At 36.3% G+C, this 115,343-nt stretch carries 99 protein-coding genes (1 of these 99 running past the window's edge); 41 read left to right on the top strand and 58 right to left on the bottom strand.

Features of this window, described 5'->3' with window-relative positions:
- From DF947_RS20465 to DF947_RS20420, 10 genes are all read right to left on the bottom strand, one after another.
- On the bottom strand, positions 1-179 hold the 5' end (the start) of the coding sequence (locus tag DF947_RS20465) for an FAD binding domain-containing protein (RefSeq protein WP_317046779.1). 847 nt of this gene lie to the left of the window's left edge; only the first 179 of its 1,026 coding nucleotides appear in the window; the start codon lies at positions 177-179; its stop codon lies beyond the left edge, outside the window.
- Positions 160-672, bottom strand: a complete 513-nt coding sequence (locus tag DF947_RS20460; protein WP_109932484.1) for a (2Fe-2S)-binding protein — start codon at positions 670-672, stop codon at positions 160-162. Before DF947_RS20460 ends, DF947_RS20465 begins: the two co-directional genes overlap by 20 nt.
- Positions 673-857: 185 nt before the next feature.
- A complete protein-coding gene (locus DF947_RS20455) occupies positions 858-1,223 on the bottom strand; it encodes a hypothetical protein (RefSeq protein WP_109932482.1) in 366 nt (121 codons plus the stop codon).
- Between the two features lie 154 nt (positions 1,224-1,377).
- Positions 1,378-3,939: a M1 family metallopeptidase gene (locus DF947_RS20450; protein ID WP_109932480.1), complete on the bottom strand. Its 2,562-nt coding sequence runs from the start codon at positions 3,937-3,939 to the stop codon at positions 1,378-1,380.
- Positions 3,940-3,951: 12 nt separating this feature from the next.
- Positions 3,952-5,133: an NRAMP family divalent metal transporter gene (locus DF947_RS20445; RefSeq protein ID WP_109932477.1), complete on the bottom strand. Its 1,182-nt coding sequence runs from the start codon at positions 5,131-5,133 to the stop codon at positions 3,952-3,954.
- Entirely contained in the window at positions 5,130-5,891 is a 762-nt protein-coding gene (locus DF947_RS20440; RefSeq protein ID WP_109932475.1) for a LamB/YcsF family protein, read from the bottom strand. Before DF947_RS20440 ends, DF947_RS20445 begins: the two co-directional genes overlap by 4 nt.
- 21 nt (positions 5,892-5,912) lie before the next feature.
- Positions 5,913-6,902 carry a 5-oxoprolinase subunit C family protein gene (locus DF947_RS20435; RefSeq protein ID WP_109932473.1) on the bottom strand — a complete coding sequence of 330 codons (990 nt, stop codon included), beginning with the start codon at positions 6,900-6,902 and terminating at the stop codon, positions 5,913-5,915.
- Between the two features lies 1 nt (position 6,903).
- Complete coding sequence (pxpB, locus tag DF947_RS20430) at positions 6,904-7,644, bottom strand: 5-oxoprolinase subunit PxpB (RefSeq protein ID WP_109932613.1); 741 nt, start codon at positions 7,642-7,644, stop codon at positions 6,904-6,906.
- Between the two features lie 302 nt (positions 7,645-7,946).
- Complete coding sequence (locus DF947_RS20425; RefSeq protein WP_109932471.1) at positions 7,947-8,396, bottom strand: protein-disulfide reductase DsbD domain-containing protein; 450 nt, start codon at positions 8,394-8,396, stop codon at positions 7,947-7,949.
- Between the two features lie 24 nt (positions 8,397-8,420).
- On the bottom strand, positions 8,421-9,467 hold the full coding sequence (locus tag DF947_RS20420; protein ID WP_109932469.1) for a PLP-dependent cysteine synthase family protein: 1,047 nt from the start codon (positions 9,465-9,467) through the stop codon (positions 8,421-8,423).
- Positions 9,468-9,663: 196 nt separating this feature from the next.
- Between DF947_RS20420 and DF947_RS20415 the strand changes: the two genes are divergently transcribed.
- From DF947_RS20415 to DF947_RS20385, 7 genes are all read left to right on the top strand, one after another.
- Positions 9,664-10,131, top strand: a complete 468-nt coding sequence (locus tag DF947_RS20415; RefSeq protein WP_109932467.1) for an Lrp/AsnC family transcriptional regulator — start codon at positions 9,664-9,666, stop codon at positions 10,129-10,131.
- 54 nt (positions 10,132-10,185) lie between these two features.
- On the top strand, positions 10,186-11,157 hold the full coding sequence (locus tag DF947_RS20410) for a glycoside hydrolase family 43 protein (RefSeq protein ID WP_205940829.1): 972 nt from the start codon (positions 10,186-10,188) through the stop codon (positions 11,155-11,157).
- A 12-nt stretch (positions 11,158-11,169) separates the two neighbouring features.
- Positions 11,170-12,204, top strand: a complete 1,035-nt coding sequence (locus DF947_RS20405) for a glycoside hydrolase family 43 protein (RefSeq protein WP_109932465.1) — start codon at positions 11,170-11,172, stop codon at positions 12,202-12,204.
- An 880-nt stretch (positions 12,205-13,084) separates the two neighbouring features.
- Positions 13,085-14,434 carry a Gfo/Idh/MocA family protein gene (locus DF947_RS20400; RefSeq protein ID WP_109932463.1) on the top strand — a complete coding sequence of 450 codons (1,350 nt, stop codon included), beginning with the start codon at positions 13,085-13,087 and terminating at the stop codon, positions 14,432-14,434.
- A 95-nt stretch (positions 14,435-14,529) separates the two neighbouring features.
- Positions 14,530-15,594: a phosphotransferase enzyme family protein gene (locus tag DF947_RS20395; protein WP_109932461.1), complete on the top strand. Its 1,065-nt coding sequence runs from the start codon at positions 14,530-14,532 to the stop codon at positions 15,592-15,594.
- Positions 15,595-15,740: 146 nt separating this feature from the next.
- The gene (locus DF947_RS20390) at positions 15,741-18,902 is read left to right on the top strand and encodes a glycoside hydrolase family 2 TIM barrel-domain containing protein (protein WP_109932459.1); all 3,162 of its coding nucleotides are present in this window, start codon (positions 15,741-15,743) and stop codon (positions 18,900-18,902) included.
- A 247-nt stretch (positions 18,903-19,149) separates the two neighbouring features.
- Entirely contained in the window at positions 19,150-21,183 is a 2,034-nt protein-coding gene (locus DF947_RS20385) for an alpha-amylase family protein (protein WP_205940828.1), read from the top strand.
- A 1-nt stretch (position 21,184) separates the two neighbouring features.
- Here DF947_RS20385 and DF947_RS20380 read toward each other — a convergent pair whose 3' ends face one another.
- Together DF947_RS20380 and DF947_RS20375 are read right to left on the bottom strand one after the other, a co-directional pair.
- Complete coding sequence (locus DF947_RS20380; RefSeq protein ID WP_109932455.1) at positions 21,185-22,054, bottom strand: 1-aminocyclopropane-1-carboxylate deaminase/D-cysteine desulfhydrase; 870 nt, start codon at positions 22,052-22,054, stop codon at positions 21,185-21,187.
- A gap of 237 nt (positions 22,055-22,291) precedes the next feature.
- Entirely contained in the window at positions 22,292-23,320 is a 1,029-nt protein-coding gene (locus DF947_RS20375) for a DUF6588 family protein (RefSeq protein WP_109932453.1), read from the bottom strand.
- A 105-nt stretch (positions 23,321-23,425) separates the two neighbouring features.
- Between DF947_RS20375 and DF947_RS20370 the strand changes: the two genes are divergently transcribed.
- The 4 genes from DF947_RS20370 (at position 23,426) to DF947_RS20355 (ending at position 27,531) form a co-directional block, all read left to right on the top strand.
- Positions 23,426-24,454, top strand: a complete 1,029-nt coding sequence (locus DF947_RS20370) for an RluA family pseudouridine synthase (protein WP_109932451.1) — start codon at positions 23,426-23,428, stop codon at positions 24,452-24,454.
- Between the two features lie 3 nt (positions 24,455-24,457).
- Complete coding sequence (locus DF947_RS20365) at positions 24,458-25,297, top strand: aminotransferase class IV (protein ID WP_109932449.1); 840 nt, start codon at positions 24,458-24,460, stop codon at positions 25,295-25,297.
- 5 nt (positions 25,298-25,302) lie between these two features.
- Entirely contained in the window at positions 25,303-26,130 is an 828-nt protein-coding gene (locus DF947_RS20360; RefSeq protein ID WP_109932447.1) for a helix-turn-helix domain-containing protein, read from the top strand.
- A gap of 141 nt (positions 26,131-26,271) precedes the next feature.
- Positions 26,272-27,531, top strand: coding sequence for an alpha/beta fold hydrolase (locus DF947_RS20355; RefSeq protein WP_158526306.1), 1,260 nt, complete (start codon positions 26,272-26,274; stop codon positions 27,529-27,531).
- Positions 27,532-27,643: 112 nt separating this feature from the next.
- On the opposite strand, the gene fmt is transcribed toward DF947_RS20355, so the two are convergent.
- Positions 27,644-28,552 (bottom strand): methionyl-tRNA formyltransferase, encoded by a 909-nt coding sequence (gene fmt, locus DF947_RS20350; protein WP_109932443.1) that lies wholly within the window; start codon positions 28,550-28,552, stop codon positions 27,644-27,646.
- 90 nt (positions 28,553-28,642) lie between these two features.
- Between fmt and DF947_RS20345 the strand changes: the two genes are divergently transcribed.
- Together DF947_RS20345 and DF947_RS20340 are read left to right on the top strand one after the other, a co-directional pair.
- Entirely contained in the window at positions 28,643-29,686 is a 1,044-nt protein-coding gene (locus DF947_RS20345) for a DNA topoisomerase IB (RefSeq protein ID WP_109932441.1), read from the top strand.
- A gap of 29 nt (positions 29,687-29,715) precedes the next feature.
- The gene (locus tag DF947_RS20340) at positions 29,716-31,563 is read left to right on the top strand and encodes a PAS domain-containing sensor histidine kinase (protein ID WP_109932439.1); all 1,848 of its coding nucleotides are present in this window, start codon (positions 29,716-29,718) and stop codon (positions 31,561-31,563) included.
- A gap of 11 nt (positions 31,564-31,574) precedes the next feature.
- Here the strand turns inward: DF947_RS20340 and DF947_RS20335 are convergent, their stop codons facing one another.
- Positions 31,575-31,781 (bottom strand): hypothetical protein, encoded by a 207-nt coding sequence (locus DF947_RS20335; RefSeq protein WP_109932437.1) that lies wholly within the window; start codon positions 31,779-31,781, stop codon positions 31,575-31,577.
- Positions 31,782-31,942: 161 nt separating this feature from the next.
- Entirely contained in the window at positions 31,943-33,208 is a 1,266-nt protein-coding gene (locus tag DF947_RS20330) for an exo-beta-N-acetylmuramidase NamZ family protein (RefSeq protein ID WP_109932609.1), read from the bottom strand.
- 178 nt (positions 33,209-33,386) lie between these two features.
- Here DF947_RS20330 and DF947_RS20325 point away from each other — a divergent pair, with 178 nt between their 5' ends.
- On the top strand, positions 33,387-34,607 hold the full coding sequence (locus tag DF947_RS20325) for an ABC transporter permease (protein ID WP_109932435.1): 1,221 nt from the start codon (positions 33,387-33,389) through the stop codon (positions 34,605-34,607).
- Positions 34,608-34,762: 155 nt separating this feature from the next.
- Here the strand turns inward: DF947_RS20325 and truA are convergent, their stop codons facing one another.
- Positions 34,763-35,563, bottom strand: coding sequence for a tRNA pseudouridine(38-40) synthase TruA (gene truA / locus DF947_RS20320; RefSeq protein ID WP_109932433.1), 801 nt, complete (start codon positions 35,561-35,563; stop codon positions 34,763-34,765).
- Positions 35,564-35,657: 94 nt separating this feature from the next.
- Here truA and DF947_RS20315 point away from each other — a divergent pair, with 94 nt between their 5' ends.
- Entirely contained in the window at positions 35,658-36,038 is a 381-nt protein-coding gene (locus DF947_RS20315) for a YchJ family protein (protein ID WP_109932431.1), read from the top strand.
- An 11-nt stretch (positions 36,039-36,049) separates the two neighbouring features.
- Here the strand turns inward: DF947_RS20315 and mazG are convergent, their stop codons facing one another.
- Entirely contained in the window at positions 36,050-36,856 is an 807-nt protein-coding gene (gene mazG, locus DF947_RS20310; RefSeq protein WP_109932429.1) for a nucleoside triphosphate pyrophosphohydrolase, read from the bottom strand.
- A 345-nt stretch (positions 36,857-37,201) separates the two neighbouring features.
- Positions 37,202-38,047 carry an acetyl-CoA carboxylase, carboxyltransferase subunit beta gene (accD, locus tag DF947_RS20305; protein ID WP_109932427.1) on the bottom strand — a complete coding sequence of 282 codons (846 nt, stop codon included), beginning with the start codon at positions 38,045-38,047 and terminating at the stop codon, positions 37,202-37,204.
- Positions 38,048-38,333: 286 nt separating this feature from the next.
- On the opposite strand from accD, the gene fbaA reads away from it, so the two are divergent.
- The 3 genes from fbaA to DF947_RS20290 all read left to right on the top strand — a co-directional run bounded on the left by fbaA (position 38,334) and on the right by DF947_RS20290 (position 40,456).
- On the top strand, positions 38,334-39,413 hold the full coding sequence (gene fbaA / locus DF947_RS20300) for a class II fructose-bisphosphate aldolase (RefSeq protein ID WP_109932425.1): 1,080 nt from the start codon (positions 38,334-38,336) through the stop codon (positions 39,411-39,413).
- 138 nt (positions 39,414-39,551) lie between these two features.
- A complete protein-coding gene (locus tag DF947_RS20295) occupies positions 39,552-40,034 on the top strand; it encodes a low affinity iron permease family protein (protein WP_109932423.1) in 483 nt (160 codons plus the stop codon).
- Positions 40,034-40,456, top strand: coding sequence for a GNAT family N-acetyltransferase (locus DF947_RS20290; protein ID WP_109932421.1), 423 nt, complete (start codon positions 40,034-40,036; stop codon positions 40,454-40,456). Before DF947_RS20295 ends, DF947_RS20290 begins: the two co-directional genes overlap by 1 nt.
- A gap of 149 nt (positions 40,457-40,605) precedes the next feature.
- On the opposite strand, the gene DF947_RS20285 is transcribed toward DF947_RS20290, so the two are convergent.
- The 5 genes from DF947_RS20285 to DF947_RS20265 form a co-directional block, all read right to left on the bottom strand.
- Positions 40,606-41,466, bottom strand: a complete 861-nt coding sequence (locus DF947_RS20285; protein ID WP_109932419.1) for a hydroxymethylglutaryl-CoA lyase — start codon at positions 41,464-41,466, stop codon at positions 40,606-40,608.
- A 178-nt stretch (positions 41,467-41,644) separates the two neighbouring features.
- Entirely contained in the window at positions 41,645-42,970 is a 1,326-nt protein-coding gene (locus tag DF947_RS20280) for an NAD(P)/FAD-dependent oxidoreductase (RefSeq protein ID WP_109932417.1), read from the bottom strand.
- Between the two features lie 571 nt (positions 42,971-43,541).
- Positions 43,542-46,523: a protein translocase subunit SecDF gene (secDF, locus tag DF947_RS20275; RefSeq protein WP_109932415.1), complete on the bottom strand. Its 2,982-nt coding sequence runs from the start codon at positions 46,521-46,523 to the stop codon at positions 43,542-43,544.
- 495 nt (positions 46,524-47,018) lie between these two features.
- The gene (locus DF947_RS20270; protein WP_109932607.1) at positions 47,019-47,528 is read right to left on the bottom strand and encodes a dihydrofolate reductase; all 510 of its coding nucleotides are present in this window, start codon (positions 47,526-47,528) and stop codon (positions 47,019-47,021) included.
- 216 nt (positions 47,529-47,744) lie between these two features.
- Positions 47,745-48,539 (bottom strand): thymidylate synthase, encoded by a 795-nt coding sequence (locus DF947_RS20265; RefSeq protein ID WP_109932413.1) that lies wholly within the window; start codon positions 48,537-48,539, stop codon positions 47,745-47,747.
- Positions 48,540-48,738: 199 nt separating this feature from the next.
- Between DF947_RS20265 and ispE the strand changes: the two genes are divergently transcribed.
- The 6 genes from ispE (at position 48,739) to DF947_RS20235 (ending at position 53,645) form a co-directional block, all read left to right on the top strand.
- Positions 48,739-49,542 carry a 4-(cytidine 5'-diphospho)-2-C-methyl-D-erythritol kinase gene (ispE, locus tag DF947_RS20260; RefSeq protein ID WP_109932411.1) on the top strand — a complete coding sequence of 268 codons (804 nt, stop codon included), beginning with the start codon at positions 48,739-48,741 and terminating at the stop codon, positions 49,540-49,542.
- A 72-nt stretch (positions 49,543-49,614) separates the two neighbouring features.
- Positions 49,615-50,034 (top strand): OsmC family protein, encoded by a 420-nt coding sequence (locus DF947_RS20255; RefSeq protein ID WP_109932409.1) that lies wholly within the window; start codon positions 49,615-49,617, stop codon positions 50,032-50,034.
- A gap of 48 nt (positions 50,035-50,082) precedes the next feature.
- On the top strand, positions 50,083-51,249 hold the full coding sequence (locus tag DF947_RS20250) for a trans-sulfuration enzyme family protein (RefSeq protein ID WP_109932407.1): 1,167 nt from the start codon (positions 50,083-50,085) through the stop codon (positions 51,247-51,249).
- Between the two features lie 432 nt (positions 51,250-51,681).
- Complete coding sequence (locus tag DF947_RS20245; protein ID WP_109932405.1) at positions 51,682-52,362, top strand: DNA alkylation repair protein; 681 nt, start codon at positions 51,682-51,684, stop codon at positions 52,360-52,362.
- A 111-nt stretch (positions 52,363-52,473) separates the two neighbouring features.
- On the top strand, positions 52,474-53,196 hold the full coding sequence (locus DF947_RS20240; RefSeq protein ID WP_109932403.1) for a pirin family protein: 723 nt from the start codon (positions 52,474-52,476) through the stop codon (positions 53,194-53,196).
- 152 nt (positions 53,197-53,348) lie between these two features.
- Positions 53,349-53,645 (top strand): response regulator, encoded by a 297-nt coding sequence (locus tag DF947_RS20235; RefSeq protein ID WP_109932401.1) that lies wholly within the window; start codon positions 53,349-53,351, stop codon positions 53,643-53,645.
- A gap of 203 nt (positions 53,646-53,848) precedes the next feature.
- On the opposite strand, the gene DF947_RS20230 is transcribed toward DF947_RS20235, so the two are convergent.
- The 5 genes from DF947_RS20230 to tgt all read right to left on the bottom strand — a co-directional run bounded on the left by DF947_RS20230 (position 53,849) and on the right by tgt (position 61,323).
- On the bottom strand, positions 53,849-54,127 hold the full coding sequence (locus DF947_RS20230) for a lipopolysaccharide assembly protein LapA domain-containing protein (protein ID WP_109932399.1): 279 nt from the start codon (positions 54,125-54,127) through the stop codon (positions 53,849-53,851).
- Between the two features lie 4 nt (positions 54,128-54,131).
- Positions 54,132-56,936, bottom strand: coding sequence for a hypothetical protein (locus DF947_RS20225; RefSeq protein WP_109932397.1), 2,805 nt, complete (start codon positions 56,934-56,936; stop codon positions 54,132-54,134).
- Between the two features lie 1,273 nt (positions 56,937-58,209).
- Positions 58,210-59,088 carry a DMT family transporter gene (locus DF947_RS20220; RefSeq protein ID WP_109932395.1) on the bottom strand — a complete coding sequence of 293 codons (879 nt, stop codon included), beginning with the start codon at positions 59,086-59,088 and terminating at the stop codon, positions 58,210-58,212.
- Complete coding sequence (locus DF947_RS20215; RefSeq protein ID WP_109932393.1) at positions 59,088-60,191, bottom strand: LptF/LptG family permease; 1,104 nt, start codon at positions 60,189-60,191, stop codon at positions 59,088-59,090. The genes DF947_RS20220 and DF947_RS20215 overlap by 1 nt, the downstream gene beginning before the upstream one ends.
- A 1-nt stretch (position 60,192) precedes the next feature.
- Positions 60,193-61,323, bottom strand: a complete 1,131-nt coding sequence (gene tgt / locus DF947_RS20210) for a tRNA guanosine(34) transglycosylase Tgt (protein WP_109932391.1) — start codon at positions 61,321-61,323, stop codon at positions 60,193-60,195.
- A 252-nt stretch (positions 61,324-61,575) separates the two neighbouring features.
- On the opposite strand from tgt, the gene DF947_RS20205 reads away from it, so the two are divergent.
- Together DF947_RS20205 and rsmG are read left to right on the top strand one after the other, a co-directional pair.
- On the top strand, positions 61,576-62,643 hold the full coding sequence (locus DF947_RS20205; RefSeq protein ID WP_109932605.1) for a glycosyltransferase: 1,068 nt from the start codon (positions 61,576-61,578) through the stop codon (positions 62,641-62,643).
- Between the two features lie 40 nt (positions 62,644-62,683).
- Entirely contained in the window at positions 62,684-63,319 is a 636-nt protein-coding gene (rsmG, locus tag DF947_RS20200; protein ID WP_109932389.1) for a 16S rRNA (guanine(527)-N(7))-methyltransferase RsmG, read from the top strand.
- Positions 63,320-63,325: 6 nt separating this feature from the next.
- On the opposite strand, the gene DF947_RS20195 is transcribed toward rsmG, so the two are convergent.
- From DF947_RS20195 to ahcY, 4 genes are all read right to left on the bottom strand, one after another.
- A complete protein-coding gene (locus DF947_RS20195; RefSeq protein ID WP_109932387.1) occupies positions 63,326-64,681 on the bottom strand; it encodes a M56 family metallopeptidase in 1,356 nt (451 codons plus the stop codon).
- The gene (locus DF947_RS20190) at positions 64,681-65,052 is read right to left on the bottom strand and encodes a BlaI/MecI/CopY family transcriptional regulator (RefSeq protein ID WP_109932385.1); all 372 of its coding nucleotides are present in this window, start codon (positions 65,050-65,052) and stop codon (positions 64,681-64,683) included. The genes DF947_RS20195 and DF947_RS20190 overlap by 1 nt, the downstream gene beginning before the upstream one ends.
- A gap of 177 nt (positions 65,053-65,229) precedes the next feature.
- Positions 65,230-66,177: a M28 family peptidase gene (locus DF947_RS20185; RefSeq protein WP_109932383.1), complete on the bottom strand. Its 948-nt coding sequence runs from the start codon at positions 66,175-66,177 to the stop codon at positions 65,230-65,232.
- Positions 66,178-66,336: 159 nt separating this feature from the next.
- The gene (ahcY, locus tag DF947_RS20180) at positions 66,337-67,653 is read right to left on the bottom strand and encodes an adenosylhomocysteinase (protein WP_109932381.1); all 1,317 of its coding nucleotides are present in this window, start codon (positions 67,651-67,653) and stop codon (positions 66,337-66,339) included.
- Positions 67,654-68,037: 384 nt separating this feature from the next.
- On the opposite strand from ahcY, the gene DF947_RS20175 reads away from it, so the two are divergent.
- Complete coding sequence (locus DF947_RS20175) at positions 68,038-68,466, top strand: CBS domain-containing protein (RefSeq protein ID WP_109932379.1); 429 nt, start codon at positions 68,038-68,040, stop codon at positions 68,464-68,466.
- Between the two features lie 41 nt (positions 68,467-68,507).
- Here DF947_RS20175 and DF947_RS20170 read toward each other — a convergent pair whose 3' ends face one another.
- From DF947_RS20170 to DF947_RS20150, 4 genes are all read right to left on the bottom strand, one after another.
- Positions 68,508-69,116: a hypothetical protein gene (locus tag DF947_RS20170; RefSeq protein WP_109932377.1), complete on the bottom strand. Its 609-nt coding sequence runs from the start codon at positions 69,114-69,116 to the stop codon at positions 68,508-68,510.
- 138 nt (positions 69,117-69,254) lie between these two features.
- Positions 69,255-70,703: a M20/M25/M40 family metallo-hydrolase gene (locus DF947_RS20165; RefSeq protein ID WP_109932375.1), complete on the bottom strand. Its 1,449-nt coding sequence runs from the start codon at positions 70,701-70,703 to the stop codon at positions 69,255-69,257.
- Positions 70,704-70,803: 100 nt separating this feature from the next.
- Complete coding sequence (smc, locus tag DF947_RS20160) at positions 70,804-74,343, bottom strand: chromosome segregation protein SMC (protein WP_109932373.1); 3,540 nt, start codon at positions 74,341-74,343, stop codon at positions 70,804-70,806.
- Positions 74,344-75,275: 932 nt separating this feature from the next.
- Positions 75,276-77,573, bottom strand: coding sequence for an ATP-dependent helicase (locus DF947_RS20150; protein WP_109932369.1), 2,298 nt, complete (start codon positions 77,571-77,573; stop codon positions 75,276-75,278).
- Between the two features lie 693 nt (positions 77,574-78,266).
- Here DF947_RS20150 and DF947_RS20145 point away from each other — a divergent pair.
- Entirely contained in the window at positions 78,267-78,578 is a 312-nt protein-coding gene (locus DF947_RS20145; RefSeq protein WP_158526305.1) for a DUF493 family protein, read from the top strand.
- Positions 78,579-78,748: 170 nt separating this feature from the next.
- Here the strand turns inward: DF947_RS20145 and DF947_RS20140 are convergent, their stop codons facing one another.
- The 3 genes from DF947_RS20140 to DF947_RS20130 form a co-directional block, all read right to left on the bottom strand.
- Positions 78,749-80,248, bottom strand: coding sequence for a PH domain-containing protein (locus tag DF947_RS20140; protein WP_109932365.1), 1,500 nt, complete (start codon positions 80,246-80,248; stop codon positions 78,749-78,751).
- Complete coding sequence (locus DF947_RS20135; RefSeq protein WP_109932363.1) at positions 80,241-80,786, bottom strand: PH domain-containing protein; 546 nt, start codon at positions 80,784-80,786, stop codon at positions 80,241-80,243. Before DF947_RS20135 ends, DF947_RS20140 begins: the two co-directional genes overlap by 8 nt.
- A 71-nt stretch (positions 80,787-80,857) precedes the next feature.
- A complete protein-coding gene (locus DF947_RS20130) occupies positions 80,858-81,832 on the bottom strand; it encodes an SGNH/GDSL hydrolase family protein (protein ID WP_109932361.1) in 975 nt (324 codons plus the stop codon).
- A 303-nt stretch (positions 81,833-82,135) separates the two neighbouring features.
- Here DF947_RS20130 and DF947_RS20125 point away from each other — a divergent pair, with 303 nt between their 5' ends.
- Positions 82,136-83,506, top strand: a complete 1,371-nt coding sequence (locus tag DF947_RS20125; RefSeq protein ID WP_109932359.1) for a dipeptidase — start codon at positions 82,136-82,138, stop codon at positions 83,504-83,506.
- A 648-nt stretch (positions 83,507-84,154) separates the two neighbouring features.
- Entirely contained in the window at positions 84,155-85,135 is a 981-nt protein-coding gene (locus DF947_RS20120; RefSeq protein ID WP_109932357.1) for a glycoside hydrolase family 43 protein, read from the top strand.
- 47 nt (positions 85,136-85,182) lie between these two features.
- Here DF947_RS20120 and DF947_RS20115 read toward each other — a convergent pair whose 3' ends face one another.
- From DF947_RS20115 to DF947_RS20105, 3 genes are all read right to left on the bottom strand, one after another.
- Positions 85,183-86,415, bottom strand: coding sequence for an MFS transporter (locus DF947_RS20115; RefSeq protein ID WP_109932355.1), 1,233 nt, complete (start codon positions 86,413-86,415; stop codon positions 85,183-85,185).
- Between the two features lie 167 nt (positions 86,416-86,582).
- A complete protein-coding gene (locus DF947_RS20110) occupies positions 86,583-87,662 on the bottom strand; it encodes a DUF2235 domain-containing protein (protein ID WP_109932353.1) in 1,080 nt (359 codons plus the stop codon).
- Between the two features lie 109 nt (positions 87,663-87,771).
- Positions 87,772-88,122 (bottom strand): winged helix-turn-helix transcriptional regulator, encoded by a 351-nt coding sequence (locus DF947_RS20105; RefSeq protein ID WP_109932351.1) that lies wholly within the window; start codon positions 88,120-88,122, stop codon positions 87,772-87,774.
- A gap of 103 nt (positions 88,123-88,225) precedes the next feature.
- On the opposite strand from DF947_RS20105, the gene DF947_RS20100 reads away from it, so the two are divergent.
- The 3 genes from DF947_RS20100 to DF947_RS20090 all read left to right on the top strand — a co-directional run bounded on the left by DF947_RS20100 (position 88,226) and on the right by DF947_RS20090 (position 90,987).
- Positions 88,226-88,969 (top strand): SDR family oxidoreductase, encoded by a 744-nt coding sequence (locus DF947_RS20100; protein WP_109932349.1) that lies wholly within the window; start codon positions 88,226-88,228, stop codon positions 88,967-88,969.
- 215 nt (positions 88,970-89,184) lie between these two features.
- Positions 89,185-90,033, top strand: a complete 849-nt coding sequence (locus DF947_RS20095) for an NAD(P)-dependent oxidoreductase (RefSeq protein WP_109932347.1) — start codon at positions 89,185-89,187, stop codon at positions 90,031-90,033.
- 87 nt (positions 90,034-90,120) lie between these two features.
- Positions 90,121-90,987, top strand: coding sequence for a glycoside hydrolase family 25 protein (locus DF947_RS20090; protein WP_109932345.1), 867 nt, complete (start codon positions 90,121-90,123; stop codon positions 90,985-90,987).
- A 172-nt stretch (positions 90,988-91,159) separates the two neighbouring features.
- Here the strand turns inward: DF947_RS20090 and DF947_RS20085 are convergent, their stop codons facing one another.
- Positions 91,160-92,257, bottom strand: a complete 1,098-nt coding sequence (locus tag DF947_RS20085) for a mandelate racemase/muconate lactonizing enzyme family protein (protein ID WP_109932343.1) — start codon at positions 92,255-92,257, stop codon at positions 91,160-91,162.
- 3 nt (positions 92,258-92,260) lie between these two features.
- A complete protein-coding gene (locus DF947_RS20080) occupies positions 92,261-93,244 on the bottom strand; it encodes a PDDEXK nuclease domain-containing protein (RefSeq protein ID WP_109932341.1) in 984 nt (327 codons plus the stop codon).
- Between the two features lie 106 nt (positions 93,245-93,350).
- Between DF947_RS20080 and DF947_RS20075 the strand changes: the two genes are divergently transcribed.
- Both DF947_RS20075 and DF947_RS20070 read left to right on the top strand, forming a co-directional pair.
- On the top strand, positions 93,351-95,372 hold the full coding sequence (locus DF947_RS20075; RefSeq protein WP_109932339.1) for a thioredoxin domain-containing protein: 2,022 nt from the start codon (positions 93,351-93,353) through the stop codon (positions 95,370-95,372).
- A gap of 10 nt (positions 95,373-95,382) precedes the next feature.
- Positions 95,383-95,889, top strand: coding sequence for an FKBP-type peptidyl-prolyl cis-trans isomerase (locus DF947_RS20070; protein WP_109932337.1), 507 nt, complete (start codon positions 95,383-95,385; stop codon positions 95,887-95,889).
- Positions 95,890-95,958: 69 nt separating this feature from the next.
- Here DF947_RS20070 and DF947_RS20065 read toward each other — a convergent pair whose 3' ends face one another.
- The gene (locus tag DF947_RS20065; RefSeq protein WP_109932335.1) at positions 95,959-96,588 is read right to left on the bottom strand and encodes a Uma2 family endonuclease; all 630 of its coding nucleotides are present in this window, start codon (positions 96,586-96,588) and stop codon (positions 95,959-95,961) included.
- Between the two features lie 163 nt (positions 96,589-96,751).
- On the opposite strand from DF947_RS20065, the gene DF947_RS20060 reads away from it, so the two are divergent.
- Entirely contained in the window at positions 96,752-97,342 is a 591-nt protein-coding gene (locus DF947_RS20060; protein WP_109932333.1) for a peroxiredoxin-like family protein, read from the top strand.
- On the opposite strand, the gene DF947_RS20055 is transcribed toward DF947_RS20060, so the two are convergent.
- The 4 genes from DF947_RS20055 to DF947_RS20040 form a co-directional block, all read right to left on the bottom strand.
- Positions 97,339-98,628 carry a hypothetical protein gene (locus DF947_RS20055; RefSeq protein ID WP_146202953.1) on the bottom strand — a complete coding sequence of 430 codons (1,290 nt, stop codon included), beginning with the start codon at positions 98,626-98,628 and terminating at the stop codon, positions 97,339-97,341. The genes DF947_RS20060 and DF947_RS20055 overlap by 4 nt on opposite strands.
- Positions 98,621-99,205, bottom strand: a complete 585-nt coding sequence (locus tag DF947_RS20050) for an RNA polymerase sigma factor (protein ID WP_109932329.1) — start codon at positions 99,203-99,205, stop codon at positions 98,621-98,623. The genes DF947_RS20055 and DF947_RS20050 overlap by 8 nt, the downstream gene beginning before the upstream one ends.
- A 137-nt stretch (positions 99,206-99,342) precedes the next feature.
- Complete coding sequence (locus DF947_RS20045; RefSeq protein WP_109932327.1) at positions 99,343-100,041, bottom strand: DUF4397 domain-containing protein; 699 nt, start codon at positions 100,039-100,041, stop codon at positions 99,343-99,345.
- A 158-nt stretch (positions 100,042-100,199) separates the two neighbouring features.
- Positions 100,200-101,822 (bottom strand): ABC-F family ATP-binding cassette domain-containing protein, encoded by a 1,623-nt coding sequence (locus DF947_RS20040; protein WP_109932325.1) that lies wholly within the window; start codon positions 101,820-101,822, stop codon positions 100,200-100,202.
- Positions 101,823-102,223: 401 nt separating this feature from the next.
- On the opposite strand from DF947_RS20040, the gene DF947_RS20030 reads away from it, so the two are divergent.
- The 4 genes from DF947_RS20030 (at position 102,224) to DF947_RS20015 (ending at position 104,422) form a co-directional block, all read left to right on the top strand.
- Positions 102,224-102,772, top strand: a complete 549-nt coding sequence (locus DF947_RS20030) for a hypothetical protein (protein WP_109932321.1) — start codon at positions 102,224-102,226, stop codon at positions 102,770-102,772.
- An 85-nt stretch (positions 102,773-102,857) separates the two neighbouring features.
- Positions 102,858-103,433 carry a nitroreductase family protein gene (locus DF947_RS20025; protein WP_109932319.1) on the top strand — a complete coding sequence of 192 codons (576 nt, stop codon included), beginning with the start codon at positions 102,858-102,860 and terminating at the stop codon, positions 103,431-103,433.
- A gap of 158 nt (positions 103,434-103,591) precedes the next feature.
- On the top strand, positions 103,592-103,936 hold the full coding sequence (locus DF947_RS20020) for a DUF1801 domain-containing protein (protein WP_109932317.1): 345 nt from the start codon (positions 103,592-103,594) through the stop codon (positions 103,934-103,936).
- Between the two features lie 33 nt (positions 103,937-103,969).
- Complete coding sequence (locus tag DF947_RS20015) at positions 103,970-104,422, top strand: 3-oxoacyl-ACP synthase (protein ID WP_109932315.1); 453 nt, start codon at positions 103,970-103,972, stop codon at positions 104,420-104,422.
- Between the two features lie 47 nt (positions 104,423-104,469).
- Here the strand turns inward: DF947_RS20015 and DF947_RS20010 are convergent, their stop codons facing one another.
- Genes DF947_RS20010 through DF947_RS20000 form a run of 3 tightly spaced genes read right to left on the bottom strand, consistent with a single transcriptional unit; the run spans position 104,470 to position 107,462 of the window.
- Complete coding sequence (locus DF947_RS20010; protein ID WP_109932313.1) at positions 104,470-105,633, bottom strand: RsiV family protein; 1,164 nt, start codon at positions 105,631-105,633, stop codon at positions 104,470-104,472.
- A 38-nt stretch (positions 105,634-105,671) separates the two neighbouring features.
- On the bottom strand, positions 105,672-106,535 hold the full coding sequence (locus tag DF947_RS20005; RefSeq protein WP_109932311.1) for a polysaccharide deacetylase family protein: 864 nt from the start codon (positions 106,533-106,535) through the stop codon (positions 105,672-105,674).
- 48 nt (positions 106,536-106,583) lie between these two features.
- On the bottom strand, positions 106,584-107,462 hold the full coding sequence (locus tag DF947_RS20000) for a polysaccharide deacetylase family protein (RefSeq protein ID WP_109932309.1): 879 nt from the start codon (positions 107,460-107,462) through the stop codon (positions 106,584-106,586).
- Positions 107,463-107,636: 174 nt separating this feature from the next.
- Here DF947_RS20000 and DF947_RS19995 point away from each other — a divergent pair, with 174 nt between their 5' ends.
- Positions 107,637-110,147: a S9 family peptidase gene (locus DF947_RS19995; protein ID WP_109932307.1), complete on the top strand. Its 2,511-nt coding sequence runs from the start codon at positions 107,637-107,639 to the stop codon at positions 110,145-110,147.
- Positions 110,148-111,108: 961 nt separating this feature from the next.
- Here the strand turns inward: DF947_RS19995 and DF947_RS19990 are convergent.
- The 6 genes from DF947_RS19990 to DF947_RS19965 form a co-directional block, all read right to left on the bottom strand.
- Positions 111,109-111,624: a GNAT family N-acetyltransferase gene (locus DF947_RS19990; RefSeq protein WP_109932305.1), complete on the bottom strand. Its 516-nt coding sequence runs from the start codon at positions 111,622-111,624 to the stop codon at positions 111,109-111,111.
- 27 nt (positions 111,625-111,651) lie between these two features.
- Positions 111,652-112,074, bottom strand: a complete 423-nt coding sequence (gene arr, locus DF947_RS19985) for an NAD(+)--rifampin ADP-ribosyltransferase (RefSeq protein ID WP_109932303.1) — start codon at positions 112,072-112,074, stop codon at positions 111,652-111,654.
- Between the two features lie 68 nt (positions 112,075-112,142).
- The gene (locus DF947_RS19980; protein WP_109932301.1) at positions 112,143-113,027 is read right to left on the bottom strand and encodes a retroviral-like aspartic protease family protein; all 885 of its coding nucleotides are present in this window, start codon (positions 113,025-113,027) and stop codon (positions 112,143-112,145) included.
- Between the two features lie 128 nt (positions 113,028-113,155).
- The gene (locus DF947_RS19975) at positions 113,156-113,899 is read right to left on the bottom strand and encodes a hypothetical protein (RefSeq protein WP_109932299.1); all 744 of its coding nucleotides are present in this window, start codon (positions 113,897-113,899) and stop codon (positions 113,156-113,158) included.
- Positions 113,900-114,056: 157 nt separating this feature from the next.
- Positions 114,057-114,716, bottom strand: coding sequence for a hypothetical protein (locus tag DF947_RS19970; RefSeq protein WP_158526304.1), 660 nt, complete (start codon positions 114,714-114,716; stop codon positions 114,057-114,059).
- Positions 114,717-114,863: 147 nt separating this feature from the next.
- Complete coding sequence (locus tag DF947_RS19965; protein ID WP_158526303.1) at positions 114,864-115,241, bottom strand: Swt1 family HEPN domain-containing protein; 378 nt, start codon at positions 115,239-115,241, stop codon at positions 114,864-114,866.
- Positions 115,242-115,343: the final 102 nt, after the last annotated feature.

Here is a 115,343-nt window from a genome sequence, read left to right as displayed (position 1 = left end):
TTTTTGATAGAATTTACATCCACTAAAGAAGAAACCCTTAATAAGTTATATTTTAAAAGATCAATTAAGTTTGTTCCTCCAGCTATAAATCTGGAATCCGTATGATTTGATATTTTTTCAACAGCATCTGCAATACTTTCACTCTTATAGAAATCAAAATCATTCATAATTACCTCCATTTTTAACTTCCATGATTGCGTTTATGATATTGGTATTAGCACCACAGCGGCAAAGGTTTCCACTCATCAGCTCTTTAACTTCAGCTTCAGTATTGGCTTTTCCTTCAGCCAACATACCTATGGCGCTACAAATTTGTCCAGGTGTACAATAACCGCATTGAAATGCATCATGCTCAATAAAAGCTTTCTGGAGTGGGTGTAAATCTCCTGATGGGGCTATTCCTTCGATGGTTGTAATTTCAGAGCCGTCTTTCATTACAGCAAGTGTAAGGCAACTCAAAATTCTCTTGCCATCGCAAATTACCGTACATGCACCGCATTGACCATGATCACAGCCTTTTTTTGTTCCCGTTAAATCCAGATTTTCCCTTAGGCAATCAAGCAGGGTTACCCATGGCTTTAAAACAAGCGATTTATCTTCGCCATTTATCTTCAGGCTAACTGTCGAAGCATTTTTTGCGTGCGAAATTGGTTTAGTGGTTTCAGTAAGCATAAAGGATGTTTTGTTAGTTTCCAATATCTTGCTAACACCAAAAACGGACTTTAAGTTTTCTACTGTGAGGTTAAAAATTTCTTTTCAATAGCAGAAGAGCTCAATAGGGGTGATCTCATCGATTTGATTGAATTTAAAGGGTAAATTTAGTGAAGGTAACTTTAAAGATAAGTTGATAATTAATTCTATATATACTGTCCTTTTTCTAACAAGCCGATAAGATTTGTTTGCGTTTTTATGAACTGATCCTTTAGATCGATCATTTTATTTTTTTCCGCAATAAGGTGTTTTAAGCGTTCGATTTCTTGGGCAGACTTTTGCTTGGATTGCGTTTGTATTTTCGAAAATACCTTGCTCTCCTCATAGTAGTGAAAGAAATTATAGTTCAGTATTTCGGAAATGTTCATTAGCAATTCAGTATCGATAGAAGCACTATTTAAAATATCCTGTGCTTTAACCTTGCTGATTTTAAGTTCTGTAGCAAGAAATGCACTAGATAAATCTTGCCTTTTCATTTCTTTCCAAATCATTAAACCTATGTGAACACTCATGTTGGTTAATTCCTTTAATTCTATGAAATTAGGAAAAACAAAAGTGACTTAGATTATTTTTTTCTAATGATAATTAGTCTAAATATGTTATTGGCTTTAAGACCTTCAGAGGAAGGTTAAGATTTAATTCTGCATCACTTTCACAAATAGAAAATTAAAACATATCCTTTGCCCGATACAGATTATCTGTAGACTGCAAAATTTTATCTCTTAGCTTCGGATTATAATTGGGATGCTTTTTTAAGAAATCGCTAACAACCTGATACGCCTCTTTGGTTTGATAATTTCCAAAAATTGCAGAAAGCCAAGATTGCGGAAAAAAAATATCTCCTGTTTTTTGAATTTCCTCTAATAAATTTAAGCTTTCAGGAAGATATTTTGATGATGTTGCTTGTCTTAAAGGATGGTGCAGATACGAAAGTGCTGTGGTTACCCAAGCTTCTTTTTGACGGTTTTTGCGTTCTCGCAGACTATAAAAAAAGCTATCTCTTTCCGCAACATTTAGAGATAGGGCCGGCATTAGGAAAATCAATCGATTTTTGCGATCGATATTCGTTGTGCGTGCTAATTGTTTTTTTAAAACGGCTGTAGCCGTATCCGATTTTAGTGAAATAGATAAGGCCATCGAAGTGTAATCATCATCAATTAATTTTACTCCTGATGGTGCCTGTTGTTTCTCCCAAATGTTGTATATGGTTTTAGATGCATCAGCGCTTAAATAAATATTCTGATAGGTGCCAAATAGAATCTTTTTATTATTTGGAAGCGTTTGGCTTTCCATCGAAGTCCAAAGTGCTTTCTCTAAAGTAGAACTGAACGCAAGCCTGTCTTTTGGCGAGGTAAAAGTCCAGTAAATATTAGAGATATAACCTGTTAACAGCCTAAGATTCATCTCGTTTTTTTCAATTCCAATTCCCTTGGTAAATGTTTTAAGCAACTCAGCAGAACTAAAAGACTTACCTGCAAGAACACTTTCGTAAGCATTAATATAGGCTGATGCACGCTCCAATGGGTTTTGTAAACGAAATACATTCTCCATCATATTTTTATCAATTGGGAACAGCCCATAACCCATTCCATCGGCATTAAAAAGCATATAAATTGGCTTTTCCAAGCCTTGAGCTAATTTTAAATCTAGTGTTTCGCCCTTAATATTTACAGGAATCGTTTTGCTAAAAGTAGGGTAGAATAGTTTTATGCTGAATGTTTGAGGCCAAATGCGCTGAGCACCAATTTCTGGTTTTTGGTTTATGGTTAAACTGCTGATTTTATTTCCGCTGTAAACAATTTTGTAATCAAAAACAGGTCGACCAGGTTGATTAACCCAAACCTTGTTCCACGCGTAAAGATCAGTTGTACTGTATTTGCTCAAAATAGAAATCAGATCGTTCCATGTTGCATTTTTGTAGGCATATTTTTTTAAATATTCTCTTATGCCTTTTTGAAAGTTATTCGCACCCATTAACTGTTCCAATTGGCGCATCATAATCGGTGCTTTGTGGTAAATAATATTGCCATACATAGAACCGGCATCTTGAAGATTATCCAATTGTTGCCTAATCGGGTTTGCGCCCAGCGTACGGTCTATGCCATACGCTGCGGGATAATGATCTTGAAGAAATTTAAGGTCGAAGGTTTTTTTACCCATCAATTTTTCGGTAACCTTATCGGCCATAAAATTGGCAAAAACCTCTTTCATCCAAACATCGTTAAACCATTTCATCGTTACCAAATCTCCAAACCACATATGTGCCGTTTCATGCGAAATTAGATTAGAACGTGATATAAACTGGTCTTTCGTAGCACCATCGTCCAAAAATAAGCTCGATGATTTGTATTGAACTTCTCCAGGATGCTCCATGCCGCCAAACTGAAAATCGGGAATGGCAACAAAACCAACTTTTTGAAAAGGGAAGGGGATGCCTGTCCATTCTTCTAAAAAATTAATCGCATCGCGATGGGCTATAAAAACCGAATCGACGCTAAGCTTAATTTTATTTACATCGGTTTCCCGATGTAGAAATTCCATATTTCGGTTTCCAATCGTTTGGTTTACATCTGTATATTTTCCTGCCGTGAAAGAGAAAAGATAGGTTGGCAATTTATCTGAATTGGCAAAATTGTAGGTTATATTTCCATCGTTAGTAACAGAATCCCTTTTAAGTCCGTTAGCAAGAACCTTCCAGTCTTTGGGGACAGTTAAAGTCAACAGAAAATTTGCCTTTAAATCTGGTTGATCAAAACAAGGGAAAACCGTTCTGGCATGATCAGGTACAAATAGGGCATACAGATAATCATTATTTCTATTTAGAGATTCATTTCCAGCGGTAAATTGTAAATCAATTTTATTTGTTGCCAAACGAAGGTATTTTTCATCGATGATTAAATGTTCGTTTTTCCAATTGATGGAAATTTTTGTTCCATTTACTGCAATGCTTTTTACATGATCGGCACTTTGTTTAAAATCCAATTGCAAAGCTTGCTGAATGGAACTCAAATCAAAAGAGATCTGCTCGGAGGCAGGTATCTCCGCATTCCTATCGGCCGGGATATTAAACTCGAGCTTATATTTGATGTTCGAGATTACCGTACTGCGGAATGTAGCTAGATCTAGGGAAACACCAGGTTCAATATTTACAGACTTTTGGCTTTTCTGAGCAAACGCTACAGTAAATGCAAGAAGAATCGGCAAGAAGATTTTAAAGGATAATTTCATTTTAAGTAATATTTAAGAATGAAGCATTTGCAGGATGGTTCCATAACCCATCCAAATCATTATTGCAACAACGCCGGCGCCAGCTAAAGTAAGCCACAAAGGCTGTTTATAACTTGATATAATTTTAGTTCGATAAGCGGCAATTAACATAACGCCTAACGCAATTGGTAAAATTAAACCATTAATGGCACCAACGGCTAACAAAATCTTTATCGGTTTTCCGATTATTACAAAAATGAAACAAGAAACCAATATAAACACGATAATAATTGCTCTGTTAAATTTTAGTATTAAAGGGTGAAAACTTTTAATGAAGGATATTGAAGTATAAGCAGAACCAACCACAGAAGAAATGCCTGCTGCCCAAATTACAAGTCCGAATACTTTATAGCCAAACTGTCCGCTAGCCAACTGAAAAACAGATGCCGCAGGATTTGCAGGATCTAAACGTGCTCCCGTGCTCACTACTCCAAGCGCAGCAATAAAAAGGAGTAAGCGCATTAAAGATGCTAAACCTATAGCGCTTAACGCACCTCTATTTACCGCTGGAAGATTTTCAATTCCGGTTTGCCGGGCATCCAATAAACGATGGGCGCCAGAAAAAGTAATGTATCCGCCAACGGTTCCGCCAACTATGGTTAGCACTGCTGTAAAACTGAAATGAGTTGGGTTAACCGATCGAATCGCTGCCTCTGCCAACGGCGGATTACTGATATAAGCAATAAACAGGGCAAGCATTATTTTTAATAAACCCATTGTCTTTGCGAAAGCATCCATGGCTTTGCCTGCTTCTTTATAAATGAATATTCCAATGGCTAAAACGGCACTAATTACTGCGCCTTGACCAACACTAATGCCAAATAAAACATTCAGTCCTAAACCTGCGCCTGCAATATTGCCGATGTTAAATGCAAGCCCGCCTAAAAAAACCAAAAATGAAAGAAAGTAACCCATCCCTGGAAAAACCTTATTTGCAATATCTTGGGCAGGCTTGTCTGCTACCGCAATAATACGCCAGATGTTAAGTTGTGCAACGGCATCAAGGATGATGGAAAGTAAAATAACGAAAGCAAAGCTGGCACCCAATTGTTCGGTAAAAACAGCTGTTTGCGTTAAAAAACCTGGTCCAATGGCAGAAGAAGCCATTAGGAAAGCTGCGCCAATTAATACACTCCAATTGTATTTCTTTTTCATGATTTCGGAGCTTTAATCTCGATGTCTTCGGCCTTTAATTTTGCTGAAATGTTTTTCGCGAAATCTACCGCATGTACACCATCACCATGTAAACAAAGGGTTTCGGCCTTTAGTGGAATTATATTTTTATTTACCGAGATTACCTGCTGTTGTTTTACCATCATCAAAACCTGTTTAATGGATTCTTGTTCATCGGTTATTAAGGCATTTTCCTGATTTCTTGGTTTTAACGAACCATCATCCTGATAACTCCGATCTGCAAAAACCTCTGATGCGGTAATTAAACCGATCTGTTTTGCAGCCTGAATCATTTCGCTTCCGGCTAAAGCATACAAAATTAATGTTGTATCAAAATCATGTATTGCCTGAGCAATCGCTTTAGCTAGTAATGCGTCTTTAGCGGCCATATTATAAAGTGCGCCATGTGGTTTAACATGGTTTAGTTTGCCATTAGCCACTTTAACAAAACCAGATAAGGCGCCAATTTGGTATAGCGTAATTTGGTATGCCTCTTTCGGAGAAATTTTCATTTCTCTTCTGCCGAAGCCTTGAAGATCGGGTAGGCCTGGATGTGCACCTATGGCAACGCCTTTTTTAACCGCCATATTTACGGTGTGTTGCATTACTTCAGGATCACCGGCATGAAAACCGCATGCAATATTTGCCGAAGTAATATAATCCATCAGAATATCATCATTTGGCATAGGGTAATTGCCAAATGCCTCGCCCATATCGCAGTTAAGATCTATGCTTTGCATCAAAAAAAAGTTTTTGTATGGTTAAAATTTAGAATTAATTGCGAGAGTAAGTCTGGCTAATTCTTTTTCACGCTCAATATACAGGAATTCTGCATCTTCTTTACTGATTTCTGAAAAACGAATATGATCTCCTGGCTTTAACTGAGCACATAAAGGTAAATCTACCGAAGCAACTTGAGCAATCCGTGGATAACCGCCTGTAGTTTGGCAATCAGCCATTAATAAAACCAAATTTCCGCTTCCAGTAACTTGAATTGTTCCAGGAAAAACAGCAGTACTTAATAATTCATCATTTTTAATTCGGTTAATTTTATTTCCTTCTAAATGATATCCCATTCGGTTACTGTTTAAACCAATTGAAAATGAATCGGATAGAAATCCAATTATCGACTGACTGTCAAACCAGGTAAATTCTCTTGCAGGAACAACCCTAATCGTTTTATGGTCTTTTGGCAACAATAAGGCTTTTGGAATGCTCCACTGTAAATACTTAATAGTATTTCCTCTTAACCTGTTCAAAATCGATATCGACGTTTCACTTAAATTTTCCGAACTTTTTAAATGATCGCCAGTTTTTAATATTCTCCCTTCATAACCACCAAAAGCTGCAGTCAAGTATGTGCTTTTACTTCCCAAAACCTCTGGCACGTTCCAGCCACCAGCAATGGCCAAATAAGTTCTTGCACCGTCTGGATTATTAATCAATTTAATTACAGTTTCTGCTGGAACAAAAATTGGTCGCTCAGTTGGGAGTTTTTCTCCGTTGGCATAAAAGGTTGCCCCATCACCAGCATAAGCGATTAAAATTTCGGTTTCTGCTTTAAATTCTGCGGCTGCGTAAGTAAATTCTATAACAGCATCACCCTCTGAATTACCAACTGCTTTGTTTGCGATTCGTGCAGAAAGCTGATCCGTTGCGCCAGAAACTGGGATTGCTTGATTTAGGTAATCCATTCGGCCAAGATCTTGTATTGTGCTTAGTACTCCTGGTTTTAAGATGCAGATTTCCATATTATTTTCCAGATAAATGCTCAAATTCTTCTAAACCAATTGGTTTAAAAATTACTTGATTGCCTGCCTTTAATAATGAGGGCTGTTCCCGTTTTGGATTAAACAAGACAGTTGGCGTTCTCCCGATGATTTGCCAGCCCCCGGGTGTTTCCAAAGGATAAACCCCTGTTTGTTCGCCAGCAATTCCAACCGCACCAGCAGGTACAATTGCCCGTGGGTAAGTTTTTCTGGGAGTTGTGAGTCGCTTATCCATTCCACCCAGATAAGGAAATCCGGGTACGAAACCGATCATGTAAACCTTATAGGTTACGGAACTATGAATATTTATAATTTCATCATGACCAAGTTTTGTATGTAAGGAAATCTCATCCAAATCAGGCCCAAAATCTCCACCATAATAAACGGGAATGGTGATGGTTTCTTCCTTGGAAATAGATCGGTTTTCTTTTAAAGTTTTGAGATTATGTAAATAACCGGATATTTTATCAAAACAGGTAAGCCCTTCTAAATCTGTTAATAAAACCACTAATGGATCGTAAAAAACAGTAAGCGTAGCATAAGCCGGAACAGTTGTATTAAACCCCAGAAAGGGATTTTGATGTATCAGGCTGTTAAATTTTCTAATCTCTTGAGCTAAACTTTCACTTATTTCATTTCCAAAACTTATGGTAACCGCCTGTTCGCTTAGATAATAAATCTCAAAATTTGGGGTGCTTAAAAGATTAGGTAATGCTGCTTCCATTGGTTGCATTAATGGTTTCGATTGATATAATATATGGGTTTAAGATAGTAGTTTATAATTTAATCCTTTTGCTAAATAATTAAAAATTTGATCTTGGTTTTTAAACGCTTTAGAGCCATAAAGGATGTTAAAAAACAAGAGCAGGCTATCCAGCACTGCTCTTCATCATTAACTAAATTACTAAAATTAAATGCTGAAGGCCTTCTACTACCTTCAGTTTATTTTGATCTGTAATTGGATGGTGTTAAGCCACTTTTTCAGAAATTTTTATAATTCGATTGAAGCCTACAAGGGCTTCACCATTATTTTACTGGAATACTAAATTCTACGGTTTCTGGCGGAAGACACTGTTTATCATTGCATACCATAAATTCTACGCTTCCCTTTACAGCAACATTTTTGCCATTAAGCTTAACTTTCTGTTGAAAGACTACCGAATTTTGAAAGTAGCTTACATCCATTTTAAATGTAGATTCGAATTTGGTAATCGGTTTTGGTTCTATTGTTTTTCCAACTAATGTATATGTTTTTGATGCTGGAAAAGCAAAGGTTGTTTTTACCGGGCCACCATCTTTAACGGTTTGTGAATAAAGATGCCAGCCTTCGTCAATAACGGCTTTGATGTATACGGTTGCTTCGGTAGCACTTGTTTTTTTCGCTGCATAACTCCAGGTTACCGGTTTTAAAATCTGGCTGTAAGCGCTTACACTGAATAGCGAAGCGATGCAAAATAAGATTGTAATCTTTTTCATTTTGTGGTTTTTTTTGGTTGATTTTTAATGTAATCTACTGAATGCCTGATAATCTACAAATTCAATATCAGGTGTTAGATAACCGGCTATAATGGGTTCTACTTTCATTAAATCGGTGCTTAAATATTTTTTGTTGCTATCAGAAAAGATGGTTACAACACAACTGTCTTTGCCTAATTGCTGTTGAAGTTTTATGGCTCCGATTACATTTGCGCCAGATGAAATTCCAACCGCCAGACCAAGTTTGCCCGCAAGTTTCTGTGCCATTAAAATTGCATCTCCATCATTAACCTGAACAACTTCATCAAGTTCTTTTAACTTTACAATCTCCGGAATAAATTCATCAGAAATTCCCTGGATTCTGTGACTGCCAACTTTATAACCTGTTGTTAACGTTGGCGATTCTGATGGCTCCAGAGGATGAATCTTAATGTCGGCTTTTTGTTTTCTAAGATAGTTCCCTACGCCCATTATTGTTCCGCCAGTTCCAACGCCAGCTACAAAAGCATCTGGACAAAGGTTTTTTAAGCGCAACTGCTCCCAGATTTCTTTTCCGGTGGTGTATTCATGCGCTTCGGGATTGGCTGTATTTTCGAACTGTTTGGGTAAGAAAATGTTGGAATTATTTCTTGCCATCCACTCAGCAAGTTTTATGCTTCCAATAAATCCACCTTCTTCCTTGCTTACAAGAACAATCTCTGCACCTAAACTTTTTATAATGTCCATGCGCTCTCTGCTCAGCCAGTTCGGCATAATAATCCTAACTGGGTGGCCAAGGGCTTTGCCAATTGCCGCAAAAGCAATTCCGGTGTTGCCACTGGTTGCCTCTACAATTTCATCACCTGGTTTTATTGTACCATCAGCATAGGCTTTCTTTAAAGTGTAAAGCGCCATTCTATCTTTAATACTTCCGGTTAAATTATAATGTTCGCATTTAACATAAATTTTTCCCTGTTTCCCTAAATAATTATAAGTAAGCTCAAGCATAGGCGTGTTTCCTACCAAAAGAGAGAGATGCTCGAATTTTCCCTGCAATGCTGTATTGATTTCACTTGAAGTTAAGGTTGCCATCGTTATGTTTTAAATCTTTAGCTCACGCTTTACAGATTGATTTATAATTTCGGTAAAACTCAGTATTATAAAGTTTTATGTCAATAGATGTTGTTTTTTACGTAAAATTTTTGCTTTTTTGATTAAATTTTAGTTTTTATTTCGATTATCAACTTTGTTTTACGCCATAATTATATTTTTTTTCATTCCATAGCAAATGACACAGGGAGATTTAGATCATGTTGATGTTGAGATTCTGAAGCTTCTTCAGCATGATGCATCTTTTACCAACAAAGAAATTGCACTAAAACTCCATAAATCAATCGCCACTATTCACGAAAGAATAAGACGTTTGAAAGAGCAGGGCTATATTAAAAGAATTGTTGCAATTCTAGATCGTAAGAAAATAAACCGCAACCTAATTGCATTTTCGCATGTTTTGCTAAAGGAGCATACCGCAACAACACTAATTGATTTCGAGACCGAGGTATCGAAGTTTAGCGAGGTTATGGAATGTTTGCAAATGACAGGGGCGCACGATTTTATCTTGCGCATTGCAACTCAGGATATGGATGCTTACCACGAATTTTTGAGGAACAAATTGGCAACCTTGCCAAACATTACCACAGTACAAAGTTATTTCGTACTTTCAGAACCGAAAAGTGAAACTGCTTACCCTTTGTAGTATGGGTTTAAAATAGATAAATTCTATTCTAAATATTTGATAAATCTCTAAGTATTGAAAAATTACATCCTAACTTTCCTCGTGCTCTCGCTATGTATTGGCAATATTTCAGCTAAAGACTCTTTCAATTTCTTTAAAAAAACGGATACCATTTATCTTGCAGACCCAACTATATTTTTAAATCAAGGCACTTATTATTTATATGGAACCAGTAGCGAAAAAGGTTTTGAGGTTTATCAGTCTAACGATTTAAAAAAGTGGACTGGGCCAATTGGGAAAAATAACGGTTTTGCATTAGTGAAAGGTGAAAGTTATGGTGATAAAGGTTTTTGGGCTCCACAAGTTTTTAAGCAGAATGGAAAGTTTTATATGGCTTACACCGCTAACGAACATATTGCAATTGCACAAAGCGACAGTCCGCTGGGGCCATTTGTGCAGAATGAGATTAAATCTTTACCCAGTAAAGGACTTCAGATTGATCCATTTATCTTTCATGATTCAGATGGAAAAACTTACCTATACCATGTAAGGCTTGGAAATGGAAACCGAATTTTTGTAGCAGAACTAAAGGCTGATTTTTCTGACATCATCCCTGAAACCTTAAAGGAATGCATTACCGCAACCCAGCCTTGGGAAAACACAGAAAAAACTGGTTGGCCCGTAACTGAGGGGCCAACAGTGCTAAAAAAGGGAAGTCTCTATTATTTATTTTATTCTGCAAATGATTTTCGCAATCCCGATTATGCTGTAGGTTACGCAACATCTAACTCGCCTTTTGGTCCTTGGACAAAATTTCAGGGCAATCCAATAATTAGTAAAAGGAATTTAGGTTTTAACGGCACTGGGCATGGCGATTTCTTCGTTGATAAAAAAGGAAATCTCCAATATGTATTTCATACGCATCATTCAAATAAAAGGGTCTCTCCAAGAGCTACTGCAACTATTTCTGCTCAGTTTGTTAAGCAAAAAGATGGTAGTTTTGAGATGAAAGTCGATCCAGCAACAATGAGATTTTTAACCAGATAACAGTAGAACTCAATGAAAAAAATATATTTCATACTGTGCATATCGATACTATCCTTAGGGATTGCACAGGCACAGACTTTCAAGAATCCATTACTTCCATCAGGTGCAGACCCTTATAGTTATTACAAAGACGGCTTTTATTATTATACCAATTCTGCCGGAAATCGGGTAGAACTTTGGAAAAGCAAAACACTTGAAGGCTTGAAAGACGCACCTCATAAAACCATTTGGAAAGCGCCATCTTCAGGTCCGTATTCAAAAAATATCTGGGCTCCAGAAGTTATGTTTCTCCGTGGGAAATGGTACGCTTATTTTGCTGCGGATAATGGAAAAAATGAAAACCACAGAATGTATGTTTTGGAAAATTCATCAAAAGATCCGATGGAAGGCGAATGGGTTTTTAAGGGACAGATCACCGACCCGACCAATAAATGGGCAATTGATGGCGACGTAGCTGAAATAAATGGAAAACTTTACATGATTTGGTCGGGATGGGAAGGCGATGTAAATGGCAAACAGGAAGTTTTTATTGCTAAACTCAAAAATCCATGGACGGTTGATGGTGAACGGTACAAAATATCATCGCCGAAATTTGATTGGGAGAAAATTGGAGATTTGGGCAATTCGGAACATGTTGATGTTAATGAAGGCCCTCAATTTTTAGTTCACAACAGCAAGGTTTTTATTATTTATTCTGCTAGCGGTTGCTGGACGGATTTTTATGCGCTTGGAATGCTATCTGCTGATTTAAAGAGTAATCTCTTAGATCCAAAATCATGGGCAAAATTCGATCGGCCAGTTTTTCAAAGATCGGTAGAAAATGGTGTTTACGCTCCAGGACACAATTCGTTTTTTAAATCGCCAGATGGAACTGAAGATTGGATTTTATACCACGCCAATGATAAACCCGGACAAGGCTGTGGCGGTTTCCGCTCGCCAAGGGCACAAAAATTTACTTGGAATGCAGATGGAACGCCAAATTTTGGAACCCCTGTTAAAACGAGCACTGAATTGGTAATACCATCAGAGAAGAACAAACACGAGTAAAATTTTTAGGCTATTGCATTCCACTCTTAAAGAGGGGGGTGCCTGTAAGGCAGGGTGTTTTAGGATGCTGACACGTATATGTACTTACATTTCTTATATGGTGAGTTTAGCACTATAAAATTTTTACCATCTAAGGCACCTTAGCTCGCCCAAGCTGGGTGGTTAACTTAGAATATTGGTGTTAGTAACACCCCGGTCTGCGACTACCCCTCTAAGAGAAGGGAATTGCCTCTCAAAGGTTTAGACTATTTGTCATTCTCCTCTTCCAGAGGAGTGCCTGTAAGGAGGGGTGTTTTAGGATGCTGACACTTATATTTACTTACATTTCTTATATGCTGAGATTAGCACTATAAAATTTTTACCACCTAAGACACCTTAGCTCACCTAAGCTGGGTGGTTAACTTAAAATATTGGAGTTAAATAACACCCCGGTCTGCGACCACCCTTCTGAGATAGGGGAATTGTCCCCTCAAAGTTTTAGGCTATTTGTAATTCCCCTCTTCCAGAGGGGGTGCCTGTAAGGCGGGGTGTTGTAGGATGCTGACACTTATATGTTCTTACATTTCTTATATGGTGAGTTAGCCCTATTAAATTTTTACCACCTAAGAGACCTTAGCTCACCTAAGCTGGGTGGTTAACTTAGAATATTGAAGTTAAATAATACCCCAGTCTGCGACCACCCCTTTGAGAGAGGGGAATTGCCCTCGAAGTCATTTTAACCGCTTACGATGATCTCATTTTACGCCGTTCGTTTTACTCAAACGTTTGCGCAGTGTTATAATTTCTAAAGCAGATCCATTGCGCTAATTTTAGCTTTCGAGTATCAGATAGATATTTTTAAAACTAAGATCAACCAACAAAAACCAAAACTAAACACACAATGGAACGTAGAGATTTTATTAAGAATGGCGCAATGGCTGCAACCGCATTTACCATTTTACCAACGGGAAGTCTTTTTGCATCAGAAACCGGAAAAGTACGATTAGGCTATATAGGCGTAGGTGCGAGAGGCATGAGCCATATCTCTGAAGGTGCACTTCGCGATGATGTAGAAATTGTAGCCATTTGCGATACACAAGAAAGCTCATTAAAAATATGTAGATCATTTCTGTCAAAAAAAGGTCGCCCTGCAGCAACAGAATATACTGGGGGCGCCGATGCCTATAAAAAGCTCTTGGATAGAAAAGATATCGACGCCGTAATTATTGCAACACCTTGGCAGTTTCATAAAGACCAGGCAATTTATGCCATGAATGCCGGTAAATATGTAGGATGCGAGGTTATTGCCGGACTTACTGTTGCAGATCATTGGGATATTGTAAACACTTCGGAAAAAACAGGCATGCCTTATATGACGCTTGAAAACGTTTGCTACAGACGCGATGTTATGGCAGCCTTAAACATGGTAAGAAAAGGACTTTTTGGAGAATTGATCCATCTAGAAGGTGGTTATCAGCATAACCTGAGGAATGTGCTATTTAATGATGGCAAACAATATTATGGTGGTGGTGTAGAATATGGCGAAAAGGCGATCAGTGAAGCACAATGGAGAACTCAATTTAACATCGATCGTGATGGTGATTTATATCCAACTCACGGTGCTGGCCCGATTATGCAATATGCAGATATCAATAGAGGAAATCGTTTCACAAATTTGGTTTCTTTTAGTTCTAAAGCACGAGGTTTGTCTAAATATGTAGAGGAACAAGCACCTGGCCATCCCAATGCCAAATTAAATTATAAAAACGGCGATGTAACCACCACACTAATTAACTGCGCAAATGGCGAAACAGTACTTTTAAGTCATGATACTCACTTGCCTAGGCCATATTCTATTGGTTTTAGGGTGCAGGGAACCGATGGCATTTGGATGGATGTAAACAAATCTATCTATATTGAAAAACAGGCTAAAAACGATGATGCCTGGGAACCAGTAAAAGAATGGTTCGAAAAATACGATCATCCACTTTGGAAAAAATACGAAAAGGAAGCTGTTGGCGCAGGGCATGGTGGCATGGATTGGTTTGTGTTTAACGGATTTATCCAAGCGGTTAAGCAAAAAAAGCAAACACCAATTGATGTTTATGATTCGGTAACGATGAGCGTTATTGCACCACTTTCTACAAAATCATTAAAGGAAGGCAATAAGCCACAGGAATTCCCAGATTTTACAAAAGGAAAGTGGAAGGAGCGCAAAAATACTTTCGCTTTAGATGATAGCGGTTTTTAATCAAAAAACAACGATTTAAACCCTATTATTAATTATGGTAATCCATTTTTCGAAAGTTTAAAATCGAAAATGGATTACAATTTTCAGCTCATTTTATGTTTCAAAATATTCTAAATTCTTACGGCTTGGATGCTGATCAATGTCTAATCGAACCCTTTGGTTCTGGTTTGATTAATCACACATGGAAAGTTTCCTTAGCAGACGCTGAGTACATTTTGCAAAGGATAAACAATAGCGTGTTTAAAAATCCCGAAAAGATTGATGATAACCTATACCACATTAAAAAATATCTTGAGGAAACCGTTCCGGATTATTTGTTCGCAGCGCCATTGGCCACATTAGATTATAAAACGGTGGTAATTGATGCTGGTGAATATTACAGGATGTTGCCATTTGTAAAAAATTCGCATACGATAGATAACGTTACAAATGCGGATCAGGCTTATCATGCGGCAAAGCAGTTTGGTAAATTTACCCGATTGTTAAACGATTTTGATCCAAAAAAACTAGGCTACACTTTGCCCGATTTTCATAACCTTTCGCTTAGGGTAGAGCAGTTTAAAGAAGCCATTCAGAACGGAAATAAAGAGCGCTTTAATCTTGCAAATAATGAGATTAAGGAAATTATTCTCCATATGGATATTTCTGAAAAGTATGCCGAAATTAAAAAGAAAAGAGAAATTCCATTAAGAGTTACCCATCACGATACTAAAATTAATAATGTTTTACTAGATGATAACGATGAGGGTTTATGCGTAATTGATTTGGATACCGTAATGCCAGGTTATTTTATTAGTGATGTAGGCGATATGATGCGCACTTATTTGTCTGAGGCCAATGAAGAAGAACAAGATGTACAAAAAGTGAACATCCGTGAAGAAATTTTTACTTCAATTTACAAGGGTTACATGGAAGAAATGGATGGAATACTAACACCATTAGAGAAGGATCTTTTTATTTACGGTGGCAAGTTTATGATTTATATGCAGGCAGTTCGGTTTTTAACAGATTTTTTAAATGGCGATGTGTATTACCAAACATCTTATCCCGATCATAATTTATCAAGAGCAAGGAACCAGATTGCCCTTTTAAAACAATATATCCTTTCTGAGCAGAATTTCAGGGAAACGATTGATGGCATGGAAATTAAAATTAATTAATTGAAACAAGCAAAACAAACGTTTGCGTTCAGTTTGTTAAGAGTGGAAGAATTATAAGATTTTTCTAATCAAACGCTTACAGAATTATCAGGGAGAATTTAGAATATTTTCAAAGTCTATTTAGCCCAAAACCTACAACCACACAAATGAAAAAACTAACCATAATTTTATTGATGCCAATATTGTTTTTCTGTACTGCAGATGCGCAACAATTACCATCAGAATTGCAAACGCCCGAAGTGGTTTCTTTAAATAGAATGCCCATGAGGGCATCGGCTTTTGCCTTCGAAAACCGCGAACTGGCCAATGAAAGAGCAAAAGAAAAGTCTGATTATTTTTTGTCGTTAAACGGAACCTGGAAATTCAATTGGGTTAAAGATCCGCGTAAAAGACCTATGGATTTTTATAAAACCGATTTTAATGACGAAAAGTGGGATAACTTTAAAGTGCCCGCAAACTGGGAACTTAATGGTTATGGAACACCAATTTATGTAAATCAGCCTTACGAATTTGCCGGAAGGCAATTAACGGGAAATAGAATGAATCCTCCCTTCGATATTCCAGAAGATAATAACCCTGTTGGCTCTTACCGTAAGAAAATTAATATTCCTGCTTCTTGGAAAAACAGACAAGTCTTTATCAGTTTGGGTGCGGTAAAATCTGCATTTTTTATTTGGGTTAACGGTAAAAAAGTAGGATACAGTGAAGATAGTAAGCTTGCTGCTGAATTTGATGTAACCAAATATGTTAAGCCAGGAGAAAATATAATTGCGCTGCAGGTTTATCGCTGGAGCGATGGAAGTTATCTGGAATGCCAGGACATGTGGCGAATTTCGGGAATAGAGCGAGATGTATATTTGTATTCAACACCAAAACTCGATATCCGCGATTTTAAGACAATTGCAAACTTAGATCAAACTTATACCAACGGATTACTTAATGTAGAGCTTTCAGTTGATAATTATAAAATTGATCAACGCACAAATCATAGTCGCCCGGATAGCTTTTATGTAGCGGTTGATTTGGTAGATGCAAAGGGAACAACCGTTTGGAAAGATGCTGCCGGAATGCAAAAAGTGCTGGGTAACTATAAAACAGATTTATCTTTTAAAACACAGATTAGTAATGTAAACACTTGGTCGGCAGAAAAACCATATCTCTATACTTTATACCTCACACTCAAAGATAAAAACGAAAATATTATCGAAGTTATTCCACAGCGGATCGGTTTTCGTTCTGTAGAAATTAAAGGGAGCGATTTATTGGTTAATGGCAAGCGGATCTTTTTAAAAGGTGTAAATCGGCATGAGCATAATCCCACTCAAGGACATACCCTCACACATGAAGATATGCGGAAAGATATGGAAATGATGAAAAAGCTCAATGTAAACGCGGTTCGTCATTCACATTATCCGCCAGACCCTTATTGGATGGAACTTTGTGATGAATACGGATTGTATGTAATTGATGAAGCCAATATAGAATCCCATGGCCGTTATTATAGCTTGGAAACCACTTTTGCAAATGATAAACAATGGAGAATTCCACACTTGGAGCGGATTCAAAGAATGTACGAAAGGGATAAAAACCATGCATCAATCATTACATGGTCTTTAGGGAACGAAGCCGGAAACGGTGTTAATTTTTATGAAGCTCACAAGTGGTTGAAGAAAAAAGATATCCGCCCAGTACAATACGAACGAGCTGAAAATGACTTTAATACCGATATGATTGTTCCTCAGTATCCTGATCCAAACTGGCTTATAAAATATTCGAAAGGTAAAAACGAGCGGCCATTGATAATGAGCGAATACGCACACATTATGGGCAATAGTCTGGGGAATTTTAAGGAATATTGGGATGCGATTGAAAACAATCCAAAACTTCAAGGTGGTTTTATCTGGGAATGGATTGATCAGGGAATAGATACCGTAAAAAATGGAAAACGCATTTTGGCTTATGGTGGCGATTTTCCTTTATCTGGGCCGGTTGACGAAAATTTTAGCGATAATAATTTTTGTGTTAAAGGCGTGGTTACGGCTTATCGCGGCTTAACACCTATGGCTATCGAGGCGAAAAAGGTTTATCAGTATGTTAAAACAGCCTATATGGGCAATAACCAAGTAAGTATAAACAACAGTTATTTCTTTAGGAATATGGATAATGTAAAGTTAAACTGGCAATTATTGGAAGATGGAAAGGTTGTTGAAAGTGGAATTGTTGCTGAATTAAAAGCTGATCCCCGCCAAAGTACAACTTTAACATTGCCTGTTAAAACCAAATCCAAAACCGGTAAAGAATACTTTTTAACGCTTAGATATCAACTCAAAACTGAAGAGCCGTTTTTAGAAAAAGGCTACGAAATAGCAACAGAACAATTTGCTTATACTGGAACAGCTCCGAAATATATTTCCGAAATTAAATCGGGACAATTAAAGGAAGAGAAATCGGCAGATAAAGCTGTAGTCACAGGAAAGGATTTCAGCGTTGCTTTTGATTTGAAAAAGGGCTTGATCAGTAGTTACAAGTTAAAAGGAGAGGAGTTACTTATGAACGGTCCTCAACCTGGTTTTTACAGAGCACCAACTGATAACGATATTGGAGCAGGTTTGAACACTTCGTTAAGAATGTGGCGGAATGTTTATACTACAAATAACCAAATTATAAATGTTTCTACGGCTTTAACTGAAAACAGCAACTATAAATTAACCATTCGTTCCAAATTATTAGGTGGCGATGCAGAAACGGAACAGACTTTTGATATCAAACCAGATGGATCGATTAGGGTTGTAAATAAGTTTATAGCTGTAAATGGTAAATACAATGTAATGATGAGAATTGGAAACGATATCGAATTGAATAAAAATTTCAATACAATTCAATGGTATGGCCGTGGGCCGGGAGAAAATTATTGGGATAGAAAAACAGCCTCATTAATTGGTACTTACAAACAAAATATTAAAGACCAATATTTCGCCTATGCACGTCCACAGGAAAGTGGGAACAAAACGGAAGTGCGTTGGGTAAATTTTACAAATGCTAAGGGAAAAGGAATAAAAATTGAATATGTGGATAGTTTGTTAAGTTTCTCTGCGTTACCTTATTCAATAGAAGATTTAGATCCTGAGGCAGAGAAAAAACAATACCATTCTGGTGAACTTGTTGCTAGAGATAAAATTTATCTACATGTCGATTTACTTCAGCTAGGAGTTCAGGGAATAGATAGTTGGGGGTCTTTGCCACTAAAAGAATACCAGATTCCCTTTAAAAATCAAGAATACAGTTATTGGATTAAGCCCATCAAATAATACAATGCTAAGCCCAAATCTAAACATTTGGGCTTTTTTATTTAAGATTAATAAATATATAATTAATGATCCGTAAGGAAACGAACCATGGCTTATCAAGCTAATATTCCGGTTCGTGTCTTCATGAACTAAGGCCTCGGTTCGTGTCTCCACGTACCGAAACAAACTTCTTAACTAAAAATATTAATTGTAAAACCGACAGTTAAAATATTTGAAAAACCTATATTTAAGGACTAATCAAATGCCCATGAAACTGCGATTTTTTGTTTTTTTTCTCATCTTTTTGTGCCTTGGCGAATGTTATGCCAGCAAAATAATCCCTCAAGTCATCATCAACTTTGGCGTTAACAAAAAAGTTATTTATGATTTAAATATCGGCACCTATTCGATTGTTCAAGGGAAAAAGGAGATTTTAACCAATGCATTTACTTCTTTTAAAAATCATGGCATTTTTATCAGTTCGAAAGAATATGCGCAACGGGTTTATAAAAAAATTCCGGTTTCAGATGAATTTGGTAAAGGCATTAAGCACATAATTTCGATGGAGAAAAAAGGTCTCCCAACCATGAAACTTACGTTTTGTACCCATCCAAAGTCTGAAGTAATAATGTTGCAATTAGAGATTGTCGGTCAAAATTTGGAAAGTAATTATTTAGTTCCGATGGATGCAAGATTAATAAATAATGGTTTAGAGCAAGACCCAAGAACATTATTCGTACCATTCGATAACGATACCTTTATTAAATACAATGCAAAAAAGTTAACCAATGGTGTAGAAAATATTTCTTCGGAAGTTAGTGCCGTTTACGATGATGCATCAAGAGCGGGAATAATAGCGGGTTCCATTGAACACAAAATATGGAAGTCTGCAGTAGAAATAACACAGAAGAAGGATAAAAGACGATTAAAAATCTGGTCTGGATATACCTCAAAAGAGGTTACCAGAGATCAAATTGAACACGCCTCCTTAACTGGAAATAGCATTAAATCTTCAAAAATGTTTTTTGGCTTATTTGCAGACTGGCGAACAGGTTTAGAAACTTATGCAAAAGCAAACCGTTTGGCCGAGCCTCCAATTGTATTTAAATGGAGAGAAGGAACACCTGTTGGCTGGAACAGCTGGGGTGTTTTACAGGGAAAAATCAATTATGAAAATACCACCAAAGTGGTTGATTTCTTTGCCGATAGTCTTAAAAATTTTCGTAATGAAGGCATAGCTTATATCGATTTAGATTCTTTTTGGGATAATATGATTAAAGGCGGTTATGAGGGAGATTATACCCAACTGAAAGCCTTTACCGATTATTGCAGACGAAAAGGCTTAAAGCCCGGTGCATATTGGGCGCCATTTACCGATTGGGGATCTGGATCGGGGCCAAACCGAAGGGCGGAAGGTTCTAAATATACCTTTGGAGAAATGTGGACTAAAGTAGGCAAAGGTTACCATGATTTTGATGGTGCTCGAGCATTGGATCCAACACATCCCGGCACAAGGAAAAGAATTGATTTGGTAATCAAAAAGCTTAAAGAAATGGGTTTTAAAATGATTAAAATCGATTTCTTAGGGCATGCCGCTGTCGAATCAACCTCCTTCTACGATCCAAAAGTGAAAACCGGCATGCAGGCCTATGCCTCGGGAATGGAATATCTGCTTAAGCAACTTAATGGCGAAATGCTGGTTTATGCAGCAATTTCACCGAATTTGGCTTCAGGACGTTATGTACATATGAGAAGAATTGCCTGTGATGCATGGAAAACGATTAAGGATACTCAATACACGCTTAATAGCGTTAATTATGGTTGGTGGCAAACCTATCTTTACGATTATATCGATGCCGATCACGTAGTTTTTGCAAAGGAAAGTTTTGGCGAAAATAAGGCAAGGTTGCTTTCAGCAGTAATTACCGGATCGCTCATTCTTGGAGATGATTTCTCTATGAATGGACCATGGAACGGCACAGCCAAAAAGTTATTTAGCAACCCAGAATTTTTAAGGATTGTGAAGAATGGAAAAGCTTTTCGCCCTGTTGATGGTAATACCGAAGATAAAACGAACAATCTCTTCATCCGGAAAATTGAATCGTATTATTATCTTGCTGTATTTAATTTTTCAAAAAAGGATTTTGATTTAAGTTTGGATTTTAAACGACTGGATATTCCGTTAGGAAAATACCAAGCAACTGAAGTATTTGATCAGAAAAAAATCGATTTTAATATGGATACGAAAATTCATCTTGATGGTGAAAATGCTGGTTTGTATAAAATTGGTCCGGTTAAATAACCTAAAATTTATCTTTCATACCCAACATTCCTAGCAGGCCACCGGTGTGTATAGCCAATATTTTATCATTCGAGCCAATTACACCTTGTTTTTGAAGATCGATTATCGAATAAAACATTTTTGCGGTATACACGGGGTCAATCAATAATCCTGTTTTAGCGGTAAATAATTTTATAAATTCGATTAATTCAGAAGTTGTTTTGGCGTAGCCACCAAAATGATAATCGAGATGAAGATGTAAATGTTTTGAAAGTGGTGTATATCTTTCAATTTCATCGCGTATAAAAGAACCACCTTTTAAAACAGGAATAATGTGAAGTTTTGTTTTAAGATTTTGATTTTGAATGCCTTTTAATAATCCAGCTGCTGTTGTTCCGGTACCTGCGGCACAGAAAATATGATCGTAATGCTCAGGAAGTTCGTCAATTATTTCCGCACAACCAATCGTTGCTTCTAAAGAAGCGCCGCCTTCATCTATAAAGAAGGCTTGATCATCATCTCCAAAATATTTCTCGAATAGATGTTTTTTGTTTTTATAACTTTCTCGATCGATAAAAATAAGTTTCATCCCAAAAAGACTACAGAGCATTAACATTTCATTTTTTACAGGTTCACCACGAACAAATGCGGTAGATTTTAATCCACAACGAGATGCAGCAGCTGCGGTTGAAACCAGGTGGTTTGAATATGCGCCACCAAAAGTTATTAAATGAGATTTGTGCTCTTTTTGGGCACTTAAAAGAATGTATTTAAGCTTGCGCCACTTATTCCCAGAAATATATGGATCAATTAAATCATCTCGCTTAACAAATAAGTTGTTAAACGGGTTTAATTCTAATTTCTGTACAGGACTGTATATTTTTTCAAACACGTGTAAAAATAAAAAACACCTGATGATTTCAAGTGTTTTTTAGGCGTTTTTAAGATTATAACTACTTAAAGTATATTTTCCGTACTAAATATGGAAAAAAATTAAGTACAATCCTGACATTTGAAGTAAAATTTTTCATGGTATTATTATTAGGTACGATCAATTGTACAAATAACACGCCAAATATATTTTTTGTTCTATTTTTCTTAAAAATTAACACTAAATTAATATAAAGAATTATTGTCCAATTCCTAAACCAATCCCTGCGTTTAGCATACTGTATTTAGCAGCAGTGTAAGAACCATAAAATTTAAAGAAACCAAATTTAAGTTGAAAGCCTAAGCTAGCTCTAACCCCGTCAATGTCGGTTTGTTTTACAGAAATCGGATCAACATAAGTAACGGAAGTGTTGTTTCCAGTATCGAATTTATACGTGCCTAAAGCTTTCAAATTCGTTTTGGAAGTTTGGTAACCAATGCTTGCGAAAGGAGTAAAGAAAAGGATTTTTTTAGATACGATGGCATCAAAATTTACACCATTAAATTTCGCATCAATATGCTGGTCGGAATTTGCCGTATTGTTAACATTTAATGGCAAAGTATATTTATACTGTGTAAAACCACCTGCAAGAGCAATATCAATTGGAATTAATTTTTCTGTTTTGCCCATTATCAATGGTAACAATTCTATTTTAGCTCCAACTCCAATCATCGATAAGCTTCCCAAATCGTTACTTATTTTAATTTTCGGCATTGCCCTTAATGTAATATCTATATTTTTTGGCAAGCCCAAGGTGGCCTGAATCTGTGCTGATGGAACCACATGAAAACCTACACCCTGAGGAAGATTAAAAAATGTGGTAGTCGGCAGTCCACTACTGGTGTAAACCTGCATTCTTCCACCTTCTTGATCATTACCAAAGGCTGTTGGACCTATCGATGAGGCACCTGGTGCCGGCTTAATATTGTTAAGTCCAAGTGCATTAACATCATAAGTTCTGGCAGATTGAGGCACAAATGCACCACTGATCGAAACTCTAACGTCGAACTTTAATAAGCCTTTTGATTTGGCTGTATTTGTCCAGCCATCACTTAAACCAACGCCCAATCCTTTATAAAGCGGATCGAAATATGCATTTATCAATTTTGTGGCATCAGCAGGACCGGAAACAAATAAGCCACCAACGTCTTGCTGGGCATTTGCCTTATCAAAGTTAACAATCAGAATTAGAGCGATAAAAGCCCCCAGGAAGTAACGTTTTCTCATGAGATATTTTTTTAGGATGATTTACTATATCACATAAAGATAGACTGTTTTTATTAAACTAAAATCATTCCAAAAATCTTGCTCTTAAAAGTTTATTTTTGCAGCATGGAAAATTCGGTAGAATTGCAGGAGTCAGAAGATCAAGAGTTATATGAACATTTAAAAGTTATCGTAGATAAAGGACAATCTTTACTTCGAATTGATAAGTTTTTAATGGTGCGGGTAGAAAATGCTTCAAGAAACCGCATTCAAAATGCCATTGATGCTGGCAACGTTTTGGTTAATCAAAAGCAGATTAAAGCAAGCTACAAAGTTAAACCCTTTGATGAGATTTCAATCGTTTTACCTCATCCGCCCCGCGATACCGAAGTTTATCCAGAAGATATTCCAATAGAAATTATCTATGAAGACAATGATCTTCTGTTGGTAAATAAAGCGGCAGGAATGGTTGTTCACCCGGGTTTTAATAATTATACCGGTACTTTGGTTAATGCTTTGGCCTTCCATTTTGAACAATTGCCCCAACTGCCTGGAAATGATGGTAGACCTGGTTTGGTACATCGAATTGATAAAGATACTTCTGGTTTATTGTTGATCAGCAAGAACGAAAAATCGATTACACATTTAGCCAGACAGTTTTTTGATCATAGCATTACCCGAAAATATATCGCTATGGTTTGGGGCGATATCGAAAACGATGGAACGGTGACAGGTTATATCGGCAGAAGCCTGAAAGATAGAAGGGTAATGGATATTTACGATACCGAAGATAAGGGCAAATGGTCGGTTACGCATTATACAGTTTTAGAACGCTTGGGTTATGTAACGCTTATTAGCTGTGAGCTGGAAACGGGGCGTACGCACCAAATTAGAGCACATATGCAACATATTGGGCATCCATTATTTAATGATGCAATGTATGGAGGCGATAAGATTTTAAAAGGAACTACGTTTAATAAATACAAGCAGTTTGTAGATAATTGCTTTGAATTATTGCCTAGGCAGGCATTGCACGCTCAGTCTTTGGGTTTTATTCATCCAACAACGAAAGAATATATGCACTTTGAATCACCACTACCTCCAGATTTTAAAGCAGCGCTTACCAAATGGAGAAATTATATTGCTACATCATAAAATATGTCTCAACAGTACCTCTTGTTTAATGATGAATTTCATTTAGTTGACGCTCCAATATTAACAGCTTCGAACCGGGGTTTTAAGTTTGGTGATGGCCTTTTTGAAAGCATGCGAATGATAAACGGCAAGCTTCAGTTTGCAGATTTACACGCCGATAGATTAGTAGCGGGAATGAAGGCCTTGAAAATTGAAGGTCATGCTTTAATGGATGATTATTTTTTGCGTCAAAAAACTGCTGATTTAGCCAAACGAAATAAATGGAATGGAAACGTTCGTTTTCGGTTGTCTGTTTATCGAGAAGGATCTGGTGTATACACTCCAGAAATTAATAAGGCAGGTTATGTTTTAGAGGGCATTTCTTTAAAAAGCAATCAGTACGATTTAAATAGTAAGGGATTGATTATTGATGTTTTCGATGAAATGACCAAATCGGTAAACAAAGTTTCCAATTTTAAAACGGCTAATGCCTTGCTATATGTTATGGCAGGTATTTTTAAAAGCACCAATCGGTTGGATGAAGCGATTATCTTAAATCAACACGGTTTTCTTTGCGAAAGCATTAGTGCTAATGTATTTGTGGTATATGATAAGAAAATTTATACGCCAGCATTAACTGAAGGTTGTGTTGGTGGGGTAATGCGTACAGCAGTAATGCAACTCGCTAAAACAAACGATATTCCTGTAATAGAAGCACAGATTAATCCAGAAATATTAAAAGAGGCTGACGAGGTTTTTATTACAAATGCTTCCCAGGGAATTCAATGGGTTATGGGCTATGGCAGAAAGCGCTACTTTAACGAGATTTCGAAGTTTTTAACGGAAAAGTTGAATAATTTATAAAAATAGTGCGTGTTCAATTTTATCAAACCAAAAGTGAATTGTTAAAGCCTTGGTTAGAAGGCTATTATTTATTATTTAAAGATAAAATCGAAGCTGATGTAGAATACCTAACCTTTCCCAATAACTTTGTAAATCTATCTATTAGTAATCAGGTTAATGTTGCTTTTAATGATATTGAGGCCGTAATCACAGAAGATCGATCAAAAAGTATTTCTTCCACATTGGTTGCTGATTATAAAAAACCAATCAAAGTACAGTACATTGGTAAAGTAGCAGAAATTACCTTTCACTTTAAGCCTTTAGGCTTAAATGCTTTTTTGCCCAATCCAATTTCGCATTATAAAGATTCATTGAATGCTTTTTATCCCTTTGCCGATTTTAGCTCAAGCATGTTAACCATTTTAAACGAAAGTTGCATAGATATCAAAATTGATCAGATTGAAAAATATTGGCTTACAAAATTATCCGGTTTTCAGCATCCCTTCATGATCGATCTTATTGATGATATTTTGATCCCAAATCGAGAGGTCTCTATTCATGAGCTTGCATTAAAATATAACACAAGCAGACAAAATATCTTTAAATTGTTTAAAAATTTGTTGGGAAAAAGTCCCTCAGATTTCCTTAAAATCCATCGGTTTAGAGAAACTTTATCCAATAGAATAGCTTCTCTAAAAAACGAGGGAAATCTCACTTCTTTAAGCTACGAATCGCTTTTTTACGATCAATCTCATATGATCAGAGAATTTAAGGCACTAACAGGCTTATCTCCCAAAATATTCTTTGAAAAAATTCGGCTTAAAAAAGGAGCAGGTAATTGGCTTTTTGTTTAGTGGTTTACAATTATACAATTTCAGCATTTTCTTGTTAACTAGTTTTGTAATCGTTTTTAATTTAAATCGAACAACAGAATGAAATTTTGCCTTCTTACAGTTTTCATATTTTTAAGTTTTTGTATCAATCTACAAGCACAGATGACAACCAATGACGTGATTTTGGTAAAAGAAATTAATGTGAAAAAATATATAGGATGGGCTTATGAAATTACCGCAGAAATAAGAAGTTCTACCCATAACGATTTTGGAAACGCAAATTTTTCGGCATTACAAATTGGCAAAAGCGATTGGGATTTTATCGAGACAACGCGTAAGAACCTGCCAAAATCAAAGAATAATGGAGTTTGGGAAAAACGTACAATGTCTGGAGTTATTGATAAAAACGCAAGCAAAATCTGGCTGTATCTACTTACTTATGGAAATGGAGATTTTTACTTCGATAACATTAAAATGAGGGTTAAGGATAGAGATGGAAATTGGATAGATATAGTTGTAGATAACGGAGACTTCGAAAAATCAACAGATAAGAATCCGCTCAAGGGATTAAGAAATGCCGAGTCCTTAACCAATAAAAAAGGTGTCAGCACAAGCCTTTTTATTGATCAAAATCCCGAATACAAACAATCACTTCATGTTCATTCTGAAGGCGCTGAACAAGACAAAAGGATTTTTTATGGGAATAATTTAAGCACTGGTAAATATTTAAAAATTAATGGAATAAAGCTTTATTATGAAGTTTATGGAACAGGTGAACCACTTTTGCTTCTTCATGGAAATGGAGGATCAATCAATAGTTTTTCAAAGCAAATTCCCGATTTTGCCCAAAAGTATAAGGTAATTGCAGTTGATACCAGAGGACAGGGAAGAAGCAAAGATCCCATTTCAAAAGACCTTTCCTATGATTTGTTTGCAGAAGATATTAAAGACCTATTAGATTCGCTCCAGTTAAAAAATGTAAACGTTCTGGGTTGGAGCGATGGTGGAAATACCGGATTAATCTTGGCGAGTAAATATCCGGAATATGTTAAGAACCTTATTGTAATGGGCGCAAATCTCAATCCTTCTGATCTAGCCGTTAAGAAAAAGACATTAGAAAAAACAGAAAAAGATATTAAAAAATTAATGGCCGAAAATAAGGAAAGTAATATTCCGATTATTAGACTTTTAGAAATGGTGTTAAAAGAACCGAATATTAACCCTGAGACTTTAAGCAACATAAAAGCAAAAACTTTGGTTTTAGCTGGAGAGAATGATGAAATATTGGAAAACCATACTCGCCTTATCGCCAAGCGTATTCCAAATTCAAATTTGTACATTTTTAAGGGAGAAACACATTTTGTCGTAACCGAAAATCCAGCGCTCTTTAATAAAACCGTGCTCGATTTTTTGCAAAAATAGTGTAACTCTCCATCTCAATTCAGTTAGTTGTAGCATCTCAATGTTTTGTTGCCCCATGGTCGTGTCTCCGCGAACCATATAATCGATACCTTCATTATTTAACCAATCAGGCTTACAACCTCATTCCTCTTAAGAAATCCTCAATCGACATTCGTTTTTTACCCTCGTACTGAATATCCAAAAGTTTAATAAATCCATCTTTGGTGGCAAATTTTAAGAAGGTTTTTCCATCAGTTAAAAAACCACCATATGCAATTCCGGGTTCTTTTGCTTCTAGTTCAGCCTTGAAAACTTTAAGTGTTTTATCATTTAAAAGAGTATAGGCAGTTGGGTACGGACTTAAACCCCTAATTAAATTATAAACTTGTTGTGCCGAATTGTTCCAATCAATTTTGCAGTCTTCCTTAAATATTTTTGGTGCATGTTTTAGAACATCACTTTGTGGCTGAGGCTGCTCGGTAAAGTTTCCTTCTGCAATAGCCGAAACGGTTTTCACCAAAAGTTTGGCGCCAACATCCATCAGTTTATCATGTAAATCGCCAGCAGTTTCATCATCGGCAATGGCAACGCTATCACTTAAAATAATATCGCCAGTATCAATTTCGTGGGTTAAGAAAAATGTAGTTACGCCACTTTCCTTTTCTCCATTTATAATGGCATGGTTAATCGGTGCGGCACCACGATATTGAGGCAACAATGAACCATGAAGATTTATTGTGCCCTTTGATGGCATTGCCCAAACCACTTCTGGCAACATCCTAAAAGCAACAACAACCTGTAAATCGGCTTGAAATGATTTAAGTTCTTCAATAAATGCCGGATTTTTTAATTTTTCTGGTTGTAGAACTGGGATGCCCTTTTCTACAGCATATTTTTTAACAGCACTTTCGCTAAGTTTTTGACCACGGCCGGCAGGCTTATCGGGTGCCGTAACCACTGCAACAACATCGAAATCAGCTTGAATTAAAGCATCTAAAGAAGCAACGGCGAAATCGGGCGTACCCATAAAAACTATTTTCATACAATAGATGTTGTGTTTCTAAAATAACGAGATTGAGGACATTATGTTTTGCAAAATAACTAAAATTAAATCATCCTAATAGGTTAAAAAATGGTACAAGGTAAAGAAGTTGTTAAGGCAAGTGGGCTGGTTTATGTAACGGATACCATGCCAGGGATTTATAGGAAAGGCAAACCTGGAAAATTCCATTATGAGGATAAGGATGGAAATAAAATTACAGAAGAAAAACATCTCGATAGAATAAAATCGTTGGTTATTCCGCCAGCCTGGCAACAGGTATGGATTGCCAATAAACCAAATGCCTATCTTCAGGTTACAGGTATTGATGCAGCAGGGCGGAAACAATATAAATATCATCCAAAATGGACCAGTCGCAGGTCTGACGACAAATATTTTCGCTTATTAGAATTTGGAAAAGCTTTACCAGAAGCCAGAAAAAAATTAGAAAAGGATTTAAAGCGTAAAGATTTAGATGAAAGAAAGGTTTTGGCAATCTCAGTTGATGTGCTTCAGAAAACCCTGATTCGGGTTGGTAATGAAAGTTATAAACAACTTTATGGATCTTTCGGATTAACTACACTTCGCGATAAGCACGTTAAAATTAATGGCAGTAAAATCAGTATGGATTTTATTGGAAAAAAAGGTGTTAAACAAAGTTTAGAACTTAATGACAGAACTTTAGCCAAACTTGTTAAAAAATGCAGGGATATTCCTGGCCAGGAGCTTTTTCAGTTTTATACTAATGGGAAAGAACATAAGGGAATCGACTCTGGCAAAATAAATAATTACATAAAAGAAATAACCGGAAACGACTTTACAGCAAAAGATTTTAGAACCTGGGGCGGAACTCTAGAAGCACTTCGGCAATTCGCAAAATGCAGTGTTGATGAAAATCTTCAGCTAAATTCAAAAAAAACCATAGTTAATGTTCTGGATTGCGTTGCAAAAAAACTCGGTAATACCAGAGCTGTTTGTAAAAGCTCTTATGTATATCCGCTTCTGCTCACCGCTTACGAAAATGATGAACTAGAAAAATATATGAAAAAGATGAACAACAAAAAAACTGTGGGCAAACTAGGATTAGAACACGATGAGAAAGTTTTATTGTCATTTTTGAAAACTACAAATAAGTAAAAAAATTATATTTGCTTTTTGTCCTTAATATGCAAATTGATCTCAACGACAACGCAGCGCTTTTTAACAGTTTAATAGAAGAATCTCCAATGCCAATCTCTCTATATGTAGGAGAGAACATGGTAATTAAAATTGCAAACAAAGCCATTTTAAATGCTTGGGGTAAAGATGCATCGGTAATTGGAAAAGAACTCAGCCAAGCGTTGCCAGAATTGGAAGGCCAGCCTTTTTTGCAAATTCTAAAAAATGTTTTTCAAACCGGCGTCGCCTATGAAGCTAAGGAAGATAAGGTTGAACTGATAAATGATGGAGTACTAAAAACATTTTATTTTGATTTTACATACAAGCCTTTAAGAGACCTTAACGGAAATATCTGCGCAATTCTAAATAATGCAACCAACGTTACTGAGCTGGTTAATGCCAGATTCAAGATAAAAGAAAGCGAAGAATTATTTAAAAAAATGATTCTAGATGCACCAGTTGCAATTGGCATATTAAGAGGGAAGGATTTTATAATTGAGCAGGCAAATGCAGATTTACTAAAAGTTTGGGGCAAGACATCACAGGTAATTGGTTTAAAGTTAATTGATGGGTTGCCAGAAATTATTGATCAACCATTCCCAGACCTGCTTAAAGAGGTTTACGAAACAGGTAAGCCACACTATGGTTATGAAACACTCGCAACTTTAGAAAGAAACGGTGTGTTAAAGGATTGTTTCTTCAACTTTGTATATGATCCAATACGAGATGCCAATAATAAAGTTACTGGAATTATGGTTGTGGCTAATGAAATTACCGGCCAGGTAACTGCCAGAAATGAGGTTGCCAAAAGCGAAGAGCGGTTTAGAAATCTATTATTGGATGCGCCAATGGCTACTGGGCTCTACGAAGGAGAAGATATTATCATAAGTTTAGCTAATGATGAATTGCTGAAGTTTTGGGGTAAAGATAAAAACGTAATCGGTAAACCCATGCTTAAAGCAATTCCCGAACTTGAGGGTCAGCCTTTTATTGGTCTTTTAAAAGATGTTTACAGAACAGGGATTCCCTATCATGCAGATCAACAGGCAGCAGATTTAGTTGTTGATGGGAAACTGCAAACTTTTTGGTTCAATTTTACTTACAAGCCTTTATTTAATGCAGAAGGAGAAGTTTACGCCATTCTTCACGCAGCTATGGATGTAACAAAACAAGTTCAGTTACAAAAGCAAAAAGACGAATTTTTGGGTATTGCAAGTCACGAGTTAAAAACACCGGTTACCAGTATTAAAGCTTACGCCCAGGTTCTTGAGCGGATAATCCGTAGCGAAGGCGACGAAAAAAAGGCGAGCATGGTGAGCAAGATGGACCTTCAGTTAAACCGATTAACCAGTTTAATTGGCGATTTACTGGATGTTACAAAAATCCAGTCGGGTAAAATGACATTCAATCCTGTTAAATTTGATTTCGATTTAACAATTGCTGATTTAGTTGAAGATATTCAGCACACCACCTCAAAGCATACTATTGATATTGATTTACAATCCAACGCAATTGTGTTTGCCGATAAGGAACGAATAGGTCAGGTAATTATTAATTTACTGTCTAACGCCATAAAATATTCAACAGATGCAAATAGGATCGATGTTAAAAGTTATGTTCAGGATTCTGAAATTATTTTTAACGTTCGGGATTATGGAATAGGAATTTCAAAAGAATCACAACGTCTTGTTTTCGATCAGTTTTATAGAGTGGGCGGATCAATGCAACATACTTACCCAGGACTTGGTTTAGGACTCTATATTTCTGCAGAGATTATAAAAAATGAAGGAGGGAGAATTTGGGTTGAAAGTGAAGAAGGAAAAGGCGCTACTTTTTACTTTGCATTAAAAATGTAAAAAGCACCAAATTATTCTTTCGGTGCTTTTTTGATTGGATGAACTGGTTGTTCTTCATTTTCCCTTTGCTGAGCAGGATTGTTCGTTTTAGACGGTTTATTGGGCAAACTATCGTTAGGTTTTCTAACCGTTTTATGGTCTACCGGCTCACGTCCTTTTGGTACTTCTTCCTGATAATTACTTCCTGGTTTATCACTTTTTTCTTTGGGGCCGTTCATATTAATAATTTAAAATAATGATTGAATTTTGAGTTAGATAATGATTGATTATCACCTCGAAATTTAGAACAAAGCAGAATTGATTATTGTTTTAATGAACTGCATATTCAAACATTCTATCATCCATTTATCCCATCATCCCAAAATCCCTCAATCAATTATTAATTATAAAGCAAATACTTCTTACGCATAGTTTTGTAAGCGCTTAATCCCGGTTCCCAACTTGCTCTTATTTCTTTTTCGCTTTTCCCATCGGCAATCTGTTGCCTAAAATCAGCAACGCCGACTAATTTTTCAATAGTTCCCATTTCTTTGCTCAGTTTGGTATTAAAGAAATCTTCTTTTTTAGGCGATGCGTTGTACAGTTCAATTATCCAGCTTAAATTAATGGCTTTTGTTTTTCTGAGCTTAGAAACATCATACGTTCTTAAATCCAATCCATAACAAACCTGATCTTGAAATAAAGGTGTTTCAGACATCCCTTTAATGCTTTTCGGAGTAAAATTGAAATCAAATTTTCCCTTTAGATACGGCGCACCTACAATAGTAAACGGAAACATTGTGCCACGACCATGGTTTAAATAAGTGCCTTCAAATAAACAGGTTGTCGGATAAAGCATGATCGACTGTTGCGTGTTCAAATTAGGAGATGGCTTAACAGGTAATGTATACTCCATATCATGATTATAATTTGCATTTTTTATTATCGTGATTTTGCATTTCACTTTGTCTTTTAACCAGCCCTCACCATTTAACATTTGCGCATACTCACCTACAGTTAAGCCATGCGCAATGGGAATAGGCTGAATACCAATTCCTGATTTAAATTTTGGGTCTAAAATGGGGCCATCGATTAAATAACCATTTGGGTTTGGTCTATCCAAAATTAAAAGTTCCTTGTTGTTAACAGCGCAAGCCTCCATAACGTGTTGCAAGGTATTAATGTAGGTATAAAAGCGAACACCAACATCTTGAATGTCAAATATCATAACATCAATATCCGCTAAATCCTCAGCCGTAGGTGTACTGTGTTTTCCATATAAGGAAATTGCTTTTATGCCTGTTTTGGTATCCACATCGTCATTTACACTAACACCGGCACTTGCATTTCCCCTAAAACCATGTTCGGGTCCGAATATTTTTTGAATTTTAACACCACGTTTCAATAAACTATCCACAGATGTCTCATTTCCAATAATAGAAGTTGGGTTAACCACCATACCAACACGCTTACCTTTTAATAACGGTAAGTATTTTTCGGTTTGTTCTGCCCCGGTTTTAAAACCGTTTGGCAATTTTAGGTTATCTCGAATTAATAATTTTCGCTCGCTTGGAGTTTTGCCAAGTTGCTCGGTAGGTTTTGATTGCTGCCCGCATGCAGATAGCGCTATTAAACAAGTTAAAGCAATGCTGATGTATGTTTTCATAATGGAGGTATCCTTATTTAGCATCAAGTATCAATAAAAACAATTTAACATTAAAACAATTCTCAAATTTTTTACATTATGTATCCGTTAAAGCATTATAAATTTTGGCTATTAATTCCGAAATAGTGCCATTTTTAAAAAGGATTTAAGCATTTTTGTCCATATAAATCAATCAAAATTGAATTTCGAATATTTCATAGCTGGGCGGATTGCCATAAAATCAGAACGAACTTTTTCTAAGCTCATTGTGCGCATCGCAATTGCAGGCGTAATGCTAAGTTTGGCCGTTATGATTTTATCAATCGCCATCATAAAAGGCTTCAAAACCGAAATCCAGGATAAGGTTAGAGGTTATTTGGGCGATGTTCAGATTACCCGTTATGATTTAAATAACTCTTTTGAACATTCTCCATTCGTTTTTGACGCTGAAACCAATAAAAAATTAAAGAAAAATCCCGAGATAGATTATTATTATCCCTTTGCAACAAAGCCCGCCATACTTTCGGCAAATAATGAAATTGAAGGGATAAATTTTAAAGGGATCGATAAAACCTACAACTGGGACTACATCAAAAAGCACATCATCAGTGGAACGATAATCGATTTTAGAGACAGTACCGCCGCCATGCAGGAACTTCTTATTTCGAGCTATACAGCTAACCGATTGAAGCTTAAAACTGGCGATGATTTTATCATGTATTTCGTTCAGGATCCGCCGCGTAAGCGTAAATTTAAAATCGTAGGGATTTATGATATCGGCGTAGAAGATATAGATAAAGGCTTTGTATTGGGTAATTTGAATATTGTAAAACGCCTTAACAATTGGAAATCAAACGAAATTGGAGGGGTTGAAATTAAAATCAAAGATTTTACGAAATTAAAAACCGTTGCTGATCAAATTTACGACAATTTACCATCTACACTTCGATCTTATTCTATTAAAGAAAACTTTCCAAATATATTTACCTGGCTCGGCCTGCTTGATGTAAATACCAAAGTACTTTTAATCCTGATGCTTATTGTCGGCGTAATTAATATGGTTACAGCATTGTTAATCATGATTTTAGAGCGCACCAACATGATTGGTATGTTAAAAGCCTTTGGAGCAAACAACTTTAGTATTATGAAGATTTTCCTTTATAACGCGGCATATTTAATCGGTATTGGTTTAATACTTGGCAATATTTTAGGTTTGGGTTTAGGGTTTTTACAGCAGTCTACGCATATCTTCAAGCTCGATCAAAGCTCTTATTTTTTGGCTTATGCACCAATAGAATTCCATTTTATGGATGTTTTCCTGCTAAATTTGGTTACGATTGTGGTGTGTTTAACCGTTCTTATCATACCATCATTACTCATTAGTAAGGTTTCTCCGCTTAAGGCGATTCGCTTTAAATAAGTTTTTATATAAATATTTGAAGAGCAGTTGCCGTGGTTCGGTTCAAGGTTAGTCCCGCTATGCGCTTCAAGTCCTCGCTTCGCTGTGGGCTTTACGCTTCTATCGGGTCTATTAGGCAAAATACTGCATCTATTAAAGTTTAAATACCATAATTACTATACAGAAAGCCATTCCGTACCTTGCGTATCTGTCAAGAACTCTGTTTTGGGTACGAGGTTTAAATACGGATAGGTGACTTTGGATAAAAACAATCCAGTAGGGTGTGCAGGAAGCAATAACTTTGGCCTCTCGGCACCGTTTAAATTGTTTTCAAACTGATCTACACTCAAACCGCCCTTTCCAATTAAAAGTATCTGGCCCATTAAAATGCGAATCATCTTACCCAAAAAACGATTGCTTGCAATGTGAAATCGGATTCTGTTTTCCTTCGCATTTACAAATAAATCAGCTTCCATTACGTTACAGATGGTATGCTCATATTTATCAGGATGTGTACAAAAATTTCTATAATCCTTATACTGTGACAGTAAACTAACAGCCTGCTTCATTTTCTTAAAATCGAGGTTGTTTTCGTGGTAATAAGAACTCTGCGTGCCCAAAAAAGGATCTTTGTACGTATGGATAAAGTAATCGTATTTCCGTTGTACAGCATCGAAACGGGCGTGTGGCAAACCTTCCATTTTTATAATATCGAAAACGGCAATGCTGTGTGGAAGCGATTTGTTTAAGATAAAAAGTAAATCAAATTCAAACTCGGTTTCGAAATCTGCGTGAAAAAAAAACTGACTTGCGTGCACATGCGCATCGGTTCTGCCACAGCCAATAATTTGGACAGGTTTTTTTAAAATCTTGGAAAGAGATTGTTCTATAACCTCCTGAACGCTTTTAACACCGGGCTGTTTTTGCCAACCGCTAAAATGCTGACCTTGATATGCAATGTGGAAGAAATATCTCATTTGTTTCGACTGCAATTTTACGCAAATTTTAGCATCGGGAATATTAAATCATATTTTTGTTCTCAAGGATTTTTTGATAACCTTTAAATTTAACATGAATCTAACGAGTTGCCCTTGTGGAAGTGGTTTGCAATATGTCAATTGTTGCCAGCCTTATCACTTAAAAACCAAAATAGCGCCCACTGCAGAGGCCTTAATGCGATCTAGATATTCGGCATTTGTAGTGGCAAATGCAGATTATCTTTACGATACCACTCATTTTAGCAAAAGAGGAGGGAACTCTAAAAGTGCTTATCTAAGCAGTGCTAAAAATACCAAATGGGTTAAATTGGAAATCGTTTCTTCTACTTTTGATGTAGTTGAGTTCAAAGCTTATTACCTGAATAAAAAATTTCAGCCAGAGGTTTTGCACGAAAAATCAAACTTCAAATTAGAAGATGGTAAGTGGTATTATGTTGATGGTGAGTTTTATTAGATAGGTAATTATTATAGCTTCTTTGCCTCATTCCAATACACATCCATTTCGGCAAGGGTCATATCAGCCAGGGCTTTTCCATTGTCTTTAGCCTTACTTTCTAAATACTGAAAACGCTTGATGAATTTTTTATTTGTTTTTTCTAGTGCATTTTCCGGGTTGATGTTAATAAAGCGGGCATAATTAATTAAAGAAAAAAGAACATCGCCAAATTCAGATTCAGCTTTTTCTACATCAATTGCGGTATTATCGGATACATTAAATTCTGCCTTAAATTCCTGTAATTCTTCTTCAACCTTTTCCCAAACCTGATTTTTATCTTCCCAATCAAAGCCCACGCCACGAGCTTTTTCCTGTATTCTTGATGCTTTAACAAGTGCTGGCAGAGAAGAAGGAACACCAGCCAAGACCGATTTATTGCCTTCTTTCAGTTTAATTTGTTCCCAATTTCGCTTTACGTCTTCTTCATTTTGAACTTCAACATCGCCATAAATATGAGGATGGCGATTAACCAGTTTATCGCAAACACCATTTAAAACATCTGTAATGTTAAAATCGTTTGTTTCGGAAGCAATTCTGGAATAAAAAACCAAATGCATCATTACATCGCCAAGTTCTTTTTTAATTTCATTTAAATCGCCATCTAAAATCGCATCAGATAACTCATACGTTTCTTCAATAGTTAAATGACGCAGAGTTTCCATTGTCTGTTTTTTATCCCACGGACATTGAGTTCTAAGTGTATCTAAAACAGTAAGTAAACGGGTAAAGGCATCAGCTGGATTATGGGCACTTGCTGGAATTGGGTTGTTGGGCATGTTCTTTTTTAGTAATTATTTGCTGAAAGCAAGGTGCTAAAATACCAATCTTGCATTTAGTAACAAAAAGAATAATGTTATGCAATATTTCTGTCTCTGGGTTTGGCTTGGTGCCACTAAGGTCTGAAACTATTTTTTACGCCCAGCGGAGCTTAAAACCCAACTGAAGCGTCATCGCCCAATTTTAAGCATTACATCTATTTCTTTTACTTATATGCTTGCTTATGTAAATTTTCTAATTGGGCCTATAAGCAAAAAGCAGGGCTTAAATAACCGAAGTAATTCTAACCCTGCTTTTCAAAATATCAATTAACCAATTTAACAGTTAAGCAATTAATCTGAAAATTAATTATTCATCATCTTAATAAAAGCGCCCAGTTTTGCTTTCATTGCTCTTCTATCCACAATAAAATCTAAGAAACCATGTTCCAAAACAAATTCAGAAGTTTGGAAACCTTTTGGCAAATCTTTCTTGATGGTTTCTTTTATAACCCTTGGGCCAGCAAAGCCGATTAAAGCGCCCGGTTCTGCAATGTTAATATCGCCAAGCATAGCGTATGATGCCGTAACACCACCCGTTGTTGGATCTGTTAATAAAGAGATATAAGGAATTTTTGCTTGACCCAACAAAGCTAGCTTTGCCGATGTTTTAGCCATCTGCATTAAAGAGAATGCAGCTTCCATCATTCTTGCTCCTCCTGACTTTGAAATCATTAAGAACGGAATTTTGTGTTTAATACTATAATCGATTGAGCGTGCAATTTTCTCCCCAACAACAGAACCCATCGAACCGCCGATAAAGGCAAAATCCATACAGGCGATTACAATATCCTGACCTTCAATTTTACCAACTCCTGCCCGGATTGCATCTTTCAAGCCGGTTTTAGCCTGACTTTCTACGATTCTATCGGTGTAAGGTTTATTATCGTTAAAATTTAAAGGATCGCCTGATGTTAGATTGGCAAAAAGCTCTTTAAAATCATTGTTATCAAATAAAACCTCGAAATATTCTTTAGACCCTACTCTTAGGTGGTAATCGCAGTAGTGGCAAACGTATTTGTTTTCCTGGAGTTCTGCCTGATGTAGCGGTTTTTTACAATTTGGACATTTATTCCACAAGCCATCTGGTGCTTCTTTTTTCTCTTCTGTTGTGGTAATGATACCTTTATTCTCTCTCTTAAACCAAGCCATATAATTTTTTAAAGAATTGGATTGCAAAGAAACGAAAAATATAATTAAGATAAAGAATTACCAATAATCAAATCACAATTATCAAACTAGCCAGTTGTGAGTAGGGTTTGATAATTGATCATTGTGATTTGATTATTTGCGGAGGTGTGTCTTTCTTACACTAAGGATAATGTAGATTTTACACTAAATACGCCTTATTTGGTTGTTAAACAAATAAATGTATTGTTATAAAAGTACAAAATGTTATTTTTTTTTATAACTTCGGACTTAATAAAATTAACAAGAAATGAGTTTAAAAGGCTACAAAGGCGTAATTTACGGAGATGCCGTTCAAGAATTGTTTGAGCAGGCTAAAAAACATCAGTTTGCTTTACCAGCAGTAAACGTAACCGGTACAAATACGGTTAATGCGGTATTGGAAACTGCTAAGGCAGTAAATTCGCCTGTTATGATTCAATTATCTAATGGTGGTGCCCAGTTTTATGCGGGTAAAACTTTAGATAACGAGAAATTGCAAGCATGTATTTTAGGTGCTGTATCGGCAGCTAAACATGTACATTTATTGGCAGAGCATTATGGTGTTGCCGTGGTTTTACATACTGACCACGCCGCTAAAAAATTATTGCCTTGGATTGATGGCCTTTTAGACCATGGCGAAAAATTCTTCGCTGAAACCGGAAAACCTTTGTTTTCGTCGCACATGTTAGATTTATCGGAAGAACCGATTGAAGAAAACATGGAGATTTCTGCTAAATATTTAGCTCGTATGGCTAAAATGAATATGACCATCGAAATCGAACTTGGTGTTACAGGTGGTGAGGAAGATGGCGTAGACAACAGCGATGTAGATAGCTCAAAACTATATACACAACCAAGTGAAGTTGCTTATGCTTACGAAGAACTAAGCAAAGTTTCTCCTCGTTTCACGGTAGCTGCCGCATTTGGTAATGTTCATGGCGTGTACAAACCGGGTAACGTGAAATTACAACCTGTAATTTTGAAAAATTCTCAAGATTTTATTAAAGAAAAATTCAATTTAACTGCAGACAAACCAATTAATTTTGTTTTCCATGGCGGTTCAGGTTCATCTCAAGAAGAAATCAGAGAAGCAATTTCTTATGGTGCAATCAAAATGAATATCGATACCGATATGCAGTGGGCATTCTGGGAAGGTATTTTAGAATATTATAAAAAGAACGAAGCTTATCTTCAAGGCCAGATTGGTAATCCTGATGGAGATGATAAACCTAACAAAAAATATTACGATCCTCGCGTTTGGTTACGTAAAGGTGAAGAAACTTTTGTTAAGCGTTTAACAAGTGCTTTCGAAGATTTGAACTGCATAAACGTAAACGATAAATTGTAATTGAGATGGTTTTGATGATTGGATTCACTTCAATCCTTCAAAGAAATCGATTACTCATAATTTTATAGAAGCGCCATAGGTTGAAAAACTTATGGCGCTTTTGTTTGTTTTATGCTATATTTAAGCAAACAAATTGTGATGACAAAATCTAAAACCGACACCAAAAAAAATAATTTTTTTGAGAAATTTGCTAATGCTGCAACTAAGTTTACTGGAAGCTCTGTAGCATTTATTGCAGCAACTGCCATAGTAATTATTTGGGCTGTAACGGGGCCATTATTTAACTATTCTGAAACTTGGCAACTGGTCATCAATACAGGCACAACAATTATTACTTTTTTAATGGTTTTCTTAATTCAGAAAGCACAAAATAAGGATGGGAAGGCCATTCAGCTTAAATTAAACGAACTTATTGCAGCTCAACAAGGTGCCAGCAACCGTATGGTAGATATTGAAGACTTAAGTGAAAAAGAATTGGATCAGTTGCATAAATTTTACGTTACGATTGCTACACTTGCAAAAAAAGAGGCCGATATTCATTGCTCACACTCCATTGATGTGGCAAAGGAGCTTAATGAAATGAAATTAAAAACGAATAAACATTTTAAACACCATAAATAATGAGTCTACTAGTTCAAAAAGTTAATCATCCCGAAGATTTAGATAAAGTATTTGCGATCCGTAAAATTGTATTTGTAGATGAGCAGAACTGTCCGCCAGAACTGGAATGGGAGCATGAAGATGAATCTGTACATTTTCTTGCAACCAGTAACGGACAGCCCTGCGGTGCTTGTAGATGGCGCAAAACAGATAATGGTTATAAATTAGAGCGTTTTGCCGTACTTAAAGAATTTAGGGGTCAGGGTGTTGGGCGTGCTTTAATTGCCGAGGCTTTATCTGATTTGCCAGAAGATGCACATTATATTTATCTGAATTCTCAGTTAGATGCTATGAGCTTATACGCCAAGTTTGGCTTTGTTGCAGAAGGAGATCAATTTGAAGAGGCTGGAATACAGCACTTTAAAATGGTTAAGAAGATTTAAAATTAACCTATCGTCATTGCGAGGTACGAAGCAATCTTAATGCGCTCGCTATTGTAGGCTTGTGTGTAAAATGTTAAAATTCTCACCCAAAGTTGTAGGATTGCTTCGTACCTCGCAATGACGATTCTCGTTAATAAAGTAAAAAAACTTTAGCCAAATATCTTTCCAGATAAAGCCATTGCCTCATTCCACTTATCCATATTAAGGTTTAAGTTTTCTCCTTTTGAATTTAAAAAGCCAATTACATCTTCGGTTGCGATGTTTCCGGTTAAATCGTCAGCTGCCATTGGGCACCCACCGAAACCTTTTAAAGCAGCATCAATACGTTTAACACCAGATTTATAAGCAGCTTCAATTTTTTCAAAACGCTCGGCAGGAGTGGAGTGTAAATGAATCCCAATTTCTGTATGATTAAACTTTGAAATCAGTTTTGGCAGAATGTCTGATATTTTTTCAGGAGTGGAAACGCCAACAGTATCTGCCAAAGAAAGAATTTCTACACCTTTTTCTACCAAAACATCAGCCCATTTCTCTACAATTTCATAGCTCCATTCATCGCCGTAAGGATTTCCAAAGCCCATTGATAAATAAACGACTGCTTTTTTATTGTTTTTATGGCAGAGCGTAAGCATTTCCTCAACAGTATTTATTGATTGCGCTATGCTAGAATTTGTATTGCGTTGCTGAAACGTTTCTGAGATAGAAAATGGAAAGCCGAGATAATGTATTTGTTCATGCTTTACAGCTTCATCTACGCCTCTTAAATTGGCTACAATGGCTAGAAGTTTTGTAGAAGTATAAGTCAAATTTAACTTGCTTAGAACTTCTGCTGTATCAGCCATTTGTGGAATGGCTTTTGGTGAAACGAAACTTCCGAAATCAAGCGTATCAAACCCGACTTGTAATAATAAATTCAAATATGCTGATTTCAGCTCCGTTGGAACAAAATCATGTAAACCTTGCATGGCATCACGAGGGCATTCCACTAACTTGAATTTGGTTTGGCTCATAAGTATTGCTTATTTATCGCAAAGTAATAAAAGTTTATGGCTTACAAGAGATGGCTAACCGTAATGGTGTATAGATGATAAACTAAAGAGCTTCCTTTTAGGCAGGCTTATGGTTGATAGTTAATAGTCTATGGACTATAACCAATGGACTATTAACCAACAAACCATTGACCAAAAACTAATGAACTTCCTTTACGCTCGTTACTTCATCTCTATAATCTATACTTCTATCTTTTGCAAAGGTTCTGATTATTAACCTTGTACCGCGATCATAACTAAAATAGCTCCAGAGCCAGTTTATAAAAACAATAATTTTATTTCTAAAACCAACTAAGGTCATTAAATGTACAAACATCCAGGTAAACCACGCAAATACGCCTTGGAAACGAATTTTGTCTATATCAACCACGGCTTTGTTTCTACCAACCGTAGCCATAGAACCTTTATCGAAATACTTAAATTTTTCTAAAGGCTTATTTTCGCTAATATTGATTAGGTTTTTTGCCAATTGGTGCCCTTGCTGGATGGCTGCTGGTGCCACACCTGGATGACCATTTGGTGTTTCCTCTGTTATAATGGCAGAAACATCTCCAATTGCATAAACATTAGGATAACCAACTACTAGGTTTTGACTATCTGTTTTTAATCTTCCACCACGAACGACTTCTGCTTTATCTAAACCAGCCAATACTTCTCCCTTAACCCCAGCACTCCAAATTACAGTAGAACTTAAAATTGAGGCTTTATCTTGAAGGGTTAATGTGTGCCCATCGTAACATAAAACCCGGGTTTCATTCATTACCTGAACGCCCATTTCAGTTAAAAAGTCTTTAGATTTTTTCTGTGCCTGTGGAGACATTACACCAAGAAGCTCTGGTGAGTTCTCAATCAAATAAATATTTACCTTGCTTAAATCCATCTCCGGATAATCGTTTGGAATAACGTGCTTTTTAAGCTCAGCAATTGCGCCAGAAGTTTCCACGCCCGTAGGACCTCCGCCAACAACAACAAAGTTTAACAGAGCACTCTTTTTATCTGCATCAGTTTCTATGAGTGATTTTTCAAAATTTTGTAAAATCAAGCTTCTTAAATCCAATGCCTCTGGAATAGATTTCATTGGCATTGAGTTCGCTTCAATTTCCTTGTTGCCAAAAAAATTACTTGTTGAACCTGTCGCAATAACTAAATAATCATAATTGATTCTTCCAATATCAGTAAGCAAACAATTTTCAGAGGCATTAACTTCAGTAACTTTTGTAACTCTAAAAATTAAATTTTTCTGTCCCTTAAATATTTTTCGCAATGGAAATGCAATAGAATCAGCCTCTAAACCACCCGTGGCCACCTGATAAAGTAAAGGTTGAAAAGTATGATAGTTATGTTTGTCTAACATTACTACCTGAAAAGGTTTGTTTTTTAATCTTTTTGCAAGTTCGATCCCGCCAAATCCACCGCCAACTATTACTACTCTGGGGTATTCGCTTTTCGGAAGTTGTAAATCCATTTTCTATTGGTTTATCTATTGCTAATGTAACAAAAAGATAGCCAAAAGGTTTAAAATAGGAAGTTTTAGCCGGCCTTATACCGCTTGGTAGTGAGATATAACTTTGACATGACCGAATCGGTTTTGTATGTTTTGAGTGCTTTTTTAAGTAAATTTAAACCTGATGAAAACCTTACCCTGTTAATGTTAGCAGTAGGGCAAGGTTCTGTTAGTTCCTCTCCTTGAAGAGAGGGACGGGGTGGGTTTGTGTATAAAACCCAATTGCAATTATTCTCCCTTAAAAGAGAATAGTATAAATGCTCAATCACCAAGAATTGCATGTGTGTCTTTTCAAAAACCTCACCCTGTTATTGTTAGCAACAAGGCAGGTCTGTTAGTCCCTCTCCTTGAAGAGAGGGATATGTGGAGGTTGTATGTAAATCAGATTGCAAAATACTAGCTTTGTTTCCCTCTCTTTAAGGAGTGGGATAGCTCTTCAGTACAAATCTGATGAACGTTGATAGGCTGAGGTCAAAAAAAACGCCCTCCGGGCTACCGGGAAGGCGTTTATATATTTTAAGATTCTGATATCTTATTTTTTCTCTGCAGAGCTACCCAAATCAATTACGATAGGAGTAGAGATACATAATGATGAGTACGTACCAATGATACGGCCGATTAATAATGCGAATATGAATCCGCGAATGCTATCGCCACCGAAAATAAAGATTACCAATAACACGAAGAATACCGTTAATGAAGTCAAAATTGTACGACTTAATGTACTGTTCAATGCGAAGTTGATTAAGTTGTTACGCTCTTCTCCATGTAAATCTTCTTTACCCGATTCTTTTAGTTTCTCACGGATACGGTCAAACACAACAACCGTTTCTGTCATGGTGTAACCCATTACGGTTAAGATAGCCGCAATAAAATCCTGACCAATTTCTAACGAGAATGGCATTATACCATCTAAAATTGTGTAGAAAGAAAGTACCATTAAAACATCATGGAATAGTGCGATAACCGCACCCAAACCATATTGCCATTTTTTGAATCGTACAACAATATAAATAAACATGAACAAACATGAAATCAATACCGCGTAGAAAGCACCATTTACAATATCGCTAGCGATAATTGGTGTAACTTTTTGTGAGCTTACAATTTCGTATTTAGAACCTGCTAAGCCTTTGTTTAATGCATCTTCAACAACTTTATCAGTTTTAATGTCCTGATCTTCGATGTGGAAAGTAGTGGTGATTTTTACTTGACTATCTTCTCCGGCAGTTTTAACCTCAGGTGTTTCGTTACCGAACACCGGATTTAATTTTGCTTTTAAATCTTCAGTATTAACAGCTTTATCAAAGTGAACCAAATAAGTTCTACCACCTTTAAAGTCTACACCTAAGTTTAAGCCGCCATTCTTGAAGTACATACCAATACCAGCAATAATAATAATGGTAGAAATGATGTAATATATTTTACGACGACCAACGAAGTTAAAGGTTAAGTTTTTGAAGGCATTACGAGTAAGGCTATTATCGAAGCTGATATCTACTTTTCTGTTTAATAACGATTCGAAAACTACTCTTGAAATGGCTACAGCAGCAAATAACGAAGAAAGGATACCGATACATAAGGTAGTTGCAAAACCTTGAACAGGTCCGCTACCGAAAACGTAAAGGATAGCTCCTAATATAAATAAGGTTACGTTTGAGTCAATGATAGAAGGCATTGCATGTTTAAAACCTTCTTTAATTGCAGTTCCTGTATTCTTGCCATGCGCAAGTTCTTCACGTACACGCTCAAAAATTAGGATGTTCGCATCTACCGATAAACCGATGGTTAAAACGATACCAGCAATACCAGGCAATGTTAATACTGCACCTAATGATACCAAGATACCAATGATGAAGAATAAGTTGATTAACAGCGCAAAGTTAGCAACCCAACCTGCACGGTGATAATACAGCGCCATGAAGATTAAGATTACAATAAACGCAATTACGAAGGAGATTAAACCATCGTGAATGGCTTGTGCACCTAAAGTTGGACCAACCACATAGCTACCAGCAATACGAGCAGGAGCAGGCAATTTACCAGCTTTTAAAATGTTCGATAAATCTTTTGTATCTGCTTGGGTAAAGTTACCAGTAATTGATGAAACACCACCAGCAATTTCATTCTGAACCGTAGGCGCAGAATAAACCATGTTATCCAATACAATTGCAATAGATTTTTTATTGTTTGCATCGGCAGCAGCTTCAGCAGTAATTTTTTTCCATTTCGCAGCACCTTCGCTGGTCATGTACATGGTTACTTCTGGTTTACCTTTTTGGTCAAAGTCAGCACGCGAATCACTGATTGCTTCACCGCCTAAATCTGGTTTGCCATCGGCACTTACAACTTTAATTGCATATAATTCGAAAACTTTAGAACCTTCTCTTGGTTTAACGCTCCACATAAACTTCATTGTAGAAGGAATTGCAGCAACAACTTCCGGAAGTTTTAAGTAAGCATTAACTTTAGCAGTATCTTTTTGTAACGACATACCAACAACGGCACCTGGCATAAGTTGTTGTTGTCCGTTTTCACCTTGATAGATTGGTAAATTCAATACAGCGTATAATGGGTTAGATTTAGCCAATTCAGCTCTTACAGCAGTAGAATCTTTTTTACCTAAGCCAGCAAGCTTACCACCTTTATCTGTACTGTCTTTAGCCGAAGCTTTTTCTAAACCTGCTAATTTACCGCCTTCTGCAGGTTTTGCGGTAGAATCAGTTTTAGCAGGTGTTGCAACTTTTAAAGTTGCCGCTAAAGTTTTGTTTATATTTTCTAAGAGTGGCGCAACTTCTTGTACTTGGTAAACTTGCCAAAATTGTAGTTCGGCAGAACCTTGTAAAAGTTTAGCAATACGATCTTTATCCTGCACTCCCGGCATTTCGATTAAGATGCGGTTACTGCCTTCTTGTTTTTGCATGTTAGGACTCACAACACCGAAACCATCAATACGAGAACGCAAAACAGTAAATGAACGATCAATTGCACTTGTTGCTTCTTTCTCTAAGAAAGATTCTACATCGCTATTGCTTGCGCTTGCTTTTAACTGTGAAGCATTGTCTTGATTAGAAAAGTAATCTGCAAGTTTTACACCAGGGCTTAATTTCTCAAATTCATCAACAAATATTTTGATGTAATCTTTACCACCGGCGTTTAATTGGATCTGAGCATTTTGAACGGCTTTGTTGAAGTTAGCATCAGTAGGGTTGCCCGCTAAAGATTTAACCAATTCGGCTAACGATATCTCCATCGTTACATTCATTCCGCCTTTTAAGTCTAAGCCTAAATTAATCTCTTTCGCTTTAACCTCTCCGTACGTAAATCCAACAACTGGATAAACTTTCTCGGTACTCATCGAATCTAAATAAGCCTTCTCTTTGGCTAAATCACCTTTCGCATAGTTTTTTGCGTCTTTTTCTACGCTGGAAGCTACCAGAGTAAAAGAAAGTGCATACGCACAAACGATAGCCAATACTATCGCTATAAACTTAATAAAACCTTTTCCTTGCATTGTTTGTTTAAAATAATTTGTCTTTCGCTGTTTTTTAACAAGTCGGCAAATCTAATTAAATTTTTAAATTATAGAACCCCTTAATTGATAATTTATTAACATTAATTCCAAACAGAGAATAATACACGAACATTCATCGCTCTGAATTCATTTTTGATTCTCGGTTTGATGCTTAAATTATTATGAAAGCTCCACAAGAGTTCCTTTGGAACAACGGCAAAAGCTTTCGGTTTTGGTTCGGTCCCGTTCCAAAGGAACGCCCACGGAACTAATGTTCCAAGTACCGAAGAAGAATCAGTGGCTTTCCACGGATATCGGGTTTAGGTGGGAACAATGCAATTTCTATTTTCGACTAAATGCATAACACTTCCGTCATTGCGAGGCAGGAAGCAATCTTACAACGGAGGTTGGTGCTTTTAACAATTATGAAAAATATGCCTATAATAACGAGTGCATTAAGATTGCTTCGTTCCTCGCAATGACGGCCACATCAATTTACTTTCGCTTTAAAACCTCAAAAGTATAATCGTATTTATTTTTTTCATCAGCTTTGTGAGGTTCAGAACTTACTGTTTCCCACTCATTTCTGTCAATCGCAGGAAAAAAAGTATCCGCATCGAAAGTATGATGTATGGTAGTTAAGTAAAGTGAATTTGTTTTCGGTAAGGCCTGACGATAAATTTCTGCTCCACCTACTATAAAAACTGGCTTTTCTTCATTTTTGGTAATCTCTATAGCTTCTTCCAAACTATTTACCACTTCAACGCCATCAATTTTTAATGAGCTATCTCTGGTTATTACGATATTCCTACGGTTTGGTAAAGGTTTTCCAACCGAATCAAAAGTTTTGCGTCCCATTACAACTGTGTGCCCAGAAGTGGTTTGTTTAAAGAATTTTAAGTCAGCAGGCATGTGCCATAAAAGCTGGTTGTTTTTGCCTATAGCAAAATTTTCTCCCACTGCAACGGCTATAGAAAGCGAAGGGGTTTTTGGTTCATTAGTCATTGGTTTCATTAGTTAAAATAGACAACGGCACTTTCTTAAGATTGCGGGTGTGATATTTGAATGAGATTGCTTCGTCATTCCTCCTCGCAATGACGACAGTTGAAGCGTCATTGCGAACTGAAACTGGGCTATGCGAGTAAGTGTGAAGCAATCTGATTTTTATGCTCCTTAATTTTTCAATTTGCTTTTAGCTCCCCCTTCAGGGGGCTGGGGGGGTTATACCGCCACTACACCTTTAATGTGCGGATGCGCTTCGTAATTCTCCAAGGTAAAATCCTCAAATTTGAAATCGAAAATGCTTTTCACATCAGGGTTAATTTTCATTGTAGGCAATGGTTTTGGCTCTCTGCTCAATTGTAAATGCGCTTGCTCAATGTGGTTGTTATATAAATGCGCATCGCCTAAAGTATGAACGAAATCGCCTGCCTCTAAGCCACAAACCTGTGCAACCATCATGGTTAACAAAGCATAAGATGCAATATTAAAAGGAACGCCTAAGAAAATATCGGCACTGCGTTGGTATAACTGGCAACTTAATTTGCCATCTGCTACATAAAACTGAAAAAAAGCATGACAAGGAGGTAAGGCCATATTCTCTATTTCTGCAACATTCCATGCTGAAACAATAATTCTGCGAGAATCGGGATTGTTTTTTATGGTATTGATAATATTGGTAATCTGATCGATATGTTGCCCATCAGGAGTTGGCCAGCTTCTCCATTGCGAACCATAAACAGGACCTAAGTTCCCATCTTCATCAGCCCATTCATCCCAAATGCGAACGCCGTTATCTTTCAAATATTTAATGTTGGTATCGCCAGTTAAAAACCAGATTAATTCGTGTATAATAGATTTTAAGTGCAATTTCTTTGTGGTAACCATCGGAAAACCTTCCTGCAAATTAAAACGCATTTGATAGCCAAAAACGCTAATGGTTCCTGTTCCTGTACGGTCGTGTTTTTGAGCGCCGTTATCCAGCACATGTTGCATTAAATCTAAATATTGTTTCATAACCCCAAACCCCTAAAGGGGCTTCCAAATCTTAAATAAATTATTAATTACAAATATGTAAAAAATCTTAATCCCGAAATCTTTTAGTTTTCTACATTAACTGATTTTTAAACAAGCCTGACTTTTGTATGTTTGCATCAGCACTGTATTTGGCTTTGAGTGGAAATCTCAAATCTCAAATCTCAAATCTCAAATCCGAATGTTATCCTTTCCAAACGCAAAAATAAACCTAGGCTTAAATATTACTGAAAAACGCAGCGACGGATATCACAATCTCGAAACTGTTTTTTACCCGATTAATATTAAAGACGCTGTTGAAATTACTGATGCTGATTTTACTTCCTGCAAAATTCATGGCATTGATATTCCTGGTGATGCAAATGATAATTTATGTATAAAAGCATACAATTTGGTAAAGAAGGATTTTAACATTCCACCTCAACAAATCAATCTTTTAAAAAATATACCTGTAGGCGCTGGTTTGGGTGGAGGATCTGCTGATTGTGCTTTCCTAATTAAATTGTTGAATGATAAATTCAGATTGGATTTGTCGGTAAAACAAATGGAAACTTATGCCCGACAGCTTGGAGCGGACTGTGCCTTCTTTATTGAAAACAAGCCAGTATATGCATTTAACAAGGGCGATGAATTTGAAAAATGCGAAGTTGAATTGTCAGCTTGGTTTAAAGTTTTGGTAAAACCACCTGTACATGTGAGTACGGCCGATGCTTATGCCTTAGTAAAACCTCAAAAGCCTTTGCAATCCTTAAAAGAAATCATACATTTGTCGCCAACAACATGGAAAAATAAGGTTATCAACGATTTCGAGCCATCGGTATTCGCAAAGTATCCCCAAATTCATCAAATAAAAACCAGTTTATACGATGCAGGCGCAACATTCGCTTTAATGAGTGGTAGCGGTTCGTCGGTTTTTGCAATTTTTAACGAACCCGTTAAACTGCCCAAACTGGAAAAAGACAACATAGTTTATTATAATATTTAAAAAGAGCTGAAAGGTAAAAGCTGAAAGACTAATGCAAAATCGTCTTGATACTAAATACTCGATACTAACAAAATGAATATAAACCTAATCCGCAAAAGCGGAAAATTTAACTTCGAGGCAGAAAATGAAAGCGGGTTTACCGTAGAGTTGGATGCAAAAGCTGCAATTGGTGGCGAGGGCAAGGGGTTTAGACCAATGGAAATGCTTTTGGTCGGGCTTGGTGGCTGTAGTGGGATAGATATGGTAAATGTTTTAACCAAGCAAAAAGAGCCATTAAACGATATTAAAATTGCCATTAATGCAACCAGAAAGGATGAAGAAATGCCCCCGATCTTTGATGTGATCAACATTCATTTCGATTTGTTTGGCGATTTAAGCACTGCCAAAGTAGAGCGAGCCTTAGCCATGACTTTTGATAAATACTGCTCTGTTTCCAATATTTTAGGCCGATCAGCAACAATTAATTTTACTTACACGATAAATAAGGATTAAGATCAGAATTCCTCATCTCAAATCCCAATACTCATATCACAAAACAAAATGAAACCTGAAAATTTTGAAACCATAGCGATCCGCACTCAAGTAGAACGCAGCTTACATAAAGAACATTCATCCCCAATTTATTTAACATCGAGCTACAAGTTTGATGATGCTGAAGAAATGCGTGCCCTATTTGCCAATGAAAAAGAAGGAAATGTGTATAGCCGTTATGCAAATCCCAATACATCAGAGTTCATCGAAAAAATGTGCTTATTGGAAGGGGCCGAAGATGGTTTTGCTACGGCAACTGGAATGGCAGCTATTTTTACAACTTTTGGTGCTTTTTTAAAAAATGGTGATCATATTGTTTCAAGCCGTTCGGTTTTTGGTTCTACGCACCAGTTGCTTACTAATGTTTTTTCTAAATGGGGCGTAACATTCGATTATGCAGATTTGGATAAACCAGAAGATTGGGAAGGATTGATCAAACCAAATACTAAAATGATTTTCGTTGAAACGCCATCAAACCCTGGTATTGACATTATCGATCTGAAGTTTTTGGGTGACTTGGCTAAAAAACACAATCAACTCTTAGTGGTTGATAATTGTTTTGCAACGCCATATTTACAACAGCCAATTGCATTGGGTGCCCATATTTCCATTCACTCGGCTACAAAATATATTGATGGACAAGGTCGTGTGTTGGGTGGTGTAATTTTGGGAAGAAAAGATTTAATTACAGAAGTAATGAATTTTGCCCGTCACAGCGGTCCTTCGTTATCACCTTTTAACGCATGGATCTTATCGAAAAGCTTAGAAACATTAGCTGTTCGTATGGATCGCCATTGCGAAAATGCCTTAAAAGTTGCAGAATATTTAGAAAGCCATCCTAAAATTAAATTGGTGAAATATCCTTTTTTACCTTCACATCCGCAGTATGAAATTGCCAAAAAGCAAATGAAACAGGGCGGTGGAATTGTAACCATTGTTGTTGAAGGCGGGGTAGAAGGTGCCAGCAAATTTATGGATGGTTTGAAAATGTTTTCTATCTCAGCAAACTTAGCAGATACACGTTCTATCGCTACGCATCCTGCAACAAGTACGCACAGCAAATTAACTGAAGAAGAACGCAATATTGTAGGTATTGAACAAGGTTCTATTCGATTATCTATCGGTTTAGAGCATATAAATGATATTCTTGCAGATATTGAGCAAGCATTGGCATAACCTGTTTGTCACTCTGGGTTTATTTCAGAATCTTTATTAGAAAAGCAATTGCAGTGGGGCATCGGTTAAGATAGCCCCGCTTTTTGTATTAAATGTATTCTGATTTTATAATAGGCGATTTGTAATTCCCCTCTGTTAGAGGGGTGCCTGCAAGGCGGGGTGTTTATTGTCTTGGCCAGACGGGCTTTTTTCTTTTGACACCAAAAGAAACAAAAGTGTCGGCTTAAAATTTTTGTATTGAAGTCTGTGATAAGGCTTGGATTCTGCATCCCCAAAAATTTGTTAGGCCGATTTAAGGGAAACGGAGAGACATTACTCAGGCCTTTCGTAGCGCAAATACTTAATTCTAACTACTATTTCTTATACTTTGTAATTAAATTTAAAACAAATAATTTTTAATTTAGGATAATTACTTAAGTCTAAATTCTAGCCATGAACGATATCGATTTTATCCTTTCCGAACTTAAATCCATCAGCGAGCCTAAATATTTAAAAAAGATGGAGCATTTTGGAATCGATATTTCAAAAGCCTTTGGTATTCGGGTGCCCAACATTCGTAAGCTGGCCAAGCAGATTGGTAAGAACCAAGAATTATCGTTGCAGCTTTGGGAAACAGGTTTTCATGAGGCTCGCCTTTTGGCAACCTTTATTGGCGATTATAAACGCGTTACCGAATCGCAAATAGACTCATGGACAAAAGATTTCACTTCCTGGGATATGTGCGATCAAGCCTGCGGAAATCTCTTCGTTAAGACACCTTATTTTAGATCGAAAGTTCTGGAGTTTACCAAAGCCGATGAAGAATTCGTAAAGCGAACCGGCTTTGTTTTAATGGCGGAAGCTGCGGTTCATCTTAAGAAAGAACCTAATGAAACTTTCTTGAGTTTCCTGCCAATCATCGAGAGAGAAGCTTACGATAATCGGAATTTCGTTAAAAAAGCAATTAATTGGGCATTAAGACAAATTGGTAAAAGAAACGCATTTCTCCATCAATACGTTATCGATACGGCAAATAACATCCTCGCCCAACAAAACAAAAAAGCAAACTGGGTAGCTTTGGATGCGCTAAGAGAGCTCAATAGTAATGCGGTTTTAGCAAGGCTCAATCCTTAAGTATTCAAAACTTCGGGCTTCTGACTCCAGACTAAAAACTTTCTTACCCTACATCAATGCACAGGTTTAAAACCTGCAGTAAATTTGTATCATAAACAAGAAAGGAAATTTATGTCACAGTTTATTTTGCACAAAGAAAACACCAGAGGCCATGCAAATCATGGTTGGTTAAACGCTCACCACTCATTCAGTTTTGCTAACTATTACAATCCTGAAAGAATGCACTTTGGAGTTTTAAGGGTTTTAAATGATGACTTGATTGATGGTGGAATGGGTTTTGGAACTCACCCGCACGATAATATGGAAATCATTACGATTCCATTAGCCGGAGCCATTGCGCACAAAGATAGCATGGGGAATTCGGCAACTATTACCGCTGGAGAAATTCAGGTGATGAGCGCAGGAACAGGCGTTAGTCATAGTGAATACAATGCACTTGCAGATGAGCAATTGAATTTATTGCAGATTTGGTTGTTCCCAAATAAGAAAAATGTAACGCCACGTTACGACCAACAGACTTTAGATGTTGAAGCGATGCACAACAACTTTCAACAGATTTTGTCGCCAAGTGCTGATGATGCAGGTGTTTGGATTCAGCAGGATGCCTGGTTTTCGTTAGGTAAATTTGACGAGGGATTTGAAACTGAATATAAAATCAAAAAAGCTGGAAACGGGGTTTATGCTTTTGTAATCAGCGGTGAAGTTACAATTGACGGACAAACATTAAGCAAAAGAGATGGTTTAGGAATCTGGGATACCGATAGCATCAGCTTTAAAGCCAATACAGCAGATGCTGAAGTATTGTTAATGGATGTTCCGATGGAATTGAATTAGATTAATTTTTATCAATTGAATTAAATTTGTCGTCATTTCGACCGCGGTGGAGAAAACTTTGAACTTATCTAACAGCTTGTTTCAAAGATTTCTCCATTTCACTGCGCTTCAGTCGAAAGGACGACGGATTTATTTTTAAACTATTTGAAAATATGCAAACCACTATACTTTATATCGGCCGAGATACAGAAATTACCATCGTCATGAACCGTCTGCTTAATGCCCGACCTGAATGGAAAGGGATTTGCGTATGCACTGACGAAGAAGCGGTTTCAATTTGTGAGGAGCAAAAAATCGATTTGGTTTTACTTGGAAACGGTATTGATCAAAATTGCGAAGAAGTTTTAAGAGCTAAACTATTATCCATTAAACCAAACTTGAAAATCATTCAGCATTATGGAGGTGGTAGCGGTTTGCTTTACGGAGAAATTATGGGTGCTTTAGGATAACCCATTGGAATGGCCGTTATTGCGAGGAACAAAGCTCCAAAGGAGTGACCATGTTACAATCCCACAACATTCGCTAATAGCATAAACCCATACTGGTAAGATTGTTTCGTGCCTCGCAATGACGAGACGGCTAACATTAATCGAAGTTGGGGTTTTGCTTTTCAAAATAATCCTGAAAATCCTGAAATCCTCTTAATCCTGCTCTAGCTGATATACTCCCTATCTTCATCGCTCAATTCTTTTTTATTAACCTGAGGATGGTTTTTTTCAATCTCATCGTCGTAACTACTAACTGTTTTTCTTGGTCGGCCAACGATAAAACCGATAATAAAACCAATTATAATACAAATTCCGATAACCAGTAATTTAGAAACGGCAACGGTTGTAACTAAGAAATCAAAATCGACTGGCTCAGTATTCACCATCAAAAATATAGTTAGCAATGCGGTTAGGATGATGATGAAAATGGTTTTTGTACTCATAATTTTAAAAGCTGTAGTTAAATGAAAACTCTAATATCGGGTTTTGATTGTAAATCTGGTTAACAAAAACAAGTCTTGCGCCAACATCAATAACAGGCTGATACCGCAAAAGGTTTAAACTACTATTTAATTCTACCCCATAAGTTTTAGGTTGGCTGATATTTGTATCGACACCTATGTTTTCGTAATGGCAAAATAATCCGGCCCTCAAATTTCTAACGTAGGCTAAGGAACCCAGTTCCCAATCCGGGAAAGCGAATGGGAAACGATAGTTAAATAACAAACTGTTTTCTAGCCTGCTTTTTGCAAGAATGTTATTGTAGCCATACACCGTAGCAATTTCCGTGGCGTATTGATTTACGCCGTTCGCTTTCTGGTAATTAAAACTAGCCAGAAAAGAATGGTTTTTTGCAACCCCTGGAAAATAAAGAAAACTTTCTAAAGCCAGAATTTCGCCTTTTAAGTTTTTATCAAATGGCTGATTGTCGTATGTAACCCTAAAAACCTGGGCCCATTTAGGAGCAATATCTCTCTCGGTTGTACGAACACTGTGGTTAAACGTAAAATTATACTCCATTGGAAATTTAAGCTTGGTAAGAAAGTTGCTGGGCATATTCTCAGCCATATAGCGTTGCGTTAAACTTGTTGCCACGTTTAGTGTGAAAGAATAATTGTGATTCAACGCACTAAAGGAAACCGGTACCGAGGCATTTAACTTGGTATAGTTCTCTCTCCAATCGCCTTGTTTTATGCCTGTTTTAGTGTTGTAGAAGGTTCTTTGTGGTCTGTTTCTATAAAGTATGCTCAAAACAGGATAAAGTGCCTTATAGCTCACATCTGCAGTGTATTCGAATCTGGCTAAATCTCGATGGTATTTTGCTCCAGTATAAAAATCCATCGTGTTAAGTAAATTGTTGGATTGAAGTTCGAGACCAAAAACATATTCATCATCAATCACCGGAATAAGGCTATGGAAGCTGAAAAGATTTAAACCTTGATGAAAGGGTTTCGATTCGAACTTATTTTCTGGAACCTTTTCAAAAACGTTGCCTATGTTTTCTTGCTTTTCTGCAGATGAAGCAAAATCTACAAATTCGTTTTTCCCGATATTGGTTTCTGAGAAATTTTTCTCGCTGATTTCATAACCGTTTAATTTGTAATCGTTAAAAGTGATTTTTCCGTCCTGCGTTTCCGTTGGATTAAAAGCGCCGTATTTTGAGTCGCTTAGAGCGCTTATTTTTTTAGAAGCGACGTCAACGTCGTAAATGTTATCGATTCCGTTGTAGTGCGCATTAAAAGCGATTTTAGAGCCAATAAAAATCGGGCGAGTTAATTGCTGTCTCGTATCTGGTATAAGCTGTGTTTTTTTTACACCATCAATTAGCCATAGGCTTTTTCCTTTTTCACTAAGGCTGATGTAGGCAATTTTATTTCCCCAACTATCAAAGCTCGGAGTTTGAAGAATATGGTTTTCGAGATTTGGATAGGTTTTCAAAATTTGACCGGTAGCGGTTTCAATTTCTACCAGGTTAAACTGATTGCTCAAATCTACTTTCACTGCTACCAATTTTTTTCCATCGCCAGAAAGGCTTGGAGAAAAGAGGCGACTTTTACTGCTTAATTTTCTGAACTTTTTTGTTTTAAAATTGTACGAACAGATTACACTATAACTTCGCTGTTTGTATCTCGGATCGTAACGGATTTCATCCCAAACCAACACATCGTTTTTTAGACTAAACCAAGGCTGTTCCTGATAGCCGATTCCAAACAATTTTTGCTCTGTTTTGTCTGCATTGATGATCACAAAATATCTGGCATCCTGCTTGCTTTCTTTGAGCGCTAAAACCTGATTTTTGTTTAGCCTTGCTGGAAGAAAATAGGTGGTTGCCAATTCTGCTTTTGCATTTAAACTTTCATAATTTTCAGATGGTGATTTCTGATCCTGTACCTTCCATTTTTCCTCGAGCTTGGTTTGGGTAGAGAGGAAATAATTCTTTGTGTTTTTGCCTGTAAATTTTTTAAGGCTTTGTGAAAATGGATAAAGTCTGGCAGGCCGTTTTCTGATGTCTCCGAGTAAGCTGTCAGATATAAATTTGCCATATTTTTCTTTCATGTCTGCAACCATTAAATATCCGGTTTGGTAATAGCCTGGAGTTACATCTTTGTTCGATCCAAAATAGGCTTTGCTGTAAGAGAATTTTTTGCCCTCCAAAATTGAAGCTCGAAATGGCATGATCCAATTTGGTTGTCTGCCTCGTCCCGAATAGGTCAAAGCTGTCTCGTTAACAACGGCATCTCCCTCAAAAAACCAAGTTGGAATTCCCGCACCGAAATAGGCAAAGTAAACCAGCTCTGGAAAAGGGTGTGCTTGAGCTCCTGTCAATTTGTCAAACTGAGCAACGTGCCTAAGTTCATGTACAGCGAGGTTGTTTAGCCAGTCTTGACTGTCGAAATATTGTGGTGGTGTAGCATAGAATTCTGACTTCTTTGGTGCAAGCTGAACAAAGCCATTTGCGATGGTTCCACGGTTTTGAAGAACCAGCGGAATTGAGGTTTTTTGTTGCCTTAAGCCAAGCCCCACTTTGGGGTATATATAGGGTAGGGTATTGGCCATTCTTTGAGCATCTTTTTCCAGCTCTGCGGGATAAATGATTTTGAAGCCACCAGCGTTAATGTAGTTCCATTTTACACTAAGTGGGTTCTGCTCCGTGCTGAATATTTGCCCAAAAACCGATAGTGAAATAAAACTTAATGTAATCAGGCTTAAGTATCTGATAAATTGATATTTGTATTGTATATGTTTATTCATTTAAATTGTTTGCTAAATTATTTAGTTTTTTAGTTTTTGAGCGATTCTGTTTAAGTAGATTTATTATTTATTTGCAATAATTTATTAATTTGAATTTCAGTGTATTATGGTTTTTATATAAAATTGGTTAAACTGCTTTTTTGTGGATTTTAAACTCGTGAATAACTTGCTATTTTAATACTAATCACGTTTTTGGATTGCAGAATTAATACGGCTTTAATGTACACTAATAAATTGATTTTCTTCGAAAATTTTCACTCCAATTTTGAATGATGCATGAAGTTTATAAATATATTTCCCTTAGAAATGGGTTCAAATTGATGCGAGAAATAAGTTTTTAAGGATGAATTTTTGATCCATAAATTGCTCTAAATTCGAATTGAATTAACAATTTTTTAGCGTTGAAAATGATGCAGGTTTAATCAAATTAATTACAGGCTTTACTCTATTTTATAGGTTCGAAATTGAGCTTTGTTATGAAGTTATTTTGCCTGTTTTACGATTTTAATTCTTTTGCATTTAAATTTAGAATTTGTAGTAAATGACATAATGGCGTTTATTTTTAATTTCAATTTTATTCAATAATCCCACAGGAAGTTGAAGATTCAACTTGAATATTTAATAACAATTTCTTTGAATTACTACTTTTTTGAGCGTATGATTTGGTAGATTTTAGTCCTATTAGGAGCCTAAAATTTCTAAATTCTTATGGCATTTTTCAATTTTTTGTATGTATGATCCATAATTTATACCTCTTTTAAGGCGTTTTTTTACTCCTAAAATGGCATTTTTAGACACTACTTGATTAAAAATTATTTTAATCTGTTTTTATCGTAACTTTTTTTAAAAATACAGACTATTAGCTTTATCGGTATTTAAAGGCTGTTTTTGAGACTTTTGTAGGATGAAAGAACAAAAACCGTTTCTTCTTTATATTTAATAAATTCATTCTGTTAAAAGGTTGTTTTGGGATTAAATAAGTTTTTTTTTAGTTGAAATATGATGTATTCAGTTAAAATCTCATTTCAGTTTTGGTTAAATATGCGCCTATTTTAGTGGATTCTAGAGGCAATCTTCCGCTCATACAACCAACGATTTAATTTAAATTTGGGCTAGTATCTAAGGAGTAACCGTGAAAAATCGAGGCTCCATCTAAGGGAAATTATTAAAGAAAATGGTGAATTCTTTGAAAGAAATTTGGCGTTAAACCTTGGATGCTTGTTCGGTTTGAGTTGTTAAATCTGCTCGTTTGAGCTTCGATTATCCTCCCAAATTAGAGCTGATTTTTTCTCTTTTTATAGATGGGATAAAGGAAAATTGTAGTGAGAATAATGGTTGCTCCGAGGTAAAAACCGCCAGTCATTTGTTCCTTGTTTTTAAAGAAAATGAAGGCCAAAATAATTCCATAAACGGGTTCTAAATTGGTAACCAAAGCCACGCGAAAAGCAGATAAAGTCCGCATTACAGATACGCCGGCAACATAGGCGACAGAGGTGCAAAACGTTCCTAAAATAGCGAGAAAAACCCAGTCATTCGTACTTAAATTAAAGTGCATATTCAGTAAGGATCCATCGTATAAACGATATAAAGTGATCCAAAATAAACCTCCAACAAGTTCATAAAAACCGATGATTGAAGCTTCACTTTTATGAATAAAAGTTGAGTTTATGGTAGAGAAAAGGCTGGCCGCAAAGGCCGCTAAAAGTCCAAAAATTATACCTAAAGTGTATTGTCCTTCGAATTTAAAAATCATATAAATCCCTAATATGATAATCAAACCGACTAAAATATCGCCAAAATGAATGGGCTGTTTTTTGATTAAAGGTTCTAATATTGCCGTAAATAAAGTGAAGGATGAAAGGCAAACCAAGGTTACAGAAACTGTAGAAACCTTAATGGCATGGAAGAAAAAGATCCAGTGTATGGCTACTATTCCTCCGGTTAGAAAGAACTGAATGAATTGCTTTTTGCTTATTTTAATGTTCGTTTTAGTGATGAAAAAATATGCAAAAAGAGTTGAGGTTGCAATCAAAACCCTATACCAAACCATTGGAACGGCATCAATGGAAATAACTTTGCCTAGAACGCCTGTAAACCCCCAAATTAGAACGGTAAGATGAAGTATGATAAGATTTTTTTTATTTGCCTCCATTATTTTGGTGCCCTTTTTAATAGGTATAAACCCAAAAGACCAAAGAAAATAGTTGGCGCCAATACGGCTATAAATGGCGGTAATCCACCTTTGGTAGAGAACATCTGAGTAAATTGGTTAAATACAATGTATGCAAAGCTCAGAAAGATTCCAATTCCCAAAGATACGCCAACGCCTCCACGAACCTTTCTAGAGGATAGGGCTACGCCAATTAAAGTTAATACAAACGCAGATAATGGATGTAAATAACGTTTATATTGCTCGAACATTAAATCATTCATTATTCCTGTTCCACGCGTTCTTTCTTTTCTGATTTTCTCTGCAAGTTCTTTTGTTGTTAAGTTTTGTACAACATTATCGTAGGCAGAAAAATCATCAGGACGCATATCCAAAATCGTATCCTTAAGCTTTCCATTTCCGTAAATCATAGATTCTTTGAGCCCATCAATTTTACGGATAGAATAATTCGATAATTGCCATTTACGCTTTAAAGAATCCCATTTTATGTTATCTGAAACAATCTTTTTTGTTAAAACATCTCCGTTGAAGTTATCCAGTGAAAATCTATATCCAGAGTTGGTCTTATTGTCGAAACTTTCTATGTAGATATAAGTTTTATCATCCAGTTTCATGTGGATATTCTGTTTTGTAGAGGGATCGTTTCGCTTTACATAAGTATTCTCAAAGTTGTTTTTAAGGGTATTTGTATATGGGAGTATATACAGATTTGAAACTAAATTGGCCGAAAATATAATTGTCGCAGAAACCAGATAAGGAAATAAAAAACGATTAAAACTTACGCCTCCGCTTAAAATGGGTACAATTTCGGTTTGATCGGCCATTTTTGCCGTAAAGAAAATTACGGCAATAAAGTTGATCAGCGGAGAAAGCATATTTACATAAAAAGGTATCGAACCTGCATAATACTTGGTCAAAATGCCCCAAAAGCTTAATCCGCTACTCAAAAAATCATCCAGCTTTTCCGATAAATCAAAAACAACAATAATAATTACAAAAATTGCCAGGGTATAAATAAATGTACCTAAGTATTTTCCGATTATATATCGGTCGATAATTTTAATGTTCCCCTTGATTATGTTCATGTTATAGCTTATTCCCTAGTACTTTAACCATTTTATTTTTCCACTCGTAGAATTCTCCAGCTAATATTTTTTCTCTAGCCTGTTTAACCAACCAAAGGTAAAAATGTAAATTATGGAGCGTTGCAATTTGTGCGCCAAGCATTTCATTACTGTGAACCAAATGCCTTAAATAGGCTTTGCTGGTAACCAAATCGACATGTAAATCGCTTTCAGCATCTAATGGAGAAAAGTCATCTTCCCACTTTTTGTTTCTAATATTAATGATGCCGTTTCTGGTAAACAACATCCCGTTTCTTGCATTTCTTGTTGGCATTACACAGTCAAACATATCTACTCCAAGTGCAATATTCTCCAAAATATTAATTGGAGTACCAACGCCCATTAAATAACGTGGTTTTTCGTAAGGTAATATATCGCAAACTACTTCCGTCATCGCGTACATTTCTTCTGCAGGCTCGCCAACAGATAATCCACCGATAGCATTTCCCTCGCGGTTCATACTTGCGATAAATTCTGCCGACTTCATTCTAAGGTCTTTATAAACAGAACCTTGAACGATTGGAAAAAGGGTTTGATCGAAACCATATTTGGGCTCAGTGGTATCAAATCGAGTGCAACAACGCTTTAACCAGCGATGCGTCATCTTGATTGAGTTGGCAGCGTAAGCATAATCGCATGGATAAGGTGTGCATTCATCAAACGCCATGATAATATCAGCACCAATAGTACGCTGAATATCCATTGCATATTCTGGTGTAAAGAGGTGTTTTGAACCATCGATGTGCGAATGAAAGGTAACACCTTCTTCTTTAATTTTACGAACCTTACTTAAAGAATACACTTGATAGCCACCACTATCTGTTAAAATTGGCCTATCCCAACCAATAAATTTGTGTAATCCACCGGCGCTTTCTAAAATATCAAGGCCTGGTCTCAAATATAAATGGTAAGTGTTGCCAAGGATAATTTTGGCATCAATATCATCCTTAAGTTCTCGTTGGTGTACAGCTTTAACGGTTCCGGCAGTTCCTACAGGCATAAAAATAGGGGTCTGGATTTCGCCATGGGCAGTTGTAATGGTTCCTGCTCTGGCTTTGGAAAGCGGATCGTTAGATTGTAAACTAAATTTCATTTGTTGTTATATATTTTTTCCATCTTTTAATGGAGCTTCCATGGTATTAATCATGAATGGTTAATATGGTATTTTATCTCGTCGAAAATCTGCCAAAAATAGCAAAAATTGAGGGCATATTTTTGTTTAATTTTTTATCAACATAAAAGGGTATTACAGATTAAAAATGAGAAATTTGCGCCTATTTATTTTACCATCGTGATCTTAACTCTACCCGAAATTTGTTTGCTTGCAACCTTGGCATTTTGCTTCATGGTTCAACTATATTTTAGCTTATTTGTTCATTTAAAGCTTGCATTAGCTGTTATTAAAGTCGTTCCAGAGCCAGTTAATACAGCATTAAGTGTAATTATCTGTGCAAGAAACGAAAGGGAAAATTTACAGAAGTTTCTGCCATCAATTTTTAACCAGGATTACCCCAACTTCGAAGTTATAGTAGTTAACGATCGTTCTTGGGATGGTACAGCTGATGTTTTGGAACAGCTTGAAAAAGAATATGCTAATTTAAAAGTAGTAACCGTAAGTGATGGTAGTAAATTTATAGCTGGTAAAAAGTTTGCTGTTACAATGGGAATCAAGGCTGCAAGCCACGATTGGTTGGTATTTACTGATGCCGATTGCGAACCGGTTTCCAATAACTGGCTCAAATTTATGCAACAACCGGCTGATGATCAAATGGAAATTGTGCTTGGATACTCACCATATTTTAAAAAGAGAGGATTGTTAAATGCATTAATCCGTTTTGAAACTTTTTTTACCGCAGTCAATTATCTTGCATATGCCTTAAAAGGAATGCCATACATGGGCGTAGGCAGAAACATGGCCTATAAAAAATCTTTGTTTTTTAGGAATAAGGGCTTTGCCGCACATATGCATATTCCTTCTGGTGATGATGATTTATTTGTAAATGCCAATGCAAATAGTAGAAATACAGAAATTAGACTTAACAAAGATTCTTATGTGTGGAGCGAACCGAAAACATCTTTTATAACTTATTTAAGGCAAAAGAAAAGACATTTTGGAGCGGGAAAATTATATAAACCTAAACATAAGTTCATTTTATCTACCCAAATTATCGTTCAATTTTTATTCTACGTGTTATTAATTGGCTTAATTTGCCTACCAACAACGCGTTATTATGCCTTTGGTATTTTTGGTTTAAGTTTATTAATTCGGAGCTTTATTTATCAAAGGTTACTTAAAAGACTTAGTTATGGAGATTTGAGATGGTGGTTTCCGATACTTGATGTACTTTTATTTGTTTTTTTAGTGTTTAATGGCATTCTGTCTATCTTTGTAAAGAAAGTAAACTGGAAATAATTCCACATCCGCAAAAGCGGAAATTAATTTTATCAATGTTATGTCTGAAGTTAAGCCCGATATCGTTTTAAAATATTTTCCCAATTTAACCGAAAAGCAAATTGCTCAGTTTGCACAACTTTTCGATTTATATAGTTTTTGGAATGCCCAAATCAATGTAATATCAAGAAAGGATATAGAAGAACTGTACGAAAGGCACGTTCTGCACTCTTTAGGGATAGCGAAAGTATGTACATTTAAACCTGGCGAAAATGTTTTGGACGTAGGTACGGGTGGTGGATTTCCGGGGATTCCATTAGCGATTTTGTTTCCAGAAACTGATTTTCATCTGGTAGATTCTATCGGAAAAAAGATTAAAGTTGTTAAGGAAGTGGCTTCTGCCTTAGGTTTGGAAAACTTAAAGGCCGATCATTTAAGAGCAGAACAGATTAAAGGTAAGTTTAATTTTATCGTTTCTAGAGCGGTTACTCGATTGGGCGAGTTTTACCCTTGGATACAAGGAAAGTTCAAAAAGGATGCTATAAATGCCATTCCGAATGGGATTTTGTATTTGAAAGGCGGCGATTTAGAAGAAGAGATTAAGGAATCAAAACTGAAAGCAGAACTTTATCCGCTTTCAGCTTATTTTGAGGAAGATTTCTTTGAAACCAAATATGTGGTTTACGTACCACAATAATCTGACCTATTGTTTCTTTGTTGGTTCTTCAATAATTACAACTTCCGGTTTGCTCTTTATTGGAGTAATTGTTAAAGATTGAACTTTTGTTTTTGGCTTACTTTTCGAATTAGGATATCCGGTAACGGTAACCAACTTTATTTCTTTGTTTTTTGAGGAAAGAGATGGATCGCCATAAATGGTTTTCGAATTCTTGTTTATGGTTCCCTCATTAGGAATCGGATCACCATATATTATCTCGCTATCATTGTTTTTATTCGATTTTGGTTCAACTGGAGGTGGAGGCGGTATCCTTTTGATATCCTCTATTACCAGTGGTGGAGGAAGTTTTTTTCCATCTTTTTTAACAATTGGAGGAGGGAAACGAACCTGATCTACCTTCGATTTTGATAGGTTTTTTGTTCTTGGGCGTGGCTCAATTGGAGGCGGAGGGGGAAGTTTTTTCTTATCCGCTTTCTTCTTAATTGTATCTTGAACGGCAATGCTCAACATCTCTTTTTTAGCACCAATTTCTATTGTTCCATAGCTTTTTGTAAAAGCCATAGTGGATAAACATAACATCCCGCCGATAAGTGGAAGCATAAATAACAACCTGAGCCTTGCCCAATTTGCAGATTTCTTTTGATTTAGCATACTGATTCTGTTTTTTAAAATAGATGAATTAAATATTTGGTTAGTAAGTGAAAAATTTTGATTACCATAAGAGTTCTGAATCAGAAATACCGCGTAATCGTATTTGGGAATATCCTGAAGTGTGGTTTCTTCATCAGCTAAATATTCATGAATTAATTTGATGTCGTTTTTTATAAAATAAATGATCGGGTTAAACCAACTGGTAATTTGTATAATTTCGAATAAGAGGATATCTAAACTATGTTTCTGCTTAATATGAACCATTTCATGCTTCAAAACCGTATTTTTTTGGGGTATTTCTGGATCGATGAACAGACAATTGAAAAATGAAAAGGCCCTTTTTGAATTGGGGATTTCGATCAATAAGATTCCATTTTGCCTAGCTTTTTCCGAGCTTTTGATCAGGTTTTTAAGATGTAGCAATCCCCAAACCATCTTTGACATGAAAATGAGACATACTAGAAAATAGGCTAGCATGCAGATGTTTTCGATGTTAAGCCATGATTGCTTTTGTTGAATTTCAACAAAGCCAGAATAACCTATAACCACTATTTCCCTTTTTAAATATCCGATCTGCAAAAAGGGAAGTGTAAAAGCAATGGTTGATGTGGCTATTAAATAATATCGATTTAATGCATAAAAGGTTTCTTTATGCAAGAACACTCTGTAAAATCCATAAAATATAATCAGGTACAGATTGGCTTCGAGTAAATAATATATCCCGTTCATTATTTATCTTTTTTTAGTTTTTCTGCCAATTGGATAATTTCATTCAGTTCTTCTTTCGTTAAACTTTTTTCCTTTACAAGAAAAGAAACCAAGCTTTCATAAGAATTTTCAAAGTAATTATTCATCACCTTATCAAATGCAAAACGCTTATAATCAGTTTCTTTTACAATGGGGAAGTAGATATACGTGTTTCCAATTGCTTTGTGGTCTATAAATCCCTTGCCTTCTAACACTCTAATCACAGTTGATACTGTATTATATGCGGGTTTGGGCGCTTTCATTTTTTCAATTACATCTTTAACCAAGCCTTCGCCCATTTCCCAAAGGATAAGCATAACCTGTTCTTCTGCTTTTGTAAGTTCTTTTACCATGTTAACTATTTTTATAGTTTGCTTAATTGAAGTTACGACTATATTTATAGTTTGCAAACTATTTTTGTAGTTTATTTATAAATATCTGTAAATCAGATTATTATTTTTTATTTAAATTTTTGGACATAAAAAAAACCTGTCGGATTAGGACAGGTTTAGCTTTAAATTATGCGTGAATTAATTTTTCATAATCATTTTATCTTTAAGCGTTTTTTGTAGGCCAGTCTGGCGATCGATGTTTTTAACAATTTCTAAAACTGCACCGGCCGCATCGCTAAAAAATGGCTTGGTGATGGTGGAATATTCGTCTGTTGCTTTATGATAATCTTTATGATCCTCTACACCAAAATATAAAAAGGGGATATTTTTGGCGTTGAATGCACCCTGATCACTCTGATTGGTCCAATCGTCATGACCAAGTTTAGGATCGTCGTGACCAAATAAAACCTTAATATTTGGATTATTATTAACAACGTATTTTTTTAAATCGGGATATTTAAAGGTTCCACAAACATATAGTTCGGCCTTATCGCTATGGCTGATCATATCCATATTTAAATCGATGGAAATTGTGTTAATGGGTACCGGAGGATTTGATACAAACGCTTTTGCACCCTGTAAACCCATTTCTTCCGCATCAAAAGAAGCGAAGATAATTGTATTGTTTGGTTTATTTTTAGCAAAGTAGGCTGCAATTTTTAACAAACCTGCAGTGCCCGAAGCATTATCATCCGCACCATTAAAAACTTCGTCTTTAATTACGCCTAAATGGTCATAATGTGCAGAAACAACAATTACATTATTGCCCTTTCCAGGGATGTATCCAATAATATTTGTTCCGTTAACATCTGCATTTCTTGATTTGAACTTGAAATCTTGAGCGTAATTGACGTGTTGCGGATAAGACTTTAATCCAAGTTTTTGAAAGCGCTCTATAATATAAGCCCTTGCCATTTCTGCACCTTTTGTTCCGGTTTTTCTTCCCTGATAGGCATCAGAAGACAAAACTTCAATATCTTTTAACAGCTGGGTATCTAGTTTGGCAGATGCTGTTGAATTTTGGTTTTTGACTGATGAACAGCAACTTAGCATCAGGGCAAATGGCACGATATATAATATTTTCATTTTGGTGAAATTTAATTCTAAAGATATTAATTATTGGGATATTGATTATCCAGTTTTATGAACAATCTATAATCATCGATAGGTTTAAACTAAAAAGGGGATGAGCTTATCGCACATCCCCTTAGTTTGAATCCAGACCTAAATCTGAATATCTTTTTATTAATATCTATATGTATCTGCCTTGAAAGGACCTTCTACCGGAACACCGATATAATCAGCCTGGTGCTGATCCAATACATCTAACTCTACACCGATTTTTTCTAAGTGCAAACGGGCAACTTTTTCATCTAAATGCTTAGGCAAGGTATAAACCTTGTTTTCATAAGCAGCAGCATTAGTCCAAAGTTCCAACTGAGCCAAAGTCTGGTTTGTAAACGAGTTACTCATTACAAAACTTGGGTGTCCAGTTGCACAGCCTAAGTTAACCAATCGGCCTTCAGCCAAAATGATTAAATCTTTACCGTCAATCGTATATTTATCAACCTGTGGTTTGATCTCAACTTTGGTATCGCCATAGTTTCCGTTTAACCACGCCATATCGATTTCGTTGTCGAAGTGACCGATGTTACAAACGATCGCTTTATCTTTTAATGCTCTAAAATGCTGTTCGCGAACGATATCACAGTTGCCTGTTGTTGTTACAACGATATCAGCTTCTTTAATTGCAGTAGCCAGTTTTTTAACTTCGTAACCTTCCATTGCAGCCTGTAAAGCACAGATTGGATCGATTTCGGTAACAATTACACGTACACCCTGTGAGCTTAAAGATTCTGCAGAACCTTTACCCACATCACCATATCCACAAACAACAGCAACTTTACCGGCCATCATTACGTCTGTAGCACGGCGGATTGCGTCAACAAGTGATTCGCGACAGCCGTATTTGTTATCGAACTTAGATTTAGTTACCGAATCGTTAACGTTGATTGCAGGTGTGTGCAATGTTCCGTTTTTCATTCTTTCGTACAAACGGTGAACACCGGTTGTAGTTTCTTCAGATAATCCTTTTATTGCAGCAATAAGCTCTGGATATCTGTCGAAAACCATATTGGTCAAATCGCCACCATCATCTAAAATCATGTTAAGAGGCTGTTGCTCTGGGCCAAAATGTAAAGTCTGCTCAATGCACCAGTCGAATTCTTCCTCGTTTAAGCCTTTCCATGCATAAACCTGAATACCTGCAGCAGCAATTGCAGCGGCAGCATGATCCTGAGTAGAAAAAATATTGCATGACGACCAGGTAACTTCAGCACCCAAAGCCGTTAATGTTTCGATTAATACAGCCGTTTGGATAGTCATATGCAGACAGCCTGCAATACGGGCACCTTTTAACGGTTGCGTTGGACCGAATTCTTTACGTAAACTCATTAAGCCCGGCATTTCTGCTTCGGCCAATTCGATTTCTTTACGGCCCCATTCTGCCAGTGAAATGTCCTTAACTTTGTAAGGAATGTAAGTTGTCTCTACTGATGACATAATTTATTGTTTTAAATGTGATGCAAAGTTACGGCATAGCTTTGTGAAAGCCAAATAATTAAAAGAGCAGGCTGGTTTGGGTAGTGTAAAATAATCACTTGAAAGCTTTTACCCTGAATCTTGATTATTTAAATTCAAAGAAATCTAAAGCATAAAAAAAGCCTCTCATTGCTGAAAGGCTTTAGTATTCCTGAAAAGTGGAAGCTTTCAGGGACGCGACAAATATAGTGTTTTTCCTTAAATGTTAAAGCATTGCCTGTAAATACATCAAGTATGGATATAATGCAAGAATTGCTCGAGGGTGCAACTAATTTCAAATCGAAAAATAAAACTTTGATTTTCAGTTATTTATTTCATAAATTGTTTAAACCAAATTAAACAATTATGAAATCAGTTAAACACATGCTTGATACTAAGCAAGCCAGAATAATCTCTGTAGCAGAAAATGTTTCTGTGTTGGATGCCTTAAAAGTAATGACTGATAAAAACATCAGTGCGGTTTTGGTCATGGAAAATGAAAAACTCTTGGGTATTTTTACGGAACGGGATTATGCTAGGAAAATAATTCTTCAGGGCAAATCATCAAAAGATACTTTGATTAATGAAGTAATGACGGCCAACCTAATTACCATTAGCTTAAGAGACACTATCGATTATTGCATGGAATTGATGACAGAAAAACACATTCGGCATTTACCAATTGTAGAAAATAACGAGGTAAAAGGAATGGTTTCGATCGGGGATGTAGTGAAATTTATTATCGCAGATCAGAAACAAACCATTTCTCAGTTAGAAAGCTACATCAGTGGTTAGACAAACTTATCTACCAAAAAAACACCCAATAAACCTGAATTCTATTTAGCTGTAAGGCTTGTTGTTTGAAAATCTTTGGTCAAAACTGATTTGTCTATATTTGGTTCACGCAATTTTGCTATGCCAAGCTCGAAAGCTATTTTGGAAGTTTTTGGTTTTGCCAAAGCCGCAATATGTCTAACCGTGGTATTTAATATCTTCAGTGCAGAAAAAAATTGTCTATCAGAGTTATAAATATATGGCAGATTTCTAACAGCGCTTAAATATTCCTGGTTAGATTTTTCGCTATAAAAGAACTGTAACCTGTCTAAGGTCATTAGTTTTTCGGTTACCACTGCTAATGCCTCGTTAGAAGCAGTAATTCCATTAATAGAAACTACGTTATTTTCCTTTACAACAAATTTAACACCTTCAAATAAAACGGTGTGGGTACCAGGTCTGTTAAAAATATATTCAGATTGTGGAAGTGAGCTTATTTTGGGTGCTTTAGTTTTTATAAGCGACTTATTGAAGGTATACCTCGCATCTCGCAATTTAGCGATGGCATCTGTTCCATTTACTTGATTAACAATAGGGGTAACATTCTGAGCAAAAACAGAATAACTTAACCCCGACAAAATAAATGTTACAATGTATAGCGCCCTTTTCATATAGCAAAGCTAAGGTTAACTTTGCTATATTCCAATAATTTGTATCAGTAATACTACGATTTTAGAAGATTTTTGTCAAATTCTTATTGATAATAATCAACTTATCAAGCTTTATTTAAAATAAGATACACACATGAACTATTTCCACCTCCATTCTCCTGCAATGGTTAACGGTTCTTTTAAATTTTGCGATTCTAAAAAAGCTCTTAATTCTTCTTCACCTTGAACACCAACAGGAATTTTTGGTGTATTGGCCAAAGCATAAGTAAGCATAGCACTGAAGCGGACAGTATTTTTAAGCTCTTGCTCATCTACCAATTTAAATGAGTCTCCATCTGAGTGGTAGTAAGGACCAGAATTATTAGGTAGTTTCCCGCCAAAGCCACCGCCTGTCGGTATTCCTTCTAACATAAAGGGTTGATGATCACTATGTAATCCAGCCCCAGCATTAAATAAATTTTTAAATCCGGTATCGATTTTAACTATGTCCGCACCCCAAGAAGTGAATAAATCTTTCATTTCTGATCTCGAAGTGGAGAAACCTTTGGGATCGTTGGTCATATCATAATTAAGCATAAACTTAACCTGACTTAAATTTCCTTCTTTTTTAGCATGATCGATATAAGCTTTAGATCCTAGTAAGCCTTGTTCTTCACCCATGAACAAAACAAATTCTACCGTTCGTTTGGTTTTTAAGTTTAGTTTTTTAAAGGTACGAGCCATGTCCATAACAGCGAAAGAGCCTATTCCATTATCTATTGCTCCGGTTGCCAAATCCCAGCTATCCAAGTGTCCACCTACTACAATTTTATCTTTCGGTAGCTCCGTACCTTTAAATGTTGCCACAACATTTCTAGCTTTGATCATCCCGGAGAAATTCGTCATAGCGATGTGGACGACTTGAACTTGAGATTTTAGTTTCTCTTTCAATGCCATTCCATCTTCTAAGCCAATACACACAGCTGGAATTGGGATTAATTTGCCAGTAACTGATGCTGTTCCCGTTAGTAAAACACCATCTTTCACGGTATTGATTATAATTACACCTTTTGCACCATACTTTGTGGCAATAGCTGTTTTTTCTGATCGATGCAAGGATTTTGTTCCGGCGGGAGAGCCAGCTAAAACGCCCAAATAAATTAATGCAATTTTACCTTTGATTTTTTCTGGATTTATCTGATAGTCACTTTCCAAACCATTTCCAACATCAACAATTTCCCCTGTAAGATCTGCACTAACAGGAGAATGCGCAAGTGTTACCGCTTTCATTTTAGCTAAGCTATTTTGATTTGGCCCAATTTCTACACTGATTGTTTTTCTGCTCCAGCTTTCTACTTCAAAGGGTTGAAATTTAACCTCACAGCCGTAGGATTTTAATAAATCATACGCATATTGCTCTGCTTTAGCTCCATTTGGAGAGCCTGTTAAACGGTGGCCAATGGTTTCGGTTTCATATTTAAGGGTTTGATATGCTTTAGAATTCTGTTGAACATCTGAATTTATTTTATTAAAAACATCGCCAAATTTATCTTGGGCATTCGCAAGGGAAACGGAGCAAATAATAAGCGCAGTGAAAAAGTATTTCATTTATGAATTGTTTATGTGCTGAAAGTACAAATTTAGATAGAGATTAAATCTGCTGTAACGTATATTTTGCTCAGCAATTTTGAAATTGCTAACCTAGTTTTTAGGCAGCTACTTCTCTTAAATCAACCGCTACTACTCTAGAAACGCCTTGTTCTACCATCGTAACTCCATAGATAATATCGGTACTTGCAATGGTTCTTTTATTGTGAGATACAATAATGAACTGAGACTGATCAGAAAATTTGCGAATGATGTTGTTGAATTTATCAATATTGGTATCATCCAATGGCGCATCAACCTCATCGAAAATACAGAAAGGTGCAGGTTTTAAAAGATAAAGTGAAAATAGTAGTGCAGTAGCCGTAAGTGTTTTTTCTCCTCCTGATAACTGATTGATGGATAATGGTCTTTTGCCTTTTGGTCGGGCAATGATATCGATATCCGCTTCCAATGGATTGTTTATATCGGAAAGGATTAAATCACAACTGTCTTCTTCATTGAACAGAGAGCGAAATACAACAATAAAATGTTCACGTGCCTGAGTAAAAGCCTGCATAAATTTATCTTTTGCCGTATCATCTATTTCCTTGATCGTTTGTAAAAGGTCGGTTTTGGCAGCGTTAAGATCTTTTTTCTGGTTTTGAATAAAGGTGTAACGGTCTTCCATTTCTTTAAAGGCTTCCATCGCCATAGAATTAATTGCGCCAAATTCATCCAACTGGCGTTTCATTTTTTCTACTTTCTGTCTCAGATCGAATTCGCTCTCTAGTGCTTCAATTTCAGTTTCTGTGTCTAAAAGATCGTTTATGTCGATGTTAAATTCTACCGCCAAACGTTCCTTAAGAGCATTTAGATCAATTTTTAACGCATTCTTTTTATCTTTTATTTCAGTTAGAACAAAATCTGTTTCTTCTCTGTTTTTTCGGATATTGGTTAGGCTATTTTCAACCTCGTTTATATTTCCCTTACTGCTAAAATAGGCCTGTTCTACCTCAGCTAAGCCTTTTTCCATTTCCTCACGCTGCTGATACATCTCTAAAAGCGTATCATCGTTTAAATCTGTGTGTTGTAGTGTTTCGGTAATCTGCGTTAATGCTTCTTGAAGTTCTTTTTCATTTTGAACAATCCGCTTATTAAGCGCTTCCTCCTGAACGAAACGGTAATCTAGATCTTTCTCAAGGCTGGATAATTTATTCTGTTGCTGATGAAAACGAATATTATCCTGATTGTATTTCCCAGCGCTATCATTAACCTGTGTTGCAATTTCTTGGTAATTAAGTTGTTGCTCCTGCAAATTTACATGCGCCTCTTGCTGGTCCTTTTGCATGGAAACGAGTGCAGGAAGTTTCTCAGATAAAGCTTTTTCAATAGATATAATTTTTTGGGCGATATCTGCCTTTCTGTTTTCGCTTTTGGTAATAAATTCGTGATATTGATCTCGACGAGTTTGTACCGAAATATGTTCGTTGTTTAAACGATTCAGTTCTTGCTGAAAGGTGTTGATCTGATTGATTTTTGATGATTCCTTCAGATTAAAGATTCGATCTGTTTCAGTCTGAATTGCCGTATTGTATTGATTTATTAACGTTTCTGAAGCCTTAATTTCTTTTGCCAGATTTTCTAAATTCTTAGCTCTGCCGATTCTTTTACCTTCAAATAAACCTACTGAGCCACCCGCCAATGTGAATTTGGTTTGCGCATACTTTCCATTTTTGGCTAAAATGGTTAAGCTTTCAGTTGGCGTTTCTTTAAACAGGTTTTCTTGCTCAGCAACTGCGATGTATACGTTCTGAAGAAGTAAATTGCAAAGATTTTGATATTTTTTATCAACTTCTATAACGGATAAAGCAGATATTAAGCCCTCGTGATTGCCTAAAACAGGGTTTTTATCTGGAATATTTTCTAGAATAAAAAAGTTTGCCCGCCCACGACTGGCATCCGTTAAAAGATTAATTGCTTGCACCGCATCTGCATATTGATCTACCACATAATGGTTCATTACAGGCTCTAGATAATTTTCTATGGCAATTCGGTAATCCTCATTACAGAATAAAATATCAGATAGGAGCAGGGCACTTTTTGCAAATGCACTATTTTTTTTCAGAAATCGAATCGATTCTGGAAAACCTTCCAAACTATCTACCAAAGATTTTGTAAGGTTATATTCGTTTTGCTTAGCGTCTTTTTTACGGTTTTCTATGGTAAGCTTTTCCTTACTCGAACTTAGGTTTAACTCCGATTCTGCAAGTTTTTGTTTGATAATTTCTTCTGCCTCAGTAAGTTGATTAATATTGGTTAGCTTTTCTCTAATCTGAATATCCAGTTCTGCCAGGGCATGATCAAATGCTTTTAACTCAAGCGTTTTTGTCTCGGTATCATCAACATTTCTGTTGGTTTCCTGTATTAAAGCATCTTTCTGGATGTTTAGAATATCGATTTCCTTTTGCGATTGGTAAACCTGGTTTTGTAGATCGTTAACCGATTTCACTAAATTATCCGTTCGGTTTTTTTCGGTCTGTTGCTGTTCGCGTAACGTATCTAGGGTCGTTTTAAGCGATTTAAGATCAGACTCTAAACGATTAAAAACCTCTGTTTCGGTTAAAACTTCCTCGTTTAAACGTTTAATATTGTATTTGATGTGGTTGATCTGATTTCTATCTTTCTCCAGTTCGCCAGATAAACGCGTTTCCTTTTCCTGGAGAAAACGCATTTGCTCATTCTTAACTTTCTTTTCGCTCTCATAAGCACGAATTTTAGAAACAAACTCGTTAGTTGCTTTTTGCTGTATAGATAGGTTTTTTTCCTGATTAATACTTTCTAACTTAAGTTTTTGCAATTCAGCTTCTTGGGTATCAATCTTAGTGCTCAACTCCGTTCTAAAAACCTGTTGCGTTTGCTCTTGGGTTTCAAGTGCGCCTAAATCGGTACGGAAAAAAGCAATTCTATGTGTTGCCAACTGAACGCTTAGTTCTCGGTATTGCTCTTTTAATTTATAATAACGTTCGGCTTTTCTGGCTTGATTTTCAAGTGTTTTTAAGTTTTTCTCTATCTCAAAAAGTAAATCTTCAACACGTTCTAAATCGGCTTCCGTATCTTTTAGTTTGTTAAAAGTCTGTTTTTTACGCAGTTTGTATTTAGAAATTCCTGATGCTTCCTCAAATAACGACCTACGACTGTGTTCTTTGTTCGTTATAATTTCATCAACCATTTTCAGCTCGATGATCGAATAACTATCAGAACCAATTCCGGTATCGAGAAATAAATCAGTTATGTCTTTTAAACGGCATTGAATATCATTTAAACGATATTCACTATCTCCATTCCGATATAATTTTCTGGTCACTGTAACCTGAGAATAGGCCGTAGGGAGAATGTTTTTTGTGTTGTCGAAACTTAAAGAAACTTCTGCTAATTGCGCTTGTTTCCGATTTTTTGTTCCGTTGAAAATGATGTTTTCCATCTTTTCCGATCGAAGCGCTTTAGTACTCTGTTCGCCTAAAACCCACCGCATTGCATCAATTACATTCGATTTTCCGCAACCATTGGGGCCAACAATAGCCGTAACTCCCTCATTAAAATTGATGGTCACTTTGTCGCCAAAGCTCTTAAATCCTTTAATTTCTAATCGAGTAAGTTGCATGGTTTTTTATCGGGAGAACCGACTCCAATAATAAGGATTATTTTGGGGTTTTTCAAGAGCCTCACCCAATGAAAGTTATTGGTTAAGCAAAACCTGTAGCCTCCCTCTCCTTGAAGAGAGGGTTTTTTGGTTGGGTACTTTAAACCCAGCGGTTCAAACCACAACATATTGTTTTCCACTTTTGAAAGGAGGGAAGAGCCCAAGTTAACAATAGCATTTAGCTTTGATAGGGTGAGTTTTTTTAGAGACCTCACCCTTTGAAAGGTAGTGGTTAGGGAAAACCTGTAACTTCCCTCTCCTTGAAGAGAGGGTTTTAGGGTTGGTTGCTTTAAACCCAGCGGTTCTAACCAACAGCATATTGTTTCCCTCTCTTGAAGGAGAGGGATAGCGCAAAGTTTAAATAGCTTCAAACTTTGATAGGGTGAGGGTTTTTAACGACCTCACCCTTTGAAAGTTATTGGTTTTGCAAAACCTGTAACCTCCCTCTCCTTGAAGAGAGGGTTTTGGGTTTGTACTTTAAACCCAGTGGTTCAAACCACAGCATATAGACCTCATCCTTTAAAAGGTACTGGTTAGGGGAAACCTGTAACTTCCCCCTCCTTGAAGAGAGGGTTTTGGTTTGTACTTTAAACCCATCGGTTCAAACCACAGCATGTTGTTTCCCTCTCTTCAAGGAGAGGGATAGCGCAGAAAGAAGATAAACTGCTACCGTTAATAGGGTGAGGATTTTTTAAGACCTCACCCTTTGAAAGTTATTAGTTGGGTAAAACCTGTAACCTCCCTTTCCTTGAAGAGCGGGTTTTGGGGTTCGGTACTTTAAACCCAGCGGTTCAAACCACAATCCTCTGTTTCCCTCTCCTTTGGAGAGGGAACGCACTAATTTACCCAAACCATAAACATTGATAGGGTGAGGCTTTTAATAGGGTGAGGTATTACCTCACAATCATCAGTTTCGCAAATTTTAGCAACAACTGTTTATTGCCCAAGCCCTGAAAAAATACGGTTGCTTTAACATCGGGCAGTGTACCCTCCAAACTTATAATTTTTCCGAAGCCAAATTTTTCGTGTTCTACTTCCATACCGCCTTGAAATTCATGCGGTAAAGACGGTGTAAAACCAGGTGTTGGAATGTGTGCCTTCGCTAATAATGAAGTTGTTTTTGGTCGGACTGGAGGAGCAGAAGTTGTGCTTGCCGCTTTTGGTTTACTAAAGAAGTCTCTTGGCTGCGAAGTCCAGGTTTTGCGCTCATCATCAAAATTACCTTCCAATAAATTGCTCTTAGATGGTTTTACATCCAGTTCTAAATATTTCGGATTAATTTCGTTAATGAAACGGCTTGGTTCACAATTGGTTAAAGTTCCCCAACGGTAACGAGAGGTTGCGTAAGTTAGGGTTAATTTTATTTCTGCTCGGGTAATGGCCACATAAAATAAGCGACGCTCTTCTTCTAAATCGGTTCTATTGGTCAGCGACATTTGCGAAGGAAAAAGATTTTCTTCCAAGCCTACAATAAATACATTTTTAAATTCCAATCCCTTGGCAGAGTGAATGGTCATCAAAGAAACGGTATCCTTGTTTTTATCGCCGTCCTTATCATCATTGGTTAAAAGCGCAACATCCTGCATAAAAATATCAAGACCTTTTTCTTCAATATCTTCACGTTCTGCAAACTCTTTAATCCCGTTTAATAGCTCCTGAATGTTTTCGTAACGGCTTCTTCCTTCAACGCTATCATCTGTATAAAGCTCCTTTAAAATTCCGGCATGCTGAGAGATAAATAAGGCTGTATCATAAGCATCAAGCTTTTTTGCTTCGGCCTGAAAACTCTGAATCATCATCGAGAAATCATTCAACTGATTTGCCAAACGACCATCCACATACATGTGCGCATTGGAAATTACATCCCACATGGTTTTATCATGCTGATCGGCAGCTACGATAATTTTATCGATAGATGTGTCTCCAATTCCACGCTTTGGATAATTAATAACGCGTTTTATCGCCTCCTCATCCTTCGGATTGAAAGTTAAACGGAAATACGCAATTAAATCTTTAATCTCCTTGCGTTGATAAAAAGACTGCCCGCCATAAATTCGATAAGGAATATTTAGCTTGCGCAAACCTTCTTCCATGGCTCTACTTTGAGCATTGGTACGGTATAAAATAGCAAAATCGCTGTGGTGATAACCTTTTGTACTGCGCTCTTGAATAATGGATTCGGCAACTAGCTTACCCTCTTCGTTATCCGTAAAAGCTCTCGAAACCTTAATTCGATCGCCTTCTACGTTTTCAGAAAATACATTTTTTTCCAGCTGATTTTTGTTGTTTGCAATAATGCTACTGGCCGCATCAACAATATTTTGAGTAGAGCGGTAATTCTGCTCTAGTTTGTAAACTTTTAAATCAGGATAATCGCGTTCGAAATTTAAAATGTTCTGAATGTTTGCCCCACGGAATGCATAAATACTTTGTGCATCATCACCCACAACACAAATGTTTTGATAAGCGGCGGCTAGTTTTTTTACAATGGTGTACTGTGAAAAGTTGGTATCCTGATACTCATCAACCATCAAATACCTAAATTTTTGCTGGTACTTATTTAAAACATCTGGATGTTCTTTTAATAAAATATTGGTTTTAAACAGTAAATCATCAAAATCCATCGCTCCAGCTCTAAAACAACGTTTAGCGTAAGTTTCATAAATCTGGCCAATTAATGGACGTTTATTTTGATTGTCTTCTGCCTGAATCTGATCGTTTGCCTGGTACTCGCCCCAAGAAATTAGGTTGTTTTTTGCGCTAGAAATCCGGTTAAAAACAAAGTTTGCGGCATATAATTTATCATCCAGTTGCATTTCTTTCAAAATGGCACGGATTACACTTTTACTATCGTCGGTGTCGTAAATGGTAAAGTTACTTGGGTAGCCTATTTTTTCAGCTTCAACACGTAGAATTTTCGCAAAAACCGAGTGAAATGTACCCATCCATATGTTTTTCGCTTCGGCACCAACCACTTTGCTAATCCGCTCACGCATATCCTTACTCGCCTTATTGGTAAAGGTTAAAACCAAAATGTTAAAGGGATCTGTTCCCGTTTGGATCAGGTGTGCAACACGGTAGGTAATTACTCTGGTTTTGCCCGAACCCGCACCCGCAACTATCATTACCGGTCCTTTTGTGTTTTCTACTGCTGCTCTTTGTTGTGGGTTTAATCCTTCTAAATAATCCAAATCGACTCCGTTTTTTTTGAGGCTCAAAAATAAGAAATCCTACATTTAATTATCACTTTGTGGAGAAATAGAACTCAAAAATATTTTGAAAAGCAAAACCTGTATATCATTGCATCGTTAGTCCTTTGCTGTGCTCATACGCCTGCAGGCCTTCAACTCAGGCAGGTATCCGCTTCGCCAAGGTTTAAACAAATAAGTTGGTGCTGCTATTGAGGGTAAAACCCACAATATTAATATTAATCATATACGAGAATGTATGAAATATAAGCTTGGTGTTTAGCTTATATGGACCTTATATCTGTTGTATGGTTGATTAATTTTTAAAGAGCATTTATTCTATTAAATTCTAATATAACGTGTTACAGAATATTTTTATAATTCTACCATATAAGGAATGTAAGAAAATATAAGCTTGGCGTTTAGCTTATATATCTTATATGGTTAATTAATTTTTAAAGAGAAATTATTCTAAACAATTCAAAAACGATGGTATTATAAACGTGTAACAGAATATTTTTATAATTCTACCATGTAAGGAATGTAAGAAAATATAAGTTTGGCATTTAGCTTACATGAGCTTATATCTCTTGTAAGGTTAATTAAAATATATCTCCAGTTTCAAATGGCTAAAAGTATGTTTATGCCAAAATTGCATATTGCCCATTTGGGAATAGAATTTGATATGTTATGGTTATGGAAGATAAAAATATTGAATTTACTGATATTCCGGAGGGTGGGAGTTCAGATATCTACGCAAATTTGAAAGAGAAATTGGAAACCGTAGAGAAGTTTCCTGGTATTTACAATTTTAAATTTATCATAACGGGTGGAATCGATAAAATAGAAGAATTACGTGCCGTTTTGCCTGATGATAAATTCATCGAGCAACCATCCAAAACGGGTAAGTATGTATCCATCACAGTAAAAAAGGAGATGCAGAATGCTGATGAAGTAATTACAGTTTATAAAAAAGTTGCTACAATTAAGGGCATTATGATGCTTTAATATTTAACAGATTAGGAAAGAATCAAATTCTTCGGTGACAATAATCCTAAACTTGTTGTAGAATCACTTACATCAAACCATATAAGAAATTTATAGGCTTACATGAACTTATATTTCTTATATGGTGTAATAGAATAGATTACCATTAACCTTTTGTCCCTTTACCGTTATCACATCCAGTCCTCATTTGCGCTTTCTACCTGATACAACCAATAATTTACCAATAGTTTAATTTCGGTATAGTTGCCATACTTAAAATGAATTTGGCCAGCTGCGGTATGTAAACTCAAATGGCCTACATCTACACCTTTGTGCCAGGGATACTGAAATGTTGTAATTGCCTGAATTTTACCAGATGAAACAATTTCATTCGAGATATCCCAAATGCCACTTTTCTTTATGATAAACTCTTGATTAACAGTAAGTCTATGTCTTCGGTAACTCATGTAAATCATGAAAATACCAACACATAAATAAACAATAACAACAGATATATAAGGCATAACCCTTGGAAAAGAAAAAGCAAAAATTAAAAAAATAATTACCGGAAGAACCATTTTAAAGAAAATCGGTAGATTCAAAAATCTCCAATCGGGGATAAATGTTTTGCCAGCTGGAGGTATTTTACCTAAAATCATTTTTAATAATTCATCTCTTTCTGAAGGGTTGCACCCAGGAATTTCCAAAGTATTTCCCTGCATTTCATGCCCCTTTTTGCTTTTTCCAAAATGAGCCTGCCGTAAACTCATGTTTAGCATGTTCATTTTCTTTTGGAAATAATTTTGGCTGTATTTGGTAATCTGCACTTTATTCGGATTAACCAATGTGTTTTTCTTTGCTATCAATCCAGAAGATATAAGCAAAGCATGCTGGTGTTTGCTAATTTCTAACTCAAAGTATTTATAAAAAGTTCTAACCAGATTAATTATCAGTAAGACAATTAACAGGGCTACCACTAAAATAGCTACAGAAACCAAAGTAACCATGCCTGTTACTGCACTTTGAATTTGGTCTTTGTCAATTTTAAAAGCATCTAACAGTTGCCTGCCTTCATAAATTACAGTATAAAAGAATGCGGCTAAAAGTGCAAGGCTCTGTCCGTAATTTGAAGTTAAGCCCACTTTAAATAATGTACCTGTACTAATTTTAAGGAAAGGAGTTGAATTTTCTACTTCTTCATGTATTTGAATTTCTGGTGCCAGAATTTCTTTTTTACTTAACAGGTGCTCCTTTAAATTGTAAGCTGAAGTTTCATCTATGGCTTTTATGCTTACTTCTTCTCCATGAGCTCCAGCAGTATCAATTTTAAGTTCGTAAACACCAATTATTTTTTGAAGAATGTTTTGATTGATGTTTACCTGCTGTATTTTATCCAACTGAATCGTTACCTGATCGCGATTAAAGATGCCTTTATTTACTATAAATTCCTGCTTTCCCTTATCCAGAAAAAAGGTAAACTTTAAATACCATAGATAAGCAAATAGAAAGCTTACCAAGGTTATCGCAATTACGCCAAGTATCAGGTAGATAAAATAATTGCCCTGCATTTTTACAAATGCAAGAATAAAAAGGAATATGGTTGCTTTAATTATTTTAAAGGCGGTGTGCGCAGCCATTACAATAATTCCATAGGCAGATTGGCGCTGTGGTTTACTGAAGTCGCTATTCATGTTCGTTAATTTCGGTAGTTTGATTTTCAATTAAATCGAGCTTCTTTAATAATACATCACGGATGCTTTTTGCAACATCAATTGGAATGCCTGCTATATGTAAATGACCCGTTTGGCCACCAGCTGTAAAAATCTGTAAGGAACCTAGATTGTAAATTCTTGAAAAAATACCCTCATTCAATTCTATATGTTGTATTCTATTTATGGGTACAACAGTGGTTGTTTCTGCAATAATGCCACTTTTGTAAATAACATCGTGCGCTCTTATGGCATAACCACGTTTATTAAAACTTGCCCTAAAAAGTAGGAAAAGAATGATGGTTAATGCTAAGTAAATACCAATAATTAAAAATGCATGAGCTCTACTTTCCTCAACGAAAACAAGTATTAAAAGAATTCCTATACCAACTATACCCAAGAAAATAAGGAGGTTAATACAGATGATTTTCCAATAATCAGGATGTGGTTTTTGAAGCTGAATATCCTCAAATTTAGGAAGTGAATCTAAATCAATAGTTTCATTGGTAAAGGATTGCATTTATTTTCAGGTTTGGGATAAAAATATTAAAACAAATTAATCCACTCTGTGACTAATATTTAAATCTTTTGTTACCTCGATACAATGAATTTTTTGGCTGCCGAGTACTGGCCTGAGTCAGATGATACCTTGAAGAAATAAATTCCGGGAACAAAGGTTGTTGTATTAATTTCTAGTGTATGCTTGCCGGTATTTAAATATTCGTTAACCACAGTTTTAACCAAACGCCCCATCAAATCGAAAATTTGAATGTTAATTTTATCGGTTTCGGGCAATACAATATCAATATAAGTTTGTGTAGATGCTGGATTTGGATAGTTTTGAGTAACAACGAACTTTAAAAACTTATCAAAAATTGCTTTATTAATTGCATCAAAAATTACATAACTCACTAATCTGTAACCGCGTGCATTCGGATGAAAAGCATCTTGATAAAGCGAAAAATCACGGCGCATAGCCGCATTTACATCAGCAAGATAAATTTTATATTCTGTGGCAAGTTTTCTGTAAATAACATTTATAGCTCTGATATTCGTGTTAACGGGTACCAAATTTGCTGTTGTTCTATCATCAACATTTTGCAGGGTACAAAGAATTGGAACAAGCTTTTGCCTAAGGCTCGCTTCAATAATAACACGCATATTGGCTTCGGTATTCGCTACAGTTTGCTTTTTATCTCTAATTGCAACGGCATCATTAATTCCCATATCAATTACAATAAAACCTGTACGGTCTCGAATTGCATTTTCGATGCGCAACAACCCTTGGATGGTGGTTTGCCCGCCAATACCATGATTTGTAATGTCTACAACTTTATTTGGGTAACAATTTTGAAAGTTGCTTAGCAGCATACTTTGAAAGCCTACGCCTCCAACACCCTCAACGGTACTAGCACCAAAAGTTACAATGTTGATACTGTCTTTAGCGTAAAATTGTGCCGCCTCTGGGCAACTTACTCGGGTTGGATTTTGCGCTGAAGCAAAACCGACAAAACCAAAACAGAAAAGCAACAGCAGAAAAGGGTATACTATTGCACTTAATTTCATCACTAAAGTTCTTTCAGACAGGATTTAAGGATATCTTATAAAAGTTGCAATTTACAAAAAATTAGATCGAACTTCCTAGTTAGTTTTTTCTTTTTTTAATACTTTAAAGCAATTTAAAAGCAATTTTAACTTAAATAAATTATGGCTTAAAAATTAACGCCTCTTTGCCGTGTTATTAACGGTTATTATAGATCGCCATAAAACTTAAGGGAATAAATTTCATAGAAATTTTTATAACGCTGTTTACACTAATCTTATGGCATTTATTTGGTAAAGCCTATATTTGCCCAAATTCATTTTGTTATGCAAGAGATTAAAAATTATGTAGAAACGCACAAACAACGTTTTTTAGATGAGTTGTTTGAGTTATTACGTTTTCCATCGGTAAGTGCCGATCCAAAATATAAGGCCGATGTTTTAAAAACGGCAGATTATGTTGCACAGAAATTAAAAGATGCTGGTGCAGATCATGTAGAAATATGCCCAACCGCTGGTTATCCAATTGTTTATGGAGAAAAAATTATTGATGCCTCTTTGCCAACGGTGTTAATTTATGGCCATTATGATGTTCAGCCTGCAGATCCATTAGAACTTTGGAAAACACCACCATTCGAGCCAACCGTTCGCGATGGTAAAATTTATGCTCGTGGTGCTTGCGATGATAAAGGACAATTTTACATGCATGTTAAAGCATTCGAATTAATGATGGAAACCAATACTTTGGCTTGCAATGTTAAGTTTATGATCGAAGGTGAAGAAGAAGTAGGTTCTGCTAACCTTGGCATTTTTGTAAAAGACAATGCAGATCGTTTAAAGGCCGATGTGGTTTTAATTTCTGATACATCAATGATCAGTATGGAACATCCATCTATCGAAACCGGTTTGCGTGGCTTAGCTTATATGGAGGTAGAGGTTGTAGGGCCCAACCGCGATTTACACTCCGGCGTTTATGGCGGGGCAGTCGCAAACCCGGCAACTATTCTTTGCAAAATGATTGCTTCCTTGCACGATGAAAATAACCACATTACCATACCCGCTTTTTATGATAAGGTTATCGAGTTAACCGACGAAGAGAAAAAAGCTTTAAATTCAGCTCCTTATGATGAAGCTGAATACACAAAAGATTTAGATATTGAAGAGGTTTGGGGCGAAAAAGGATATTCAACTTTAGAGCGCACAGGAACTCGTCCTACTTTAGAGGTTAACGGAATCTGGAGCGGTTATATTGGCGAAGGCGCCAAAACGGTATTGCCGAGTAAAGCAAATGCAAAAATTTCGATGCGTTTGGTTCCGAACCAAAGCTCAGAAGAAATTGCCGAAATTTTTACCAAACATTTTGAAAGCATTGCACCAAAAAATGTTAAGGTTAAAGTTACCCCACACCATGGTGGCGAACCTGTTGTTACGCCAACCGATAGTGTTGCTTATCAGGCTGCTGAAAAAGCAATTGAAGATAGTTTTGGTAAAAAGGCCATTCCAACACGTGGTGGAGGTAGTATCCCTATCGTTGCATTGTTTGAAGATGTTTTGGGCATAAAATCTGTACTCTTCGGTTTTGGCTTAGACAGCGATGCATTGCACTCGCCAAATGAGAAATACGATATTTATAACTACTATAAAGGGATAGAAACCTTGCCTTTATTCCATAAATACTTTGCTGAGTTGAGTAAATAATACTTCGTTATATAATTAAGTATCTGGTCGTAGCGTCTCGCTACGACTTTAAAAAACTCGCTAAGAGCCAAGAAATCCCTCCTTAACCACGAGGGATTTTTTTTGAAAATGAACATATGGTTTTTCATTGGTGCTGTAGCCCCGCCATTCGCTTTACTTCGCTGTTAACCAAAAGGGTTAACGCTACGTGTTCGCTACCGTGAGGTTTATTAAATAATACTTCGTTATATAATTAAGTATCTTTTCGTAGCGTCTCGCTACGACTTTAAAAAACTCGCTAAGTGCCAAGAAATCCCTCTCCAACCACGAGGGATTTTTTTTGAAAATGAACGTTTGGTTTTTCATTGGTGCTGTAGCCCCGCCATTCGCTTTACTTCGCTGTTAACCAAAAGGGTTAACGCTACGTGTTCGCTACTGTCAGGTTTATTAACTTCGGTATATTTCCTTTTTGAACAGCCTGTTCCTGCGAAGTTTCAACAAAAGAAACACCCCGCCCTGCGGGCACCCCTCTGGAAGAGGGGAATATTAGGCGCATAGGTTTTTCTGAGCTTTGCTATCCTTCCACTTCAAAGGGGAAGGTGCCAACTTGGTGGGGAATAATAAAAGCTTCAATTTTCCAAACCCCATAATTTTTTTTAAATTGTGCCCATGAAAAACCTATTCTCATCTCTTTTACTTTTAGTGAGTCTTGCTTCTTTTGCCCAAGATGGTAAAACGATTAAGCAATCTGGAAACCCCATTTTTAAAGGTTGGTATGCCGATCCTGATGCTGCGATTTTTAACAATAAATACTGGGTGTACCCAACTTATTCAGCAAAGTATAAAGAACAGGTATTTTTGGATGCCTTTTCTTCTGATGATCTTGTTACCTGGAAAAAATATGAACATATTGTCGATACTTCGGCAATTAAATGGGCTAACAAAGCCATGTGGGCACCTGCAATTGTTCAAAAAGATAAAAAATATTATTTGTTTTTTGGTGCCAACGATATTCAAAGCAATAATGAAATTGGTGGTATCGGTGTTGCCGTGGCAGATAAACCCGAAGGGCCATATAAAGATCACTTGGGAAAGCCCTTGGTTGATAAATTTTATAATGGTGCTCAACCAATTGATCAGTTTGTTTTTAAAGACAAGGATGGCCAATATTATTTAATATATGGCGGTTGGAGACATTGTAATATTGCGAAGTTAAATAACGATTTTTCGGGCTTTGTGCCTTTCCCTGATGGAACTACTTTTAAGGAAATAACTCCAGATAACTATGTAGAGGGGCCATATATGTTTATCAGAAATGGTAAATATTATTTTATGTGGAGTGAGGGCGGCTGGACAGGACCAGATTATTCTGTGGCCTATGCCGTTAGCGATTCTCCTTTCGGGCCATTTAAAAGGGTTGGGAAAATCTTAAAGCAGGATGCTTCAATTGCAACGGGAGCAGGGCATCATTCCGTAATTATCAACGAGAAAAAAGGGGCTTATTATATAGTATATCACCGTCGCCCTTTAACCGAAACTGATGGAAACCACAGAGTTACGTGTATAGACGAAATGAAATTTGACGCCCAAGGAAATATTCTTCCGGTAAAAATTACGAATGAGGGCGTTAAAGCTCAAAAAGTGAAATAATCAGTTTCACACTAAGGTAGAAAAGGTAGGCAAATGTCTACCTTTTTTTATAACTGGTCATTTTTTAATATAGGCTTAATATTTGCCTTGTTGAGTGCGCTAAATCCGTAAGCACATAAAAATAAAATCCCGGCAATGCCAATGTACAGCCATTGGTATCCAAAGTGATTGGCAATATAAAATCCAGTTATTGGGCCGCATACTTGTGCGATAGACCAACTTAATGTATAGCCCGCTGCATACAAACCTCTATTGTGTTCGTTACTTCTACTTATAACCACAGTATTAATAAATGGCAATACAAACATTTCGCCTATTGTAAAAATTATTACTGTTAGTACCGCCAAGGTAATATGGAGTGATAGAGGAATGGTTAAAACAAGGTAGGAGGTAGCGAATAACGCAGCACCAATTACAATGAAAAATATTGGTGGCTTTTTCTTTTCAATTTTATTAATCATAATCATTTCAAAAAGAGCGATTATTGCACCGTTTATGCCTATAATTAATCCAATTGAAGATTCGTTAATGTGCCATTCTTCTTTAAAAAATACTGGTACAACCCTAAACATTAAAAATGCCGACGTTATAAAAATAGTGGTTAAAACAATAAACTTAACATAAAAGCCATCTTCCCAGGGCTTTTGTATGGTTATGGCATTTCTATTTTCTTTTGCTTTTTCTATAAATCCCTTAACCTGAGGCAAGAGAAACAGGATTGAAAGGCCTACCAAAATGCTCACACCACCCTCTACAATAAATAACAGTTTATAATTAATTGATGCAATAATTCCAGCTAAACTAATTCCTACAGACCAACCAATATTTACTGCAAGGCGATTTAAGGAATAGGATCGGGTTATGGTTCCTTCTTTTGCATAGTGTGCAACCGCTGTAAAATTGGCAGGCCTAAAAGCTTCTGAAAAAAAACTGATGATTACGGCTAGAATACAAAGACTATAAAAATGTTCTATTGTTGAAAACAGTATAAATAAGAGTCCACCTATTATTGATGACAATATTTGCACAGGTCTAAACCCAATAATATCGGTTAGCTTTCCACCGGTTAATGAGCCTAAAATTGATCCAACTCCGAAAAGAGTAATAATTAAACCTGCATCGGTTTCCGATCGGTGCAAATTCTGTGTTACGTAAAGCCCCATAAAAGGCACGGCCATGCTGCCACAGCGATTAAACATCATTACAATACTCAATAACCAGGTCTCTTTGCTTAAGCCACTGAAAGAAGATTTATACGTATTGATTATAAGTTTGAACATCTTTTGGTTTCGAGATGCAAAAATAGAAATTAATCGATTATACAGAAGTGGCATTTTGAGCGCTGGCCAGATTTTGCATCCAAAAATCTAATTCAGATAAAAACATTAAAAAATGGAATCGGATTTAGGTTTAGCCATAGCCTTCGGAGATTGAGGTAAACAATGCTTTAAACGCCATCGCCGGTAATGCCAAAAGCCTTTAGTTCTGCCGGATTATTCATGATATGCTCCAGATTGGATGGCTTATAGCTTTCATCTAAATTCCATCTCTTTACAACGGCAGGTTCTAGGGTTGCGTTATATGCACCAAACTTTGAAATAATTCTTTTACTGGCTTTAACCAAGTTGAATGGAAAAACGGAGGAGTTGTAAAGTTTACCATTTAAATCTGGGTTTACATGAGTTTCTGTGTAGGCTTTATCCAAACCTAATCCAACACCCAGCGCTTTTTGAACAATCCAATTTAGGGATACATCACTCAGTCCGCTATCTGGATAGCCGCCACCAATATTTGAATGTACACCTGTGAACCAACGCTGTTCTAAAACCTGAGGTACTTTTCTATTTATTGCATTTTTGCTCTGTAACCACAGGGTCGGTTTAAAACTTTTCCTTTTTTCATCAATCGCTAGGGCGTGATAAGCGTAATCTACGTAACTGCTTAACGTGGTATCATGAAAATGATATTTTTTGCTGTTCAGCAAGCTGAATAAACTGAGGGGAATTCCCAATGAGCCCACGGTATCCCAAACGCCAATAAATTTTACAGATGCTTCTGTACTGTATTTATTTCTAAAGTCAATCGATTTCTCGCCATTTGGTTTCCAGTCTTTATCATCGCGATTTCTATAGTGGCTATAAGCCTCATTTATTAAATTTAAATCATCGTTTCTTATGATGCCACAGCTTCTAACCAAACCAGCAAGGCTACGGGCTGTATAAGCGCCTCTGCTAAATCCAAACAGATAAATTTCATCGCCCTTTACGTAATTCCAAACCAAAAATTTATATGCATTTAAAATATTATCATCGATACCTCTTCCAGTTGCTCCATCTAAAATGTTGCGGAGCTTACTGCCCGATGTACCAACTCCTTCAATATAATGTTTAATTTGCAAAATGCCATTCTCATCGATATTACAGACACTTTCGAATATTTTTTGAACATTGGTTTTAATCGGCACACCACTTTCGGTATCTCCTGGCGCATTCCATGTTCCATCGCAACAAATAACAATTCTTTTCATTAGGGCGTTGATTAGAAGCACTAATTTATGTAATTATTTTTATTTAAAGTGTTGGAATTTAATGTATTGGCGATTAATTGAGAGAGAAAATTCCCTTTAGTGTAATCGTTTATTTGCCAGTAATAACTTTACGGTGCTCTAAACCCCAGGCGGTAAGGTTATCGATAATTTTTTGTAAGGTCATGCCATATTCCGTTAGTTGATACTGGACAGATATGGGCTGTGTATCTAATACAGTGCGCTTAATCAGCTTATTGATTTCCAGTTCCTTTAATTCTTTACTCAGCATTTTATTCGATATGCCATCAACATCATTTAGAATGTCAGAAAATCTTCTTTTGTTATAATAGCAAATAGAAGAAATGATGGATATTTTCCATTTCCCGTTTAAAACATCCATTGCATCATGGACAGCCATAATTTCTTTTTTATGCCCCAAATGGCAGTGATTTTCATCCATAAGTTACTTTGTTACCCAAAAGTTACTGTTACTTTTCGTTACAAAGTAACTTAAATAAATTGAATCATCATAACTTTACAGCTTAATCAATTAAAAAATAATCATGAATTTTACAGATAAAAACGTCGTTATTACAGGGGGAACTACAGGAATTGGATTGGCAACAGCAAAAGCTTTTGTAAGTGCGGGTGCCAATGTTTGGATAACTGGAAGAAATGCCAACAATCTCCAAAAGGCATTTGCAGAAATAAATAGCTCCAAATTAAACACTGTCGTATCAGACACTTCAAAGCTTGCAGAAATTTCAATTCTAGAAAAAGCAATAGAAGAGAGTGGAAAAAAGGTTGATGTACTTTTTTTAAATGCAGGAATTGCAACCTTTGAGCCTATAGAACAGGTAACAGAAGCAAATTTTGATGCGCAATTTAATACGAACGTTAAAGGGCATTTTTTCACTTTACAAAAATTGCTTCCCCACTTGACAGATGGAGCAGCCGTAATTTTTACATCTTCAACAGTGGCTACAGCTGCAAATTCTGGAGCCAGCATATATTCTGCAACTAAGGGTGCATTGAATAAGATTGCGCAAATTGCTGCAAATGAACTGGCAGGCCGAAAAATTCGTGTCAACATTGTTAGCCCTGGCCCTGTTTTAACCCCTGGTTTAGAGAATGCAGTGCCAGAAGAAGCCAAAGCATTTTTAGCTGGCGCAACTGCTTTGCAAAGACTGGGCGATCCTGATGAAATAGCAAAAACTGTATTGTTCCTAGCTTCTGACGCAGCAAGTTTTATTACCGGAACAGAGATTGTTGCAGATGGCGGATATCTTAACTATGCATTGAAATAACAACCTTTTAAATTCGCAGAGAAAAAGCGGCATTTGCCGCTTTTTCTTTTTAATGCGCACAATCTCCTCAAAATGCAGGGCGTTAGGTTTTTAACATGAAATCTTCTATATGCATTTTTCAGTAACCATTTTTCGCTATAAAGTGGAATACAGAATTTTTCTAACTAAAGGTTTCTTGAAGGATTCACTATCTTTACCCTATAAATATAGCAACTATGAAAGCATTTTTAGGAATGGGCCTTTTAGGTTCGAATTTTGTTAAGGCAATGCTCCGCAAGGGAGAACAGGTACAGGTTTGGAATAGGACGGCATCAAAAGCAGAAGCACTTGTAGTTGATGGGGCACGAGCTTTTGCTGATGTGGCTGATGCAGTTAAGGGCGCTAATACGGTTCATATTACGTTAAAAGACGATGCCACCGTTAATGAGGTATTAGCAGCCGCTCTTAGCGGTCTGGCAGCCGGAACAATTATTATAGATCATACTACAACTTCAGTAGAAGGTGCAGTTGAAAGAACCGCAAACTGGAAATCAAAAGGCTTTATTTATTTACACGCACCTGTATTTATGGGGCCACCCAATGCGCTGGAAAGTACTGGAAGTATGTTGGTATCCGGTGATCAAGAAGTAATTGCAAGGGTTGAACCAGAACTGTCGAAGATGACCGGAAAGTTGCTCAATTTTGGTACAGAAGAAGGAAAAGCCGCTGGGATAAAATTGATTGGAAATTTATTTTTAATATCCATGACTGCCGGACTTTCTGATGCACTTGCACTGGCTAAGGCATTATCGATTGATTCAGCAGATATTTCTACACTTTTTGCTTCTTGGAACCCTGGAGCTGGAGCACCTGCCAGATTGGATAAGCTAAGAGCAGGAGATTTCAGTAAGCCCTCATGGGAGCTTGACATGGCACGAAAAGATGCGGGTTTGATGATGAATGCAGCAAATAAGGGTGATGTAAAACTTACCGTTTTACCTGCAGTTGTAGCAGAGATGGACAATTGGATTGAAAAAGGGCATGGTTCGGATGATTGGAGTGTGATTGCAAAAGATAATCTTTAAGCTTCCCAACTAGAAGAAAGTATTCAGTTGAGGCAAATTATTTTATTTCCCTACATTTTTCCCCAACTTAGTAGGATCAAATAAGCTATGCCACCAGAGAAAAGAAAGCCTGTTGTTCGAAAAACCACAACACGAAAACCAGTTACCCGCAAAAAGAAATCTAAGCCCTTTCCGGTACAGTGGAAAATTGCAATTGCTGGTTTGTTGCTAATATTGCTTTCTCCTTTTTACTATGGATATATTTTAAAAGGCTTTGTAGGTACCTGGCGATGGGTAAAAGATTGGGGGCAGGATCCAAATTATAGAACCTACGAAAGCTTCAATATTAAAATTCCAAAGAAATATACCATACACGGTATTGATGTATCTTATTATCAGGGCAAGATCAATTGGCAGAAAGTAAAAGAAATGAAAGAGGATGATGTGGGCATCCGTTTTGCGTTCATAAAAGCCACAGAAGGTATTTTGCAGGTAGATCCTTATTTTCAGCGAAACTGGAGAGAGGCTCCGAAAGCAGGGATTGTCTGTGGCGCATATCATTTTTTTAGGCCCAAACGGGATGGAAAAACCCAGGCAAAATTTTTTCTTCAAGTTGTTAATATAGAAAAAGGAGATCTGCCTCCGGTAGTAGATATTGAAACACTTGATGGTGTTTCGCCCTTGAGAATGAGGTTAGAACTTTCTGATTTCTTAACCTATGTGGAAATGAAAACGAAAGTGAGACCAATTATCTATACGGGTTTAAAGTTTTATGAAGATAACCTGGAGGGGAAACTAGATGACTATCCGCTTTGGATTGCACACTACTATCAACCAAAACTGCGATTAGATAAAAGTCGATGGAAATTTTGGCAACATTCTGATAAGGCTAAAATTAACGGAATTGGCCATGTTGTAGATTTTAATGCATTCAATGGCGATAGCACGGCGCTGGCAAGTATGTTAGTTCATTAGTCATTGGTTCACTCATTGATTGGTCATTTGTTCATCGGTCATTTGTTCAATGGTCATTATTTAATCGCATAAATAAATCTTGACTATTTTTCTAATGAGCGAATCGCGGATGAACTTAGCTATTGCATCCGGACAAATTTTCCTAATGAACCAATGACCAATGACCAATGAACTATATCACCCAGCTTTCGCAGGTTTTTAAAAATTCTTCATCTGGTTCTGCACCAATTCCATAGGATTCGGGAATATCTAAAAAGTAGCCACTGTAGGTTAAGCCGTCAATTACCGGATCAACCAAATGGCCAAGTAAGGCAGTATCTAAATCGAAAAATTCTACATTCGGACTGGCAAGTGCAAAATGAAGATTTGCGCTTAAGGCTATTCTGCTTTCAAGCATACTGCCAATCATACACTTCACACCTTTTTGAAGCGCTTCTTCGTGGATTTTTTGTGCTTCGAGGATTCCTCCAGATTTGGAAAATTTTATGTTTAAATAAGTTGTTGATTGACTATTAATCAGCTTTCTGGCGTCATGATGGTTATAACAGCTTTCATCAGCCATTAACTTTATTGGAGAATTTAGGTTTAGCTCAGGCAATTTATCGTCATACCAAGTTCGCATGGGCTGTTCGCAGAATTCGATGTTATATTTTTCCAATTCTCCGAGCGCAAATAAGGCATCATCAAAATTCCAACCTTGGTTTGCATCCAAACGAAGGGTCATTTCCGCTCCAACAGCTTCTCGAATATGTTTAACACGTTCAATATCATCATTAACTTTTTTGCCAAGCTTTATTTTTATAATTCTACAACCCTGACTTTTGTACTTTAGGGCAGTTTGAGCCATGCCTTCAGGAGTATCAATTCCTATCGTCATATCGGTTTCTATGGTTCGTTTCTGGCCACCCAAAAATTGGTATAAAGGTAGTTTGGCGTGCTTAGCTGAAATATCAAATAGTGCCATATCAAAAGCACTTTTAATGGTGCTGTTGTGATCAGCATACCCCAATAAATCATTCATCCTTTCCGGAATCTCGAGTGGATCTTTACCAATCCAGATTGAGGCAAAGTCTTTCGCCATTGCAATACAGGTATCCTGAGTTTCGCCCACAATCATCGGAAACGCAGAACATTCACCAATACCATGAATGCCGGCATCGGTATGAACCCTAATTAATACATTTTGAGCAAAATGCATGGTTCCTGTAGCAATTACAAAGGGTTCCATTGGAATACTAAAGCGGAATATTTCTGTATGGGTGATTTTCATGGTTTATAAATTATCTAATTCAAAACGTTGCCTGTCTTGTTCTATAATTGCTTTTAATTCTTCTTCTTTTGGTAAGTACAATAAATATTTGCTTGCAAATAATTGATTTTTATCATTAAGAACTGAATATTTTACGATGGTTTCGTCTTTCTCTGTGCATAACAATAAGCCAATTGTTGGGTTATCTCCATCATTTCTCTTTAAATCATCATACATTCTAACGTACATATCAATCTGTCCTATATCTTGATGGCTTAAACTTGTTGTTTTAAGGTCGATTATAACAAAGCATTTTAATATATAATTGTAAAAAACTAGATCTATAAAAAAGTCTGATGTATCTGTTACAATGTGTTGTTGACGAGCCACAAATGCAAACCCCTTTCCAAATTCAAGTAAGAATTGTTGTAAATGATTGATAATTGCAGATTCTAAATCTCTTTCTGTGTTTTTAACATCTGGATTTAGACCAAGGAATTCAAATATATATGGATCTTTAATATAATCTTGAATATTAGGCTTTAGCTCGTTTTCTTTAGGTTGTGTTAAAGCTCTTTCAAATGATAACGAATTAATTTGTCGCTGTAATTCTCTACTATTCCAATTTGAAGTAATACTTTCATTAATATAGAAAGTCCTTTGTTCTTTTGAATCAAGTCTTGATAATAGGCGGTAATGTGTCCAGCTCAATTCGGTACGCAATGCGTACCAAATTGGAAATGCAGAATAAAAGGCTCGCATGTTATTTAGATTTCGTTCATCAAATCCTTTCCCAAACTCAAAAGTTAATTGTTTCGAAAGATTTTTTAATGTTTCTTTTCCATAATCAGCTCTTAATTTTCCTTGTTGCTCATCCTCAACAATCAGCTTTCCAATTTGCCAATAAGATTCAAGTAAAGCGGAGTTTGCTACTCGAAATATCCTCAAACGTGATTGAACAATAATCTCTTTTACTGCACTAAATAAATCCTTTTTGGCTATTTCCATCAATTGTTAAGATTTCCAACTAAAGTATAAAAACAAAAACTAAAACCGAACAGCTTTGTAGATAATTTATAGCTTTACGATTTCAATTTTTATAGATAGAAAATTCATGTCAAATTCACATTCAGAACCTAATAATCTAATTAGAGCTTCTTCGCCATATTTGCTTCAACATGCACACAATCCGGTAAACTGGTACGAATGGGGAACAGAAGCTTTAGAGAAGGCCAAGGCAGAAAACAAACTGATATTGGTTAGTATTGGTTATTCGGCCTGTCATTGGTGCCATGTTATGGAACGCGAAAGTTTCGAAAATTTTGAGGTGGCCGAAGTAATGAACAAACATTACATCTGTATTAAGGTAGACCGAGAAGAACGTCCAGACATCGATCAAATTTATATGTATGCCATTCAATTAATGACTGGAAGTGGTGGCTGGCCATTAAATTGTATTTGCTTACCAGATCAAAGACCAATTTACGGCGGAACCTATTTTAGAAAAAACGATTGGATTAACATTTTAGAGAATGTTGCCGAACTTTGGGCTAATGAACCGGAAAAAGCAATTCAATATGCAGAAAGGTTGACTTCCGGAATCCGCGATAGCGAAAAAATAATTCCCGTAGTTAAAACAGAAGACTATACACTTGAACATTTATCAGAAATTGTAGAACCTTGGAAACGCCACTTCGATATCAGTTTTGGTGGCTACAACCGTGCACCAAAATTTCCGTTGCCCAACAATTGGGTTTTTTTGTTGAGGTATGGATTTTTAAAAGATGATGAATCTGTTTTCACGCCAGTTTGCCAAACCTTGGAAGAAATGAGCAGAGGAGGAATTTATGATCAGATTGGTGGTGGTTTTGCTCGTTACTCGGTAGATGATAAATGGCACGTTCCACATTTTGAAAAAATGCTTTATGATAATGCACAGTTGATTAGTCTTTACGCTGAAGCCTACCAATGCACTAAATTCGATTCTTTTAAACAAACGGTTGTAGAAACTATCGACTGGGTATTTAAAGAAATGACTTCTCCCAATGGTCTGTATTACTCCGCTTTGGATGCAGACAGTGAAGGCATTGAAGGTAAGTTTTATGTTTGGGATAAAAACGAATTTGACCAGATCTTAGGTGAAGATTCAGCTTTAATTGGCGAATATTATAATGTAACAGAAGATGGGAATTGGGAGGAGGAGCAAACAAATATCCTTAGAAAAACCTTAAACGATGATGATCTCATTTCCAAATACAATATTAATTTAGAAACCCTTTTTGATAAAGTAAAGGTTGCTAAAACAAAATTAATGGAGGTTAGGAGCAAAAGAATTCGTCCAGGGCTAGATGATAAATGCTTAACTGCTTGGAATGCCATGATGATTAAAGCATTGGTAGATGCAGGATCGGTGCTAAATCATAATGTTTACCTGGAAAAAGCTTCGGCTTCTGCCAGTTTTATTTTAAGCAATCTTAAAACTGAAAATGGAGGATTGTATCGAAATTACAAGAATGGAAAAGCCTCTATAACCGGCTTTTTGGATGATTATGCTTTTACGATTGAAGCACTGATCGCATTATATGAATCCGATTTTAATGAAGACTGGCTGAAAGAAGCAAAAGACCTTGCAGATTATGTTTTGACTAATTTTATTGATGAAGATGCTCCAATGTTTTTTTATACCTCTGCCGAGGGCGAAGAACTAATTGCCCGAAAGCATGAAATTATGGATAATGTAATTCCCGCTTCAAATTCTGTAATGGCACAAAATTTAAAAAAACTGGGACTATTTTATGATTTAGAGCATTATACGGAAAAGGCATCAGAAATGCTGGCTTCAGTACAATCTAAAATTCAGAATTATGGTTCCGCATATTCAAATTGGTCAATACAATTATTAAACGAAGTTTACGGGATAAATGAAATTGCAATAACGGGTTTAGAAATAGATCTAATTAAATTGGAGTTAAGTAATCATTACATTCCAAATAAAATTACATTAGGTGGAACAAAAAGTAACCTGCCTCTGTTAAAAGGTAAGCAAAGCAATGAAACAAAAGTTTATATTTGCCGAAATAAAGTATGCCAGTTGCCGGTTAAAACTGTTGAGGAAGCATTAGAGTATTTACAATAAAACAATTTAAATGAATATTTCACCAAACTCAGTAGTGGCATTAACTTATGAATTGCATACTACTAACGAAGAAGGACAACAAGTTTTTGTTGAGAAAGCTGATGAGCAAAATCCTCTAGTATTTTTATATGGCGTTGGCATGATGTTGCCTAAATTCGAAGAGCATTTAACGGGTTTAAAAATCGGCGATGAATACAGTTTTGAATTGTCTGCGGCAGATGGTTATGGAGAATTAGATCCGGGTGCATTTGCAGATTTACCAAAATCGATGTTTACAGAAGCTGGCGGTGAAGTTCCTGCTGTTGGTGATGTAATTCCATTACAAGATAACAACGGAAACCAATTTAGAGCTGGTGTTACTGCAGTTCACGACGAAACCGTGGCTGTAGATCTAAATCATCCAATGGCTGGTAAAAATTTATTGTTTAGCGGAACAATTTTAAATGTTCGCGAAGCTACTCAAGATGAATTGGCTCACGGTCACGCACATGGTGCCGATGGTCATTCAGGTCACTAGTTTTTACTAACGATTTCAGTTTAAACTGAACAAAATATAAAGGAGCTTGATGAAAATTAAGCTCCTTTTTTAGTCTTCAAAAACTTCTTCCAGATTTAAAATAAAGCCAGGCAAAATAGGAGAAGTAACTTCCTCGCCAATCGTCAAAAGTTTGTTCGGCTGGAATTTTCCCTGATTATCAAGGATATATTTAAAAAAGGTTTTTTCCGTAGGGCTTACAATCCAATATTCCTTTACTCCGGCTTCTTCATAAACCTCGTATTTGTTAATCAGCTCTTTTTTATTGTTTCCTGGAGATAAAATCTCAACAACGATATCCGGAGCACCAATGCAACCCCGTTTGTCTAATTTATTTTTATCGCAAACCACAACAATATCGGGCTGCACTACGGTAAATATCTCTTTATCATTTTGATCTTTTTGAGCTAAACGAACATCAAAAGGCGCAGTATAAACTTGACACTGCTTTCCTTTTAAGGTATTGTAAATTGGTCCAAAAAGATTGGTTACAACTCTTTGATGAAGTCTGGCAGGTGCAGGACTCATTCTAAACAAATGGCCTTTTATAATTTCCAGACGTTCTTCAAATTCGAAGCGCATGTAGTCGGCGTAACTGTAAGTCCCTGAAAAATCAACTTCGTTAACCGTTGTAATTGGCGGTAATTCTTCTTCTATATGATAAGGATTAACGTTTTTCATTGACCTCAAATTTCAATTAAATATAACAAATAGTATAGGAGATAAAAACTAACTTAGATTTAAATACAGAGTTTCGAAAAATGAAGCTTTGGTAAGCCAAGTATAATACTTTGAAATGCTAATGGATCATACGCCACTAAAAATAAAACCTAATCATTAAAAAATGAAAAATTTAAAAAGAACATTTATCCTGTCCATTTTTATTTTAGTCCTTTCTTTAGCCGTAAGGGCTCAAACGGGTTTAAAAAATGGAGATGTAGCTCCTAATTTTATAGCAAAAGATAGTGAGGGGAAATCCATCAATCTAAAGCAATTGCTCAAGCAAAATAAAGCTGTAGTATTGTTTTTTTACCGAGGTCAATGGTGTCCGTATTGCAATAAACACATTAAGGATTTGCAAGACTCTTTGCAAAGTTTAAATGCAAAAGGGGCTTATGTAGTAGGCGTAACTCCAGAAACGAATGAATCCATTAGCAAAACCAAAGAAAAAACCAAGGCATCATTTTCTTTGGTTTCGGATAGGGGATACAAGATCATGAAAGATTACAGGGTAGATTTTGTTATGGAAGAAACCCTAGCCTCCAAATATAAAACCTATGGAATTGATGTTGCCAAAAATAATGGGGCTACCGATGCCGTTTTGCCAGTGCCTGCTACGTACATTATCGGTAAAGATGGAAAAATAAAATTTGTTCAGTTCGATACAGATTATAAGAAAAGAGCTTCGATTAAGCAAATTCTTGCCATACTTTAAAAATCTACCTTTATTCTTAAACCGCCATTTGTCAAGTTTAAATTTTCTTTAGAGAAAGTTTTCATTGGCAATCTTAAAAACGGTTCAATGGCTATGTTTTTCTTTGGTGATATCTTCTGTTTATATCCCAAAGAAAAATTATAGAATCCTAAATACTTTTCTGGCGCAACTACCGATTCTGGCTGCGGTTCTGAAACCCTTTCGGTAACAAGCAGCATTTTTTGTTCAGAGTAACCCATTGGGTTTACTACAGTGGTATTTTGCGCCTGGTTGATAACATAATTGTTTTCCTGTTTATTGTTTAAAATGGCCAGTGCCGAAACCCCAATGCCGGTGTAAAACTTATCGCTGATGTTGTATTTTAGCTCTAAGGGAATATTTATACCACGAAGCTGGGCGTCAACCGATTCTAGGTTTTTGCTGTCTCTAGATAAACTTTGCGATGAAGCCTGACTATCCATCATTGCTGATGTGTTTGATGATGGATTGCTTGTAGAGCTAAGCGATGAATAGGAAATTCCTGAGCTAATAGATAACTTATTGGCAACATGGTAAGCCAATGAAAAGCCATAATTCATATTAACCTTATTATCGTTCCCCATTGCAGGTGCAACATAAACACCAGGCGACCATTTTGAATCTTTGGCCGTTTTGGCCACAGGATTTAATTCATTTGCCTTACTATCATGCGCAAGAAGTTCCTCAAAAGAAGTTTTAGGTGTTGTTTTTTTCTTCTCAACTATAATGCTAAAATTTCTATTTCCGTTTGTACTGATCAAAGTATTACCAGTTAGATGATTCTCTAATACATTATCATTTTTATTCTGTTCAAAAATGCCATCAGTATTTGAAACGGAAGTAAATTGATGATCAATTACTTTTTCAGCAATGCCATTTTTGATGGCATTGTATTTTTCAGTTTTTTCAGGCTCAATATTTTTAAGCGCACTTTCTGTAGGAGAAACAGCAGTCAATGTTCTATTCTTCGTATTTTGGGTTGTGGGGTTATCTTTTTGGATGGGTGTATTATTCTCAGAACTAGGTTTTTCTATGCTCAAAACAGGTTTATTTACAACTAAGTCTATTTTTGAACCGTTCTTATTTAGGCCGAAAAATATACCAGCGGTGATTAAAATTAAGGCAACGGCACTCCATAAAGGCCAGTAAGCAATTACCCGCCTTTTCTTTTTCTTCGGCTCAGAAAAACGTTCCCAAGCACCATCAGAATATAATTCCTCATGGGTATGGAGTTGCGTTACAATGTGCTCAATAATTTCCTTATCCATTTTTTTCATATGAATGAACCATGGTACTTAAATAAAGTGTGCGTAATTTATTTTTTGCTCTTGTTAAATAAACCCGGCTAGAACTTTCTGGAATGGTTAACATTTTCGAAATTTCATCGTGACTAAAACCTTCAACCTCATATAAATTAAATACCAATCGTTGTGTATCCGGTAAATGATTTAATAATTTCATGATATCGTTTACGTGAAGTTCGGAAACGATAGAAACTGGAGAAGCGGGATGTTCCTCTTCAGAAAGATCATCAACATAAAATTGAGCCTTAGAACTTCTTAATTTATCAATTGCAGTACGAGATGCAATCTGGGCAATCCACCCTTTAAAAGATCTTTGAAGCTCTTCAGTGTTTTGTGGCGATTTATATGTAGATATACCCTTAAAAATTTTTATAAAGCTATCATTTACAAGCTCTTCACTGTCTGATATGTTCTTTGTATATCTTAAAATAATTCCCATTAGGTAGCCATAAAATGATTTGTACATCATTTCCTTACAGCTATTGTCGTTTTTTACACAGCCTTTTAAAATTTCCTCAAAACTGAGTATTTTTTTGATCACCCCTAAAGGAATATTTGTTATTTAAGATTAATGCTCCAATTAATTACGAACAATTAATTCTTTACAAAATTAAAGAAAATAACATCGTCCGCCATTTGAATTAATAGGGACGATGTAAATTTTCATAGGTAGATATTTTATTTGTTGGTCATAACCGATAAACCAAACTTGGTGCTATCTGTTGTGCTGCTTAACCCTTTTGCCCAAATGGTATAAATTTTACCCTTCTCAATCTTAACAGCTGGCAATGTTGCTCTTACAGTTGTAGAACCGGTGTTTTTCACTTGGAAAGTATATGTATCTGATGGAGCAATAGATGTAAATGTTGTAAACTCTTTAAACGCTTTTGCCGTGAAAAGTGGTGCATCTGTACCTTGGATGGCTAAATCTAATGCCGGAGAACCTGGACTTAAATTAATAAAACGGATTTTAGCTTTATCTGTTTCAGGTGCCTTCAAATCATCCTCAACAACCAAAAGTTTAGTCAATTTTAAGGTATCTACAACAAAAACAGAATAAAAGGCACCACCTTTTAATGCTGATGTTGCTGTTGTTAGATATTTTAATGAATCTTTTTTTGCAACGCCAATTAACCTTGTGCCCGGATAGGCCGCATAGTAGCCTAAATCTTTTGTGTAAGTAAAATTATTAATTTTTTGACCATCCAAAATAAAATCTAAAGCACCAGTACCTGGAGATGCATGTACAAATCCAATTCCCGTTGCTTCGATAGGATCATCGTTAAAATCTTTTTTACAGGCAGATAGGGTTAAAGTTATAGCGAAGAGAGAGAGTGCAATTTTAGTGGTGATACCAAAGTAGTTTTTAGTTTTCATGTAGTTAAATCAATTTTATAAACAAAATTGGTTAATGGCCATTAACGCTTTTTTCTTCTAAAACGATTAACTTAATTAAAACGCTACAGCAAGAGGAATTTTTTTCATAAAAAAAGCCACATGGTAACATGTGGCTTTTAAAACTTTAAAATTTTTACTTAAGCATACATACTTTCACGAAGTTTTGCAACTTCATCACTATTAATGTATTCATCGTAAGTCATTAACTTATCAATGGTTCCCTTAGGTGTAATTTCGATAATACGATTTGCAACTGTTTCTGTTAACTGATGATCTCGTGAGGTAAACAAAATTGTGCCTTTAAAATCTTTCATTCCGTTGTTTAACGCCTCAATTGATTCTAAATCCAAGTGATTGGTCGGCTCATCAAACATCAATAAATTGGCCTGTTGCAACATCATTCTCGAAAACATACAACGCATTTTTTCGCCTCCTGAAAGAACTTTTACGTTTTTCAAAACTTCCTCACCCGAAAACAGCATACGGCCTAAAAAGCTGCGTACAAATTGTTCATCAGCATCCGTTCCAGAATACTCACGTAACCAATCAACCAGGTTTTCATCCTTGCCAGCAAAATATTCAGAACTATCGTTCGGTATATCGGCTGTGCTTATGGTTACGCCCCATTTAAATTCGCCTTTATGATCTGTGTCTCTACCGGATAAAATATCGTAAAATGCTGCGGTAGCCAAACTGTTTTGAGATAAGACCGCTATTTTATCTCCCTTATTTACCATGAAGGTAACCTTGTCAAATAAAACACCATCGTTTCCAGATTTTCCCAGACCCTCAACTTGTAATATCTGATCGCCCGCCTCTCGGCCAGTATTGTTAAATATAATGGCTGGGTATTTTCTGCTCGAGGCTTTAATCTCTGTAATATCAATTTTATCCAAAGCTTTCTTACGAGAAGTTGCCTGTTTCGATTTAGACGCATTTGCGCTAAAACGACGGATAAATTCCTGTAGCTCTTTAACTTTATCCTCCGTTTTTTTATTCTGATCGCTACGTTGTTTTAATGCCAGTTGACTAGATTCGTACCAGAAAGTATAGTTACCGGTGTAAATACTCATTTTGCTGAAATCGATATCAACAATGTGTGTGCAAACGGCATCTAAAAAGTGCCTATCGTGAGATACAACCAATACAATGCTTTGATAATCAGCTAAGAAATTTTCTAACCAGGCAATGGTTTCAATGTCCAAATCGTTGGTAGGCTCATCCAAAAGCAAGATATCTGGGTTGCCAAATAATGCCTGTGCCAGCAATACACGTACTTTTTGAGTGTTATCGAGTTCTTTTAGTAATTTATAATGATTTTCTTCGGTAATGCCTAAGTTGCTCAACATTGTAGCCGCGTTGCTTTCCATGTTCCAACCATCTTTTTCTGCAAAGATATTTTCCAATTCGCCAGCGCGTTCGCCGTCTTTTTCAGTAAAATCTTCTTTCATGTAGATGGCATCTTTCTCTTTCATGATGGCATAAAGTTCTTTATGTCCCATCATTACGGTTTCTAGTACCGTAAATTCATCAAATTCGTAATGGTTTTGCTTTAAAACCGCCATACGTTCGCCCGGTGTAAAAGCAACACTTCCAGAAGTTTGGCTTACTTCTCCCGATAAAATTTTAAGAAAAGTAGACTTACCTGCGCCATTGGCACCAATTACACCATAGCAATTGCCCTGGTTAAATTTTAGGTTAACATCTTCAAATAAAGTGCGTTTGCCGTATCGTAATGATAAATTAGAAACTGAAATCATGCTGTAAATAAATAAGCCGCAAAGATAGGGAAAAAGGTTGAGGGTAAAAAGGCAGAACTGAAATGGTTTGAGCATAATTATTTGGAAATGAGCGTTAGCGTTTCATCGCAAATCCAGCCCCATGCCTAAGGCATCTCTTTGGGACTTTCGCTACTGCCGAATAAAAATCAGCATTCGTTTAATTGGGTTTATTTAATAATGAGCTGTGCTTTTAGCAAAAAGAATACGCTTTGGTTTGGCTAAAGCCCTTTTGCAATTTTTTAATTTTCCGTTGGTTGAAACCAACGGCAATGAGTAGCAATAAACCAAATGTTCTGAAAAAAAATATGTATGTAGCTTAGTGCTTGCGCATTTCATTGCCTTCTGCTTCAGCAGATGCATAAAAAAGCTATTTTTGATTCATGCAATCCTTAATCGATAACATAAAAACAACCCTCAGCAAAAATAAAGTGGAGAAACTGGCATCTATTGCATCTGATCAAACTTTTTCTGTAAAAGATCTAATCGATTTAAGTTTTTATAAAGATGTACAAATCGGATTTAGGGCAGCGTGGATTTTGGAGAATGTTTACTCTAATCACCAAGAAAGATTTTTGCCATACACAGCTTATTTTTTAGAAAAATTTCCCTTGCAAAATAATACATCTGCTTTAAGGCATTTTGTTAAAATTCTTGCCTTTATGACCAATAAAAAGGCATCTGCAGAGATACAAAAAACATTGACGGAATACAATACAGAAAAAATAGTCGATGTGGTATTTGCTTGGCTAATCGACGAAAAAATTCCAGTTGCTGTAAAATCTCATTGCTTAAATATCCTGGCCAATTTATCTGCAAAGCACAATTGGATTATTGAAGAACTCATTCAGACTATGAACTTTCTCGTTGATAAAGAAAGTATAGCCTTCTTTGCAAAGGTTAAGCAAATCAGAAAGCAATTAAAGATTTGATATTTTCAAGACATTAAAACGTCAAATGTTCTATTAGTTGCTTCCTAAGCCCTATACCTTAAACCTTTTGCCTTATCTTTACCACATGAGTACAGCTTACGAAAACCTAGTTAAAATTATAAAAGAACGACGCAGTATTTTTCCTGCCAGTTATATAAAGAAAGAAATCCCTGTTGAAGTAATCAATCAGATTTTAGAAACTGCAAATTATGCCCCTACACATAAGTTAACCCAGCCTTGGCGCTTCGTGGTTATTAGGAAGACGGGTTTGGCAAGGCTCGGAGAAGAACTCGGCAGATTATATAAATCTTTAGTTACGCCACAACAATTCTTGCAGAAAAAGTACGATAGTTTTGCAGAAAAGACAAATCAGGCCGATTGTATTATTGCCATTAATATGCAGTTAAGCGGTAAAGTTCCTGAATGGGAAGAATTGGCTGCGGTTTCCTGTGCTGTTCAGAATATGGCTTTAACGGCAGAAAGTTTAAAAGTAGGTGCTTATTGGAGTTCGCCTCCTTTAATTAATGATCTTGGAGATTTTTTAAATCTTAGCGCAAATGAAAAATGTATTGGCTTATTTTATATGGGCTATCACAACGAAAAACCCTGGGAACCAAACCGTACTTCGATAGAAGAAAAAGTGAGGTGGATTGAGGAATAGTGGGTTACATTGTTATCGTCATCTCGACTGTAGCGCAATGAAACGAGAGACATGTGAATAAGCAACCCATTAACCAATTTGCAAAGATTTCTCAAATTGTTCGAAAAGGATGATTTTGCTTAGAATTTTGAGGTTTCATATCATATTTCACTTAAACGATGCTTAACCCTTTGGATAATTATTTCGAGCAAAAAGATGAACCGATAAAAAGCTGTCTGCAACATTTAAGATCGGTTTTGTTGGCTTATGCTGATGTAACCGAGCACTGGAAATATGGAATGCCTTTTTATTATTTTAAAGGAAAAATGTTCTGTTATCTTTGGATTCACAAAAAACTGCTTCAGCCATATATCGGTTTGGTAGATGGAAACAAAATAGATGACGAAGATTTGTTGCAAGAAAAAAGAGCCAGAATGAAAATTTTACTCGTTGATCATCTCGAAGATATTCCAAAAGATAAAATCGAATCCATTTTGAATCAAGCCTTTGCATTGCGTAATTAAATTCCTAACCATTAAAATTTTTCTTCATCATACATGTCTACTCTTAAATCCTCATTATATCAGCTGTGCTTAACCTTTATCGAAAATAGGATAGAGAATATTGAATATTCTTTGCAACAGGCAAGGCAGGCATCAAATGATGATACAAAAAGCAGTGCTGGAGATAAATACGAAACCACCCGAGAAATGATGCAACAAGAGATGGATCGTAATGGTAAGCTTCTGTATGAAGCTGGTCAGCAGAAAATAGCCTTACAGCAAATTGAGCATGTAGAACCTAGCAAAATGGTTAAAAACGGAAGTTTGGTTTTAACTACAGAAGGGAATTTTTACATCAGCATTAGTGCGGGTGAACTTAAATACGATGGAAAGACATTTTTTGCTGTTTCCCAAGCATCGCCAATAGGGAAACTATTTATCGGTAAAAAAGTTAAGGAAGAATTGAATTTTAATAGCAAGAAATATTTAATTAGAGAAATACTGTAACCTAATCGCCATGGTTCGTGTCTCCACGAAACATAAAAAGAATCCCCTTACTTTAGCCCAATTCTTGTTGCAAATGCAGGAACCAAATAAGGTTTTAGTTCGGCAAATGGAATGTAAACTATTATTTGTCCTTGTGCATAGCTCGCCACTTCGTATGGGTTATACAAAAAAGCCAGTCCGTTATCGTTAAAATAAAAGTTATTGTTGGGCTTTATATAATCATCAAAAAGAACAGTGGTTAATTGCTGTTCTGGTTTAACATTATACTGTTTACGAAGATTCTTTTCTAAAAGCTTTCCTAAAATTACAGTATCTACTTTAACAACATCACTAAGTATAAGTTTCTTTTGGGTTTTGGTATCTAAGCAGTGAAAAATACTTGCATAATTTCCATGCGCACCGCCACTATAATCGTCATCCATCTGCTCTACAATTACAAAATCTTTATCGTTGTAAACAATACTTTGATTACTGTGATTGTTGTAGTTTAAAAATGCATCATTTGCACCTCCATCTTTTGCGTAATCTAAAACTGAGTTTTTGTAATCTGCAAAGTATGCTGTTGCCAAATTTTTATATCCTGTATTCCAATCATTTTGATTAGCCTTTAATCCCATCAGTTTTTTAAGTTCTTGGTTTAACCAAGTGTCAGCTGTTGATTTTCCCGTAGCTGTTAAGCCATTAAAACTGATATCTGCCTGGGGCGATTTTGCCTTATTCGGAAAAGCCTTAACAGAATCTGCATACGTAGAGATTGAAAAAGCATAACTACCTGCGGGGTATTTTTCAGTCAAGTCAATATCAAATGTTTTATCTTTTTTACCGCTAGTCCATTTGCCTTTAAAACCATTGCCAGTCCACTTAAGCGCTAACGTATTTGATTTTGCATTTTCATCGAAATAATATTCAGAAAAGTTATTTTCGTTCAAAACAATGCTATCTTTTCCAATAAGTGTATCTATAGATAAATTTAGCCATGAGCCGTTATAATAATAATTTCCAGAATAATCACTTCCGGTTTTTTTTAAGTTCATAACAACATGCTTGCCGGCTACATCACCCTCCAGTCGCTTATAAAAATTCTCTGGCAAATCTGCTGTTACAGTTTTGGTACTATCGAGTGTTGCTGAGGTGGTGTTCTCACTTTTATTGCGATTACAGGCTGTTAGAGCTAAAAATCCGAAGGCACTATATAAAATAAGTTTTTTCATGGCTGGCTATTGTATACTTATTAAATAAATTTAGGCGCTTATTGTTTTGGTTTATTAAAGCTTTTGTTGATGCTGTAGTACAGATTCCTTGCTGTATATCTTCCGGGATCTATAATTCTTCTAATGGTGTAAAGTGGAAATTGATCATCCCTTTTGGTCGATAAAATAAAGGCGGCCTTAAAGCCATGTTCTTTTAATTTATGCAGGGTAGATGCTTTGTAAACGCCATAAGGAAACGCAAAATATTCTACCTTTTTCCCAGTTATTTTTTCGAGTTTTTTAGTGGGTTCATCAACTTGGGTTATCCAATCTTCATCTCTAAACTGAGCAAAGTTTTTATGATCGTAAGTATGGCTGGCGATTGTATTACCCTCATCAGATAACTGCTTAATCTGCTCTGCACTCATATAGCCAATTCTACCTTTTTTGCCTATAGATACCGTCATGATAAAATAAACGCCTTTAAAACCATATTTCTTTAAGGTTGATGCACCCGTAGTAAACTGATCCAGATCAGTATCATCAAAAGTGATCATGATGGGTTTTGTAGGTAGCTTGGCTCCGTATACCAAATAGTTGTAAAGATCATCAGGCTGGATGGTATGGTAACCGCTATCTGCAAGCATTTTGATGTGTTCCTTGAATTTATCGGGCGCAATAATATCATCGTGCGCTCTTTTGCTGTCACTAGCTAAATTATTTCGAATCTGGTGGTAGCATAAAACAGGAACTTCCTTTCTACTTAATATGGTTTTGCTATCTGCTGGTTTAGTATAGATAGAATCTTTCTCTTCTTTTGCGTTAGTATTTTGTACAGAAGCGACTTTCTCTTGGGCAGATTTGGAATGACAGGATGTTAAAAGTAGGGGGATGATAACGGCAAAATATACAAGTCGTTTCATATTAAGGAGAATAAACCGCAGACTTTAAGCCTGCGGTTGTAATTTATTTTAAAAGCTGTTTTTAATGCTATTGCTCAATGTTTTTGGGCTCCAGTAACCACTGGCAATAATTCTGCGGATGGTAAATAATGGGTCTTTCTCATCACGTTTGGTTGACAATTGATAAGCCATTAAGAAACCACGTTTTTTCAATTCCGGAATACCCTCAGCATTCCATAAACCAAATGGATAAGCAAACTCCGTCATTTTTTTGCCTGTTATTTCTTCAAGCTTTTTGGTTGGTTTATCCAATTGCTCTTCCCAGTCTTTGCCTGCATATTTTTTAAAGTTTTTATGATCGTAAGTATGGCTTCCGATTACGTTTCCTTCATCAGAAAGTTGTTTAATCTGTTCCTTGGTCATGTAATCTACAAACTTTCCCTTTCTTCCGATAGAAACTGTCATAATGAAATAAACAGCCTTGTAGCCCAGTTTATCTAAAGTTGGCCTAACAACTGTGAACTGATCCATGTCGGTATCATCAAAAGTTAGCATGATGGGCTTACTCGGTAATTGAGCACCAGTGTTTAAATAGGCATACAGTTGGTTCGGCAAAATGGTGTGGTAACCGCTATCGGCCAACATTTTCATCTGATCTTTAAAATTCTGAATCTCAACAATATAATCCTTGCCCACCTTGCCATCGGTTGGTTTCCAGTTTCTTACTTGGTGATAGCATAAAATTGGCACCTGTTTTCTGGATAAGATGGTTTTTGCATCAGCAACTTTAATTTTAGATATATCAACCGGAGTCGCTGTATTTTCTGTTGTTTTAGCTGTAGCCTCAGTAGAATCTTTACTGGTGCCGGTTTCGGTTTGCGATTTGGATTGGCAGCTGGCAAATAAAATTAATCCTGCTGAAATTATGCTCAAAAATTTAAATTTCATATAAATGTATTTGTTACAAAACTATAAAATCCGTTAATAATTATTCACTAAATAAAAATCTGTTGATAATTATTTAATCTTTGATAAATTGATTCAAACTATCGCTTTTATTACAATTTTTAGGGGCTTAATCATCTTTAATTAAATATTTTAGCAGGCTCAAATCGCAGATTAATGAAGAAGTTTTACAAACTATTATGTTGCGCCGAGTTGTTATCCATTACAGCTCTAGCGCAGACCAAAACCTTTACCTTAACAGAAAATATTCAGTCGGCGCCAAAGGCCAATTATCAGCTGGCATCCAGGTTTTCTCCAAATAAATTAAAGAAGATGGTGTATTCTACTGCTGTAGATCCACATTGGTTAAAAATGAGCAATCGGTTTTGGTATAACTTCGAAAGCCCAAAAGGTAAATTCTGGTATCTGGTAGATCCGGTGGCCAAAAGCAAAAAACTGATGTTCGATAATGCCAGGATTGCGGCAGATATTACCCTAATTGTTCGCGATCCTTTTGATGCAGAACATCTTCCCTTAGAAAACCTAAAGTTTTCTCCAGATGAAAAAAGTATTTCTTTCGAGATAAAAAGTTCTATAGATGAATTGAAGAAAGACAGGAAAGATAAAAAAGCTGCCGATTCTATGCAGAAAAAAATCTATTCCTTTAAATATGAACTGGCAACGGCCAAACTAACCGAGGTGCCTAATTTCAGTAAGCCAAAACCTAAGCCAACATGGGGTTCGGTAGCGCCAGATTCTTCGGCAATTATCTTCTCCCGCAATTACAATTTGTATTGGATGGATAAAAGCAATTACCTGAAAGCCGTTAAAAACGAAGATGACAGCACCATTGTAGAGCATCAGCTTACCAAAGATGGAGTAAAATTCTACTCTTACGGAAGTGATGGCGATGGAGAAAATAATGTGGAGAATGAAAAAAACAATAAAAAAAGGAGAGGCGCTTACGTATTGTGGTCGCCAAATGCTAAATATTTTGTACTAGATCGTACCGATTCGCGTAAAGTTAAAGACCTTTGGGTTATCAACAGCGTTACCCCGGGTCGCCCAACATTAGAAACCTATAAATATCAAATGCCGGGCGAAGCAGAAGCCCCACAGGATGAAGTTTTACTTTTCGATTTTCCTGCAAAAACCTTCAAAAAATTGAATGTATCTGCCTTTAAAGATCAAAGCATTTCGGTTTGGAGTAAACCAAGCTTGGCCAAAGATCGCGATAACGAATTCCGCCCTTCGGTTTGGTTGGGTAACGACAACAGATTCTACTTTTCGCGAACCAGCAGAGATTTAAAACGCATTGATATTTGTACGGTAGACATCAATACAAATGCCGTTAAACCATTAATTGATGAACGTTTTAATACCTACGTAGAGGTAAATAGGCCAGGTTTGGTTAACGATGGTAATGAATTGATTCATTGGAGCGAACGCGATGGTTGGGCACATTTTTATCTTTTCGATGCGAACGGGAAACTTAAAAACCAGATTACCAAAGGATCGTTTCACTGCGAAAGTATTGTAAATATTGATGAGAAAAATCGGGTGTTGTATTTTACGGCAAATGGAAGAGAAGGCAAAGAAGATCCATATTACCTTCACTTGTACAGCATTAACTTCGATGGTTCGAACATGAAATTGCTCAATGCTGGCGATTTCGACCATTCATCAAGCATGAACGATAACAATACTTTCTTTGTTGATAATTATTCGCGAGTAAATACAGCTCCAAAATCTACCCTTTACAACAAAGCCGGATTAAAGGTAATGGATTTGGAAACTACTGATCTTTCCTTACTTATGAATGCAGGTTATAAATTCCCTGAGCCTTTCAAAGTAAAAGCAGACGATGGCATTACCGATTTATACGGAGTAATGTATAAGCCTTTTGATTTTGATCCGAATAAGAAATATCCCATTATCGAGTATGTATATCCTGGGCCACAAACCGAAGCGGTAAACAAAGCTTTTAGTAAAAGTATGGATCGTACCGAGCGTTTAGCGCAATTTGGCTACATCGTTATAACGGTAGGAAACCGTGGAGGCAATCCTTCCCGTTCTAAATGGTACCATACCTTTGGTTACGGCAATTTACGCGATTATGGCTTAGCCGATAAGAAAACGGCTATAGAACAGCTTGCTGCAAAATACCCGTTTATCGATGATCAAAAAGTAGGTATTACAGGCCACTCTGGTGGAGGTTTTATGTCTACCGCTGCAATGCTTGTTTATCCAGATTTCTTCAAGGCTGCGGTAAGCAATTCTGGTAACCACGACAACAGCATTTACAACCGTTGGTGGAGCGAAAAACACCACGGCGTTAAGGAAATTATTTCGGCCAAAGGCGATACAACCTTTAAATATAACATCGAGAAAAATCCAGATTTGGCCAAAAACCTGAAGGGTCATTTGTTATTAATGACGGGCGATGTAGATAACAACGTGCATCCAGCCAATACCATCCGTGTTGCCAATGCGCTGATCAAGGCCGGCAAAAGATTCGATATGCTTATCGTTCCAGGTCAGCGCCATGCCTACGGTGATTTAACCGAATACGCTTTCTGGAAACTGGCCGATCATTTTAACAAATACTTAATCGGCGACTTTTCCGATCCAAGCGAAGTCGATTTGGTAGAAATGGACCGCGATATAGAACAGAACGGAAAACAATAGTTTAAGATCACGATCTAAAAAAAAATGGCCTGCATGATGCGGGCCATTTTTGTTTTAATAACTAGTTCGTCATTGCGAAGTTAATTTTTCATTAGCTGTGGCAATCTTCTAGGCTAGAATTAAATCTTGAATCAATTTTGCAGGTTTTAGGCATTTCGTATCCCCTTCTGGAGGGGGCGGGGAGGTTTTTGTACTATTTTTCACCTTGCCGTCTTTCCCGCGCAGGCGGGAATCTTAAAGCAATTAGTAAGCAAGCTAAACGCATTACGATTCCCAGTCAAGCTGGGAATGATGAAGCGCCGAGAACAGCGATCGCCTAAACTCTTAGGAGTTGTCGAGCAGACGGATGTTTTTTATTTTCGATTATAAAGTGGTCTTCGAAAAGCTCAGACTGATAGCGATTCCCTTAAAATAATGGTATTAGGAGCAAGGGGGAGGTTTTTATACTATTTTACACCTTGCCGTCTTTCCCGCGCAGGCGGGAATCTTAATGCAATGGTAAGCAAGCTAAACGCATTACGATTCCCAGTTAAGCTGGGAATGACGAAGCGCCGAGAACAGCGATCGCCTAAACTCTTAGGAGTTGTCGAGCAGACGGATGTTTTTTATTTTCGATTATAAAGTGGTCTTCGAAAAGCTCAGACTGATAGCGATTCCCTTAAAATAATGGTATTAGGAGCAAGGGGGAGGTTTTTGTACTATTTTACACCTTGCCGTCTTTCCCGCGCAGTCGGGAAACTTAAAGCAATAGTAAGCAAGCTATACGCATTACGATTCCCAGTCAAGCTGGGAATGACGATGCGCCGAGAACAGCGATCGCCTAAACTCTTAGGAGTTGTCGAACAGACGGATGTTTTTTATTTTCGATTTTAAAGTGGTCTTCGACAAGCTCAGACTGACAGCGATTTCCTTAAAATAAGGATATTAGGAGCAAGGGAGAGGTTTATAAATAATCATTACGTTATAAAACCAATTTCATCATAAGATCCTGTTGCACATCATTGCCAATTGTAAAAGAGTGCCTATCAAATTCAACAAAACCGTTTTTTGTATAAAAACTTATCGCCCTTGGGTTTTCTTCCCAAACCCCTAACCATACATATTCTGCATTCGCCTGTTTTGCAATTTGTATGGCCTTATTAAAAAGCTGTTGAGCAACCTTTTTTCCATGAAATGCTTTTAGCACATACACTCTTTCAATTTCCATCGCATTATCCTGTGGCTCGGTTTGCGCAGCACCAAAGTTTATTTTTAGGTAACCGATAATCTTGTGCTCAAATATTGCGAAGTAAAAGGCTGAGTTTTCATTATTAAGTTCCGAAGTCAGTTTCTCCAAAGAAAAAGCTTTGCCTAAATAATCCGCTAGGTTTTCCTCCGAATTTTCGTTTGAAAAAGTAACCGAGAAAGTTTGTTCTGCAATGCCTTGTAACTTTTCAATATCACTTAGGGTCACTGGAGTTATTTCAATATTTTGCATTTTATAATTTCTTTACAGAAACAATCTTTAATCCTCTATGGCTTCAATTCCCTGTTGTTTAAGCTTTTCAAGATGATCTTTCATTACCTTAAGTTGCTCTTCCGAATGTCCCTGCCAATCGCTTACCTCACCGATTACCCGAAGCGGATATAAAGAACGATAAGACTTTGTTGGGTTTCCGGGGAATTTTTTATCCGTTAAATTGGGATCATCCTCATAAGCGCCTGTAGGCTCTACAATATAAATTCTTCCAACACTTTCTCCAAAGGCAAGTTCGGCACCCCAGGTTGCGGCCTCCAACGTAGCGGTTAAATAAATATACTTGGCCTTATTTCTCTGTCCATAATTCGAATTAAAACCAGGTGCAATTAAATCTCCAGGTTTTAAATCGGCCTTGGTACCATGATAAAAAGGTTCTGTAACTGTGTTGTTTTCGATTGAATTATCCATTGATTAAGTTTTTATAAGCGATTTTTCTCGCACCAATCATACCAAATTATGTTTAATGGGGTTAGAAGTTATATGCCGTTTTTCTTTTCTTCCATATACTTATCCTTAAATAAAGTATTTGGTTTTAAGTAGACAAAGTTGGTTTGGAAATCAAGAAATACGTTAAATCTTTTCAAAACCTCGTTGCCTAAAATGTGGACGTCCAGATCTTTTAAGGGCTTATTTGCATTTGTTATCTGCACAGGAACATTCCTTAGGCTGTACTTCCCAATCTTTAATGTTTTTAAGTTCGAAGTAATTACAGGGATTTCATTTCCCAGAGCACCGTGCATGATTACCTTTTTAATAACTTCCATATTTTTCACAGGAAACTTGCCCGCTTTTAATAAATCGCTGCTCAACATCGCAGTTCTCTGGTAACCAGTATCAAACAGAAAAAGGTTTTTATTTACTATACCGCTTTGTTTAATTTCACTTTCAATAAAGAAAAGATCTTTAAAAAATTCTATTTTAAGTTTTGCGAATTTATCATCCGAAGCTACCTCATTGGGCAACGCAGCATGAACAATCATCATTTTTTTATCAAAGTTGAGCTCTACAACCTTATCCTTAAAAAGATCCCAGCCAAACCTTCCATCGCTTCCATGGACCGTTAATTGTGCATCGTAAACTTTGGTTTTATAGCTTGTGCTGCCAATCTGTAAATTGTAAAGGGTAGTATAAAGTTGAGGTGCAGATTTCAGTTTGTTTTTTAAAACATCATTTATAAGTACCAATTCGGTTGTTCCCGTATCGAAGTTTAGGTTCAGCGTATCTGTTTTATCAAAAACCGCCTTTACAAAAAACGTATTCTGATCATTGAATATTAAGGGAATAGTATCGCTTAAAATTGTTTTCTGTGCAAAAATATTTAAAGAAAGCAGTAAAAACGAAAGGAATAGGGTAGGTTTCATGGTTGAATGGCTTAAAATGTATCGTTATCGCTTGCGCAGAAAGCAGAGTGGTTTATGAATTATAGTAAGGTAAAAATTATAAGCTATATGTATAAATGGATAAGCTTCACTTTCGGCAGCGAGGACTGTTATATTGGCCTAAGCTGTGGTTTTACTTTATCGAAGAATGTTTGATAATCATTATTGTTTTCGGGATTAGTGATCCTTGAAAAACCGCAATTGTCAAAACAAATTCTAAGGTAATTAATAAAAGTGGTTTTATGTTCTTCATTTAGAAATTCCCCATCTACACTTGGTTTATCGGTTATTTTCAATGCATATGCGGGTCCACCACTTGTATTGTCTTTATGAAAATAGTCTGCAGACAACTCTAGCGAAGCAAAACCCTCCTCCTCAAAAGATTCTTGCATGTAACTTAAAAAGTTTTCGTCTTCCACTTCCGAAAGAACATCGCTAAGGCTGAAAATTTGAATCGGATCAGCATATTGCCAAAGGTATTCTTCATTGGTGTCGTAATCCCAACCAAAATTACATGCACCAACAATTTTATAAAACATTTTCAGAGAAAGCGGAATAAACCCAAAAGGTTTAACAACATTTTCCAACTTGACCAACAATTGTGCTGTGTTTTCCGAAGGTTTTACTAACGGCCGTTGAAAATCATATTCGCATTCTGTATTAAAAAGGTAATTGATTTTTTTTAGTTCAGAATAAATGATGTCAAGATTATAAGCAACCCTTTGAAAAGTTTCTGTCAATACCTTTTCAATGTCTGGCAAGTTGGTTGGCAAAAATGCATCTTGTCCTAAAGCGTAAATGTCTTGGTAAACCTGTTCTGTTTGTCCGTTGATATATCTTTCGTAAAATGTCATACGTATAATGGTTGCTTTGGTTAGCACACGCCAGTGGCGTTTATGACATAAATTTATGAATAAATATTATTATTAGAATCAATGTTTAAATGCGCATGCGACACGCGTGCGCCAGCGAGAGGAGCGTATCTTAAACTCGTTGTTGGCAGTAGTATTTTTAATCGGGTATTTTTATAAAAGCTTGTTGTTTGATAAAATCATTTTCGTTAAAGTCACCGGTTATATTATAAAAAGTAAATGATAATCCATATTTGGAATTAAAGTAGTCGGTTTTGAAATGATTTATATCAATGCTAGTGGCGTCCATAGAAATCTGGAATTCATCAATTTTAAATTTCAATAGTTTCTTGTTTGTTTTTAAAGCTATTTCATTTCTATCTACTGAATATTTAGTACAGTTATATTCGCCCCCTAAACCAGATGAATACATTGAAAAATATTCTATTTCAATAGTCCAGTCTTTCCATTGTTTTACTTCTCTTTTAAAGGGTTGAGTTTTTTGAAGTCCTACGCCTTGAACCAAACATTTAACTGAAATTGTATTTCTATCTTTCCATTTTATCCAAAATGGAAAGTTATTTCCGAATTTTAAGAAGTCTTGGGTGGAATAGTCGCAATTTTTGTTAAAAGGAACAATTTGAATAACTGTAAATCCCGACCCGAAAGCCATTGAACTTTTTATAAAGTATCGATATAAAGTAAATTCCTTATTTGGCGAATTTAGCTTCTGTTTATTCTTAATTAATGACCTATCAATGCTGTTGTCGCAACCAGATGTCAATATAATAAATAGAATGGGTAGAAGTTTTTTAATCATTGGGTTTGTTTTCGGTTGTGTTACTTCTAACATTTTGCTCCATTAGATAGGGCACGCCTTTGGCTTGTGAATGAAGAGTTAATTTATAAATTATTAAGCCGATTTGTAAATGCACACGCGACACGCGTGCGCCAGCGAGGGTAGTTTTTATTCCATTATTCTAAACCAATCCTTTACTGTCAGTTCTAATCTCACAATTTCATCTTCAGCAAGTGGGCAACAATGAGCTATTGGTCCTCTTAATTGATTAAGATTTGTCATAATTTTTTGAAATGCTCTCTGTCCTCTTGTAAAAAGAGTTTCAAAGGCTTCCCAATTACCTGTAACTATCTGACTTAACTCACCGAAGGTTGTATAGTCTATTTTTTCTTCCGAACGAATTGTAAAACCAGATTCCTCTTCTCTTTTAATATTAGCCTCAACATTTTTTCTTATGTCCTCTTTTACTTTATCCCACCAGGTTTCTCCAAATGTTTCAAACATTAATTGAACAACTAAGCTGGGGATTTCAGCAATAGTATCCACTCGGTTTTATTCCAAAGTGTGCAGCCGACTTTTTGCCTCTGGGGTTTGATTCAAGTAGCTTAAAGGAGGTCAAATATAATCTTCTCTCCCCAATTTTACAGT

It is taken from the genome of Pedobacter paludis (assembly GCF_003173575.1).
GTDB lineage: Bacteria > Bacteroidota > Bacteroidia > Sphingobacteriales > Sphingobacteriaceae > Pedobacter > Pedobacter paludis.
Note: the sequence above shows the minus strand (reverse complement) of the source record. Positions and strands in the feature narration are given on the sequence as shown.

What these genes read in the sequence shown, in the direction of transcription:
- DF947_RS20065 (WP_109932335.1), bottom strand. Translation starts at nt 96,588, where the DNA reads ATGAAAAACGTTAATCCTTATCATATAGAAGAAGAATTACCGCCAATT.
- DF947_RS20195 (WP_109932387.1), bottom strand. Translation starts at nt 64,681, where the DNA reads ATGAACGGGATATATTATTTACTCGAAGCCAATCTGTACCTGATTATA.
- fbaA (WP_109932425.1), top strand. Translation starts at nt 38,334, where the DNA reads ATGAGTTTAAAAGGCTACAAAGGCGTAATTTACGGAGATGCCGTTCAA.
- DF947_RS20170 (WP_109932377.1), bottom strand. Translation starts at nt 69,116, where the DNA reads ATGAAAAGGGCGCTATACATTGTAACATTTATTTTGTCGGGGTTAAGT.
- DF947_RS20365 (WP_109932449.1), top strand. Translation starts at nt 24,458, where the DNA reads ATGTCTCAACAGTACCTCTTGTTTAATGATGAATTTCATTTAGTTGAC.
- DF947_RS20125 (WP_109932359.1), top strand. Translation starts at nt 82,136, where the DNA reads ATGCAAGAGATTAAAAATTATGTAGAAACGCACAAACAACGTTTTTTA.
- DF947_RS20100 (WP_109932349.1), top strand. Translation starts at nt 88,226, where the DNA reads ATGAATTTTACAGATAAAAACGTCGTTATTACAGGGGGAACTACAGGA.
- tgt (WP_109932391.1), bottom strand. Translation starts at nt 61,323, where the DNA reads ATGAAATTTAGTTTACAATCTAACGATCCGCTTTCCAAAGCCAGAGCA.
- accD (WP_109932427.1), bottom strand. Translation starts at nt 38,047, where the DNA reads ATGGCTTGGTTTAAGAGAGAGAATAAAGGTATCATTACCACAACAGAA.
- DF947_RS20190 (WP_109932385.1), bottom strand. Translation starts at nt 65,052, where the DNA reads ATGGTAAAAGAACTTACAAAAGCAGAAGAACAGGTTATGCTTATCCTT.
- DF947_RS20075 (WP_109932339.1), top strand. Translation starts at nt 93,351, where the DNA reads ATGTCAAATTCACATTCAGAACCTAATAATCTAATTAGAGCTTCTTCG.
- DF947_RS20000 (WP_109932309.1), bottom strand. Translation starts at nt 107,462, where the DNA reads ATGAAATTTAAATTTTTGAGCATAATTTCAGCAGGATTAATTTTATTT.
- DF947_RS20285 (WP_109932419.1), bottom strand. Translation starts at nt 41,466, where the DNA reads ATGAGCCAAACCAAATTCAAGTTAGTGGAATGCCCTCGTGATGCCATG.
- DF947_RS20110 (WP_109932353.1), bottom strand. Translation starts at nt 87,662, where the DNA reads ATGAAAAGAATTGTTATTTGTTGCGATGGAACATGGAATGCGCCAGGA.
- DF947_RS20205 (WP_109932605.1), top strand. Translation starts at nt 61,576, where the DNA reads ATGGTTCAACTATATTTTAGCTTATTTGTTCATTTAAAGCTTGCATTA.
- pxpB (WP_109932613.1), bottom strand. Translation starts at nt 7,644, where the DNA reads ATGGAAGCAGCATTACCTAATCTTTTAAGCACCCCAAATTTTGAGATT.
- smc (WP_109932373.1), bottom strand. Translation starts at nt 74,343, where the DNA reads ATGCAACTTACTCGATTAGAAATTAAAGGATTTAAGAGCTTTGGCGAC.
- DF947_RS20245 (WP_109932405.1), top strand. Translation starts at nt 51,682, where the DNA reads ATGAACGATATCGATTTTATCCTTTCCGAACTTAAATCCATCAGCGAG.
- DF947_RS20340 (WP_109932439.1), top strand. Translation starts at nt 29,716, where the DNA reads ATGCAAATTGATCTCAACGACAACGCAGCGCTTTTTAACAGTTTAATA.
- DF947_RS20095 (WP_109932347.1), top strand. Translation starts at nt 89,185, where the DNA reads ATGAAAGCATTTTTAGGAATGGGCCTTTTAGGTTCGAATTTTGTTAAG.
- DF947_RS20140 (WP_109932365.1), bottom strand. Translation starts at nt 80,248, where the DNA reads ATGAATAGCGACTTCAGTAAACCACAGCGCCAATCTGCCTATGGAATT.
- DF947_RS20255 (WP_109932409.1), top strand. Translation starts at nt 49,615, where the DNA reads ATGAATATAAACCTAATCCGCAAAAGCGGAAAATTTAACTTCGAGGCA.
- DF947_RS20130 (WP_109932361.1), bottom strand. Translation starts at nt 81,832, where the DNA reads ATGAAATTAAGTGCAATAGTATACCCTTTTCTGCTGTTGCTTTTCTGT.
- DF947_RS20375 (WP_109932453.1), bottom strand. Translation starts at nt 23,320, where the DNA reads ATGAGAAAACGTTACTTCCTGGGGGCTTTTATCGCTCTAATTCTGATT.
- DF947_RS20070 (WP_109932337.1), top strand. Translation starts at nt 95,383, where the DNA reads ATGAATATTTCACCAAACTCAGTAGTGGCATTAACTTATGAATTGCAT.
- DF947_RS20355 (WP_158526306.1), top strand. Translation starts at nt 26,272, where the DNA reads ATGACAACCAATGACGTGATTTTGGTAAAAGAAATTAATGTGAAAAAA.
- DF947_RS20370 (WP_109932451.1), top strand. Translation starts at nt 23,426, where the DNA reads ATGGAAAATTCGGTAGAATTGCAGGAGTCAGAAGATCAAGAGTTATAT.
- DF947_RS20115 (WP_109932355.1), bottom strand. Translation starts at nt 86,415, where the DNA reads ATGTTCAAACTTATAATCAATACGTATAAATCTTCTTTCAGTGGCTTA.
- DF947_RS20330 (WP_109932609.1), bottom strand. Translation starts at nt 33,208, where the DNA reads ATGAAAACATACATCAGCATTGCTTTAACTTGTTTAATAGCGCTATCT.
- DF947_RS20225 (WP_109932397.1), bottom strand. Translation starts at nt 56,936, where the DNA reads ATGAATAAACATATACAATACAAATATCAATTTATCAGATACTTAAGC.
- DF947_RS20025 (WP_109932319.1), top strand. Translation starts at nt 102,858, where the DNA reads ATGAGTACAGCTTACGAAAACCTAGTTAAAATTATAAAAGAACGACGC.
- DF947_RS20405 (WP_109932465.1), top strand. Translation starts at nt 11,170, where the DNA reads ATGAAAAAAATATATTTCATACTGTGCATATCGATACTATCCTTAGGG.
- DF947_RS20235 (WP_109932401.1), top strand. Translation starts at nt 53,349, where the DNA reads ATGCAAACCACTATACTTTATATCGGCCGAGATACAGAAATTACCATC.
- secDF (WP_109932415.1), bottom strand. Translation starts at nt 46,523, where the DNA reads ATGCAAGGAAAAGGTTTTATTAAGTTTATAGCGATAGTATTGGCTATC.
- ahcY (WP_109932381.1), bottom strand. Translation starts at nt 67,653, where the DNA reads ATGTCATCAGTAGAGACAACTTACATTCCTTACAAAGTTAAGGACATT.
- DF947_RS20005 (WP_109932311.1), bottom strand. Translation starts at nt 106,535, where the DNA reads ATGAAACGACTTGTATATTTTGCCGTTATCATCCCCCTACTTTTAACA.
- DF947_RS20335 (WP_109932437.1), bottom strand. Translation starts at nt 31,781, where the DNA reads ATGAACGGCCCCAAAGAAAAAAGTGATAAACCAGGAAGTAATTATCAG.
- DF947_RS19970 (WP_158526304.1), bottom strand. Translation starts at nt 114,716, where the DNA reads ATGATTAAAAAACTTCTACCCATTCTATTTATTATATTGACATCTGGT.
- DF947_RS19990 (WP_109932305.1), bottom strand. Translation starts at nt 111,624, where the DNA reads ATGCAAAATATTGAAATAACTCCAGTGACCCTAAGTGATATTGAAAAG.
- DF947_RS20015 (WP_109932315.1), top strand. Translation starts at nt 103,970, where the DNA reads ATGTCTACTCTTAAATCCTCATTATATCAGCTGTGCTTAACCTTTATC.
- DF947_RS20105 (WP_109932351.1), bottom strand. Translation starts at nt 88,122, where the DNA reads ATGGATGAAAATCACTGCCATTTGGGGCATAAAAAAGAAATTATGGCT.
- DF947_RS20425 (WP_109932471.1), bottom strand. Translation starts at nt 8,396, where the DNA reads ATGAAAAAGATTACAATCTTATTTTGCATCGCTTCGCTATTCAGTGTA.
- DF947_RS20420 (WP_109932469.1), bottom strand. Translation starts at nt 9,467, where the DNA reads ATGGCAACCTTAACTTCAAGTGAAATCAATACAGCATTGCAGGGAAAA.
- DF947_RS20220 (WP_109932395.1), bottom strand. Translation starts at nt 59,088, where the DNA reads ATGGAGGCAAATAAAAAAAATCTTATCATACTTCATCTTACCGTTCTA.
- DF947_RS20280 (WP_109932417.1), bottom strand. Translation starts at nt 42,970, where the DNA reads ATGGATTTACAACTTCCGAAAAGCGAATACCCCAGAGTAGTAATAGTT.
- ispE (WP_109932411.1), top strand. Translation starts at nt 48,739, where the DNA reads ATGTTATCCTTTCCAAACGCAAAAATAAACCTAGGCTTAAATATTACT.
- DF947_RS20120 (WP_109932357.1), top strand. Translation starts at nt 84,155, where the DNA reads ATGAAAAACCTATTCTCATCTCTTTTACTTTTAGTGAGTCTTGCTTCT.
- DF947_RS20080 (WP_109932341.1), bottom strand. Translation starts at nt 93,244, where the DNA reads ATGGAAATAGCCAAAAAGGATTTATTTAGTGCAGTAAAAGAGATTATT.
- DF947_RS20435 (WP_109932473.1), bottom strand. Translation starts at nt 6,902, where the DNA reads ATGGAAATCTGCATCTTAAAACCAGGAGTACTAAGCACAATACAAGAT.
- DF947_RS20415 (WP_109932467.1), top strand. Translation starts at nt 9,664, where the DNA reads ATGACACAGGGAGATTTAGATCATGTTGATGTTGAGATTCTGAAGCTT.
- DF947_RS20390 (WP_109932459.1), top strand. Translation starts at nt 15,741, where the DNA reads ATGAAAAAACTAACCATAATTTTATTGATGCCAATATTGTTTTTCTGT.
- DF947_RS20165 (WP_109932375.1), bottom strand. Translation starts at nt 70,703, where the DNA reads ATGAAATACTTTTTCACTGCGCTTATTATTTGCTCCGTTTCCCTTGCG.
- arr (WP_109932303.1), bottom strand. Translation starts at nt 112,074, where the DNA reads ATGGATAATTCAATCGAAAACAACACAGTTACAGAACCTTTTTATCAT.
- DF947_RS20055 (WP_146202953.1), bottom strand. Translation starts at nt 98,628, where the DNA reads ATGGATAAGGAAATTATTGAGCACATTGTAACGCAACTCCATACCCAT.
- DF947_RS20440 (WP_109932475.1), bottom strand. Translation starts at nt 5,891, where the DNA reads ATGCAAAGCATAGATCTTAACTGCGATATGGGCGAGGCATTTGGCAAT.
- DF947_RS20040 (WP_109932325.1), bottom strand. Translation starts at nt 101,822, where the DNA reads ATGATTTCAGTTTCTAATTTATCATTACGATACGGCAAACGCACTTTA.
- DF947_RS20295 (WP_109932423.1), top strand. Translation starts at nt 39,552, where the DNA reads ATGACAAAATCTAAAACCGACACCAAAAAAAATAATTTTTTTGAGAAA.
- DF947_RS20010 (WP_109932313.1), bottom strand. Translation starts at nt 105,633, where the DNA reads ATGAAAAAACTTATTTTATATAGTGCCTTCGGATTTTTAGCTCTAACA.
- DF947_RS20230 (WP_109932399.1), bottom strand. Translation starts at nt 54,127, where the DNA reads ATGAGTACAAAAACCATTTTCATCATCATCCTAACCGCATTGCTAACT.
- DF947_RS20045 (WP_109932327.1), bottom strand. Translation starts at nt 100,041, where the DNA reads ATGAAAACTAAAAACTACTTTGGTATCACCACTAAAATTGCACTCTCT.
- DF947_RS20175 (WP_109932379.1), top strand. Translation starts at nt 68,038, where the DNA reads ATGAAATCAGTTAAACACATGCTTGATACTAAGCAAGCCAGAATAATC.
- DF947_RS20240 (WP_109932403.1), top strand. Translation starts at nt 52,474, where the DNA reads ATGTCACAGTTTATTTTGCACAAAGAAAACACCAGAGGCCATGCAAAT.
- DF947_RS20085 (WP_109932343.1), bottom strand. Translation starts at nt 92,257, where the DNA reads ATGAAAATCACCCATACAGAAATATTCCGCTTTAGTATTCCAATGGAA.
- rsmG (WP_109932389.1), top strand. Translation starts at nt 62,684, where the DNA reads ATGTCTGAAGTTAAGCCCGATATCGTTTTAAAATATTTTCCCAATTTA.
- DF947_RS20400 (WP_109932463.1), top strand. Translation starts at nt 13,085, where the DNA reads ATGGAACGTAGAGATTTTATTAAGAATGGCGCAATGGCTGCAACCGCA.
- DF947_RS20385 (WP_205940828.1), top strand. Translation starts at nt 19,150, where the DNA reads ATGAAACTGCGATTTTTTGTTTTTTTTCTCATCTTTTTGTGCCTTGGC.
- DF947_RS20135 (WP_109932363.1), bottom strand. Translation starts at nt 80,786, where the DNA reads ATGCAATCCTTTACCAATGAAACTATTGATTTAGATTCACTTCCTAAA.
- DF947_RS20215 (WP_109932393.1), bottom strand. Translation starts at nt 60,191, where the DNA reads ATGAACATAATCAAGGGGAACATTAAAATTATCGACCGATATATAATC.
- DF947_RS20445 (WP_109932477.1), bottom strand. Translation starts at nt 5,133, where the DNA reads ATGAAAAAGAAATACAATTGGAGTGTATTAATTGGCGCAGCTTTCCTA.
- DF947_RS19995 (WP_109932307.1), top strand. Translation starts at nt 107,637, where the DNA reads ATGAAGAAGTTTTACAAACTATTATGTTGCGCCGAGTTGTTATCCATT.
- DF947_RS20455 (WP_109932482.1), bottom strand. Translation starts at nt 1,223, where the DNA reads ATGAGTGTTCACATAGGTTTAATGATTTGGAAAGAAATGAAAAGGCAA.
- DF947_RS20090 (WP_109932345.1), top strand. Translation starts at nt 90,121, where the DNA reads ATGCCACCAGAGAAAAGAAAGCCTGTTGTTCGAAAAACCACAACACGA.
- DF947_RS20270 (WP_109932607.1), bottom strand. Translation starts at nt 47,528, where the DNA reads ATGACTAATGAACCAAAAACCCCTTCGCTTTCTATAGCCGTTGCAGTG.
- truA (WP_109932433.1), bottom strand. Translation starts at nt 35,563, where the DNA reads ATGAGATATTTCTTCCACATTGCATATCAAGGTCAGCATTTTAGCGGT.
- DF947_RS20060 (WP_109932333.1), top strand. Translation starts at nt 96,752, where the DNA reads ATGAAAAATTTAAAAAGAACATTTATCCTGTCCATTTTTATTTTAGTC.
- DF947_RS20250 (WP_109932407.1), top strand. Translation starts at nt 50,083, where the DNA reads ATGAAACCTGAAAATTTTGAAACCATAGCGATCCGCACTCAAGTAGAA.
- DF947_RS20345 (WP_109932441.1), top strand. Translation starts at nt 28,643, where the DNA reads ATGGTACAAGGTAAAGAAGTTGTTAAGGCAAGTGGGCTGGTTTATGTA.
- DF947_RS20020 (WP_109932317.1), top strand. Translation starts at nt 103,592, where the DNA reads ATGCTTAACCCTTTGGATAATTATTTCGAGCAAAAAGATGAACCGATA.
- DF947_RS20290 (WP_109932421.1), top strand. Translation starts at nt 40,034, where the DNA reads ATGAGTCTACTAGTTCAAAAAGTTAATCATCCCGAAGATTTAGATAAA.
- DF947_RS20450 (WP_109932480.1), bottom strand. Translation starts at nt 3,939, where the DNA reads ATGAAATTATCCTTTAAAATCTTCTTGCCGATTCTTCTTGCATTTACT.
- DF947_RS19980 (WP_109932301.1), bottom strand. Translation starts at nt 113,027, where the DNA reads ATGAAACCTACCCTATTCCTTTCGTTTTTACTGCTTTCTTTAAATATT.
- DF947_RS20265 (WP_109932413.1), bottom strand. Translation starts at nt 48,539, where the DNA reads ATGAAACAATATTTAGATTTAATGCAACATGTGCTGGATAACGGCGCT.
- mazG (WP_109932429.1), bottom strand. Translation starts at nt 36,856, where the DNA reads ATGCCCAACAACCCAATTCCAGCAAGTGCCCATAATCCAGCTGATGCC.
- fmt (WP_109932443.1), bottom strand. Translation starts at nt 28,552, where the DNA reads ATGAAAATAGTTTTTATGGGTACGCCCGATTTCGCCGTTGCTTCTTTA.
- DF947_RS20315 (WP_109932431.1), top strand. Translation starts at nt 35,658, where the DNA reads ATGAATCTAACGAGTTGCCCTTGTGGAAGTGGTTTGCAATATGTCAAT.
- DF947_RS20395 (WP_109932461.1), top strand. Translation starts at nt 14,530, where the DNA reads ATGTTTCAAAATATTCTAAATTCTTACGGCTTGGATGCTGATCAATGT.
- DF947_RS19975 (WP_109932299.1), bottom strand. Translation starts at nt 113,899, where the DNA reads ATGACATTTTACGAAAGATATATCAACGGACAAACAGAACAGGTTTAC.
- DF947_RS20145 (WP_158526305.1), top strand. Translation starts at nt 78,267, where the DNA reads ATGGAAGATAAAAATATTGAATTTACTGATATTCCGGAGGGTGGGAGT.
- DF947_RS20030 (WP_109932321.1), top strand. Translation starts at nt 102,224, where the DNA reads ATGCAATCCTTAATCGATAACATAAAAACAACCCTCAGCAAAAATAAA.
- DF947_RS20460 (WP_109932484.1), bottom strand. Translation starts at nt 672, where the DNA reads ATGCTTACTGAAACCACTAAACCAATTTCGCACGCAAAAAATGCTTCG.
- DF947_RS20185 (WP_109932383.1), bottom strand. Translation starts at nt 66,177, where the DNA reads ATGAAAATATTATATATCGTGCCATTTGCCCTGATGCTAAGTTGCTGT.